This is a genomic window from Burkholderia cenocepacia, from assembly GCF_900446215.1.
GTDB lineage: Bacteria > Pseudomonadota > Gammaproteobacteria > Burkholderiales > Burkholderiaceae > Burkholderia > Burkholderia cenocepacia.
The window spans coordinates 57,672-168,661 of the sequence record NZ_UAQZ01000018.1 but is presented as its reverse complement, the minus strand read 5'-3'; the positions used below and the strand labels follow the sequence as shown (position 1 = coordinate 168,661).

111 protein-coding genes, 2 tRNA genes and 6 pseudogenes are annotated in these 110,990 nt (G+C 64.4%); 59 read left to right on the top strand and 60 right to left on the bottom strand.

Translation table 11 applies throughout. From position 1 onward, the window contains the following. Positions 1-198 precede the first annotated feature (198 nt). Entirely contained in the window at positions 199-591 is a 393-nt protein-coding gene (locus tag DTA15_RS37340; protein ID WP_001554375.1) for a nuclear transport factor 2 family protein, read from the bottom strand. Between the two features lie 99 nt (positions 592-690). Here DTA15_RS37340 and DTA15_RS37335 point away from each other — a divergent pair, with 99 nt between their 5' ends. Beyond that, positions 691-1,590 (top strand): LysR family transcriptional regulator, encoded by a 900-nt coding sequence (locus DTA15_RS37335; protein ID WP_012492791.1) that lies wholly within the window; start codon positions 691-693, stop codon positions 1,588-1,590. Positions 1,591-1,896: 306 nt separating this feature from the next. On the opposite strand, the gene DTA15_RS37330 is transcribed toward DTA15_RS37335, so the two are convergent. Then, positions 1,897-2,835 carry an alpha/beta fold hydrolase gene (locus DTA15_RS37330; protein ID WP_012492790.1) on the bottom strand — a complete coding sequence of 313 codons (939 nt, stop codon included), beginning with the start codon at positions 2,833-2,835 and terminating at the stop codon, positions 1,897-1,899. 22 nt (positions 2,836-2,857) lie between these two features. Beyond that, positions 2,858-3,766 (bottom strand): alpha/beta fold hydrolase, encoded by a 909-nt coding sequence (locus DTA15_RS37325; RefSeq protein WP_012492789.1) that lies wholly within the window; start codon positions 3,764-3,766, stop codon positions 2,858-2,860. A gap of 89 nt (positions 3,767-3,855) precedes the next feature. Here DTA15_RS37325 and DTA15_RS37320 point away from each other — a divergent pair, with 89 nt between their 5' ends. Then, on the top strand, positions 3,856-4,221 hold the full coding sequence (locus DTA15_RS37320) for a MerR family transcriptional regulator (protein ID WP_012492788.1): 366 nt from the start codon (positions 3,856-3,858) through the stop codon (positions 4,219-4,221). A gap of 84 nt (positions 4,222-4,305) precedes the next feature. Here DTA15_RS37320 and DTA15_RS37315 read toward each other — a convergent pair. Continuing rightward, a pseudogene (locus DTA15_RS37315) lies at positions 4,306-4,500 on the bottom strand (IS3 family transposase); the annotation flags it as partial. 429 nt (positions 4,501-4,929) lie between these two features. On the opposite strand from DTA15_RS37315, the pseudogene DTA15_RS37310 reads away from it, so the two are divergent. After that, positions 4,930-6,155 (top strand): annotated as a pseudogene (locus DTA15_RS37310) (MFS transporter). A gap of 216 nt (positions 6,156-6,371) precedes the next feature. Here DTA15_RS37310 and DTA15_RS37305 read toward each other — a convergent pair. Next, positions 6,372-7,373, bottom strand: coding sequence for a GlxA family transcriptional regulator (locus tag DTA15_RS37305; RefSeq protein ID WP_077181384.1), 1,002 nt, complete (start codon positions 7,371-7,373; stop codon positions 6,372-6,374). A 157-nt stretch (positions 7,374-7,530) separates the two neighbouring features. Between DTA15_RS37305 and DTA15_RS37300 the strand changes: the two genes are divergently transcribed. The 3 genes from DTA15_RS37300 (at position 7,531) to DTA15_RS37290 (ending at position 9,321) form a co-directional block, all read left to right on the top strand. Continuing rightward, on the top strand, positions 7,531-7,899 hold the full coding sequence (locus tag DTA15_RS37300; RefSeq protein WP_012492786.1) for a DUF3817 domain-containing protein: 369 nt from the start codon (positions 7,531-7,533) through the stop codon (positions 7,897-7,899). Further along, the gene (locus tag DTA15_RS37295; RefSeq protein WP_201267304.1) at positions 7,899-8,324 is read left to right on the top strand and encodes a CopD family protein; all 426 of its coding nucleotides are present in this window, start codon (positions 7,899-7,901) and stop codon (positions 8,322-8,324) included. The genes DTA15_RS37300 and DTA15_RS37295 overlap by 1 nt, the downstream gene beginning before the upstream one ends. Before the next feature lie 94 nt (positions 8,325-8,418). Further along, on the top strand, positions 8,419-9,321 hold the full coding sequence (locus tag DTA15_RS37290; protein ID WP_012492785.1) for a LysR family transcriptional regulator: 903 nt from the start codon (positions 8,419-8,421) through the stop codon (positions 9,319-9,321). Between the two features lie 567 nt (positions 9,322-9,888). On the opposite strand, the gene DTA15_RS37285 is transcribed toward DTA15_RS37290, so the two are convergent. The 5 genes and pseudogenes from DTA15_RS37285 to DTA15_RS37265 all read right to left on the bottom strand — a co-directional run bounded on the left by DTA15_RS37285 (position 9,889) and on the right by DTA15_RS37265 (position 16,921). After that, positions 9,889-10,680 carry a DsbA family protein gene (locus DTA15_RS37285; protein WP_012492784.1) on the bottom strand — a complete coding sequence of 264 codons (792 nt, stop codon included), beginning with the start codon at positions 10,678-10,680 and terminating at the stop codon, positions 9,889-9,891. A gap of 12 nt (positions 10,681-10,692) precedes the next feature. Next, positions 10,693-12,648, bottom strand: a pseudogene (locus DTA15_RS37280) (conjugative transfer ATPase); the annotation flags it as partial. Beyond that, the gene (locus DTA15_RS38840) at positions 12,543-12,848 is read right to left on the bottom strand and encodes a hypothetical protein (RefSeq protein ID WP_063828757.1); all 306 of its coding nucleotides are present in this window, start codon (positions 12,846-12,848) and stop codon (positions 12,543-12,545) included. The gene DTA15_RS38840 and the pseudogene DTA15_RS37280, both read right to left, overlap by 106 nt. A gap of 117 nt (positions 12,849-12,965) precedes the next feature. Next, positions 12,966-14,720: a hypothetical protein gene (locus tag DTA15_RS37270; protein WP_012492783.1), complete on the bottom strand. Its 1,755-nt coding sequence runs from the start codon at positions 14,718-14,720 to the stop codon at positions 12,966-12,968. Between the two features lie 191 nt (positions 14,721-14,911). Continuing rightward, positions 14,912-16,921 carry an acyltransferase family protein gene (locus tag DTA15_RS37265; protein ID WP_006486546.1) on the bottom strand — a complete coding sequence of 670 codons (2,010 nt, stop codon included), beginning with the start codon at positions 16,919-16,921 and terminating at the stop codon, positions 14,912-14,914. Between the two features lie 200 nt (positions 16,922-17,121). Between DTA15_RS37265 and DTA15_RS37260 the strand changes: the two genes are divergently transcribed. The 3 genes from DTA15_RS37260 to DTA15_RS38460 all read left to right on the top strand — a co-directional run bounded on the left by DTA15_RS37260 (position 17,122) and on the right by DTA15_RS38460 (position 18,786). Then, entirely contained in the window at positions 17,122-17,451 is a 330-nt protein-coding gene (locus DTA15_RS37260; protein WP_012492782.1) for a helix-turn-helix domain-containing protein, read from the top strand. A 311-nt stretch (positions 17,452-17,762) separates the two neighbouring features. Continuing rightward, complete coding sequence (locus tag DTA15_RS38465; RefSeq protein WP_012492781.1) at positions 17,763-18,314, top strand: hypothetical protein; 552 nt, start codon at positions 17,763-17,765, stop codon at positions 18,312-18,314. A gap of 202 nt (positions 18,315-18,516) precedes the next feature. Then, on the top strand, positions 18,517-18,786 hold the full coding sequence (locus DTA15_RS38460; protein WP_127837584.1) for a hypothetical protein: 270 nt from the start codon (positions 18,517-18,519) through the stop codon (positions 18,784-18,786). 199 nt (positions 18,787-18,985) lie between these two features. Here DTA15_RS38460 and DTA15_RS37255 read toward each other — a convergent pair whose 3' ends face one another. The 10 genes from DTA15_RS37255 to DTA15_RS39360 all read right to left on the bottom strand — a co-directional run bounded on the left by DTA15_RS37255 (position 18,986) and on the right by DTA15_RS39360 (position 26,330). Then, positions 18,986-19,624: a hypothetical protein gene (locus DTA15_RS37255; RefSeq protein WP_006486517.1), complete on the bottom strand. Its 639-nt coding sequence runs from the start codon at positions 19,622-19,624 to the stop codon at positions 18,986-18,988. 1 nt (position 19,625) lies between these two features. Continuing rightward, positions 19,626-19,925, bottom strand: coding sequence for a hypothetical protein (locus DTA15_RS37250; protein ID WP_012492779.1), 300 nt, complete (start codon positions 19,923-19,925; stop codon positions 19,626-19,628). A 102-nt stretch (positions 19,926-20,027) separates the two neighbouring features. Continuing rightward, positions 20,028-20,834 (bottom strand): DUF4942 domain-containing protein, encoded by an 807-nt coding sequence (locus tag DTA15_RS37245; protein WP_006486559.1) that lies wholly within the window; start codon positions 20,832-20,834, stop codon positions 20,028-20,030. Positions 20,835-20,899: 65 nt separating this feature from the next. After that, the gene (locus DTA15_RS37240; protein ID WP_006486492.1) at positions 20,900-22,027 is read right to left on the bottom strand and encodes a hypothetical protein; all 1,128 of its coding nucleotides are present in this window, start codon (positions 22,025-22,027) and stop codon (positions 20,900-20,902) included. Further along, positions 22,024-22,938, bottom strand: a complete 915-nt coding sequence (locus DTA15_RS37235) for a recombination directionality factor (RefSeq protein ID WP_006486561.1) — start codon at positions 22,936-22,938, stop codon at positions 22,024-22,026. The genes DTA15_RS37240 and DTA15_RS37235 overlap by 4 nt, the downstream gene beginning before the upstream one ends. A gap of 51 nt (positions 22,939-22,989) precedes the next feature. Further along, positions 22,990-23,205, bottom strand: coding sequence for a hypothetical protein (locus tag DTA15_RS37230; protein ID WP_006486507.1), 216 nt, complete (start codon positions 23,203-23,205; stop codon positions 22,990-22,992). A gap of 11 nt (positions 23,206-23,216) precedes the next feature. After that, the gene (locus DTA15_RS37225) at positions 23,217-24,212 is read right to left on the bottom strand and encodes a YqaJ viral recombinase family nuclease (protein ID WP_006486515.1); all 996 of its coding nucleotides are present in this window, start codon (positions 24,210-24,212) and stop codon (positions 23,217-23,219) included. Positions 24,213-24,282: 70 nt separating this feature from the next. Next, complete coding sequence (locus tag DTA15_RS37220) at positions 24,283-24,483, bottom strand: hypothetical protein (protein ID WP_041494520.1); 201 nt, start codon at positions 24,481-24,483, stop codon at positions 24,283-24,285. Further along, entirely contained in the window at positions 24,480-25,448 is a 969-nt protein-coding gene (locus DTA15_RS37215) for a DUF932 domain-containing protein (RefSeq protein ID WP_006486525.1), read from the bottom strand. Before DTA15_RS37215 ends, DTA15_RS37220 begins: the two co-directional genes overlap by 4 nt. Before the next feature lie 117 nt (positions 25,449-25,565). Continuing rightward, entirely contained in the window at positions 25,566-26,330 is a 765-nt protein-coding gene (locus DTA15_RS39360) for a hypothetical protein (protein WP_012492778.1), read from the bottom strand. A 245-nt stretch (positions 26,331-26,575) separates the two neighbouring features. On the opposite strand from DTA15_RS39360, the gene DTA15_RS37205 reads away from it, so the two are divergent. The 3 genes from DTA15_RS37205 to DTA15_RS37195 are packed head-to-tail and all read left to right on the top strand — an operon-like array spanning position 26,576 to position 28,692. Further along, entirely contained in the window at positions 26,576-27,679 is a 1,104-nt protein-coding gene (locus DTA15_RS37205) for an AcrVA2 family anti-CRISPR protein (RefSeq protein ID WP_012492777.1), read from the top strand. A gap of 38 nt (positions 27,680-27,717) precedes the next feature. Continuing rightward, a complete protein-coding gene (locus tag DTA15_RS37200) occupies positions 27,718-28,098 on the top strand; it encodes a DUF3592 domain-containing protein (protein WP_012492776.1) in 381 nt (126 codons plus the stop codon). A 21-nt stretch (positions 28,099-28,119) separates the two neighbouring features. Beyond that, positions 28,120-28,692, top strand: coding sequence for a hypothetical protein (locus tag DTA15_RS37195; RefSeq protein ID WP_012492775.1), 573 nt, complete (start codon positions 28,120-28,122; stop codon positions 28,690-28,692). Positions 28,693-28,698: 6 nt separating this feature from the next. Here the strand turns inward: DTA15_RS37195 and DTA15_RS37190 are convergent, their stop codons facing one another. Beyond that, positions 28,699-29,277 carry a type VI secretion system baseplate subunit TssF gene (locus DTA15_RS37190; protein WP_021033289.1) on the bottom strand — a complete coding sequence of 193 codons (579 nt, stop codon included), beginning with the start codon at positions 29,275-29,277 and terminating at the stop codon, positions 28,699-28,701. Here DTA15_RS37190 and DTA15_RS37185 point away from each other — a divergent pair. The 7 genes and pseudogenes from DTA15_RS37185 to DTA15_RS37155 all read left to right on the top strand — a co-directional run. Beyond that, positions 29,194-30,546 (top strand): annotated as a pseudogene (locus DTA15_RS37185) (type VI secretion system Vgr family protein); the annotation flags it as partial. The gene DTA15_RS37190 and the pseudogene DTA15_RS37185 overlap by 84 nt on opposite strands. A gap of 10 nt (positions 30,547-30,556) precedes the next feature. Beyond that, positions 30,557-31,900, top strand: coding sequence for a DUF2169 family type VI secretion system accessory protein (locus DTA15_RS37180; RefSeq protein ID WP_006486541.1), 1,344 nt, complete (start codon positions 30,557-30,559; stop codon positions 31,898-31,900). Next, on the top strand, positions 31,893-33,650 hold the full coding sequence (locus DTA15_RS37175; protein ID WP_006486496.1) for a DUF4150 domain-containing protein: 1,758 nt from the start codon (positions 31,893-31,895) through the stop codon (positions 33,648-33,650). Before DTA15_RS37180 ends, DTA15_RS37175 begins: the two co-directional genes overlap by 8 nt. Before the next feature lie 3 nt (positions 33,651-33,653). Then, on the top strand, positions 33,654-34,139 hold the full coding sequence (locus DTA15_RS38455) for a hypothetical protein (RefSeq protein WP_012492773.1): 486 nt from the start codon (positions 33,654-33,656) through the stop codon (positions 34,137-34,139). 755 nt (positions 34,140-34,894) lie between these two features. Then, positions 34,895-36,121, top strand: a complete 1,227-nt coding sequence (locus DTA15_RS37170; protein ID WP_065814644.1) for an ATP-binding protein — start codon at positions 34,895-34,897, stop codon at positions 36,119-36,121. A gap of 175 nt (positions 36,122-36,296) precedes the next feature. Continuing rightward, positions 36,297-37,556 carry an IS256-like element IS1356 family transposase gene (locus DTA15_RS37160; protein ID WP_006482764.1) on the top strand — a complete coding sequence of 420 codons (1,260 nt, stop codon included), beginning with the start codon at positions 36,297-36,299 and terminating at the stop codon, positions 37,554-37,556. Continuing rightward, positions 37,546-38,354 (top strand): IS5 family transposase gene (locus tag DTA15_RS37155; RefSeq protein ID WP_227743216.1). Its coding sequence is split into 2 segments (ribosomal slippage): positions 37,546-37,885 and positions 37,885-38,354, totalling 810 coding nucleotides; the frame shifts between segments, so codons are not numbered across the junction. The genes DTA15_RS37160 and DTA15_RS37155 overlap by 11 nt, the downstream gene beginning before the upstream one ends. Positions 38,355-38,436: 82 nt before the next feature. On the opposite strand, the gene DTA15_RS37150 is transcribed toward DTA15_RS37155, so the two are convergent. The 6 genes from DTA15_RS37150 to DTA15_RS37125 form a co-directional block, all read right to left on the bottom strand. Then, positions 38,437-39,195 (bottom strand): COG4705 family protein, encoded by a 759-nt coding sequence (locus DTA15_RS37150; protein WP_006486551.1) that lies wholly within the window; start codon positions 39,193-39,195, stop codon positions 38,437-38,439. A gap of 16 nt (positions 39,196-39,211) precedes the next feature. Further along, a complete protein-coding gene (locus tag DTA15_RS37145; protein WP_012492771.1) occupies positions 39,212-39,664 on the bottom strand; it encodes a hypothetical protein in 453 nt (150 codons plus the stop codon). 28 nt (positions 39,665-39,692) lie between these two features. Further along, entirely contained in the window at positions 39,693-40,475 is a 783-nt protein-coding gene (locus tag DTA15_RS37140) for a COG4705 family protein (protein WP_006486529.1), read from the bottom strand. Positions 40,476-40,544: 69 nt separating this feature from the next. Then, positions 40,545-41,141 (bottom strand): undecaprenyl-diphosphatase, encoded by a 597-nt coding sequence (locus tag DTA15_RS37135; protein ID WP_012492770.1) that lies wholly within the window; start codon positions 41,139-41,141, stop codon positions 40,545-40,547. 56 nt (positions 41,142-41,197) lie between these two features. Then, positions 41,198-41,533, bottom strand: a complete 336-nt coding sequence (locus tag DTA15_RS37130) for a PepSY domain-containing protein (protein WP_006491232.1) — start codon at positions 41,531-41,533, stop codon at positions 41,198-41,200. A gap of 123 nt (positions 41,534-41,656) precedes the next feature. After that, the gene (locus DTA15_RS37125) at positions 41,657-42,319 is read right to left on the bottom strand and encodes a LysR family transcriptional regulator (RefSeq protein WP_006491231.1); all 663 of its coding nucleotides are present in this window, start codon (positions 42,317-42,319) and stop codon (positions 41,657-41,659) included. Positions 42,320-42,626: 307 nt separating this feature from the next. Here DTA15_RS37125 and DTA15_RS37120 point away from each other — a divergent pair, with 307 nt between their 5' ends. The 8 genes from DTA15_RS37120 (at position 42,627) to DTA15_RS37085 (ending at position 52,976) form a co-directional block, all read left to right on the top strand. Then, complete coding sequence (locus DTA15_RS37120) at positions 42,627-43,508, top strand: NAD(P)-dependent oxidoreductase (protein ID WP_227743246.1); 882 nt, start codon at positions 42,627-42,629, stop codon at positions 43,506-43,508. A 303-nt stretch (positions 43,509-43,811) separates the two neighbouring features. Next, a complete protein-coding gene (locus DTA15_RS37115) occupies positions 43,812-44,723 on the top strand; it encodes a LysR family transcriptional regulator (protein WP_006481906.1) in 912 nt (303 codons plus the stop codon). A gap of 369 nt (positions 44,724-45,092) precedes the next feature. Then, entirely contained in the window at positions 45,093-46,841 is a 1,749-nt protein-coding gene (dld, locus tag DTA15_RS37110; protein ID WP_012492768.1) for a D-lactate dehydrogenase, read from the top strand. Positions 46,842-46,897: 56 nt separating this feature from the next. Further along, positions 46,898-47,641, top strand: coding sequence for a (Fe-S)-binding protein (locus DTA15_RS37105; RefSeq protein ID WP_006481907.1), 744 nt, complete (start codon positions 46,898-46,900; stop codon positions 47,639-47,641). Continuing rightward, positions 47,638-49,011, top strand: coding sequence for a lactate utilization protein B (locus tag DTA15_RS37100; protein WP_006481909.1), 1,374 nt, complete (start codon positions 47,638-47,640; stop codon positions 49,009-49,011). The genes DTA15_RS37105 and DTA15_RS37100 overlap by 4 nt, the downstream gene beginning before the upstream one ends. Further along, a complete protein-coding gene (locus DTA15_RS37095; RefSeq protein ID WP_006481910.1) occupies positions 49,008-49,607 on the top strand; it encodes a LutC/YkgG family protein in 600 nt (199 codons plus the stop codon). The genes DTA15_RS37100 and DTA15_RS37095 overlap by 4 nt, the downstream gene beginning before the upstream one ends. Positions 49,608-49,623: 16 nt before the next feature. Then, positions 49,624-51,807: an FUSC family protein gene (locus tag DTA15_RS37090; RefSeq protein WP_012492766.1), complete on the top strand. Its 2,184-nt coding sequence runs from the start codon at positions 49,624-49,626 to the stop codon at positions 51,805-51,807. Beyond that, a complete protein-coding gene (locus tag DTA15_RS37085; RefSeq protein ID WP_012492765.1) occupies positions 51,804-52,976 on the top strand; it encodes a porin in 1,173 nt (390 codons plus the stop codon). Before DTA15_RS37090 ends, DTA15_RS37085 begins: the two co-directional genes overlap by 4 nt. A 249-nt stretch (positions 52,977-53,225) precedes the next feature. Here DTA15_RS37085 and DTA15_RS37080 read toward each other — a convergent pair whose 3' ends face one another. After that, the gene (locus DTA15_RS37080; RefSeq protein ID WP_012492764.1) at positions 53,226-53,492 is read right to left on the bottom strand and encodes a XapX domain-containing protein; all 267 of its coding nucleotides are present in this window, start codon (positions 53,490-53,492) and stop codon (positions 53,226-53,228) included. Between the two features lie 143 nt (positions 53,493-53,635). After that, positions 53,636-54,453, bottom strand: a protein-coding gene (locus DTA15_RS37075; protein WP_085964347.1) for an IS5-like element IS402 family transposase whose coding sequence is annotated in 2 segments (ribosomal slippage) — positions 53,636-54,105 and positions 54,105-54,453 — 819 coding nt in all. Because the reading frame shifts where the segments join, the coding sequence is not laid out codon by codon here. Here DTA15_RS37075 and DTA15_RS37070 point away from each other — a divergent pair. Continuing rightward, positions 54,446-55,975, top strand: a complete 1,530-nt coding sequence (locus DTA15_RS37070) for an ATP-dependent helicase (RefSeq protein ID WP_227743217.1) — start codon at positions 54,446-54,448, stop codon at positions 55,973-55,975. The two genes, DTA15_RS37075 and DTA15_RS37070, sit on opposite strands and share 8 nt — an antisense overlap. Before the next feature lie 43 nt (positions 55,976-56,018). Here DTA15_RS37070 and istB read toward each other — a convergent pair whose 3' ends face one another. Further along, positions 56,019-56,792, bottom strand: a complete 774-nt coding sequence (istB, locus tag DTA15_RS37065; protein WP_006482411.1) for an IS21-like element ISBcen13 family helper ATPase IstB — start codon at positions 56,790-56,792, stop codon at positions 56,019-56,021. Further along, complete coding sequence (istA, locus tag DTA15_RS37060; RefSeq protein WP_006482449.1) at positions 56,789-57,817, bottom strand: IS21-like element ISBcen13 family transposase; 1,029 nt, start codon at positions 57,815-57,817, stop codon at positions 56,789-56,791. Before istA ends, istB begins: the two co-directional genes overlap by 4 nt. Positions 57,818-58,378: 561 nt before the next feature. On the opposite strand from istA, the pseudogene DTA15_RS37050 reads away from it, so the two are divergent. From DTA15_RS37050 to DTA15_RS37030, 5 genes and pseudogenes are all read left to right on the top strand, one after another. Continuing rightward, positions 58,379-58,525, top strand: a pseudogene (locus DTA15_RS37050) (site-specific integrase); the annotation flags it as partial. A 97-nt stretch (positions 58,526-58,622) separates the two neighbouring features. Beyond that, positions 58,623-59,618: pseudogene (locus DTA15_RS39500) on the top strand (glycoside hydrolase family 24 protein); the annotation flags it as partial. A gap of 10 nt (positions 59,619-59,628) precedes the next feature. Continuing rightward, positions 59,629-60,156 (top strand): hypothetical protein, encoded by a 528-nt coding sequence (locus tag DTA15_RS37040; RefSeq protein ID WP_227743218.1) that lies wholly within the window; start codon positions 59,629-59,631, stop codon positions 60,154-60,156. A 28-nt stretch (positions 60,157-60,184) separates the two neighbouring features. Then, positions 60,185-60,436, top strand: a complete 252-nt coding sequence (locus DTA15_RS37035) for a PAAR domain-containing protein (RefSeq protein ID WP_012492761.1) — start codon at positions 60,185-60,187, stop codon at positions 60,434-60,436. Between the two features lie 72 nt (positions 60,437-60,508). Further along, on the top strand, positions 60,509-60,943 hold the full coding sequence (locus DTA15_RS37030) for a TraB/TrbI/VirB10 family type IV secretion system protein (protein ID WP_052288951.1): 435 nt from the start codon (positions 60,509-60,511) through the stop codon (positions 60,941-60,943). A gap of 533 nt (positions 60,944-61,476) precedes the next feature. On the opposite strand, the gene DTA15_RS37025 is transcribed toward DTA15_RS37030, so the two are convergent. Both DTA15_RS37025 and DTA15_RS37020 read right to left on the bottom strand, forming a co-directional pair. After that, positions 61,477-61,971 (bottom strand): hypothetical protein, encoded by a 495-nt coding sequence (locus DTA15_RS37025; RefSeq protein WP_006497148.1) that lies wholly within the window; start codon positions 61,969-61,971, stop codon positions 61,477-61,479. Then, entirely contained in the window at positions 61,968-62,519 is a 552-nt protein-coding gene (locus tag DTA15_RS37020) for a hypothetical protein (protein WP_006487661.1), read from the bottom strand. The genes DTA15_RS37025 and DTA15_RS37020 overlap by 4 nt, the downstream gene beginning before the upstream one ends. A 288-nt stretch (positions 62,520-62,807) precedes the next feature. Between DTA15_RS37020 and DTA15_RS37015 the strand changes: the two genes are divergently transcribed. From DTA15_RS37015 to DTA15_RS37005, 3 genes are all read left to right on the top strand, one after another. Further along, positions 62,808-63,017 carry a hypothetical protein gene (locus DTA15_RS37015; protein WP_006487640.1) on the top strand — a complete coding sequence of 70 codons (210 nt, stop codon included), beginning with the start codon at positions 62,808-62,810 and terminating at the stop codon, positions 63,015-63,017. A gap of 138 nt (positions 63,018-63,155) precedes the next feature. Continuing rightward, a complete protein-coding gene (gene otsA / locus DTA15_RS37010) occupies positions 63,156-64,580 on the top strand; it encodes an alpha,alpha-trehalose-phosphate synthase (UDP-forming) (RefSeq protein WP_006487666.1) in 1,425 nt (474 codons plus the stop codon). Then, positions 64,573-65,166 carry an AAA family ATPase gene (locus DTA15_RS37005; protein ID WP_006487659.1) on the top strand — a complete coding sequence of 198 codons (594 nt, stop codon included), beginning with the start codon at positions 64,573-64,575 and terminating at the stop codon, positions 65,164-65,166. Before otsA ends, DTA15_RS37005 begins: the two co-directional genes overlap by 8 nt. 30 nt (positions 65,167-65,196) lie before the next feature. On the opposite strand, the gene DTA15_RS37000 is transcribed toward DTA15_RS37005, so the two are convergent. Both DTA15_RS37000 and DTA15_RS36995 read right to left on the bottom strand, forming a co-directional pair. Then, on the bottom strand, positions 65,197-66,564 hold the full coding sequence (locus tag DTA15_RS37000) for an MFS transporter (protein WP_006487638.1): 1,368 nt from the start codon (positions 66,562-66,564) through the stop codon (positions 65,197-65,199). Positions 66,565-66,749: 185 nt separating this feature from the next. Next, positions 66,750-67,130, bottom strand: coding sequence for a DUF5594 family protein (locus DTA15_RS36995; protein ID WP_006487642.1), 381 nt, complete (start codon positions 67,128-67,130; stop codon positions 66,750-66,752). 117 nt (positions 67,131-67,247) lie between these two features. On the opposite strand from DTA15_RS36995, the gene DTA15_RS36990 reads away from it, so the two are divergent. Continuing rightward, positions 67,248-67,652, top strand: coding sequence for a hypothetical protein (locus DTA15_RS36990; protein WP_006487627.1), 405 nt, complete (start codon positions 67,248-67,250; stop codon positions 67,650-67,652). A gap of 198 nt (positions 67,653-67,850) precedes the next feature. Here the strand turns inward: DTA15_RS36990 and DTA15_RS36985 are convergent, their stop codons facing one another. After that, a complete protein-coding gene (locus DTA15_RS36985) occupies positions 67,851-68,177 on the bottom strand; it encodes a hypothetical protein (RefSeq protein ID WP_006478153.1) in 327 nt (108 codons plus the stop codon). Between the two features lie 143 nt (positions 68,178-68,320). Between DTA15_RS36985 and eco the strand changes: the two genes are divergently transcribed. After that, positions 68,321-68,821, top strand: coding sequence for a serine protease inhibitor ecotin (gene eco / locus DTA15_RS36980; protein ID WP_006487668.1), 501 nt, complete (start codon positions 68,321-68,323; stop codon positions 68,819-68,821). Positions 68,822-68,842: 21 nt separating this feature from the next. On the opposite strand, the gene DTA15_RS36975 is transcribed toward eco, so the two are convergent. Beyond that, entirely contained in the window at positions 68,843-69,466 is a 624-nt protein-coding gene (locus tag DTA15_RS36975; protein ID WP_006487662.1) for a TetR/AcrR family transcriptional regulator, read from the bottom strand. 115 nt (positions 69,467-69,581) lie between these two features. Here DTA15_RS36975 and DTA15_RS36970 point away from each other — a divergent pair, with 115 nt between their 5' ends. Beyond that, a complete protein-coding gene (locus DTA15_RS36970) occupies positions 69,582-70,322 on the top strand; it encodes an SDR family NAD(P)-dependent oxidoreductase (RefSeq protein ID WP_006487647.1) in 741 nt (246 codons plus the stop codon). A gap of 52 nt (positions 70,323-70,374) precedes the next feature. On the opposite strand, the gene DTA15_RS36965 is transcribed toward DTA15_RS36970, so the two are convergent. The 3 genes from DTA15_RS36965 to DTA15_RS38825 form a co-directional block, all read right to left on the bottom strand. Next, a complete protein-coding gene (locus DTA15_RS36965) occupies positions 70,375-70,707 on the bottom strand; it encodes a hypothetical protein (RefSeq protein ID WP_006487649.1) in 333 nt (110 codons plus the stop codon). A 224-nt stretch (positions 70,708-70,931) separates the two neighbouring features. Then, positions 70,932-71,008, bottom strand: a tRNA-Met gene (locus DTA15_RS36960). A gap of 32 nt (positions 71,009-71,040) precedes the next feature. Further along, positions 71,041-71,184 (bottom strand): hypothetical protein, encoded by a 144-nt coding sequence (locus tag DTA15_RS38825; RefSeq protein WP_153260051.1) that lies wholly within the window; start codon positions 71,182-71,184, stop codon positions 71,041-71,043. Here DTA15_RS38825 and DTA15_RS36955 point away from each other — a divergent pair. From DTA15_RS36955 to DTA15_RS36940, 4 genes are read left to right on the top strand one after another with little or no spacing between them, the layout of a single operon-like run. Continuing rightward, on the top strand, positions 71,183-71,764 hold the full coding sequence (locus DTA15_RS36955; RefSeq protein WP_006487651.1) for an RNA polymerase sigma factor: 582 nt from the start codon (positions 71,183-71,185) through the stop codon (positions 71,762-71,764). The genes DTA15_RS38825 and DTA15_RS36955 overlap by 2 nt on opposite strands. Before the next feature lie 12 nt (positions 71,765-71,776). Continuing rightward, positions 71,777-72,085: a hypothetical protein gene (locus DTA15_RS36950; RefSeq protein ID WP_006487637.1), complete on the top strand. Its 309-nt coding sequence runs from the start codon at positions 71,777-71,779 to the stop codon at positions 72,083-72,085. A 2-nt stretch (positions 72,086-72,087) separates the two neighbouring features. Then, a complete protein-coding gene (locus DTA15_RS36945; protein WP_006487655.1) occupies positions 72,088-72,384 on the top strand; it encodes a 4Fe-4S dicluster domain-containing protein in 297 nt (98 codons plus the stop codon). 46 nt (positions 72,385-72,430) lie between these two features. Continuing rightward, entirely contained in the window at positions 72,431-73,207 is a 777-nt protein-coding gene (locus DTA15_RS36940) for an O-methyltransferase (protein ID WP_370448173.1), read from the top strand. 41 nt (positions 73,208-73,248) lie between these two features. Here the strand turns inward: DTA15_RS36940 and DTA15_RS36935 are convergent. After that, positions 73,249-73,323: transfer RNA gene (locus DTA15_RS36935), tRNA-Arg, on the bottom strand. 148 nt (positions 73,324-73,471) lie between these two features. Continuing rightward, complete coding sequence (locus DTA15_RS36930) at positions 73,472-73,654, bottom strand: rubredoxin (RefSeq protein ID WP_006478164.1); 183 nt, start codon at positions 73,652-73,654, stop codon at positions 73,472-73,474. Positions 73,655-73,852: 198 nt separating this feature from the next. Here DTA15_RS36930 and DTA15_RS36925 point away from each other — a divergent pair, with 198 nt between their 5' ends. The 5 genes from DTA15_RS36925 to DTA15_RS36905 all read left to right on the top strand — a co-directional run bounded on the left by DTA15_RS36925 (position 73,853) and on the right by DTA15_RS36905 (position 81,787). Beyond that, positions 73,853-74,257, top strand: coding sequence for a DUF4399 domain-containing protein (locus tag DTA15_RS36925; RefSeq protein WP_011694346.1), 405 nt, complete (start codon positions 73,853-73,855; stop codon positions 74,255-74,257). A 266-nt stretch (positions 74,258-74,523) separates the two neighbouring features. Further along, complete coding sequence (locus DTA15_RS36920) at positions 74,524-76,473, top strand: ATP-binding cassette domain-containing protein (RefSeq protein WP_006487664.1); 1,950 nt, start codon at positions 74,524-74,526, stop codon at positions 76,471-76,473. A 220-nt stretch (positions 76,474-76,693) separates the two neighbouring features. Further along, positions 76,694-78,676 (top strand): DNA topoisomerase IV subunit B, encoded by a 1,983-nt coding sequence (locus DTA15_RS36915; protein WP_006487633.1) that lies wholly within the window; start codon positions 76,694-76,696, stop codon positions 78,674-78,676. A 69-nt stretch (positions 78,677-78,745) separates the two neighbouring features. Further along, on the top strand, positions 78,746-81,067 hold the full coding sequence (gene parC, locus DTA15_RS36910; protein ID WP_006487625.1) for a DNA topoisomerase IV subunit A: 2,322 nt from the start codon (positions 78,746-78,748) through the stop codon (positions 81,065-81,067). A gap of 261 nt (positions 81,068-81,328) precedes the next feature. After that, positions 81,329-81,787 (top strand): CopD family protein, encoded by a 459-nt coding sequence (locus DTA15_RS36905; RefSeq protein WP_006487629.1) that lies wholly within the window; start codon positions 81,329-81,331, stop codon positions 81,785-81,787. Positions 81,788-81,840: 53 nt separating this feature from the next. On the opposite strand, the gene DTA15_RS36900 is transcribed toward DTA15_RS36905, so the two are convergent. After that, positions 81,841-82,725, bottom strand: coding sequence for a LysR family transcriptional regulator (locus DTA15_RS36900; protein WP_006487670.1), 885 nt, complete (start codon positions 82,723-82,725; stop codon positions 81,841-81,843). Positions 82,726-82,837: 112 nt separating this feature from the next. On the opposite strand from DTA15_RS36900, the gene DTA15_RS36895 reads away from it, so the two are divergent. Further along, complete coding sequence (locus DTA15_RS36895) at positions 82,838-83,284, top strand: multidrug/biocide efflux PACE transporter (RefSeq protein WP_034178454.1); 447 nt, start codon at positions 82,838-82,840, stop codon at positions 83,282-83,284. A 45-nt stretch (positions 83,285-83,329) separates the two neighbouring features. Here the strand turns inward: DTA15_RS36895 and DTA15_RS36890 are convergent, their stop codons facing one another. The 7 genes from DTA15_RS36890 to DTA15_RS36855 all read right to left on the bottom strand — a co-directional run bounded on the left by DTA15_RS36890 (position 83,330) and on the right by DTA15_RS36855 (position 91,686). Further along, entirely contained in the window at positions 83,330-84,538 is a 1,209-nt protein-coding gene (locus DTA15_RS36890) for a chromate transporter (RefSeq protein ID WP_006487623.1), read from the bottom strand. 204 nt (positions 84,539-84,742) lie between these two features. Next, on the bottom strand, positions 84,743-87,082 hold the full coding sequence (locus tag DTA15_RS36885) for a bifunctional diguanylate cyclase/phosphodiesterase (RefSeq protein ID WP_006487653.1): 2,340 nt from the start codon (positions 87,080-87,082) through the stop codon (positions 84,743-84,745). Positions 87,083-87,298: 216 nt separating this feature from the next. Further along, the gene (locus DTA15_RS36875; protein WP_006494065.1) at positions 87,299-88,183 is read right to left on the bottom strand and encodes a PhzF family phenazine biosynthesis protein; all 885 of its coding nucleotides are present in this window, start codon (positions 88,181-88,183) and stop codon (positions 87,299-87,301) included. A 13-nt stretch (positions 88,184-88,196) separates the two neighbouring features. Beyond that, entirely contained in the window at positions 88,197-88,655 is a 459-nt protein-coding gene (locus DTA15_RS36870) for a RidA family protein (RefSeq protein ID WP_006478174.1), read from the bottom strand. Positions 88,656-88,697: 42 nt separating this feature from the next. Next, the gene (locus DTA15_RS36865) at positions 88,698-89,879 is read right to left on the bottom strand and encodes an aminotransferase-like domain-containing protein (RefSeq protein ID WP_006485752.1); all 1,182 of its coding nucleotides are present in this window, start codon (positions 89,877-89,879) and stop codon (positions 88,698-88,700) included. Between the two features lie 151 nt (positions 89,880-90,030). Next, a complete protein-coding gene (locus DTA15_RS36860) occupies positions 90,031-90,939 on the bottom strand; it encodes a DMT family transporter (protein ID WP_006485753.1) in 909 nt (302 codons plus the stop codon). Positions 90,940-90,993: 54 nt separating this feature from the next. Beyond that, positions 90,994-91,686, bottom strand: coding sequence for a VOC family protein (locus tag DTA15_RS36855; protein WP_006494064.1), 693 nt, complete (start codon positions 91,684-91,686; stop codon positions 90,994-90,996). A gap of 230 nt (positions 91,687-91,916) precedes the next feature. Here DTA15_RS36855 and DTA15_RS36850 point away from each other — a divergent pair, with 230 nt between their 5' ends. The 4 genes from DTA15_RS36850 to DTA15_RS36835 all read left to right on the top strand — a co-directional run bounded on the left by DTA15_RS36850 (position 91,917) and on the right by DTA15_RS36835 (position 96,538). Then, positions 91,917-93,377 (top strand): aminotransferase-like domain-containing protein, encoded by a 1,461-nt coding sequence (locus tag DTA15_RS36850; RefSeq protein ID WP_006483766.1) that lies wholly within the window; start codon positions 91,917-91,919, stop codon positions 93,375-93,377. A gap of 178 nt (positions 93,378-93,555) precedes the next feature. Next, entirely contained in the window at positions 93,556-95,454 is a 1,899-nt protein-coding gene (gene htpG, locus DTA15_RS36845; RefSeq protein ID WP_006483764.1) for a molecular chaperone HtpG, read from the top strand. 8 nt (positions 95,455-95,462) lie between these two features. Then, positions 95,463-96,059 (top strand): chorismate--pyruvate lyase family protein, encoded by a 597-nt coding sequence (locus tag DTA15_RS36840; protein WP_006493701.1) that lies wholly within the window; start codon positions 95,463-95,465, stop codon positions 96,057-96,059. Continuing rightward, a complete protein-coding gene (locus tag DTA15_RS36835) occupies positions 96,059-96,538 on the top strand; it encodes a DNA-deoxyinosine glycosylase (RefSeq protein ID WP_006490664.1) in 480 nt (159 codons plus the stop codon). Before DTA15_RS36840 ends, DTA15_RS36835 begins: the two co-directional genes overlap by 1 nt. A gap of 23 nt (positions 96,539-96,561) precedes the next feature. Here DTA15_RS36835 and DTA15_RS36830 read toward each other — a convergent pair whose 3' ends face one another. Continuing rightward, entirely contained in the window at positions 96,562-97,758 is a 1,197-nt protein-coding gene (locus tag DTA15_RS36830; RefSeq protein ID WP_006490668.1) for a glycosyltransferase family 87 protein, read from the bottom strand. Between the two features lie 294 nt (positions 97,759-98,052). Then, positions 98,053-98,307, bottom strand: coding sequence for a hypothetical protein (locus DTA15_RS36825; protein WP_006493699.1), 255 nt, complete (start codon positions 98,305-98,307; stop codon positions 98,053-98,055). A gap of 145 nt (positions 98,308-98,452) precedes the next feature. Between DTA15_RS36825 and DTA15_RS36820 the strand changes: the two genes are divergently transcribed. The 3 genes from DTA15_RS36820 (at position 98,453) to mctP (ending at position 101,358) form a co-directional block, all read left to right on the top strand. After that, complete coding sequence (locus DTA15_RS36820; RefSeq protein WP_006490669.1) at positions 98,453-99,370, top strand: class I SAM-dependent methyltransferase; 918 nt, start codon at positions 98,453-98,455, stop codon at positions 99,368-99,370. Between the two features lie 198 nt (positions 99,371-99,568). Beyond that, a complete protein-coding gene (locus DTA15_RS36815) occupies positions 99,569-99,811 on the top strand; it encodes a DUF3311 domain-containing protein (RefSeq protein ID WP_006490660.1) in 243 nt (80 codons plus the stop codon). Continuing rightward, positions 99,808-101,358, top strand: a complete 1,551-nt coding sequence (gene mctP, locus DTA15_RS36810) for a monocarboxylate uptake permease MctP (RefSeq protein ID WP_006490666.1) — start codon at positions 99,808-99,810, stop codon at positions 101,356-101,358. The genes DTA15_RS36815 and mctP overlap by 4 nt, the downstream gene beginning before the upstream one ends. A 99-nt stretch (positions 101,359-101,457) precedes the next feature. Here the strand turns inward: mctP and DTA15_RS36805 are convergent, their stop codons facing one another. The 5 genes from DTA15_RS36805 to DTA15_RS36785 form a co-directional block, all read right to left on the bottom strand. After that, on the bottom strand, positions 101,458-101,913 hold the full coding sequence (locus DTA15_RS36805; protein WP_006490663.1) for a VOC family protein: 456 nt from the start codon (positions 101,911-101,913) through the stop codon (positions 101,458-101,460). A 242-nt stretch (positions 101,914-102,155) separates the two neighbouring features. Continuing rightward, the gene (gene tal / locus DTA15_RS36800) at positions 102,156-103,109 is read right to left on the bottom strand and encodes a transaldolase (RefSeq protein WP_012492750.1); all 954 of its coding nucleotides are present in this window, start codon (positions 103,107-103,109) and stop codon (positions 102,156-102,158) included. Between the two features lie 168 nt (positions 103,110-103,277). After that, positions 103,278-104,489, bottom strand: a complete 1,212-nt coding sequence (locus tag DTA15_RS36795) for a benzoate/H(+) symporter BenE family transporter (RefSeq protein WP_006490665.1) — start codon at positions 104,487-104,489, stop codon at positions 103,278-103,280. A 56-nt stretch (positions 104,490-104,545) separates the two neighbouring features. Continuing rightward, positions 104,546-105,721, bottom strand: coding sequence for a vWA domain-containing protein (locus DTA15_RS36790; RefSeq protein WP_006490659.1), 1,176 nt, complete (start codon positions 105,719-105,721; stop codon positions 104,546-104,548). Between the two features lie 24 nt (positions 105,722-105,745). Next, positions 105,746-106,588 (bottom strand): AAA family ATPase, encoded by an 843-nt coding sequence (locus tag DTA15_RS36785; RefSeq protein WP_021033334.1) that lies wholly within the window; start codon positions 106,586-106,588, stop codon positions 105,746-105,748. A gap of 245 nt (positions 106,589-106,833) precedes the next feature. On the opposite strand from DTA15_RS36785, the gene DTA15_RS36780 reads away from it, so the two are divergent. Further along, on the top strand, positions 106,834-107,193 hold the full coding sequence (locus DTA15_RS36780) for a c-type cytochrome (RefSeq protein ID WP_006478192.1): 360 nt from the start codon (positions 106,834-106,836) through the stop codon (positions 107,191-107,193). A gap of 40 nt (positions 107,194-107,233) precedes the next feature. Further along, the gene (locus tag DTA15_RS36775) at positions 107,234-107,593 is read left to right on the top strand and encodes a c-type cytochrome (protein ID WP_006490657.1); all 360 of its coding nucleotides are present in this window, start codon (positions 107,234-107,236) and stop codon (positions 107,591-107,593) included. 102 nt (positions 107,594-107,695) lie between these two features. On the opposite strand, the gene DTA15_RS36770 is transcribed toward DTA15_RS36775, so the two are convergent. After that, positions 107,696-108,130: a DUF1841 family protein gene (locus tag DTA15_RS36770; protein WP_006490655.1), complete on the bottom strand. Its 435-nt coding sequence runs from the start codon at positions 108,128-108,130 to the stop codon at positions 107,696-107,698. Between the two features lie 207 nt (positions 108,131-108,337). Between DTA15_RS36770 and DTA15_RS36765 the strand changes: the two genes are divergently transcribed. Then, the gene (locus DTA15_RS36765; RefSeq protein ID WP_006490661.1) at positions 108,338-109,267 is read left to right on the top strand and encodes a DMT family transporter; all 930 of its coding nucleotides are present in this window, start codon (positions 108,338-108,340) and stop codon (positions 109,265-109,267) included. A gap of 58 nt (positions 109,268-109,325) precedes the next feature. Here DTA15_RS36765 and nth read toward each other — a convergent pair whose 3' ends face one another. Together nth and rsxB are read right to left on the bottom strand one after the other, a co-directional pair. Then, the gene (nth, locus tag DTA15_RS36760) at positions 109,326-109,970 is read right to left on the bottom strand and encodes an endonuclease III (protein ID WP_006490653.1); all 645 of its coding nucleotides are present in this window, start codon (positions 109,968-109,970) and stop codon (positions 109,326-109,328) included. Beyond that, positions 109,967-110,878 carry an electron transport complex subunit RsxB gene (rsxB, locus tag DTA15_RS36755; protein ID WP_012492749.1) on the bottom strand — a complete coding sequence of 304 codons (912 nt, stop codon included), beginning with the start codon at positions 110,876-110,878 and terminating at the stop codon, positions 109,967-109,969. Before rsxB ends, nth begins: the two co-directional genes overlap by 4 nt. Positions 110,879-110,990: the final 112 nt, after the last annotated feature.

Here is a 110,990-nt window from a genome sequence, read left to right as displayed (position 1 = left end):
TGGCCGTAGCGCAAGTGAACTGCGCTGACGTGACCAAGTCGACGCCATGATGGTTTCCTAGGAGCCGGTAGCGCAGGCCTGACTCGGCGCGATAGCAATGGCGGGCCGAGTTCGCCGATCGGGCTATGACGGCATGGGCATCGGCAAGCTCGGCCAAGCTCCACTCTCGACCGAGGGCGTCGCCTTGACCTCGAACCTTCAGTCCCTGGCAAAAAAGGCATTCATGCCCGGCAGGTCGGACAGGTAGGTCTCGATAGCAGCGATCTTGCCATCGCGCAAGGTGCAGACCGTAGCCAGATGCTCGTCCAGTACGAGGTCATTCCGGCGTGCAGTGTTATGCAGCGAGAGCGCGACATTATCCCGGCTTACCAGAATGTGCTTGAGCTCGAAATTCAGGCCGAAGCTGGCAATTAGCTCAGCTCTGGCAACGACTGCTTCCGCACCGACCGCTGGACCAGAGATCTGATTGTCTCCGGGCAGAACCCAGGTGGCATCGTCGGTAAGAAGCTTACGGATCGCCTGCCAGTCGCGGCGGGTCAGTGCGGCATGAAACTGCTTGGCCAAAGCAAGCTTTGTTTCGTAGGTATGCATGACTATTCTCCTGTAGCAGGGTGTACAGCGAGATTAGACAGCGCCAGGAATGGATCTGTAAAATTGATATTTGATAGTAGCTAGCAATAGATTAAAGTTATGAAGAAGCACGACATGGGTCTACTGGTGTCGTTGGATGTTCTGCTTGAAGAGGCCAACGTCACTCGTGCAGCACGACGCTTAGCCATCAGCCAGCCTGCACTCTCAGCCCAACTGGCCCGCTTGCGGCAGGTGCTTGATGATCCTTTGCTGGTGCCGGCCGAGCGCGGCCGAGGTATGCGGTTGACGCCACGTGCAGCGCAGCTGAAATCACCCCTGCATGAGTTGCTGACACGGCTTGAGGATCTTGTCGAGGCGCCCTACGCTTTCGATCCCAGCACGGCCAAGCGCGATTTCACGATCGCCCTCAATGACAATGCCGCGATGACGATTGGACTGGATCTCATCGAGTGCATTCGGAAGCAGTCGTATGCAGGCATTAGATTGGCCATGCTCCAGATACCCCGGGATGAGGTCCTGGATCTTGCAGCTCGCGGCCGCATCGACCTGGTGATCGGCACCCGAGCCTTCATGCCCCCTGGTTTGCGCACCCATGATCTGGTCTACGACAGGTTTCAGGTGGCCCAACGCAAAGGGCATCCTCGCGGCACGGCTGCAATGACGCTGGAGCAATACTGCGCTTATGAGCATGTGCTGGTGTCTACCAATGGCAGTTATCACAGTGGGATCGATGATTTTCTTGCAGAGCTGGGGCATTATCGACACACCACGGTATCCGTGCAGTACTACACAGCGGTGCCACCGATACTTGAGCGCACGAACTGCCTGGCGACGTTGCCTGAGCGCTTCCTACACCGCTTTGATCACATGATCGACCGCTTCGACCTCCCATTCGCATTCGATCCGTTCCAGCTGCAGGTCGGTTGGCATCCGCGCTTTGACGAAGATTTAGGACATCAGTGGCTGCGTGAACAGCTGATTGCGGTGAGGCCCTTCTAACGCATGAAATGACGGGTACTCAAGGGGCTCGAAGCCCACGGGTAGTTGAGTTTCGCATCGGCCGAGTTTGCAGGCAGGAAACCGTGACCCGATGGAAAGCATTCCTGGGGCGTATGCAGGAAATTGTGCCGTGGAAGCTGCTGGCGAGTGTGATCGAGCCGTTCCAACGGAGGGCTGTTGAGTTCCATGCAGGGCATCATCCCATTGGCTGGAGCGGATGCTTCTCATGGGCGCAACTACGTCCACCGCAGTCAATTCTTGCCGGAATAATAGCCGGAGGCAGTCGCGTGCAAGTTAGTCGAATTCTTAGGCTGACGAGTCTGCGATCGGCATGCCGGAAGCCCCTGTGCCCATAAGAAATGGAAGCATCGCTGCCAATACCTCTTCTGGCGACTCCTCCGGTTGAAGGTGGCCGCCCCGGATGGGTACGCCTTGGACGTTGTTGGCCCATCGGCACCAGATGTCGATGGGGGACGGGCCTTCCCACCCTTGTGGCCAAAGCACAAGCACGGGGCAGGACAGCTTCCTGCCTACGGCACGGTCGGCCGCATCGCAGGCGCGGTCCTCCTGCGCTGCTGCCCGATAGTCCTCGCAGATGGCGTGCCGAACATCGGGATCTTGGAACGCACGCCGATAGGCCTCGAGAGCGAACGGCTCGACATTGCCCAGCCCGCCCGCCATACGGGCCAGCGCAGCATCGATGAATGCCTGCGGGTCGGCGGACAGCAGCTTTTCCGGGAGCCCGAATGGCTGGGCCAGGAAGAACCAATGGAAATTGGTGCGTCCAAATCGTTCGTCCACCAGATCCCATGCATCCAGGGTCGGAATCACGGCCAGCGAGGCGAAGTGCGTCACATGCCCCGGGTAATCGAGCGCAAGGCGGTATCCGGCGCGTGCCCCCCGGTCGTGTCCCACAACGGCAAACCGGCGGTGTCCAAGTTTGGCCATCAAGGCAATCAAGGCGTTGGCCACGCGGCGCTTGGTCCAGCGCGGCCGATCCGAGTCAGCCCGACTGCTACCGTAGCCGGGCAGGTCCGGCGCCACGACCGTAAACGACTGTGCCAGCCGTGGCGCGACATGACGCCATGCAAGATGGGTTTGTGGGTAGCCGTGTAGCAGCAGCACGGGCGGTCCTCCGGAGCCGCCAGTGACGCCGCGGAACGCCACGCCGCCCGCCTCGATGTGCAACTCTGAGAATCCAGCAAATGAGTTCCACGATGCAATGCCGTCGATACCCGACATCATCAACTCCGTACGGTATGGATCGCTAGCGTGAAAGAGCCATGCGAACGAAATCCGACAGGTCCCGGTTGAAGCGCTCCGGTTCTTCGAGGAATGGCGCGTGTCCCGAATCGGCATACAGCTCGCTGCGGATTCGTGGGTTGAGGCTCTTGGCCCTGGCGATACTGGGCTTGGCCTTCACGAGCGCGTCCTGGGCGCCGTAGAGCAGCAGGAGCGGAACCTCGGCCTTGCTCAATCCTTTGGCTGCCTCGACCGTCATCGACCGCACGGCACGTTGCATGTCCCACGATGCCAGCGCGGCGTTGGCCAGCAGCAAGGAGAACGTGGTCGCGTCGGGCTGGCGGTGGAAGCACAGCCTCAGGAAAGCGCGCTCGCCGTCCAAGTGGGTTTGCAAGTCCGAAGCGATCATGTCGCGATAGACTTCTGGGTGCGCCACGATCTGGTCGGGCTTCAGTTCGATCACTCCGTCGACATAGACGGCGCCGGCGATACCTTTGTCGCCATAGGCCGCCAGGTAGTTCGATATCACGGCACCGCCCAGCGACCATCCCACGAGCACCGGCTTGCGCGCGTGTGTCGATTCGATGATCGCGGCCAGGTCATCGGCCCAGCGGCGTCCGTCGGTGTAGGAGCTGGCCTCGGCCGGCTTGCCCGACAGGCCGTGCCCGCGCAGGTCGTAAGTGATCAATCGGTAATGCTGGAGTCGAGGGTCCTGTAATTGCTTACTCCAGTTCAGCCGGCTACCCAGCAGGCCATGAATGAAAATGATGGGAGAACCCTCGGGATCACCAGCTTCCTGGACGGCCAGCACCACTCCATCGGGGGCAGTGACGGTGTAATCCCGGGCTGCGGCGAACGTAGCCGGTGCGGCGGCTAGTAGCGCGAATGTCGCTATCAGTGCGCCGAGTGCACCACGAAGCTTCGACAAAGACATAGACACGTACTCCTCGGTTCCTAGAACACGCCTAGTCTCAAGCCTCACATTGATGTGAGTGTCAAGCGGGGAAATGGTACAGTGGGCCCATGTCCAAGCCTCAAAGCCCCATGACCATTGGCGAGCTCGCCCACAAGACAGGAGCAAGCCGGCGCTCGATCCGGCATTACGACGACAACGGACTGCTAGCTTCCGTACGCGCGGAAAACGGCTATCGGATGTTTCTCCCAGTCGCCGTCACTCAGGTCCGTCAGATCCAGAGATTGATCGCCACAGGCTTCAGCTTGGCGGAAATCCGCGGATTTCCCGATTGCATGCGCATGATCGAAGGCGCTGCAGCGTGTCCTGAAACGAGTGAAGTGCAACGCCGGAGACTCGCTTCCATAGAGCGGCAGATCGCGGACCTTGAACAGCGACGCGCACGGCTGCGCCAGATGCTGGTAGAAGAGGCCTAGCAGGCTTCTGAAGTACCCCTATCCTCGATAGTCGACCGACGTCAGTGAACCGTCCCGAGATTTCCGGAGACTTGTTGGTGTGAGTCACGCCGCCATGGCGATCTCACGCGTCTGTTGATAGTAGTTTGCTTCGGCGGCGGCCGGCGGGATGTCGTCGATCGGCCCAAGCAGCCGCTTGTGGTTGAACCAGGCTACCCACTCCAGGGGGGGCAACTCGACGTTATACAGGTTCCGCCAGGACCGCCGGTGGATGACCTCGGCCTTGTACAGGCCGTTGATCGCAGTCGTGTCGAATCATGTGTAGGCACAGATCCATTCCGGCTCACGCGCCTGGGACACCGTGGCCCCGGGGAACGTGCAGTAACCGTTGCCGGCACGCGCGGAGGGCAACAGGACGTGCTCTCGTAGTGGTGGATTGAGCGCGACGCTGGCGTCGCTGCAGCACGCCAGTTCGCCGATGGAGAGGAGCGCGTGGGGGCCCGGTTCATGGGGCATGGATACGCCGTTTCACCCGCTTGACTCTCACATTGGTGTGAGGGTCGAGACTATCGGCATGTAGCCAGCGGAGTCGCTCCACGGTCCGGCCATCTGCGTCGGGGCTGTGGCGGCCCTCCGGTCCGATCAGGCTTGTTGCGAAGCAGCATGCCCCCCTCATTCCGGAACATTCCGTTGCCGAGACGCTGACCTCCCCTTGCAGAGAACGACGACATGATCGAGTCCAGCCATCCCGCGCAGCCAGGCCACGCCACGCCCGCGCCCCCGCAGAAGGCGGCCTGGGGTGCCGTATTCGCCCTGGCCCTGGGCGTGTTCGGCCTGGTCACAGCGGAGTTCCTACCGGCCAGCCTGCTGACCCCGATGGCCGCCAGCCTCGGCGTGACCGAGGGCATGGCCGGCCAGGCCGTGACCACCACCGCGGCGCTGGCCCTGGCCACCAGCCTGGTGATCGCGGCGGCGACCCGCGGCATCGACCGGCGCTGGGTGCTGCTGGCCTTCTCGGCGATGTTGATCGGCTCGAACCTGCTAGTTGCCTTCGCCCCCGGCCTCGGTGCCGTGTTGCTGGGACGTGGGCTGCTGGGCATCGCCCTGGGCGGCTTCTGGACCATGGCCGCGGCCACGGCGATGCGCCTGGTGCCGGAGCAGGACGTGCCGCGAGCGCTGTCGATCGTGTTCAGCGGTGTCTCCGTCGCCACCATCGCGGCGGCGCCGCTGGGCAGCTACCTGGGCGATGCCGTGGGATGGCGCAACGTGTTCCTGATGGCGGCGGCGATCGGCGTGCTGGCCCTGGCCTGGCAGTGGCGTACCCTGCCCAGAATGGCGCCCAGCGGCTCGGCCAGCCTGGGCACGCTACTGGAAGTGATGCGGCGGCCGCAGATGGCGCGCGGCATGATGGCGGTGCTGCTGGTGTTCGTCGGCCACTTCACCTTCTTCACCTACCTGCGGCCGTTCCTCGAGCACGTGGCCGGAGTGGGCGTGAACGGGTTGTCGGCGATCCTGCTGGGCTTCGGCGTGGCCAACTTCGCGGGCACATCGCTGGCCGGCGCACTGCTGCAGCGGAACCTGCGGCTGACCCTGCTGCTGATGCCATTGGCAATGGGGCTGATGGGGCTGGCCTTCGTCGCCCTAGGCCAGGCGCCGCTGGCGGACGGGCTGCTGGTGGCGCTGTGGGGCATGGCCTTCGGCACAGTGCCGGTGACCTGGTCCACCTGGATCACAGTCACCGTGCCGGACGAAGCCGAGAGCGGCGGCGGCCTGCTGGTAGCGATAATTCAACTGTCGATCGCGGTGGGTGCGGCGGCGGGTGGCGCAGTGTTCGACGCGAGCGGGGCGCGTGGCGTGTGTCTCGCCGCGACGATGTACTGCTGGTGGCCGCGCTGACCATTTTCACCGGACTGCGTACCCATCGAAGCGATAGAGGACACAGCAAGGCGGCTTGATGAGCTGGCGATAGCGCGACCGCCCAAGTTCCTGCGGTTGGCTGCCGCTTTCCGAGTGATCGGCCAACTGCTCGACGTGTCCGAAGACGCGTCCGATCGGGTTCACCCCCGATATCACGGACACTTACAAGGAGGCCGATGAAGGCCCTGAGGAGTGTTCATGTCGAAGCGAAGGAAGTTCAGTGCGGAGTTCAAGTGAGAACTCGTCCAGACAGTTCAGCGCACAGGATTAAAGGATTTTCGATAGGCCGTTGGGCTGACTCCCACGATCCGGCCGAAATGTTCCCGCAGGGAGGTGGGGCTTCCAAAGCCCACTGCACTAGCGATGTGCTCAACGGGTAGGTTTGTCGTTTCTAGCAAAGTCTGCGCACGCCTGACACGCGCCCTTAGAAGCCACTGGAGAGGGCTAGTGTTCAGTTGTTCCTGAAACCGTCGATTCAAGGTGCGGCTACTCATCGCAGCCCGCCCAGCCATGTCCTTCAGGGTTAAATCTTGATCTAGCCGCTCTTCGATCCATTGCAGCAATGGGCTGAGATTGGAAGATGCGTCTGGGGGATCGTAAGCGATGAACTGCGCCTGCCCGCCATCTCGTGCAAGAGGCATGACGGCACATCGTGCTGTGTCTGCTGCAACGGCATTGCCGCAGTCTTGTCGAATCATGTGTAGGCACAGATCCATTCCGGCGCACGCGCCTGCCGAGGTGAGTATCCGACCGTTGTCCACGAAAAGAACATTGGGGTCGACTGTGACCTGTGGGAAGAGATCTGCCAGAAGTTGTACACCACGCCAGTGGGTGGTGGCACGCATGCCATCTAGCAGCCCCGTGCGTGCCAGGATGAAGGCGCCACTGCACAACGATGCGATCCTCGCACCATTCTTTTCCGCTGCTCGGATGGCTTCCAGCAGGGTGTTGGGGATAGGGGAAAGGACATCGTCGAGCCCCGGAATGATGACAGTCTGGGCATTCACGGCATGGCTCAAGCCCCAGCGGATACGCATGTCGAACAACTTTGTTCGAATACGATTCGACTGGGCGCATACGAGAACCTCGTATGGGATCTTCCCCGGCGGGAGGGGCGCGCGCCCGAACATCTCGCAGGCCATCGTCAGGTCAAACGGCACAACGCCATCAAACGCCAGGATGGCTACCCTGTGTACTGCACTTTGCTTCACAGAACTCGCTCCCTTGATTGGCGAGAATCCTTCGATAGATGGCATTCTAGCCAATTGGCGAACTTCCGACATGTCGACATACTTGCGCTTCCGGCGAGAGGAAAGTCGCTGAAAACATAACCATTGAACAAGGTCGAGGCATGCCTGCATCAATCAGGCGCCTGGATTGTTCTGACATATTGAGCCACCCAGCGGATGAGTCATGACCACAAGCGCACAGGCAGAAAAGAACTCACTCGATCAAATCAGAAGTATTGAATCCAAACAACTGAGGCGCCTGGAGAAGGCGTCGATCGTCGAGGCGACAACTCTGATCCTGCTAGTGTTCGTTGCGGCACCTCTCAGGCATTTCGGGGATTGGCCGTATGGCTCGAAGCTACTTGGGCCAATACATGGGATCGCACTCTTGGCGTACCTATGGACTGCCTTGCAAACTGTAGCCGGCGGCGGCTGGCATAAACGTGAAATGCTTCGATTGTTCGCAGTTGCGTTCCTGCCATTCGGCGGCTATCTCAATATCCGGTGGCTACGTGAACGGGCGAGAATATTCAACGATATCGGACAGGCCTGATGATGATTGCGGCGCTCTATCCCTATTTGGTGGCGACGCACGTGACAGCGGTGGTGTTTCTGGTAGGCGGCTTGCTTGCGCAAGAAAGGATAGTAAATGCCATTTCGCAGTCCCCACCGGAAGAACAAGCAGGGATGCTGGCTGCATTGCAGCGCTTTGATCTCCTTGTCACGACACCTGCATTGTTGTTGACCTGGATCTTCGGGTTATCACTAGCGCTCAGCGCAGGATGGCTGTCGTCACGATGGTTGCTGGTCAAGCTGGCTTTCGTCGTCGCGCTCTCGGCTTTGCATGGGTTCCGTTCCGGGCGAATACGTCATTGCATTCGAACTGGAGCAGCTATAAGAAGAATTCCCGGTGCTGATCTCGGCATCGTGATTGCGATGCTAACCATAGCTGTGTTGGCATTTGTGAAGCCGGTCTAGCACGATAGCGGAAAGTCCTTCATGTCCCCGGACGTGCGAACCTGCCTGCCGGCACGGGCCAGCAGGACGCGGGGCGAGATTCCGGAGCGTAACGATGCTGATGCGCCATATCCGGTATTTCATCGCCGTGGCGGAGGAACTTAGCTTTACCCGTGCTGCGGAGCGACTTCACATCGAACAGTCGCCTCTGTCGCGATCCATCCGCCAATTGGAGGATGATCTTGGCGTCCGGCTCTTCGAGCGTAACAGCCATGGCACCCGGCTCACCTGGGCTGGACAAGTCTTCCTTGAGGAGGCACGGCGCGTACTGGCAGCGGTCGAGCAGGCCCGTGCCGGCGCAAGGGCCGCCGCGACCGGATACCGCGGGCTCCTGAGAATCGCGCTGTCCGACGGCATCTCGCCATCGCACTTGAGCAACCTGCTGGCTCGCTGCCGCGAAGAGTCGCCCGAGGTCGAGATCAGCCTGTTCGAAGTGACACTCGCACAGCAGCTGAAAGGCCTGAGAGAGGGCGACTACGACGCGGGGTTCGCGAAGGCGGAGCATCCGGGGGAAGGATTGCTGGCCACGCCGGCGTGGAGCGAGCCTCTGGTCGTCGCGGTGCCGGCGCGGCATCCCGCCTTGATCCATCCCGAGCTTTCCCTGATGGAGCTGCTTTCCCATCCACTGGTGCTGTGTGACCCGAACGCGTGCGCAGGATGCAGCCGGCAACTCGACAGGCTGTTGCGTGCCGCGGAATGCGAGGTCAGGATTGCCGAAAGGGTGGCATCCCATGACCTGCTGATGGCGCTGGTCGCGGCGGGCTACGGCCTCGGGATCACCACCCGCACGCATCTGTCCCTGTGGCGGCACCCGGATGTCGTCTCGCGTCCGTTGGCCGGTGAAGTCCCCCCGTTGACGACCTACCTGTTGCGCCGGGATGCCGAAGACTCGGTGCAGTTGCGGAGCTTCGTCGAACGATTGCGAGAAACCACGATGCCTAACCTCGAAAAGGCGTAGGTAGGTGCGAGGGAGTAGGACGAGGTCCGGGACAAGACGGCAAGCTTGTTCACTTGTCTTCATGTAGTGGCGACCCCAATGCGGAGCATGGAAAGAGGCCATGATGGGTGCGCTGATCAAGCCTGTGAGTGTCCCGACAGCAGCGGATACAGGGACATCACGAGCAGCACGGCCATCGCGATGTTGAAGATGCGCAGGCGGCGCCGGTCCGTTGACAACGGCGTAGAGGGCCGCGATGGCCATCACCTCCAGCGCGCCGCCCTCGGTGGCTGAGTAGGTGGCAATGGCCCCGATGGCCATGGTGGCACGCCTTGGGATTGCCCCACTGGAAGGCGGCAGCCTTCCAGAAGCCGAATGGCCGATCTGGGGCGGCCGTCTCCCGCAACGGTTGTGAGGTATCAATCTTCCAGCATCAGGGTTAAACCTCAGGTCAACTTGAGGTCAAGCGAGGTTTCAGGCAGTGCGAATCGGCTGTTGGCGATCGGCCGCCCCCTCGCTAAGCGACCTTCTCGCGCGGACCCATGGCAAGGCCTGGACAGGCCGCGAACTCGGGTACGGGTGACGACATCACCGGATGGTCGTTATTGCGGGGGTGCGGGTGTCTCCGCTGAGTGCCGCGTCGGCGGCATGGGTGGGTCCTGGAGCGCGCGATGCATCGCTGGCGACCAGATCGAGTGCCGACAGAAGCGCATCACCGTCGATCGGCCCATGCAGCAGCAGTGATCCTCCCGTCAGGCTGTCTTCCAGCCGCACGGTGGGCGTGGCGTTGATACCGCTGCGCAGGGCCTCGTCGGCCTGCGCGCGAACGATAGCTGCGGAACGATCGCTGTCCAGGCATGCCTGGATGGCGGTCGTCAGGCCTGGCCAGGTCAGGTCAGCCGGCAGCCCCTGGCCATCGCCGCGGGTATTTTGGTAGAGCCATGCGATGGCACCAAAGAAGGCCTCGTGGCCCTGTGCTTCGCCTGCGCACTCGGCCATGCGGGCCAGCCGACTCGCCTCGGGATCGTGCATCGCCAGCGGCAGGTGATGCCACCGCAGGCTGGCGTCGGGATGGGCATCGATCCAGGCCATCAGGGTCGGGTAGTAGGCCTTGCAGAACGGACACTCCAGGTCGGCGTACAGCGTCAGCGTGAAGCGAGCATCGGCTGGGCCGTGACGCCAGGGTGGGCCGGCCGGATGCGCCTGCGCGGCCTCAGGCCCCGTGCGTGGTGCCGGCGCACCGGGCGTGCGGTACAGGAGCCAGCCCAGCAGGCCCGCAACCAGGATGCCAGCCACCATCCAGTGCAGCCGTGGCAGGCGCCCGGCGCGCTTGCGAAGGGCCTGGACCCGGCCCGGCAAGGTGGTTTGCTTCGAGGACATGACGCGCTCCGGTCATTTCGGCAGGGACAGCGGCGGTGATGCGATGCCACGCGCCTGGTCGATCTTTTCGGCCACCTTGAAGGCGGCATCCAGTTCGCCGATGCCGTACTGGCGCATGAGCTGGTAGCGCTCGGCTTTTTCTTCCGGTTCGGTCTGCGCAAGGGCCAGATAGAGGCTGGGCGGCACGGCGCGGAACAGCACTTCCATCGACTTGGACAGGATGACGCCCTCGCTGAACTTGCCCGCCTCCTTGCGCGCGGAAAGCATCAGCGCCTTCTGCGCGGGCGAAAGTTCGCGGAACCGGGCGATCTTCTCCACCTCGTCGGGCGGCATCGACAGGCAGATCCACCACTCGATCATGTTGAGCATGGGCTCGGCGGCCTTGGGCAGGTCGTCGATGTTCTGCGTCGCCAGCCAGTACCACGCACCGAGCTTGCGCCACATCTTGGTGATCTTGACCACGTAGGGCGCGAGCAGAGGGTTCCTGGTGATGATGTGGCCTTCGTCGGTGACGTTGATGATCGGCCGGCCCAGGAACTGGTCGCGCTCGGCGATATTGTTCACCGTGTTGATCAGCGAGATGTAGGCAATGGAGAGCTGCGCGTTGTAGCCCTCGCGCGCGAAGGTGGCCAGATCCACGATGGTGATGTCCGCCTCGGGCCAGGGCGTGCCCGGACGGTCGAACATCTCGCCGTCTGCGCCCTGGCAGAGCATGTCCATCGCATCGGCCATCTCCAGCAGCCGCGCGCGCCGGGCATCCGGCAGGTTGGCGTCGCGAGCGCGTTCGCGCAGCGCGTCGCGCACGTCGCGGGTCAGCACCGTGCGCGCCTGTGCCACGCAGCGCTGGGCGGCGCCCAGGATGCACTGGCGAATCAGGCTGCGGTCGGCGCGCGTCATGCGCGCTTCCTCCTTGTCCTCGCCGCCGGTGATCATCAGCCGGGCGGTGATTTCGAGTTCGCCGAGCACGTCGCGCTGGTCATCCCCGTCGTCGGCCGGATGGGTGTCGCCGTCCTCGTCCAGAGCGTCGGCATCCAGCGTCTGCACCTGGCCCGGTGTATCGACCAGTCGCCAGGCATCGGCGAATGGCGCCAGGCTCACGCCCGCGCCGGGTGCCAGCTTCACGCGATGCACGCTCAGGCCCAGCCGAGCGGCGAAGTCACCGAACAGGCCAAAGCTGTTGCCGGCCTCGACGATGAACAACCTGGGCCGGTAGATCGCCGTGACCTGGTTGAGGATGTTGTTCAGCGTGGCGCTCTTGCCGGAGCCGGTGGGGCCGAAGAGGAACAGGTGGGCGTTCATCTGCCGGTCGAGCCGGTTCAGCGGATCGAAGGTGATCGTGCCGCCGCCCCGGTTGAAGAAGGTGATGCCTGGATGGCCGGTGCCCTGGCTGCGCCCCCACACCGGCGCCAGATTGGCCGCGTGCTGCGCGAACATCAGTTGCGTGTACCACTGCCGCTTGTCCGCCGCCGGGTCGAACAGACAGGGCAGCCAGCGCAGGTAGGTGTTGAGCGGGGCCACCTCGTCCTCTTCGCGCACCGGCTGCAGGCCCGCATTGAGCATGACATTGACCAGTTGCAGGCTGCGGGCGTCGAGCTGCGCCATGTCGCGGCCGCGCAGGTAGAACGCCAGCGTGCCCCGGTACAGCTTGTGCGCGCTGCCGATGAGGCCGCGGGCCTGCTGCACGTCCTGGCGTGTTTGTTCGCTGGCGAGCGTCTCGCCAACCGCCTTGCGGGCCAGGTGGTTGAGGTGCGCCTCCAGCACATCCTGCGGCGTGGCGACCAGAGTCAGGCACATCACCGTGTCCTCAGGCATCTGGTCGAACAGCGCGTTCATCGCATCGCCGCCCTTGCGCGTCTCGCCGGTCACGTGTCCGGTCGCGGGCGGCGAGCGCAGGCGGTCCATGACGATGGCCCGGTGCGGCATGCCGTCGAAGAACCACAGGCCGCGGGCGACATCCGAGCGCGGTTGATCACGGCAATGATCATCACCAGGACGATGACGCCGAGCACGCTGCCAAGGAAGGGAAACAGAATCGTGGGCCAGAACAGCCCCCGGCCGAGGTTGTACGCAAAACCCCGGTAGCCGGTCTCACCGAACTGCCAGCCATACAGGGCGAAGAGGATGCCGATCGCAAGATAAGCGCTGATGAGTTTCTGTTTGTTCGTCATATATCAGTTAATCGCAGATGTAAAAAAGCCGACCGAACTGGTCGGCAAACGAGGGTTCCGGCGATCCGAGGGGAAGATGCCGGAACCCAAGCCAAAGTGGTGAGGTGCTGAGAGCAGTTATCGAGCGGTGATCACCGCGTTGAGCGCCGTCATGAGCGAAGCGGGCAGACCGCTCGCGAATTGAAGCGATGTCTCGGTGTATGTCGACGGGTACAGCCAGCCCACCTGCAAGCGGCCGGCGCGCAGCGCAAGGATCAACTTCGCGCCCTGGACGAGCGGTTGCATCCGGCCGTTGTTAGCCGCCAGTGCCGAGAGGTCGGTCGGCGCGAAGTCGAACACCAGCACGTTCGGATTGTTGGCGTAGACCGACCAGGTGCCCGGTTGGTCGTCGACCGTTGCATGATGATCGGCAGACAACTGAATGGAGCCCAACCCGACATTCAGCGCGGCCAGCTCCGCGCCGATTGCTTGCTGAATCGAAGTGTAGGCCGTGTTCGAGTTGCCGGCGGTCATAACGATCGTACTGCCGTCCATGTAGGCGGGAACTCCACCGCAGACCACACCGCTCTGTACTACGGCGTTATCGCAATATGGCACAGACACCGGCAGTACGATGCGGTCGGCCGAATAGGCCTGGATGCCGAGGTAGGCGCGGGTGCCGCGCGGAAATGTGGTGCCTGTCAACTGCGACGCATGGGAGAAGTCGTAAAGGCCCGGCACGGCAGGCGCGGCGAGCGACAGCGGTTTGCCAGACAGATCAACCGAACGTGCCTCGTACGTGAACCCGATACCCGATGCTGGGTCGGTGCCGAAGAGCGTCGTGCCGATACGGGAAAGCGGCTGCGGGACAAGTCGCTGAGTCTCCGAAACGAGATCCGACCATGTCCCATCTGCCTTTAGCACGTACTCGCCAGCCAGCCCGTCGTATTTTCCGCCGTTGTAGGCTCCGAGCCCAACCGTGGTCCACGAGTCACTTCCGGCCGGCAGATTTTCCTGTTGATCGACTTGCAGTGCGCCATTGACGATCTGGCGGACATCGCGGACCAAAGCTTGATTGGTTGAGCCTGGCGTTTGGTTGTATCCGCCGAAGAACGAGACTAGGTAGTCCACGAAACTGTAGGTCGGCATGGAAAGCACCTGTGATGCATCCGCGACCTGATAAACCGGTTTGTCCGCCTGAGCAGCGAGATCGTCCTGCGTGATCGCCGTCACGCTGCCCTTGGCCACCATCGCGTTGAGCACGTTACGAAGCGTCGCGGCATCGACCGTGCCATTCGCCGCAAACGTGCCGAGCGTGTCGACGACTTGTGCCGCGAGTGTTTGCGTCGCCGTGTCGTGATTTACCAAGTAGTCGGCGTTGGGATCGACCTGACTGCCGACCAACTGCTGCACGGCGGCGATCGCCTGCGTACGACCCAAACCGGTCTGCATTTGAGCGGAGACAAGCGTTGTGAGCGGGCTGACGACCTGGGACGAGGCGGGCTGCACGATCTGCGATAGAGTGAACGAGGCCGGGAACTGGAAGCCAGCCGGACGGGAAAGATCCTTGGTTGCCGACGTAACCTGGACCAGCAGCGTTTTACCCGTAGCATCGCCGCTGTATGAAATCGAGAATTGGCCGGTTGCGTCGGTGATGGCGCTCGGCTCCCCGGCATCGCAGACCCCATTGTTGTTCAGATCGAGGCAGACGGTTGCGCCTGCCAGATAGCCGTCGATGGCTTTGCCCGTGATGGTGGGCGCGGGCGTCGTTGGCGTGGTGCCGCCTGCTGACGGCTGACCGGAATCACCACCACCGCCGCACGCAGCGAGCGATGCCGCGATTGATACGCCGAGAATGTGCTTGGCGAACCCCGTATGGTTTTTGACTTTCATTGTTGGCACCTTGCTTAAAAGGACCCGTTGCGGGCCGGAAGTGAAGAGCAGAAAGAGGCCGGCCGTAGCCGGCCCACCGAATAAAAAGCGCCGACCGGCGAACCGGCCGACGAAATGGTTCTGGCAATCCGAGGCTGATGTGTGCCAGAACCCAGGCAACGAACTGGACGAGCGTGAAACTGCATGCGCACTCACTGACGCAGCAGGGGCAGGAACTGCCGGGCGACGAGTCCGTTTCCGTAGTCGGACAGGTGATCGCCGTAGCTGTAGAGGTAGTGGCGGTCCTTTGTCATTGGACACACGTCGCGGCTGCTGTCGCACAGGGCATTTGCCGGGTCGGAGACCAGCAGCGCGGGATGGCGACGCCTCAGCGCGTCAACGAGCGCCGTGAACGGTGCCATGCGGGCAACGTGCTCGCGGTAGCCGATCGCGCAGCGTTGCGCTGCGCTCATGTCGGTGACACCGAGTGCATGCCGAACGAACGGCCACGCGAGTGGGCGTCGATCCATGCACTGTCGCGGATCGCGCAGGCGTGGATTGTCGAGCACCAACGCGACGCGCCGGCCAGCCCGCTCGAGCACCGTCACGGCCTGATCAAGCCCGTCGAGCGCGGCGGATTCACGGGGTGTGGTCTGGTCGCGATCGGCGAAAGTCTGTCCGATTACGTCGCGATCGGTCATGACGAGCACGACGGTCTTGAGCTCGGGCGTGTCCAGCAGCATGCGCAGCGCCGTGATGTTGGCGTCGCGACACAGCGCCGGATCGTCGCCCGCGTTCGACGACGTGCGCCAGACGCCCGCCATTGGCGCGCAGCTCGGACGCGCGATCAGCGTCCAGCCTTCGCCGGGAGCCGATTCACGCACAAGTCCCCAATACAGCGCGTCGGCTTTGCTGTCTCCCCATACGGCGAAATGGGAGCGCACGCGCTTGTCGGTCGCGCAGAACGGAAACAGCCGTTGCTCGTCCGGCGACACGCCGCACGTGAGATTGACGAACTCGTGACCCGCACCGAGCTTCGCGGTCGTCACATCGGCATCCGGGCTGTAGCCCTTGCGGAACCCGAGGCCGCCGCGCGCGTACGTCATCCCGCCGAGATAGATGATGCCGATCATCAGCAGACACGGCGCGACGAGCTTCCAGCGCTTCGCCACCCCAAAACGGATCGGCCGCTCGATGATGGCGGTCGTCAACCACGCCAGTACGACGGCAATGACCAGCAACGCGCCTCGCACGACCGACGAGGGCGTCCGACCTGCCACGATGAACGCAAATGACAGCAACGGCCAGTGCCACAGGTACAGCGCGTAACTGATCTTGCCGAGCCAGACAGATACGGGATGCGCGAGCACGTGCCTGTTGATCCAGCCGTCTCGACCAGCCGCGACGAGTGCGACTGTGCCGACGACCGGTAACACCGCCCACCAGCCCGGAAAAGCGTCACGCGCGGTGAGCAGCGCAAAGGAGGCGACGCACAGCATCGCACCGCCGGCCGACCACGCATTCGCGCGGTTGCCCGTGATCGGTCGACCCGCGCCCGCGCTTATCGCGAACGCGGCGCCCGCCAGCAGTTCCCACGTACGCGTGACTGGCCAGTAGAAGGCAGCGGACGCGTGGTGACTGATGAGGATGACGTTGGTGGCAAACGAGGCGAGACCGACGATGGCGCACACCCATCCGGTGAGTCGGAGCCGGTATGCGGCCCACAGCACGAGTGGCCAGACGATGTAGAACTGTTCCTCGACGCCGAGCGACCACAGGTGCAGCAGCGGCTTGGCTTCGGCCGCTTGGTCGAAATACCCGGCTTCGGTCCACGACGCCCAGTTCGAGACAAATCCAGCGCCAGCAACGATGTGCTTGCCGAGCTCGCGATACTCGTCTCCGTACAGGCTGAACCAGCCCATCCCGTAGGTCGCGAGCAGCACGACGACCAGTGCCGGGAAGATCCGACGAATCCGCCGTGCGTAGAAACGGCCGAAGGAGAATCGGTCTGTCCCTAGATCGGCGAGCAGGATGCCGGTGATCAGGTAGCCGGAGATGACGAAGAAGACGTCGACGCCAACGAAGCCGCCCGGTAGCACGGACGGAAATGCATGGAAGACGACGACGGCGAGCACCGCGAAGGCGCGCAGGCCGTCAATGTCGGGCCGGTAGACGAGCGTGCCGGCTGCCGCCGTGGCCGGTACAGAAAGGGTTTTGGTCATGATTGTTCTTGTCAGCTGCTGTGTGCGATTTGTAGTGTTTACTCGACAATATGGGGCGCGATGATGCGCTCGGCCATGAGTGACAGAGGACGATCCGGCATCCCGGCGATCAATTGCGAGGGAATTGTAGAGTAAACACGACTGATAGCGATGTGTATACTACGTCGTGAATCAGTCGACGGCGCGGCATCCTGCACGCCATGACTGTGAAGCGCTCATCCCCGTCCGTTAGCCGACCGGCTCCGATCTCGATTGCCTTGGGCAAACGGATCAAGGAGTGTCGGCATGCGGCTGAGAAATCCCAGGAAACGCTTGCCTTCGAAGCGCTCGTCGACCGTACCTATATCTCGGCGATCGAGCGCGGTATCGCGAATCCGTCTATCGAGACGCTCGCGAACATCTGTTATTCGCTGAACGTGACGCTGGCGGAACTGTTTGGGCCGCTGGAAGGAGTGTCATTGAAGCCGACGGGCGAGCGCCGCGCGAACGCCGCGACGCCGCCCGAGGTCAAGCGCAGACGGTTACGGTGACGATGGCTTGAAGTGCTCGGCCTGTACTTTTGGCGCCGCAATGTCCTGCATTCGTTGTCGCCACTTCGAAGAGCGGAGCCGCCGCGACATTTCAGGAAGCGCCGTCCGCGACGAACGTTTGAGAAGGCGGCATCTTGCGCCGACGCTGCGAGATGTCAAGGTAGTAACGTAATAGTTGGACAGTCAGCACACGGCGACCATTAGCATTCGTGGGAAACGGCTACTGTGTCGGGCAAGTGGCGATACACGGGCGATGCTGCGGTGCTAACATGCCTACTGATACTGTTTAGTACTTCCACGGGGAAAGCGCGATGTCACTCAGCCACTTAATCCAAAAGCACAAGAAGGACGTTGAGCAGCAAAGCGTCGATTGGTCGGCAAGGCTTGAGCGTTGGAAGAGCGAACTGAACGGTTTGTATGCACTCATCAACCGTGCACTTCTTGACGCGGGCTTGGACTCCGACGACGTCTCGTATGAACCAAAAACGATCCGGGAAGATTTCATCGGCTCCTATAGCGTCGAGCGCATGACCGTGCATTTGGGAGCGGCAACAGTCATGTTTGACCCAATCGCAACGCTTATCATAGGCGGCTTCGGGCGCGTGGACGTTACGAGTCTGACAAACCGAGTACGGTTGATTGCGATCGACGCGAGTGAGAAGGATAACGAAGATATTCCCGTTTCTTCTCGAAAATGGCAATGGGTCATCACCGATCCCAATCGGCCGCTTCATTTCGAAGGTTTCTCCAAGGAAAAAAATCGAATATCTGTTCGACACGGTATTAAAATAACATGGCGGCCCGTAAAGAGATCGAAAATACGGCGGACTGGTATCGGACGGTCGCCGACGGTTTTCAATTAATGGAGAGGCAGGTTTTGAAAAATCGATTCCAGGCTGGAAAGCCAGGGGATCGATTTTTTGGCTATACGTCGCAAGAGGTTGTTGACGAATTTCGAAGCATGAGAGACCGGAGCGATCGCTTCGCGTTACTGGCGCTCTACGCGACGTGCGAGGGCGGTATCCGTGCCGACGCCCATTGCGCGGAAAGGGGAGCAATGGGCAGTTGTATCAAGCCCAGTTCAAAGCCTTTGCGGAAAATCAAGTGGGTACGTTTGCAAAGCTGAGCACCATCCTGAATCGATGGCGGACGGCGCAGGGGCAAGCTTGGTTCAAGGATTATTTAAACGATCTTCAAGGGCAATTTGTAATCCGGAATAGGCTTGCTCATGGCAATGACGATGGTGTTGTCGCGGATTTCACTGCGGTTTACCAGCGTTTACTATCGATTCGAAAAAAGTGGCACAGTGCTGTCGGAGACTTTCGAGGATTCTGAGCGCAGGCAGTGAAATTAAGCCTCAGTATTTTGATCGCGGCGCGGCGTATCGCGGCTGAGCTTGTCCTTCGGGTATTTCCAGCGGCAACTTCGGGTTGATTGCGGTCGTTTTCGAGGCGGCTCTATCGTTTTTTTAGCACGCATTTTTCAGCATGATTGATGGCGGAGAGGCGCCGCGAGAACGCGGCGCTGCCGAAGATCACGTGTCAGCAGTCGTGCCGATCACGTCGCGGATCGCCACACCGCCCATCAATTTCACGGCGCGTGCAGCAGCAGGCGTGCGGTAGCGGAATAGATCGCTGCCGTGCCTGTCGAGACGTGCATTGAATCCGGCGAGCCCTGGCTCGTTGCCTGCCGGATCGATCAGCAATATGGCGTGCGGCTCAAACGCGCCGTCACTCTGATGACCTTCGATACCGACGACAAGAGCGGCTCGCCATTTGACGACATGGCGCTGATGCCAGCCGATGATGACTGGCCAGCCCGCAAGCAATTCGTCGTAGATGAAGCGAAGGAAATCGATACCGGAGGCGGCAGATTTTGCTGCACGAACGCCAAGACTTAGGTCGGTGACGAAGTTGGCGAGCTCATCCATCGTCATTCCGCTCAGGTAATGTGGCCATGCGTCGTCCCACACGACTTGTTCCGGGCCGGATACGTGATACGGGAGATAGATCGGATCGGCGAGCTTGCCGAGTAACGCGAGCCCCATCGCCACACCGTGCAACGTACTGCCGCCGTCCCAATGTCCTTGACGACTGAAAATCGGATTGCCCGATGCTGCGACGACGGGCTGTCGGCCGAGCCGGAGACCCGGATGAAATTTCTGGATCAACATGTCAATAATCTCCCGGCAACAGGAACGTGGTTGAGGACCGATCCCATTCGGTGATGACCCAGACGGTTTGACCGCCGGGCAAAACGTAGCTGGACAGCAGACGCAGCCCTGCATCAATCGACAACTCGTTCTGCTGGCGGTCGGATTCGGAGAGGTCGCCCCAGTCGCCGCGTACATGGCGGATCAACAGGTCGATGATCGACACGTGCGCGTCGGCGATGGCTTCCAGCGCGGCGGGCGTGGCGAAGATCCGGCCGAGCTTGAAGCGCGGTCCGGCGTGAACGGTGGATGGCAAATTCACGAAATTCTCCAGGTGATGGACGAACACGAGCCTCCGGATAAGCCGGATACCGAATTCGCTGAATGGATAAGGGAAAGACGAGACGCAGGACGCGTCCCGGAACTACCGGGCTTCGGACGCGAGGGCGTTCGGATAGTGCTTCGCGAGAATCAGGTTCATTCTGTCGACCAGATCAGCGCGTTTGAACGTCAGGTGGCCGTTGCCGTTCTTGAACCAGCGCAGGTGGAAATAGCCGTGCTCGGCTTCTGTCTTCCGTTGACGTTGTGCGTCCGAAATGAGTGTCGACATGCCATGCCGATGATCCGGCTCCGGCTTGCCATCGAGCACACTGAACACCCGCATCAGATCGTCCAGTTCATTCGTGACGTGATAGTTCGAGCTACCTTGCGAGAGGAGATACCGAACGATGATGCGTTGGCCGAACTTGAAGGGTTGATTGCTCTTGTAGTCCCACGACAGCCGCTGGAAGCACTGGAGCACGCCGCGCTCGAACATGTCGCCGCGCGCGCCATAGAGCTGGGCGAAGGTCGCTTCGATGTTGGCGGCAGTTAGTTCGGGCACGTCGCCTTCGGCGATCTGGTTGCTCCACTGATCACGAGCCTTGGCATCCATGAAGGTGCGCAGGCCCGACTCTGACAGCAGGTAGTCCCAACCGCGTACGTCGACGATGCGCACCATAGCGGCTTCGGCTTCGTCGCGCTTCGCATACTCTCCAGTGATGCTGGGTCGACCGCGACAGCCGTAGCTTTCATCTAGCACGAGCCGAGGAAAGCCGAGATGTGCAGCCTTGGCGAGTTGCTGAGCTTCGCCGAGCAGGTCGAGCGCGGCGCGCACGCGTTCGACAACGGCGACGCGCTGGTTGGCGAGGTTGGCGATACTGACGCTGGGAACGAGATTGTGTTGGTCCATTTTTCATGTCGATGTGGAAGTGGAAAAAGGACGACAAGAAAAAGCCGGGCACGTGGCCCGGCTGTTTATGCCGTTATGTTAAGGTCGGCAAACTGGCGGCGTAGCTCGGCTGCCCGTGCCTGAGAGCAACCCAGGTGGCGGCGAATGTCGGCAACGGTCGGACGGACGAGACCCGCTGTAACATCTCGAACAAGCTGCGACAGGTGGTCGTCGATGGGAGATACGGCCGATAACGGGGTAATCGGATCGTCGCGCGGCGCATGACTGTCGGTCGTATGATCGTGACTCGGTGTTACGGAATTGCGACTAACGGTCTGGTCGTCGTGACTGGCCGCGACTGACATGACTACAGGCCGAGTCATGCCGACCGCATCCGTGACTGTCGTGACTACGGGTTCAGTCACGTTTGGCGCGTCCGTGACTGGCATGACGACTGGCTGAGTCACGGAGGACGTCACTGTGACTGCTGTCGACGCAACGCCAGTCACGACCGGTAGCGGCGTCCGTCGCGGTGATCGAAGCGCGACGGTCCACAACAGGCATGCGACGCCTTCGAGTACCGCAGCGAAGGTCAGACCAGTCAGCAGGTCGACACGCCCCGCCGTGATCCCGACTAACGCGGCGAGTCGTAACGTGACTGGATCGACGAGTAATGTGTCACGTTGAGCCGTGACTCGATCCACTGTGGCCCGCTGGCGTCTCACGTCATCGGCTTCGGCGTTCAGCGCATCCAGTCGTGCGGCAAGCGTAACGCGACGGGATTTGAGCGTCGTACAGTTTCCGATGCAGTTACGCGCCCGCGCGACCGCGAGTTGCGCCGTCACCGTCGCGCGTTCTGCCATGACGGTCGTGAGACTACGAGTAGTCTCCGATACCGAGATCGTCTGTACCGTTGCCGCCCGCAGCTCACCGGCATGCTGCTGGGCTAAAGTGAAGAACACTGCGTGACCGAAGCATGCCGCCAGCAGGCAAGCGCCCCATAACACGCTACCTACACCTCGAATAGCGATCGGCATCTCGCGGATCAGCGCCGGCAACAGGTGCGCGCTCGTGACGAGCACCATGCCGATGGCGATCCAGATGAGCCGTTCCGGTAATGTGCCGCCGCGCTGCCAACCGGCGAGTACCGACAGACAGAGCGCCGTGGTGGTTGCGGCGACCGCCAGGACGAACGCCCAGCGACGCGCGCTCATGCTGCCTTGCCGCCGAGCAGCACGGCCTTGCGTTCGAGCTTGTCGCGCAGGGTCGACGTCGGCGTTCCGGTCGTCTCGTCGGTGCGACCGTCCCCGGTATCGGGGTTGGTCGTACCTGGATAGAACTCTTCCGCGACAGCCGCCGTTTCATCCGGACTGTCCTCGAACGCGCCGTTGGCGAACCCTGCACGCGCAGCGGCATCGAGCGCGGCCTGATCGAAGCCGGTGGCGCGGCGGCGCGCATCCAGTTCCTTCGCCTCGATCAGCGCCTGTTCGAGCGTATTGCCCGAACGCACGCCGAGGTCAACGTAGTAGATCGCCGACCGGTAGCTCTGCGTGGTCGACTTGCCGCGCAGCTTCAACTCCAGCGGCAAGCAGGCGAGCAGGTTGCCCGATACGGCACGAAAGTAGTGCAGCCGTGCAGCCAGCGTACGAATCGAGTTATAGGACGTAGTGCGGAAGATGAACGAACCCATCTCATCGTCATCACCGACGATTACGTTCAAGCGCCCGTAAGGCTTGCAATTGCCTTGACGACCGAATGTGCAGCCATCCGGAGACGGGCAGGGGAGGGTTTCGATACCGGCATCTGTCACACGTCGGCACTGTTCGCCGTTGCCGACGCACACGGGGCGGCCGGTATCGCGATCGAACAGGGAATATTCGGCGCGCAGGTTCAAGTCCGGATCACTGAACAGCACACGCACGGGAATCGCGCGCAGCTTGCCGGCCGTTGCCTTGCGCAGCGTTTCGTTCAATGGGTGGAGCATCCACTCACCGCGCTGTTGCACCTGGGTGGTGAGGGTGAACTGGTCATCCTTTTCGGGAACGCGCTTGCCATTCTTCTCGACAATGCGGCCGATGGAGATTCGCCCGACAACGGGCGGCGTGATGGCGAGACCTTTGAGCATGGTGGTCCTCAAAATAGAAATTGGGGGGAAGAGAACTGCGAGCGATGCGGACTATCGGGAAAAATGCGCTTCGAGCTTGGCGTGGATTTCCAAGGCGACGCCCTGCCAGGCACGAGCACTGACCATTGGGTTGACTTGCAACTGATCGGGTGGTGTTGTCGCAACGCGCTCCGCGTACTGGCTGAGCGCATCCATCACGAACGCCTGTGCGAGCGCGCCGTATCGCGAGAACGTCATGATGTCCGTGAGACATTCGAGGTTGGTCATGGGGATTGGAATCAGGTGGAAACGAGAAAACGCCGGGAACCCGGCTTGGAGATGGCGTACTGCGTTTCGAACTCGGGGTGGTCGGCCAGCAGACGAGCCAGATCGACGCCAGACGAATCCTTGCTGCGCTTGAACGACACGGCGCCGGTCTGGAATACGGCCCGGTTTGCGTCACCCATCGCCTGCTGGATCGTCTGCTTGAACTGCGCTTCGAGCTGTTGGCGCGTCTCGATCTCGGCACGTACGGCAACCAGATCAGCGAACACGGCCGACAGGCGCGGATCGTCCGTAAAATCCACAATGCCGCCGTTGCCGGGATACAGGTGTCGCAGCGCACGGTCGGCCGACTCCGACCCGTCAGCCGGCGGAGGCGTATCGGTTTCCACGAACCGCCAGAAGCGTGCTTCGAGTTCGACCAGGCGCCCGATCAGCGCATCGTCGCGTTCGATCCGATGCACTTCGAGCGCCTGACCACAGAGCAGCACGGCGACGTGCGCCGCTGTCTTGCCGGTCACGGCCAACTGGTGCTGCACCTGGATCTGCACGTACTCGGGCACGCCTTCTCGCCAGAGCCGCGCACCGAACTCGCCGGCCGTTTTACATTCCAGAATCTGTACGTCCGGAACGCCGACGATCTCGCGATCAATGTTCGCCAACATGAACGGGATCGAGGGATGCCGCAGCACGGCGTTCACGCGTCGAACCCGGTTGCCGGTCTGTTTCGTGTACGAGGCGGCGACGATGGGTTCGAGCAGCGTGCCCCAGTACGTGGGCGACGTCGTATCGTCTGGATCGGGGCGGGGCAGGCCGTCCGCACGGCCAGTCTTGTCGAGCCACAATTCCAACGCGCTCATGTAGGGGTTCAGGCCGACCGCAGCAGCGGCATCCGATCCGCCGATGCCGGTTCGGCGCACGGCGAGCCAGTCGTCGCGACTCAGTTCTTGCGTCTTGACGAGCTTCAGTGCGGGCTTACGTGCACGGGGTGGTTCAGGGTGAGGTGTCGTCATGGTTTGCTCCGAAAACAAAAAAGCCCGGCAGAGCAAATCTGGCCGGGCGAGAGGTGACGGGATGGGTGGGCTATCCGGAACCGATACGGCGAAAGGCGTCCTGCAATGCGTCGTGCGCGAACGTCACGAGCTTGCCGTTTCCGAGATGGACAGTCGTACCCTGAGGTTTGATTTGCAGGATCGTGGCGTAACGGCCGCCGAATCGTAGCCCTGCTCCGCGCGGAATCTGAATGCGCATGTCGACGGCAAGGGGGGGTATGGGCTTCGTCATGCGACAAGCTTCATCGCCTCGTCCCAGGCTTTCTGCTTCAATGTCGCGCCTGCGCCGAACCAGGCGGCGTCGAGGCGGTGATCGTCAGTGCGTGCGCGGCGATGGTGATCGACATACTCCGTGACTGCGTTCAGAAGGCCCCACGCCGTACCCGACGCCGAAGCCAAATCCGAGCCTTTTCCATGTCCGGCATAGAGCTGGCCGACCGCCTTGATCGCGCGCTCGTTGACAGCCACTGCTTCACGATCGGGAAGATTGGTCGTCGAGTAGGTCAAGACGCGCCGCAGGAATGCATCGGCCGCCGAGTCGGTCACCTTGCGTTCGGACAACGCCTTGGCTCGGACCATGAACGCGTCCCACGTGGAGACGGCGATGCCGAGCTGGCGTTTGACAGCCGCCGCGTCGAACTGCGAGCGGTGCGAGACTTTGATTGCGCCAGCGCTGTTGCCCAGTGCGATCTGCAAGGTATTGTTGCAGACGACGCGCACCGACGTGAATTGCGCGGTAGTGGCCAACGTCCCGTCGCAGGCCGTGGCCAACAGCAGGTAGCCATTGACCTGATCCTTGCCCTTGAGGGTGCCCGACTGCCCCGTGCGTGCCAGCGCCCAGAGCTTGCGGCCTTCCTTCAACACGCCGGCCGTCTCGAGCTGGAAACCGCCGATCTCCGTGAGGTCTCGATAAAACTCCAAAATCTCTTCGGGTTGCACGACCTGATAGCGCGCGGAGACGACGGACAACGGCGCCTTGTTGTCCGAGCGGTACAGCACTTTCTGTTCGGGAAACGCGTGGATCGAGCCGAGATTGCGTTCGCCGGCGGCGACGAAGCGCACTTCGGCTTCTTCGATTCGCCAGTCCATGCCGGCGGCGCGCGCCCAGACTTCGAGCGGTTGTCTGGGGGCGAGCTTGTTGCCAAGACCGTGCCAGGGTTCGGCACCGACGTAGGCCATGGTTTGGACGAGATGCATTGAAGACTCCTGTTCGAAAAAGAAGGCATAACGCCCGGCACACGCCGGGCAGGTCGGATTGAAGGAATGACGATCGGACGACGCGCAGCGTCGCGACGAAGGCGGCGAGCGCAACGATCAGCCGTGTTGTGTGCCGAAGGCGTGTCCGCATGATCGGCACCGGTAGTTGTCGAGAACGGCGTCATCGATGGCAGAACCGACGGCGGAGCCGGCCGCGCAGCCAGCGGCACTGCCGAGCAGGCCGGCGATTACCGCGCCGGCCAATCCACCGAACACTGAGCCGATCGGTCCGCCAATCGCGCCGACCGCCGCACCGGCTTCGGCTCCAGACAGCGCCATCGCCATGCCGCCGGTGGCGCCGGCGACGCTGCCAATCGTGCCGCCCGCCTTGCGCGCGACGTTGAGCGTTTCGACGCGCGGTGAACGGCAGTGTGGGCAGTGCGGCGCACTCTCGTCCGACGTCGGCGTATGTAAATCGGGTGCGGTGTCCGGCGCAAACGAAAAGCAATCGGGATCGTGCGGCGTGTGTCGGTCGGCGCGACGAAAGGGTGGGGATTCGTCCAGGTCGAACGGCTCGACGTCATCGAACTCGAATGACTCGCGCGGGCGAGTCCGTGTGTCGAACGAGGGCGCATGTCGAGACGCGGCCCCCTCCGGCCGGATGGCGTGCAGCGCATGATCGGGATAGGGCGCGTGCGCTTCCCATTCGTCATCGAACGGATAGCGTACCGGCGGCGCGGAGAGAACCGGCGCTGCTGCGCCGGCCGGTGGGACACTGGGTGGCGTAACGCGGTATCTGCGGCGCCAGATGAAGAAGGCGACCGCGATACCCAGTGAGAGAAATGCCGCCATGATGGCGGCAAATGCATAGGGGGAAGACATGAAACCTCCGAGCGAAGTGCGCCAGGGCGGGAATGCCCTGGCGGAGCGGCCTTAGCTGACCGTGCTCTGGAAGGTGATATGTGACTGAAAGATTTTTGAATGCATCGGTCGATGCCTTCTCGATCGCCACGGACATCGGGCGCGGCCGTGTACAGGAGCCAGCGTTGCCCGGTGTCGTAGAGTCGGCCTAATATGCGGGTTCGGGATGACGTCTGACGAATGGTTTGCTGTGTTTGGGAATTCGGATGAAGCTCGAAGTGGAACCTGCCAACCGCTACACCTACTTTGATCCCCGCGCGATTGTCGCCGCGCTGTTGCAAGGGGCAATCCAAAAAACGATAGAGGCCGACGATCCGCTCTACGCGCGTCTACCGCCGCCGGTGCGCTACCGGGCCACCGGTGCGATCGAGGCGTGGAAGCGCGTCATGCAGGAAGGGCACAAGACGGGCGATGCGGATTTTTTGGATGGCATGCGCAGGTTTCCGCTTGCGGTGCTGTACAAGGAGTTTCCGCGTTTTCTGAAGGGGTGGGCTCACTCGCTTCCGCTCGGCTTGAACGAGGAGTCGGCGCAGCTTGCGCACCGCAGCCTGGTGTGGCAAATCTACTTCGCGAGCGACGGCGCGATGTACGAGCCCACCGCCGCGCTGCATCGATTGCTCGACGGCGCGTACATCGCAGACGACGTGCCGATCGGCATGATCGAACTACCCGCTGCGGCGATGTGCATCATTCCCAATCCCGAGTGGCAAGGCTACAAGCAGGGTATTCGCGCGATTGCACTGTTTCATCGTCACGGCCGAGATTCCGCAGTGCCGGACGAGCGGCTGTCGTTGGTATCGTGGCAGGAGTTCGGCAACGACCATATCCGCATCAAGTTCGTGGACTATCCATTGGCGGATCGCCACAAGACGATTCAGCAAATCCTTCAACAGGATGTGTCCGTTGCCGAGCCAAATGCGGAACTTGAAGCAGATCGCGAGCATTGGCGACTGGTGTCGGATTACGCGATCAAAATGCTTCTGTATCTTAAAATTCCCGACGCGCAGGTCGTCGCCGATCGAGCGTATAGCAGTGCGCCGCGCGATTTCAGCGGATTGGGGCAGCGCAAGCGCAAAGAGCGGCTCGCCCAGATCGAACACCTGTACGATCGGCATATCGTCGGGCCGGCGGTATTGGACTGGGAGCACGGCGTTCATGCAGAAGCGGACTCTGGGGCGCCGCACCATGAGAAGCGCGGTCATTGGCGGCGACCGCATTTCAAGATGCAGCCTCACGGTCCGAATTCGTCGCTACGCAAGGTGATTTTCGTCGGGCCGGTTATCGTTCGTCCGGATCGATTGGGACTGTAGACTGTCGGCCGCAACGAATTCTTTATTCGAGGATGGGTATGTTTAAGGCGATGGGCGCGATTGTCATTGGCGTAGGCTTTCTGATTGCGGCGGCGTTCAGTGTGCAGTCGACCCGCGAGTTCCTTCGGAACTCGATTATCGTGCCTGGTCGCGTGGTCAAACTCAATGCAGGCGGCTACCATCCCGAAATCGAGTTCGTCACGAAGTCAGGCGAGCATGTTTCGTATCCGCAGGGCGGCATCTTGATTGCGGCGATGAAGGTGGGCCAGGACGTTGAAGTGCGCTATTTGCCGGAGCAGCCGATTCCGACTGCGACGGTGAACACGTTCCGTGCGATCTGGGACATGCCGATTTTCCTCACCACGATGGGCTTGGGCGCCATACTGGTTGGATTGATGAATTTGCCGTCGCGTAAATAACAAATAGCTTGAGAGGGCGTGATGTCTTTGCTGAGATTGAGCGACTGGACGTACAACACGGGTGCCGGTGGTGGGGCCAGCGTTGAATTCGTAACGGCGACGGGTGGGTTGCTGCGTCTGACCGATCCGACGAAGCAGGACCATGACTACTACTACGGCGGACTCGGTATCGGTTACGGCCTGGGGCTGAAAATTCCCAAGATCAGGTTTCCGAAATTCACTACCCCCGAGATCAAATTGCCGCCCATTGGCGGGCGCGATGCCGCCGCCGCTGGCGCGGGCGTACATACGCCCAGTGGCGGTTGGGTCTATATGACCCACGCATTCCAGGGCAAGGAGCTGAGCGCGAACGATTTTCGCGGCGCGACCGTGTATCTGGACGCTTCCTTGTCGGCGATCATCGGTCAGGCGGGCGACATCATGCTGATGGGCATCGATTCGGCGATGCTCGCGCTCGGACTATCCAGTCCCGCATTGAGTATGCTCGCCGAGGAGGCGATCGCCAACGCCCCGGTCTTGCTGATTACGCACGGACGCACCTATGGATTTCAGGCCGGGTTTGGCGTCGGACTGCTGGTGGGTTATGTGCACTGAAGCGCGTTAGAGCAACGCGCGCGTACCGGGACGGGCCTCGCATCGAATCAATTCTTGATCGGTTTGCGCTGACCTGATCACGAGTTGCACATAGCTGTTCGTCGGTGCGTAAGGGGCAAAGAGGCGGTCGAGTATTCGCGCAAACGTGTTGAGCGCAATGGCGCGTAGCGCGGACTCGTCGATCGATACGAGAATTTCGATGCCGCGCACGAAGGACTGCATCTTGCCGTCGAGCGACATCCATTTCATGGCAGGCTTGTAACCCAGGCTTCGTAGCGCGTCGATACCTTGCTGTGCGACGATCGCCGCGCGCGGTGCATGAAGGCGAAGAAAGGCCTTGAGTTCGCCAAGACCCTGCCGTGAGAGATCGAACGGTTGAGGCGAAAAGGTGGCGAGGACGCGCCAAAGCGCCCCTTCGCCGCGCGTCAACGTCATGGGAGCGGTCGGTCGCGTGAGCAAGCGAATTGGGCAAGGCAGCGCGGCCCCTTCGTTCAGCAGGTCGCCTTGCGGGTCTCGGGCGGAAACACGGGCGTCGATCAAGGCGATGTGCCAGCCTACGAAATCTACGACTATCTGGGCGAGCACGGTTTCCCGGACAGTGATCGCGGTGAGGATCTGGCCCGCTTCCGGGCGCAGGCGCTTGCGGCGCATAGCAAGATTTTCACCGGCACGACGACGAGTCGACGAATGACGCCTGCCCGGTACTTCCAGCTGGACGAGCACTATGACCACGAGGGGAAGCCGGAAGATCGCCAGTTTCTGATTACGGGCGTCATGCATGCCGGATCGAACAACTATCAGGCGGGCGAGGGTGCGGCAACCTACGCGTGCAGCTTCACCTGCATCCGCAAGAAGATCCCGTACCGGCCGCCGTTCACCATTGCCAAGCCGACCATCATCGGGCCGCAGACTGCTGTCGTGGTCGGCCCGAAGGGTGAAGAAATCTACACGGACAGCCTCGGGCGCGTGAAGGTCCAGTTTCCGTGGGACCGGCTGGGCGAGCGCAATCAATCCAGCTCGTGCTGGGTGCGCGTGGGGCAACCGTGGGCCGGCAGCGGTTTCGGCATGGTCAACATTCCTCGAATCGGCGACGAAGTGGTCGTGATTTTTCTGGATGGCGACCCTGATCGACCCCTAATTATTTCTCGCGTTTACAACGCGCAGAACATGCCGCCGTGGGCATTGCCGGCTAGTGCGACCCAAAGCGGCATTCTGTCGCGATCGACCAAGGGCGGTAACGTCAATACGGCCAACGCGATCCGTTTCGAGGACAAGAAGGGCGAGGAAGAGGTCTGGCTTCACGCCGAGAAGGATCAGCGCATCGAGGTCGAGCACGACGAGTCGCATTGGGTCGGCAACGACCGCGCCAAGAACGTCGATCACGACGAGACGGTGCATGTCGGCCACGACCGCACGGAGACGGTAGGGAACAACGAGACGATCACGATCGGCGTGGATCGCACGGAACGCGTCGGGAACAACGAGACGCTGACGGTGGGCGGCAACCGGAACGAGACGATCGAAGGCATGGAGAACCTCGTGATTGCGCTCACGTCGACGGAGACCGTGGGGCTTGCGAAAGCGCTGACAGTCGGTGGCGGGTATCAGGTAACGGTCGCCGGTGCGGTGAATACGTCGGCAGGGCTGGCGAGTGCAGAGGAAGTCGGTCTTTCGAAAACTACGATGGTCGGCAAAACATACATGATTACGGCCGGCGACCGAATCGAGCTGAAGACCGGTAGCGCCGTCCTCATCATGGAGTCCAACGGGCATATCACACTACGTGGCACGCAATTGCTGATCGAAGGCTCTGGGCCGGTACAAATCAACGGCAGGGACGTTGACATCAACTGACGGGGCCGCGATGGAATTTTCCAATTACATGCCTTTCCCTGCACTGGCGTTCGAATCGTTTGCACCCGACGGCGCGTCCTTCCATACCGTCGTACTGCGGCAGACATTCGAACTGCGTCACGGTTCGCTGGTATTGGCGCAGCAGCAAAAGCCGCTCGCCACTTCCGACCGTTTTCATGGCGAGCCGAATCTGTCCAGCGTGGCAGAGGAAAGCGATCTTGCGCCGTACAAACCGTTTTGCGACGTGCTGGTTAACGGAACGGCTTATGCGCCGCAGGGGCGACCCGTGCCGCGCTTTGTGGCGGGCGTCCGGATTGTGTCTGCGCCCGTACAACCCGACGATGACGCCGGTGTGCCGACGACGAAAGTTTTGCTGGATCGCAGATTATCCATAATGGGTCCAAGGTACTTTGTTCGACGGTCGATGTTTGGACGAAGCATGAATCGACTCGCCAAGGTCGCATCGCTCGGCATCGTGCGTCCCATCGACTGGCGTCTGACGCCTCCGGAACCAATCGCCGCGCTGCCCGTTCGCTACGAATACGCATGGGGCGGGCAGTGTCGGATCGACGCGCAGGATCCAGCTTCGAAACGTGTCCCGAAGGCATTCCGGCTCGATGACAAACAGCAGGCCGTGCATCCTGACCAAGATAATCTTCCGGTGGCGCATACGGTCTGTGAAGACAATCCAATCGGTCTGGGGTTTGCCGAGCGTTGGTTTCTTGCCGCTACGAAGCAGCAGAAGATTGCTGCGCCGCAGATCGAAGCCAGCAGTGAGCCCATTTCGATACAAGCATGGCTGGCAGCAGCGAACGGGCGGACGCATCCGTCGCTGCGTTCGGCTGGCTTCGGTATCGTCGCGAAAGCATGGCGATCGAGGCGTGAGCTTGCTGGCACCTACGACGACGCGTGGCTTGCCGAGCGCCATCCGGGCTTACCAGACGATTTTCAGTTTCAGTATTGGAACGGCGCGCATCCGCTGATGCAGGTGCCGCACCTAAAGGGGAACGAGACGATCCTGCTGACGAACCTTGTTCCCGCCGGCACGCCCGGATCGACCATCGACGAGCGTGGCAATACGATCCTTCGCATCGCGTTGCCCGGACATCTGCCGATGGGATGGGTCTACACCGACCAGACGCTGAAGTTCGCGCCGTTGCTGCTCGATACGTTGTCCGTCGACGTGTCGGATGCTGCGAAGCCTATGTTGACGTTGGTGTGGCGCGGGACGCTGATGAAGTCGATTCGCGCGCGACGCTTCGAAGCACGGTTTGTTGAGCGGACCGACATCGAGCGACTTGCCACGTCTTCTCCGGCCAACGTGACTCAACGCGCGGAGACGCAACATGGCTGAGCCGTTGCAAATTTCAGTGGCCGGCGATGCGGGCGATGTATTTCGCGAGCATTTCAACATTCAGAGTGTGGATCAGGCTCGCGATGCCGTGAACAACTTGGACACGCTATGGAACACGCCCAACCCGTGGAGTGAGCGAGGGCGACCTGTCGATCGCGAAATATTTGATGAGGCGGCGCAGTCGGTTCAAAAACGCTTTGAGTCGGGTGTTTATAAACCTGAAGATCAGGCGCAGCCTTCCGATCATTTCTCGAAGGGCAATCGGATCGCGTCGAGACAGGACGGTAGTTTCAAGGCGGTCAGCAGTACTCCCGACGTTTGCAAAACACCGATGGGCAGCTCGACACCGCCGGTGCCTTATCAGGTCATCTCGGACCTGAGCGGGTCATCGGGCATCGTACCGAGCGTGCGGTTCAACGGAAAGCCGGCGTACGTGCTCGATCAGAGTGTAGTCCCGACCTGTACCGGCGATGAGTCGGGGACGGCCGATGGGGTTGGCTCCGGCACAGTGGGCGGCGAGACCAGGCCGACGAAGGGCAGCACGACGGTTCGCGCGGGCGGCCATCCCGTTATTCGTGACGGTGACCCGTGCACAATGAACTCTGGCAACTGCACCGGGACTTATGTCACCGAACCTGCGCCGGGGAGCTCGGTGGATGCAAGCGGGAACGTCGTTGGGAATGCCAATCCGCCGCCTGACAAGGGCGTGATGCATCAGGTTGGCGGATTCTTCGAAGGGTCCGGCGGTGCGCTTTGGGATATGGCAAAGGGCCTCGGAGGATTGGCGCTCGGGGCGGCCAAGCTAACGCCCATATCGCAAGCCGCCGAAGGACTGTCCGACCTGACCGGGTTATACGATTACCACGGTTATTCACAGACGCTGGATTCGGCCGGAAGGACGGTGCAGGCGATCTACGATCATCCGGGAGCGATTGTCGACGGCATCACCAAGCCGTACATGGAAGCGTGGAGCCAAGGCAACTATGGTGAGGCGCTGGGGCGGGGCGCGGTCGACATCGGTGGACTGTTCGTCGGTGGAGTCGGGGCCGCGGGCAAGGCCGGCGAAGCGGCTAATGTGGCTGGTAAAGTTGGAGAGGCGGCGAACGTTGCCGATAAAGTCGGTGAGGTCGCAAATGTTGCCGCGAAGGTCGGTGAGACGTCTGATGCTGCGAATGCTGCCAACAAGACCGCTGAAATTGGTGCGGTGGGCGCTAGGGGAATTGACGCTGATAGTGCCGCCGACGCTTCTAAGGCAGCGAAGTCAGCTGATACAGACCCGGCGGGTGACGGGCTAAAAGTTGAACGTAAGCCGGTTCGAGTTCGAACCGCGGAGGAGGTAAACGCTGAGGCAGTTGCCCAGGGGAGGGATCCACCGTATAAGGAAGGAACGTTAGTCATCGAGAGAGAGGCCAAAGTCGGAGAACAGTACAATATGGTCATCGATGACGCACAAAAGGCGAAAATTGAGAATGGGCAAATGTATCTTGGAGGGTGGGCATCGCCCGATGAGATTCCAGATCAGGTCTTTGCGCGTAATAATTTGGCAATTAAAGAGGAATACAAACCTGATTTGCCATACGTGGCGAGGTTGGAGGTAAATAGGCCCGGTATGATGATCAGAGAAGGAATTGTTGGCCCTCAAGGTAATCTTCCGGGTGAGGCTAATCAAATTGAGTTAATGGTCCCGCCAAAGAATCGTGGAGATTATTTCGAGGTGTTGGGAATCGATCCTCTTCCGCCCGGACGGTGAAGAATGAAAGTTGAAAATTTGATTAGAGTCGGTGAAAAGGGTGAGCGTATACCCGAATCTATGTCGAGCGATGAGCGGCGTCGACTTTATCCACCTCTCGGTATTGTGAAGGTTGTGAAGCTTACGTGGTCACTAGACGGGGTCGAGTATTCGCTTGACCTCGAAGGAGGGCGTGTTAATTATGAGATGCTCCCTGATAGATCCGGGTTTCTTGTTACGAAGCCTAGAGTAAATGGTAAGACGCAGGCTATGGTTTTAAACGCAGATTCATCGATTCGTTACACTCTTGATAACCCATGGCCAACACATGCGAGCTATAAAGTAAATCAAGATTACGATTTTTCGTTGCCTCTCGTTGAACGAGGGCAGCCCGGATTCGTTGTGTCTGTTAGTGGGGTTGGGCCAACGGGAGTCTTTGTGAATGTGGATCATTTCTTTGCAATCGATCCCAATGACGGCAAGTTTATTGGTAATCATCCACTATATTAAAAATTGCGATAGTTCGGCTAAAAGTTGACTCTCTTGGTCGATCTGGTGCGTATTGGCGCAGCTTGATTATACATTCGTTGTTGTTTTCGCCTGCGTGTTACCGAGCAAGTGGGGTGAGTTCGTGATTGTTCCATAGGCAGATTATTTAATATCGAACTGAAGATTTTGATCTCTCTTGGATTGTTGAGATGCCGAAGGATTCGTGGCGACGAATGATGCGGGCTTGCTATAGCTTATTCGTCAACTCGATGATAAGAGGCGACAGGCGGTGGTTGTCGGTATAAGTACAAAGTGGCAGATAAAGTTGCACGACGGTTTTATTGAAAATTTCACAGATTTGTGTTCTGCCGCAGCTGCTGATAAGTTACCCCGGCCGTCACGCGGCGGAACTCGGCCGGGTGCTGGATTGGGATTGAGTCGTTGGGTCGGCGAGTGGTGTGAAGATGATGAGCTGCTTGATAAAGGCGAAGCGTTGAAAATTAGTTCCGTGTCACTTTATAAATGACCGGAAAAGTGGCGAATGGACACTGGCGAGATTTTAGGAGTGAAGCAGCAAGCGAATGCAGGCTCAACGGCCTCGTTCGGTGAGCACAAGCGTCACTTCCGAGTGCTGCTATAGCTGGCGTGGCTAGTGAAGAACATCCAGTCGGTATTCGAGAATAGGCGGTCGAAGTATCGGGTCTGGTGATGACATTCAAGCGATGCGTGGAGACAACGTGCGCCGCTCCGCTGAAGCGCGAACGGATAGAGGAAGAATGATGGCAAAGCCAAAAAGCATGACAGACACAACCACGGCGTCGTTCTTTGAAGAGGACTACCTGGTGCGCACTCTTGGGCGCATTGCGCACGATCCGGAGGTTGCGCTCACCGAACTTGTGGCCAATGCTTGGGATGCTGGTGCCTCGCTGGTCGACCTGACGATTCCGCCGACGCACCAACTGGCCTTGACCGTCGTAGACGACGGGCACGGGATGAGCGCAGCCCAATTCAAAGGCCGGTGGATGAGGTTAGGCTACGACCGTATCAAGCACCAAGGGTCGAATGTGGAGTTCCCGGCCGAGCGCAGAGACTGGCGCCGCAGGGCCTATGGTCGCAACGGGGTCGGCCGCCACGGGCTGCTGTGCTTCGCGAGCCAGTATTCCGTGGAGACTTGGCGCGACGGCAAAGGTGCGGGCTTCGAGATTGGAACGCAAAGCCAGGAGACTCCATTCCGCATCGAGAAGGAAACGTCGTTTCTGCACCAAGGGCACGGCACGAAGCTCTCCGTGGTGGTAGAGCGCCACTTACCCGACCCGGACAAGATTCGCGAAATCCTGTCGGCGCGGTTCCTGCATGATCCGCAATTCGTGGTGCGCGTCAACGGTCAGTCGGTGTCGCTGGCCGATCAGACTGGGTTGATCGAGAGAGCTGATTTGGCAATCGAGGGTTGCCCTCCCGCTGAGGCCTACGTTGTGGACTCAACCCGTGCGGCCAAGTCGACACTCTACCAAGGCATCGCCTTTTGGGTGAACAGCCGGCTGGTGGGGACCCCTGGCTGGGTCGTGGGGGCCGAAGCCGTGATTGACGGCCGCGCGCGCTTTGCCAAGCGGTACTCGATCGTGGTCAAGACCGGCGATGGCTGGATGGCCGAGGTCGAACCGGATTGGTCGCGCTTCAAGCCTGGTCCCAAGGCTGACGCCCTGTTTGAGGGGGCGCGCCAGTACGCACAGCACGTCTTTGCTTCTCTCTCGTCGACATTGGTGGAGGAGAGTTCGGAGGAGGTGCTAGTCCGCAACAGGGAGCAGTTCAAGGAACTCTCGCAGCTTGGCAGAGCAGAGGTTGCCACTTTTGCACGGGAGCTGGTGAAGTCGACTCCCACGGTTTCGCAGGATGTTCTATCCGCCGCAGTGCAGGCACTGATCAACTTGGAGAAGGCGAGAGGTGGGGCGGCCTTGCTTGAGAAGCTTAGAGACGGTTTCAAAAAGGCCCGGTGGGGCTGTTAACTTGCGCGGCGAGCTGTTAACCTCAGGCATCGGAACAACTGAGACCGAGGAGATGGCCAAGCCGATCATTGACGACGAACCGTGGACATTGATCGAGCCGTTATTGCCGCCACCCAAGCGAGCCTATCCGAACTTTTGTGTGTGAGGCATAAACTGATGGCCAAGGAGCCACGTTATGCCACGCAAACGCAAGGAAGAAGTGCCGGTAGAACCGGGCAAGGGCTTGAACCTGGACCCGGAACTCATCAAGCAACTGGTGCCCGGAACGCTGGATCGGGCTTCGATCAACGAGCAATTCGCGGCCCTGAAGAAGGCGATATTCGAGCGCGCGCTGGGCGGCGAACTGACCCACCACCTGGGCTACGAGAAGGGCGATGCCAAGCCGGCGGGCCGCACGAACCATCGCAACGGCACCAGCCGTAAGCGCATCGCGACCGACGATGATCTGCTCGACATCGAGATTCCGCGCGACCGCGAAGGCACGTTCGATCCGGTGCTGATTGCCAAGGGCGAGCGACGCTTCACGGGCTTCGACGACAAGATCATTGCGATGTACGCACGCGGCATGAGCGTGCGGGAGATTCAGGGTTTCTTGCTGGAGATGTACGGCATCGAGGTGTCGCCGGAATTCATCAGCACGGTGACCGACGCCGTGATCGACGAAGTGCGCGAGTGGCAGCAGCGGCCGCTTGAGCCGATGTACCCGGTCGTGTTCTTCGACGCCTTGCGAGTCAAGATCCGCGACGAAGGCGTCGTGCGCAACAAGGCGATCTACCTGGCGCTGGGCGTGCGCCGCGACGGCACACGCGACGTGCTGGGCCTCTGGATCGAGCAGACCGAGGGCGCCAAGTTCTGGCTGCGGGTGGTCAACGAGCTGAAGCTGCGCGGCGTGCAGGACATTCTGATCGCCGTGGTCGACGGCCTGAAGGGCTTCCCGGAAGCGATCAACACGGTGTTCCCGGAAACGACGGTCCAGACCTGCATCGTGCATCTGATCCGGAACTCGCTGGACTTCGCCAGTTGGAAGGACCGGAAATCGGTCGCGGCGGCGCTCAAGGAAGTCTATCGGGCACCGTCGGCCGAAGCGGCCGCCGTGGCGCTGGACGCGTTCGATACGAGCCCGTGGGGTACGAAATACCCTCCGATTGCCGCGCTCTGGCGCCGGGCCTGGGATCAGGTGATTCCGTTCTACGCCTTCGCGCCCGACATCCGGAAAATTGTATATACGACCAACGCGATCGAGTCGCTGCATATGCAGCTTCGAAAGATCATCAAGGCGCGCGGCCACTTCCCGTCGGACGAGGCCGCGCTCAAACTGATCTGGCTGGCGCTGCGCAACGTCGTGGCCAAGTGGACCGGCTCTCGGCACGATTGGAAGAGCGCGATGACCCAGTTCGCGCTGCTTTACCCCGAACGATTCAACATTGGAATCTGAATCTCAACCCGCCTCACACACGGAATTCCGGATACCTCCACCCAAGCCGCGGCGCGAGAAAAACCCAGGCCGCCTGCCTGTTTCGAATCGCGCCGCGCTGACCGGCATCCTGTTCGTTCTCAAGACCGGACTGCGCTGGCGCGACCTGCCCGCCGAGATGGGCTGCGGCTCGGGCGTGACTTGCTGGCGACGGCTACGCGATTGGCAGGCTGCGGGCGTATGGGATCGCCTGCACGAATTGCTGCTTGCGAAGCTGCGAGCAGCAGACCAAATCGATTTCTCGCGAGCCGCAGTCGATTCCTCATCGATTCGCGCCGTTGGGGCGGGCCAAAAACTGGGCCAAACCCCACCGATCGCGCGCGACCAGGTTCTAAGCACCACATCGTCACCGACGCCAATGGCACGCCGCTCGCGGCGATCCTGACCGGCGCGAACGTTCACGATGTCACGCAGCTGCTGCCGCTGATCGATGCGATTCCGCCAATTCGTGGGTTGCGCGGCCACCCACTGCAGAGACCGCGCGTGGTCTACGCCGATCGCGGTTACGACTCTGAGCGGCATCGACGCGCGTTGCGCGATCGCGGTATCGAGCCGGTTATCGCCAAGCGCCGCACCGAACATGGCAGCGGCCTTGGAAAATATCGCTGGGTCGTTGAACGCACGCATGCCTGGCTGCATCACTTCCGTCGTCTCCGCATTCGTTTCGAGCGCCGTGCAGACATTCACGGCGCGTTCCTCAAACTCGGTTGCTGCCTGATCTGCTGGAATACCCTTCGGCGGGCCGACCAGTCTTTATGAAACCGTCTCTTAATTTGTCATATTGATCAGGACTATTTCTCATGGCATTGTTTCCTCCATATTGGCTGGGATGACCGTATTTTCAATGTGCGGTCTTAGCCGCCCGCTGCTTGAACAGCAGGACTGCGATGACCATGAAGGCCAGCAGTGCGGCCGAGGCCGAATAGCGGCTCAGCGCCAAGCCGCCAGCGCTCAGCGGCTTGTCCAGAAAGTCGCCGACCACGGCTCCCAGCGGGCGGGTCAGGATGAACGCCGCCCAAAACAGCAGTGTGCGGGACACGCCCGTCCAGTAGTAGGCTGCCACAACCAGGGCAAGCAACCCACTGAACACGACGGCCGCACCTGTGTAGCCCAGGCCCGCCGTATCCGCCATCCAGTCACCCAACGCCGTGCCCAGCGTCTGCGAGAACATGATCGTCAGCCAGTAGAACGCTTCCGCCTTGGGTGAGCTGACGGTGCTCACCGACACGGAGCCGAGGGTGCGATGCCAGACGAAGAGCGAGCCGAGCAACAAGGCCAGCAGCAAGCTCGAACCGCCAGCGTACCCGATTCCGAGCGAACGATCCGCAAAGTCGGCCAACGTCGTGCCAATCGTGGTGGTGGCAATGATGGTGGTCCAGTACAGGAAGGGGTGGAAGCCCTTGGCCTTGACCTGCGCGACGACGGCAGCCAGAAAGATCACCGCGAAGATGCCGGTACCGACCAGATAGCCCAGGTTCATGGACATCGAGACGGCATCGCCGCCGGTTTCGCCAAGCGTGGTTGCGGCAATCTTGATGAGCCAAAAGCCCAGCGTGACTTCGGGCACTTTGGCCAGAGCGTATTCAGTGGATGTTTTCATGGGGCACGCTCACGGGTCAGGCTTTGCCTTCGAGCGTGTCGAAGGTTTTTAGCAGAGTACCCATCGCAGCCTTGCAGTCAGCTTGGCTTGGCGTATCGGCACGCAACGCAGACAACGCCTTGTCGATGGCTTTGTCGAGCAGATGCCAGTCGTCGGCAGCGCGCGGTTTCAGTCCAGCCTCAGCCGAATCCCAGGCCACCTCCAAATCCTTGATGCGGGTCTTGGCGGCGGGCAGATTACCCTTGTCTACGATGGTGGACACGTCAGTGGCGATGCTGCGAAATGCGGTCAAATCGCCCAGCTTGGAAGCGGCTTTGCCCGGCAATACCGTGCTGGCGTTGGCTGTCGGTGCAGGGGCGGTGCTCGCGCGGCCTTGGTCGGCAGGCTTGGAGCAGCCGGTGGCCAGAGCCACGAGCGCCACCGCCGACACGGCAGCGACAAGGCCAGTGATAGAGTGCGTTTTGGGCATAATTTCTCCTTGGAAAGTGGGAAGAGAGTTACTCGGCGGCCTGGGCGGAGCGGCCCGCGTTCATGCTGAACTGCGCAACGGCCACCAGCATGACGATGACTGAGAGGAACAGGGCGCTGGTCCACATGGCCCCCATTCCGAGGCCGCCATAGGTCTTGGCCTGTGTCAGCAGGTCGCCGAGTGCGGCCCCAAAGGGTCGGGTCAGGATGTAGCCGATCCAGAAAGTCAGCACGGCGTTGCCACCCATACGCCAGGCTGCATAGGTGATGCCGATCAGCGCGCCGAAGGCGACTGCGCCCCAGGTAAAGCCCAAGCCCAACGCCTCGGTTGCCAGATCACCGGCAGCGGTGCCCAGCGCAAACGTGCAGAGGATGGCTGACCAATAGAACAGCTCCCGGCGGCGCTTCACGATGTCGTGGATGGATAAGGTACGTTCAACCCGGTACCAGACAAAGAAGATCGCGGCGAGCGCCACGGCGAACGCCGAAGTGCTGATGTAGAGGCTGACTCCCAGGCCGTCGGTCAATAGGTCGGTGATCTGGGTACCGACCACGCTGACCAACACGACAGATAGCCAGTAAATCCAAGGGGTGTAGCGGCGAGTACGCAGTTGCGTGAACAGGGCTACAGCCAGCAACGCACCCATGACGGTGCGCGTCAAGCCTTGGCCAAAACCCGCGTTGACCGCCAGGAAGTCAGCCCCCGTCTCGCCCACCGTCGTGGACATGATCTTGATGATCCAGAACGACAGCGTGACTTCAGGGACTTTGTTGAGCCAGTCGCTTGTTCTGACCGTGGGCAAATTGTTCATGGTGTTCTCCTGCCGAGGTGAAATGGATTGCCGCCAGTCTGACCAGGCAGACTTAGCCCATCCATAGGCTCACTCGCGCACCCATCCCTGCGCGATCAGCCTGCCGAACAACAGGCAATGGATACGGGTCGCCAGCCGGTAGATCGGCCCCAGATACCACCGTGCTGCGTGCAACGCCAACACGGCATTGAGCGATGCGACCGCGATGGCACCAAGCATGTCCAGTGGAAAGTGAACCCCCAGATAGATGCGTGACCAGGCGATGGGGAGGCCAAACAGCGCCAAAGCGACGCCAGCCCTTCGCAGTCCTCGCTGTAGCAGAAAGCTGACGGCAACCGACCACCACAGCGTCAGGTGATCGCTGGGAAATGACGAATCGGCCACATGGGGAATGAGCGTATGACCCAGCCCTATCATGAAAGGCCGGGGATGCGACCAAGCCAGGCCGATGATTTGGTTGGTCAGCAGCCCAAGCAGGCCGGATGCGGTAGCGACCAGCAGCGCTTTGCGGGTGTTCACATTGCCGCGCAGCCAGCTGATGCCGATCAGAATCGGGACGGCCCAGATGAGCCATTCCACAAAGAAGGTGGCCAGCGTCACCACCAGAGCATTCGGGTGTTCAGGTGCGTTCAGCCATAGGAAGAATGTTTGGTTGAGATGTTCCATGAAGTCTCCGGGCCGGATCACGGCGTCATGCGCGATCCGGCCACACTGGCAGGCGGTCAGTCTTGCTTGTCGTGGTCGTCATCGTGATCCGCCTTGTCCTCGGCAGACGAGATGACGGTGCCCTTGTCGGCATCGACCCGGACATCGAAGACCTTGGCCCCGCTGACGACTTCCACGTCATAGACCCAGCCTTGCTTCGAGTTTTCGTACTCGGCGCGCGATGCCTTGCCATTGGCGTGCTGCTCGGCAGCGGTGACGGCCTGGGTGAGAGGAATCTTGGCCTTGGTGATCGCCAGAGCGTCGTTTTCCATGCCGCCCTTGGCGGCATAGGCGACAGCGCCTGTCGTAGCAATGGCGATGGCCAGCAGGGAAAGTTTGGTGTAGCGGTTCATGATGCTTCTCCAGAAGAGTGCAGGGATTTGCACGGTGGAGAAGTTACGCAGGCAGACTTAGCTGCCACTGAGCCAAGCCGTCACCGTTATCGTCGGAGATTGCTGCCAATGGCTTAGCGTGCTTTATTTTCCGTTTTCTGAAACGACCCGCGATTGCAATACCACGCCCGCATTCGGAAAGCGCGCTTTCAGCCAGTCGATGTCGGGGAAGCTGCCGGTCGACGTATCCATCGCGATCAGGCGGTGGCCGGCGCCGTCGCCTTCGACCGGATCGGCATGCGCGGCCGCCACGTAGACGCCGTAGCGCATCCGCGTCAGCCGGCGCTGCACGATGTCCTGCCCGGTGAATGGAACGATCCGGAACGCGACGTCCGCTTCACGCTGGGCGAGATTGAACAGGCGCGTGCCGGTCAGCACGTCGATTTCAACCAGCGGATAGTCGCGCGAATACTCGGCGATCACGGGCGGCAACACGTACGCGCCGAACCAGTCGGACGACGATATCTTCAGCGTGCCTTCGAGCTTCTGCTGCTCGCCGGTCAGCCGGCGCTCCATCGTCAGCGCGCTTTCTTCCATCTGCTCGGCGAGCGGCAGGATCGCGACGCCTTCCTCGGTCAGAACGAAGCCGTCCGCGGTTCGCTGAAACAGCACTTGCCCCAGCGACGCTTCCAGCGCGCGCAGGCGCCGCCCGATCGTCGGGTGACTCAGCGCCAGCGCGCGTGCCGCCCCGCCGAGCGTGCCCGTACGCGCAATCGCGAGGAAGATCCGGACGTCGCTCCATTCCATATCGATGCACCCACAAAAGTGAACGGATGCTGTTCATTATATTGAATTGCCGTACGAAACTGAATTTGACAGACTGCGATCCACCGCATGTCGTCGCGATCGACTGCGGCTTCGGCCCGGCCGCCGCAAATCGGGCGGCGGGCAACTCAACGCCGCCGGCGGCCGGGCTGAAGTGCTGCATCTGCCCGACCATCGGGTGTTCGGCAACGGCCACGGGCTCATCTACGAGAAGAACGCCGATGCTGAACTGGCTCGTCGAACATACCGAGGCAGCCGGGCCGCTGCACAGTGCCTCGTGAACGCGCGTGTGCGCAAGGAGAGTCGAATGGAAATCGGCATCATCGGGATGGGTTCGATGGGGCGCGAGATGGCCCGCAATCTGGTCGCCGCCGGCCATGCGGTGACGGCGTGGAATCGGTCGGGCGGCGCCGTCGACGGCGTGCGCATGGTCGCCGCGCCGGTGCATGCGCTGCAGGCCGACGTTGCGTTGACGATGCTGTCCGACGACGCGGCGATCCGCGCCGTGCTGCTCGATGCGAAGCTGTTGCAGCAGGCGCGGCCGGGGCTCGTGCATGTGGTCGCATCGACGATCTCGGTCGCGTTCGCGCACGAGCTGGTCGCGCTTCATCGCGCGGCGGGCGTCGCTTATGTGGCCGCGCCGGTGCTCGGGCGCCCCGACGTCGCGGCGCAGGGCGAGCTGAACGTGCTGGCCGCGGGCGCGCCGGCGGCGCTCGCGCGCGTCATGCCGGCGCTCGACGCCATCGGCAAGCAGGTGTGGGACCTGGGCGAAGCGCCGCCCGCCGCTTATGCCGCGAAACTCGCGTGCAACATGATGATCACGATGGCGATCGAGGCGATGGCCGAAGCGGTCGTGCTCACCGAGGCGAACGGGCTTTCGCGCACGCGGTTCTTCGAGTTGATCCTCGGCACGCTGTTCGGCAGCCGTCCGTATCGGACCTATTCGCGCAATATCGTCGAGAACGCGTATCGGCCCGGCTTCAAGGCGTCGCTCGGATTGAAGGATCTGCGCCTCGCAGGCGACGCCGCCGCGCAGGCGGGCCGCACGTTGCCGATGCTCGCCGTGGTGCGGGACCGAATGGCGGAAGCCGTCGAGGCGGGCATGGGCGATTGCGATTGGTCGGTGTTTGCGGGGTTGACGGTGGAGCAGGGTGGGTTTCGGGTGGGGTAAGCGTTGGGCGGGGAAGGCGACGAGGCTGTCCGCATGAGCCGCGCCTCGCGACGACGAATGCGGCATCGAAACGTGCGAGCCACCGCGGACGACGACTCGCACGGCGTCGGCTTCTTGCGCGGTGGTCTCGCCGCTGCCGGATCGACCGCATTGGTCACGCGATCTCGGCGCCGGTCCAGGTAGCGAACTCTGTCCGAGCGTCCCATACCGCGCCAAAACGCACCCCCCGCTCGCCCGAGTTAAAATCGCCCCCCAAGCCTTCCCCCGGCCCCGAGCCCCACGCTTTCCCGACCCGACACCCGCATGGAATTCCGTCAGCTACGCTACTTCCTCGCGGTGGCCGAGTATCTGCATTTCACCGAGGCCGCCGAGTTTCTCGGCATCGCGCAGCCGCCGCTGAGTCAGCAGATCCTGAAGCTCGAGCGCGAGATCGGCACACGCCTGTTCATCCGCCATCCGCGGCGCGTCGAACTGACCGACGCCGGCCGCCTGTTCCGCGAGCGCGCGAAGCATATCGTCGAAGAAGCCGAACTCGCGCTCGCCGAAGCGCAGAACGCCGGGCGCGGCCTGAGCGGCCGGCTCGTGCTGGGCTTCGCCGGCTCGATCGTGTTCCATCCGTTCGTCGCGTCGCTGATGCAACGCTTCCGGCGCGACTATCCGGACGTCCTGATCCACTGCGAGGAGAGCAACAGCCCGGCGCTGATCGACAAGGTGCTCGAGGCGCGCGTCGATGCGGCGCTGGTGCGCCTGCCGCTCGACTGCCGCGGCCTGGCCGTGCAGCCGCTGGTCGAAGAGCGCTTTCTGGCCGTGCTGCCGTCCGGCCACCGCCACGGCGCGGAGCCGGTGCTCGCGCTGCACGCGCTGTCCGACGACCCGCTGGTGTTGTTCCCGCGCGCGATCGGCCCCGCGTTGTACGACGCGATCGTCGGCGCATGCTGGGCAGCCGGCTTCACGCCGACCGTCGAAATGGAGTCGCCGCAGATCCCCGCGTCGGTGAACCTCGTCGCGGCCGGCTTCGGCGTGACGCTGATCCCCGAGTCGGTGCGCCAGGCGCCGACGGATCGCGTCACCTACCACGGCTTGCAGGGCGAGCCGCTGCGCTCGCCGATCGTGCTCGTGCACCGCCCGCGCGAAAAATCGCCGGTGATTCAGAATCTCGTGCGCGCCGTCCGCACGCTCGCGCGCGAAACGGCCGACGGCCCCGCGACGCCGTGAAAGCCATGACCGCCTGCGCCCACGGGCGCCGTTATCGGCATCGGCCCGTCGATTCGACGCGGCACGCCGCGCGGGAGCAGAAAACCGCGGGGAATCCGCAGGCAAACCGCTCGCAAACCACCCGCCTTCCACCCCGCACCAAGCCCCGCACCAAGCCCCGCACCAAGCCCCAATCGCCGCCGCCGCGCGACCGGCCGCGCCGCCTGCACGCCCGCCCACGCGGCCAGCGATATGCATTTCGTCTTGAAATCGCGTCCACGCGATATTGGACTTCACCGCCCCGCACGCCTAGCCTTACGGCATTCCGATCGGACGCCGCTGCGGCGCCGTTCAATTCATCTTTCGCGCTCGGCCAACAGGAGAATTCACGTGTCAACCGTATCAGGCGAATCGTCTTCGCCGCTTGCGCCGCCCACCGGGCGGCATGAGGCGTTCATCCGTTCGCTGACAGAAATCGTCGGCCAGCAGGACGTGCTGACGAACGAGCGGGACACGCGGCGCTACCGGACCGGCTTCCGGTTCGGCGAAGGCCGGACGCTCGCGGTGGTGCGGCCCGGCACGCTGCTCCAGCAATGGAAGGTGCTGCAGGCCTGCGTGGCCGCGAACGTGATCGTGATCTGCCAGGCGTCGAACACGGGCCTCACCGGCGGCTCGACGCCCGACGGCGACGACTACGACCGCGACATCGTGATCGTCAGCACCGCGCGGATCCGCAAGGTGCACGTCATCAAGAGCGGCAAGCAGGTGATCTGCCTGCCGGGCGCGACGCTCGATCAGCTCGAGCAGACGCTGAAACCGCTCGGGCGCGAGCCGCACTCGGTGATCGGCTCGTCGTGCATCGGCGCATCGGTGATCGGCGGCGTCTGCAACAACTCCGGCGGCGCGCTGGTGCAGCGCGGGCCGGCTTATACGGAGATGTCGGTGTTCGCCCAGGTCGGTGCGGACGGGCGCCTGAAGCTCGTGAACCATCTCGACGTGCGCCTGGGCGCGGTGCCGGAGGAAATCCTCGCGCGCCTCGACAACGGCGACTTCTCGGAGCGCGACATCGTCGACGGCGATGCGTCCGGTTCCGATCACCACTACGCCGAGCACGTGCGCGACGTCGATGCCGACACGCCCGCGCGCTACAACGCCGATCCGCTGCGGTTGCACGAAGCATCGGGCTCGGCCGGCAAGGTGATGGTGTTCGCGGTGCGCCTCGACACGTTTCCGATCGAAGCCGGTGCGAAGGTGTTCTACATCGGCACCAACGACATCGACGAGCTGACCGACATCCGCCGCCACGCGCTCACGCAGTTCAAGCGCCTGCCGATCGCGGGTGAATACCTGCACCGCGACGCGTTCGACATCGCGCAGAAGTACGGCAAGGACACGTTCCTGATGATCCGCCACTTCGGCACGAAGCGCATGCCGATGCTGTTCGGCTTCAAGAGCAAATGCGACGCGTGGTTCGACCGGCTCGGCTTCCTGCCGCGGCATCTGAGCGATCGCGTGATGCAGGCCGTCAGCAACCTGTTTCCGAATCACCTGCCGCCGCGCATTCGCGACTACGGCAAGCGCTACGAACATCATCTGATGCTGAAGGTATCGGCCGATACCGCGGACGAAGCGCGCAGCTTCCTGACCTCGTTCTTCGCGAAGCGCACGGGCGCGTTCTTCGAATGCACGCCGGCGGAAGGCGACAAGGCGTTCCTGCACCGGTTCGCGGCGGCCGGCGCGGCGATCCGCTACCGCAACGTGCATACGCGCGACGTGGAGGACATCGTCGCGCTCGACATCGCGCTTCGCCGCAACGATCGCGACTGGTTCGAGACGCTGCCGCCCGACATCGACGCGCCGATCGCGATCAAGCTGTATTACGGCCACTTCCTGTGCCACGTGTTCCACCAGGACTACATCGTCAAGAAGGGCAACGACTGCCTCGCGCTCGAACACGCGATGTGGAAGCTGCTCGACGCGCGCCGCGCCGAATATCCGGCCGAGCACAACGTCGGGCACCTGTACCACGCGAAGCCGGCGCTCAAGGCGTTCTACGAAGGGCTCGACCCGTGCAACTGCTTCAACCCGGGGATCGGCCAGACGTCGAAGTTCGCGAAGTACCGCGAAGCGCACGACTGATCCGCCGCGGCCGCGCCGTACCCCGAACCAGCAAACCGTTTTCAGGAGCCGCTGCATTGAAAGTAGCCTTGTTCATCCCGTGCTTCATCGACGCGTTCTTTCCCGACGTGGGCGTCGCGACGCTCGAACTGCTCGAGCGCCTCGGCTGCGAGGTCGACTATCCGCTCGACCAGACCTGCTGCGGGCAGCCGATGGGAAACAGCGGCTGTGAAAAGCAGGCCGCGGCCACCGAGAACCTGTTCGTGCGCAACTTCGCCGGCTACGACTACATCGTCGCGCCGAGCGGCAGCTGCGTGCATCACGTGCGCGACCATCTGAGCGCGGCCGATCAGACGCCCGACGCGCTCGCGGTCCGCCGCAACACCTACGAGCTGGTCGAGTTCATTCACGACGTGCTGCAGGTGCGCGACTTTCCGTGGGCGGAATTTCCGCACAAGGTCGGCCTGCACAACAGCTGCGGCACGCTGCGCGGCCTGAAGACCGCCAGCATGTCCGAAATCGGCGGCCCGTTCTTCTCGAAGCCGCTGACGCTGCTCAAGGGCGTGAAGGGCATCGAGTTCATCGAGCCCGACCGTCCCGACGAATGCTGCGGCTTCGGCGGCACGTTCTGCGTCTCGGAGGAGCCGGTATCCGCGCGGATGGGCGCCGACAAGGTGCGCGATCACGCGCGCAACGGCGCCGAGTACGTCGTGTCGGCCGATTCGTCGTGCCTGATGCACCAGAAGGGCTGCTCGGAGCGCCTCGGACTCGGCCTGAAGTTCATCCACATCGCGAGCATCCTGAACGGAGCACGAGCATGAAACGCGTCGACCACGTCGGTTACTCGAAGAAGTTCATCGCCGACGAGAAACACGTCGAGTTCCACGACAAGCGCCTCTGGGGGCTGCGCACCGCGCGCGACGAGGCCGTGCATGCGATCCCCGAATGGGAAACGATGCGCGCGCTCGCGTCCGCGGTCAAAGAGCACACGCTCACGCATCTGCCCGACTATCTCGAGCAGTTCGAGCGCAATGCGACCGCGAACGGCGTGGTCGTGCATTGGGCGAAGGATGCGGAAGAGCACAACCGGATCGTCTACGACATCCTGCAGGGCCGCAACGTGCGCACGCTGGTCAAGAGCAAGTCGATGCTGACCGAGGAGTGCGAGATGCGCCCGTACCTCGAGGCGCGCGGCATCGCGGTGGTCGAGACCGATCTCGGCGAGCGGATTCAGCAGCTCGACGACGAGATGCCGTCGCATATCGTCGTGCCGGCCGTACACAAGCTCGCGACGGACGTGGCGCAGACCTTCGCGGCCTCGTTCGGCACCGATCCGGCCGAAAGCAGCATTCCGCGGCTGGCCGAGGCGCAGCGGCAGGCCACGCGCCCGCACTTCCTCGCCGCGGAAGCGGGCATGACGGGCTGCAACTTCGCGGTGGCGGAGACGGGCGGCATCACCGTCTGCACGAACGAAGGCAATGCCGACCTCAGCGCGAACCTGCCGCCGCTGCACATCGCGTCGATCGGCATCGAGAAGCTGATTCCCAAGCTCGAGCACCTCGGGCTCTTCATCCGCATGCTGTCGCGCAACGCGCTCGGCTCGCCGATCACGCAGTACACGTCGCATTTCCGCGGGCCGCGCGACGGCGGCGAAATGCACTTCGTGCTGGTCGACAACGGCCGCTCCGAGCGGCTCGCGATGGACGACTTCTGGTATTCGCTGAAGTGCATCCGCTGCGGCGCGTGCATGAACACGTGCCCGGTCTACCGGCGCAGCAGCGGGCTGAGCTACGGCGGCGTCTACTCCGGTCCGATCGGCGCGATCATCAACCCGACCTACGACTTCAAGAAATACAGCTCGCTGCCGTTCGCGTCGACGATGAACGGCAGCTGCACGAACGTGTGCCCGGTCAAGATCAACATCCACGAGCAGATCTACAAGTGGCGGCAGATCATCGCCGAGCGGCACGCGCTGCCGTTCGTCAAGCGCGAAGCGATGACGGTCGCCGGCAAGGTGCTGTCCCGGCCGAAGCTCTATCGCGCGGCGATCAAGGGCGCCGCCGGCGCGATCTCGACGCTGCCGCGCGCGGTGCTGTACAACCCGCTCAACGAGTGGGGCAAGCAGCGCGAACTGCCGGAGCCGCCGGCCGAAACTTTCCGTGACTGGTATCTGAAGAGGAACAAGAAATGAGCAGCCGCGACCTGATCCTTTCCCGCCTGCGCGCGGCCGGCCGGACGCCGGCGCCGCTGCCGGCGGTGCCGTTGTTCGATCAGGATCTGCCGCCCGCGCTCGACGCGTTCAAGCAGGCGCTCGCGCGGGTCGGCGGCATCTGGTGCGAGCCGCCGGCGGACGGCGACCTCGACGCGCTGCTCCGCGCGCGCTTTCCGGATGCGCGGGTGGTCTGTTCGGCGGTGCCCGAGGTGGCCGGCACGCGGCGCATCGAAGCCGTCGAGCGGCCGCACGAGCTGAACGACGTCGACGTCGGGATCGTGCGGCCGGCGTTCGCGGTCGCGGAAACCGGCTCGCTCTATCTGAGCGAGCGCGAGTATCGCGTGAACGCGCTCGGCTACCTGTCGCAACATCTGGTCGCGCTGCTCGACCCGGCGCAGATCGTCGGCAACCTGCATCACGCGTATCACCGCCCCGAATTCTTCGCGGCGCGCTACGCGTGCCTGATGAGCGGGCCGTCCGCGACGGCCGACATCGAAGGCGTGCTGATCCGCGGTGCGCAGGGCATCCGGTCGCTGACCGTGATTCCGGTCCCGCTCGCAGGCGACGCACGTTGAGCGCGCAGGATCGACGATGGGTCTAGTCTCAACCGCTCGCGACCGATTGCGGCGCTTCGTCAATCTCGGCGGACACTACCTGCCGCTCGCCGAAGCGCTGCGCGGCGGGCTGATCTGTGTCGTGCCGGCCGTCGCCGCGGCGCGGCTGCATATGCCGATGCTGTGCTGGTCCGCGATCGCCGCGTTCTGGACCTGCCTCGCCGACGAGTCCGAGCGCCCGGCCGCCGGCCGCCTCGCCACCGGCCTGTCGTTCGGGATGCTGGGCGGCCTGGCGTCCGCCAGCGCGATCGCGACGCATGCGCTGCCGCCGCTGTCGATCGTCATCGTCGGGGCCGTCGCGTATCTGGGCGCGTCGGCGCGCAAGTGGGGCGGCGCGGCCGGCACGCGCGGCATTCTGACCGCGACCGCATGCGCCGTCTCTGCATGCTTTCCGGTCCATGGCGGCGCGTCGGCCGTGCAGTACGCGCTGTTCTACTTCGGCGGCAGCGTCTGGGCGACGCTGGCCGGCATCGTCCTGTGGCAGATCGACGGCAGCGCACGCGCGCGGATGGCGACGATGGCGTTCCTGCATGCGATGGCGAACTTCGTCGAACGGCTCGCACGGGCCGCGAACGGCGATTCCGCCTCGCTCGAGCGCGGCCGCGCGGCATTGCGCGCGCGCCTCGACGCAATGATCGCCGTGTCGATGCACCCGCGCGGCGGTGATTCACCGCTTGCGCGGAAGTGGCGCGCCGATGCGGAGCGCGCGATGGCGCTGCTCGCCGGCCTCGAGTCGCACATCGCCGCGGCCGGCGTCGGCGAGCGGCGCGAAGCCGCCGCGCTGCTCGCGCCCGTGCTCGCGCAACTGGCGCGGCTGGTGGAAGCGTGTCCGCGCGCCGTCGGCCGCGACGGCGCGGCCGCCGACGCGGCGCAGTCGCTCGCGAACGACCTCGCCGGACTGCGCGCGACGCTCGCCGGCCGCGTCGCCGAGTTTCGTGTTGCGCATCGCGACGACGCGGGGCTGACGTGGTTGCGCGCGTGCGAAACGCTGATCGCGCGATACGCGGCAGTGCTGCTTCATCCGGCGGTGGAGTCGCCTTCTACCGCGACCGTTCCTGCGGCGCTCACCGCGCCGGCACCGGGCAAGCCCCCGCGCGGCGCGGGCCGGCTCGCCGCGCTGCGCCGCGAGATCGTCGCGCCGAATCCGTTTCATCGATATGCATCGCGTCTTGCCGTGGCCGCGATGATCGCCGTCGCGCTCGCGCGCAGCTCGGGCGTGCAGCAGGGATACTGGCTCGCGCTGACGACGATGTTCATCATGCAGCCGACGCTGTCGCAGACGGTGAAGCTGTCCGGGCTGCGCATCGGCGGCACGCTGCTCGGTGCGGTGCTCGCGTCGGCCGTGTCGCTGCTGGTTCACGATCCGTTGCTGCTGGCGCTCGCGGTGCTGCCGCTCGCCACCGGCACGCTCGCGACGCGCAGCGTGAGCTACGTGTCGTACATCCTGTTCCTGACGTCGCATTTCATTCTGGTCGCGCATCTCGGGACGCCGATCGGGCCGTCATGGATGCTGGCCGCGCTGCGGGTCGGCAACAGTTTTGCCGGGGTGCTGGTCGGCGTGGTCATCAGCCTGCTCGCATGGCCGGACCGCGAGCATCACCGGATCGGCGAGGTGGCCGATCTCGCGATGGCGGCTACCGCGACCTACCTGCGCGCGGTCGGCGACGACGCGCCCGCGCACGCGCGTGTGCGCCGCGAATCGCTGACCGTGCTGCGCCGCCAGGCGTGCGTTGCGATCGACCGACTCGATGCGACCATCGCGGCGACGCGCTTCGAGTCGATTGCGTCCGACCCGCGCACCGCGAGTGCAACCGTCGCGATGCAGCAGATGAAGGCGCTGGTCGGCGCGCTCGCGCCGGTCGAGTATCTCGACGATACGCTCGACGCGCTGGACCGGGCGACGATTGCCGCCGCCGCGCGCGACGCCGCGCGCCTGATCGCCGACGCCGCGCCCGCGCACGCGCACGCGATGCGGCCGGAAAGCCCGCGCGACGTCGATCACGCGTCAGGCCACGCGCGCGAAATTCAGCGGGAAGTGGCCGAGCGCGCGTGGATCGTCCATGCGCTGCGTTCGCGCATCTCGGCCGTGCAGCGCGCGCCGTTGCGCCGTGCGGAAGCGGCGTCCGGCAAGCCGTCGAGCGCATCGCGGCAGCGCGTATGAACCCACGGATTCGGGCCGCCGTGCGCGGCTGCATCGTCGCGCTGTTCATTCCGGCCGTCGCGCGTGCGCAGGGCACGGTCGCGATTTCCGGCCTGATCGACGGCGGGATCGCGTTCGTCGACGACATCGGCAGCCACCGCGGCGACGCGCATGCGTTCCAGGCGAAATCCGGCGACGCCAACGTGAGCCGCTTGACGCTCTCCGGCAACGAGCCGCTCGGCGCCGATCTGAACGCATTGTTTCTGCTCGCGACGGGTTTTGCGGTCACCAGCGGCGCGCTCGGGCAGCAAGGGCGGCTGTTCGGCTTCCAGTCTTACGTGGGGCTCGCGTCCGGCCGGTACGGCACGGTGACGGTCGGCCGCCAGTTCGATTCGACGCTGCAACTGGTCCAGCCGTTCGCATTGGCCGGCACGCCGTTCGGCGGCGTCGCGTTCGCGCATCCGTTCGACAACGACAACCTCGCGAACTACACGCGCACCAACAACTCGCTGAAGTACACGAGCCCGCTGCTCGGCGGCTTCCGGTTCGGCGCGACCTACGGGTTCTCGAACGAGGCCGGCGGCTTCGGCGACAACCGCGGCTACGCGTTCGCGGCCTCCTACGAGCACGGGCCGTTTTCGGCCGGCGCGAGCTACCTCGCATTCGACCGCGAAGGCAATCTGCCGCCCGCCAATGCCGATGGCGCGGAGCCGGCCGGCGCGCCGTTCAACGCGGCGCGGCAGCGCACCGTCAGCGCGGCGGCCGCTTATACGTGGGACCGGCTGCGGGTGTCCGCGATCGCGACGCGCACGCGGCTCGACGCGGTCACGTCGATCAACAACGTCGCCGATGCGCCGATCGTGCTGCACGGCGCGAACCTCACGTTCCACAACGCGGAGATCAACGCACGCTACGCGCTGACGCGCAAATGGACCGTCGCGGCCGACTACGTGTTCACCGTCGCGTCGTTCGACGGTGCGGCGGGCGCGGCGCGGCCGCGATGGCAGCAAGCGGGCGTCATCGCGATCGATGCGCTGTCGCCGCGCACCGACGTTTATACGGAAGCGCTGTTCCAGCATGCGAACGGACTGGCCGGAACGGGCATTGCCGGTGCGCAGATCTCGAATTTCTCGCGCGCATCCGGCGCGAACCAGCTGGTGATGGCGGTCGGGATCCGGCATCGGTTCTGACGCGCATGCGGCGGCGGGGGGCGTGCTCTGGCAGCCGCGTACGACCGACGCGAGCCTGGCCGCGCAGAACGTGACGTCGTGACGGTGTGCGCCGCGACATCGTCGAGGCGCGTCGATCGTCAATCGTCCGCTTCGTGCAAAAGCCACCGGGCTCTCCGCTCAGAGCCGCATGCGGCAACGCCTCACGTCCAAATCCGACGGTCGTCTGCAGACCTCGCCGGGATCTCACGCAAGCCGGCTGTCCTGCCATCAGTCGCGCTTCACCCGAGCATCCGCCGCATGACCGCCCGGCAGCGCACCGAACATATGCTGACTGCACTTCGCCTCGCGCCACGCGGTCCCGAGCCGAATGCCGCCGATCATCCGCCGCGCGACGGGAAGAATCTGCTCGCCCGCCAGAATGCCCAGCAAGCCGGCCAGCGCGATGGTGGGCGGCGCCGGAGACGGCACGCCGATCAGCGCGTAGACGACGCCGGCGAGAATGCCGGCGAGAAGTGAAGCAACGTAGGGTTTCATGGCAATGGAACGTGACGGACAGCGTGTTGAAATGGCGATCGCGACCGGTTCGGCGGCGATCCGAAAGTCTCGAATCAGCCTATCAGGTCTTCGCGTTCGTCCCATGTGCTTTCATTGAAATTCAGATCTTTTAAGAGACGGTTTCATAAAGACTGGTCGGCCCGCCGAAGGGTATTCCAGCAGATCAGGCAGCAACCGAGTTTGAGGAACGCGCCGTGAATGTCTGCACGGCGCTCGAAACGAATGCGGAGACGACGGAAGTGATGCAGCCAGGCATGCGTGCGTTCAACGACCCAGCGATATTTTCCAAGGCCGCTGCCATGTTCGGTGCGGCGCTTGGCGATAACCGGCTCGATACCGCGATCGCGCAACGCGCGTCGATGCCGCTCAGAGTCGTAACCGCGATCGGCGTAGACCACGCGCGGTCTCTGCAGTGGGTGGCCGCGCAACCCACGAATTGGCGGAATCGCATCGATCAGCGGCAGCAGCTGCGTGACATCGTGAACGTTCGCGCCGGTCAGGATCGCCGCGAGCGGCGTGCCATTGGCGTCGGTGACGATGTGGTGCTTAGAACCTGGTCGCGCGCGATCGGTGGGGTTTGGCCCAGTTTTTGGCCCGCCCCAACGGCGCGAATCGATGAGGAATCGACTGCGGCTCGCGAGAAATCGATTTGGTCTGCTGCTCGCAGCTTCGCAAGCAGCAATTCGTGCAGGCGATCCCATACGCCCGCAGCCTGCCAATCGCGTAGCCGTCGCCAGCAAGTCACGCCCGAGCCGCAGCCCATCTCGGCGGGCAGGTCGCGCCAGCGCAGTCCGGTCTTGAGAACGAACAGGATGCCGGTCAGCGCGGCGCGATTCGAAACAGGCAGGCGGCCTGGGTTTTTCTCGCGCCGCGGCTTGGGTGGCGGCAATAACGGCTCGATCAATGTCCACAGTTCGTCGTCAATGATCGGCTTGGCCATCTCCTCGGTCTCAGTTGTTCCGATGCCTGAGGTTAACAGCTCGCCGCGCAAGTTAACAGCCCCACCGGGCCTTTTTGAAACCGTCTCTAAGGACCGGAAGGAAATTTTGTTGGAGGCGATTCGGCAGGACCCTGTTCTTGACGAGGAGGTCAATCAGATCGTCGATCGCAAAGAGCGCAATCGGCGAGTCGACAACTGGCTTCAAATGATCTCGCGCGTCAAGGCGCACCCCATCACTTGCGCCGTGCTCAGTGATGAGCTTGACAAGCGGGTCCTGGATGCCTATGACGCCGGGTTGCGTGCTTGTGGTGCTTACGACTTCGACGATCTTTTGCTGCTTGGTTACCGGCTGCTGACGAACAATCCCAAGCTGGCGGATTTTTATCGGAGGCTTTACAGGTTCGTGTGCGTTGACGAAGCGCAGGATCTTAACGAAGCGCAATACGCTCTGCTTTGTGCGCTCTGCGGAGATTCGTATAAAAACGTCATGATGGTGGGGGATCCAAAACAGTCGATATATGGATTCAACACCTCGAGCCCGGAATACATGGAGAAGTTCCGGTTCGAGTTCGCAGCGAAACTGATCGAGCTGACCGAGAACTTTCGATCTTCGCAGGCAGTGGTGAACGTTGCTCGGTCCATCGATCCGAATTACTTGGTTGACGCCCAGCTTCCGATCAAGGGCGACGCTCGCGTGTTCGTTGGAGACGACGAAGAGCACGAGGCGCGGTTGATAGTTGACGAGCTTGAACTGCTGTTTGCCCAAGGACACCCCGATGTTGAGGGCGGTGTTGAGCCGTCGAAATGTGCGATTCTGGGGCGGACCCGTTTCGCTTTGCTCGCAATAGAGAACGAACTGCGCCGGCGCAACGTTCCCTTCTACAAGCGATTGACCGCTAATCATGAAAACGAGTCCGACCTCGTCGACGAGTTCCACTTGTCGTTGCGCATCTTGGCGAACCCGAGGGACCGGCTCCATTTGGCGGCGTTGGCAACGAAGTGGGTGACGCAGCCGCCTGAAACGGCAACGGACGCCATGGTTGCGCTGTCGCAGATGGCGCGGAGTGCGGCCGAGCAGCGAGCCAAGACCGTGGCGGAAGCGGTCGCTTCGATTGTTCAGAACACGGCACGCCTAGACCTTATGCCGGCGTTCAAGCTATTGAGGGGTTATGCCGACTCCCTGGACGAGAATTCTAGGCGCGCGATCTATGAGGACGTAGCCGTCTTTCAGCAAGAATGGGACCAATACCTTCGCTCCGACGGCACGTCGCGCACCTTGTCCGGTTTTATGAGCAGCAAGGCGTTGGGGGCCACCCAAAAGGCCCATCGCGACGGCGTTGCCCTGCTGACCGTTCACTCGTCCAAAGGGCTGGAATTTGACGCCGTGTTTATTGCAGGGATGGCGGAAGGAACGTTCCCCGACTATCGGGCCGTTGGCAAAGTGCGCGAGATGGCTGAGGAAAGTCGCAACGCGTTTGTCGCGGTCACGCGATCAAAGCTGTCAAACGCATTTGAAATCTGAGCCACTTCGCGCCTGATCGCGCAAAGTAAAACTGAGCCAGTCGTTACTTCTTCGATGACGAGACGTGACCGGCTTGACGTTGCTGTCTCAGTCTGTAGCTGTCTCCTTTGATCTGGATGATGTGGGCATGGTGCAGGATGCGGTCGAGCATCGCTGCAGTCAGTGTGGTGTTGCCACCGAAGGTCTCGTCCCACTGCGCAAACGGCAGGTTGCTGGTCAGGATCATTGAACCGCGCTCGTAGCGTTTGGCGACGATCTGGAAGAAGTGGCTGGCCTGATCTCCCGAGAGTGGCAGATAGCCAATCTCGTCGACGATGAGCAACCTCGGGCCGAGAATGTTGTGTCGAAGTACGGCGTCGTATCGCTCCTGTCGGCGTGCGGCCTCGAGCTGCAACATTAGATCCGCCGCCGTAATGAACTTCGTCTTGATGCCGGCCTGCGTTGCAGCGTATCCGATCGCTATCGCGAGATGCGTCTTGCCCACGCCTGACGGGCCAAGCAACACGGCGTTCTCGCCCCGTTCGATGAAGCGCAGGGTGGCGAGCTCGTCGATCGTCTTGCGCGGGGCCCCGACGGCGAAGCTGTAGTCGTAGTCATCCAGTGTCTTGAGAGCGGGGAACCCCGCCATGCGCACCAGTGTTTGCCGCGAACGAACTTGCCGCGTCTCTCGTTCGTGCGCGAGCGCGTTCTCGAGGAAATCGAGGAAACTCCATTGTTTGGCCGCCGCGTCGCTGGCCAGAGCGACGTATCGGTGCATGAGCCCCTCGAGCTTCAAACTCTGGCAGTGCCCGTCGATGCGTTCCTGCTGCAAGTTCATGCGCGCACCTCGGTCAGTAATTGCTGGTAGACGGACAACGGGTGCTGGATCGACATTGCTGGATCAACGCGTGGCCGAGCGACGGCACGAGCCGGCAATCGGGGCACCGCGTAACCCGGCATATCGCGCAAGCAAGCCCGTTCGCGTTGCTCCAACAGAATCGCGGGTGCCAGCCCTGTAACCGGATGCACTCGCTGGTTAGCCACGTCGCGCAGCCATTTACTCACCTCGACGTTCGCAGTCACGGCATCGAGCATCAAGCCGGATTGCTTGAGCCGGCTCGCCAGCGGCACATAGAAATTGCCACGCAGGTAGCGGTGGAATCGCTCGACCTTGCCTTTGGTTTGCGCGCGGTACGGTTGGCACAGTCTGGGTAGGAAGCCGTACCGCTTGGCCAGATCGAGCATGCCGGCGTGCCAGCGGTGTTGACCGTCGCCATATGCATCGCGCTCGACAACGATAGTCTTGGCGTTGTCGTAAAGGATCTCGCGAGGAACGCCACCCAAGGCTTCGAACAGCGCATGATGACAGGCGACCAGCGTCTCGGCGCGTTCATCGGTGGTGAAGCGTGCCCAGCGCCACCGACTAAACCCGAGCGTGGCGGTGAAGGCGTAAAGCGGGTCGGTGCCTCGGCGGAAGACCACGAAATCGCACTGCATCTGCCGGCCAGGCTCGGTCTCGAACCTCACGACCGGGTCTGGCTTGGGCACGGACTTATGCGCGTTCATGAAAGCCTGCAGGCTTCGCAGTTGGCCCTCGTAGCCGCGCGCACGCAGCTCGCGCAGCAGCGCCGGCGCAGCGATGATCTCGGGTGCTGCGGCGCTCATGCGATCGAGGATGTACGCCTCGAACGCTCCGAGCTTGGTTGGCCGCGGTTCACGCGGCTTGTAGCGCGGCACGTCCTCGGCCGACAGGTACCGCGCCACCGTGTTGCGAGAAATACCCAGGCGCCGCGCGATCTCGCGCTCCGATACGCCTTGGGCTTTGAGCACATGGATTTGCATCCACTGTTCCTTCTGGAGCATCGCCAGCCTTTGCGCGCAAAAGGCTGACTGTACTGAAAGGTGGCTCAGATTTACTTCGCGCGAAGTGGCTCATTATTACTTTGCGCCCAACAAAGCGCTTACTTTACCTCACCTATCCCCGGGTCAAACTCATGCCGTGGGGCGATTATAAGGCTCAGCAGGCTTCTCGATTCGTATCCATGTCTGGGATTAGTTAATCGGCGCGAGCCGCGTGCTCTAGGGGTAGTGGCGTGGGCGGATTAGTTTGAGGTCGCCTGTCTAGCATCGTCCGGGACGCTACAATAGCATCCAGCTGTGCGACGTTGCCGCCGGCCCTATTGGATCGTTGAAGCTGAGTGGGCAATCGAACCAGAATGCTCCTGAAAATTGGGGGGCACTTCTGGGGGCATGATGAATTGGTCGGATGACTAGAAACCTTATGCAAAAAGGGTTTTGGTCATTAATTCCATTCCTGCAGCCCACCAGTAAAATCAAGGGGTTACGTGAATTTCACGTAACCCCTTGTGCTTTCTGGGCGTTGAAAAGTACATTTTCGGTACAGTCAGCTCTCAGAACAGGTACATGGCGACCATCGTTAAGACGCCTTCCGGCACGTGGAAGGCAGTCATCCGCAAGATCGGTTGGCCGACTACGGCCAAGACTTTCCGCACCAAACGTGACGCCGAGGACTGGGCGCGCCGGACCGAAGATGAAATGGTTCGGGGCGTCTAGTCGTCAGGAGCCGATTAAGGCCCACTGACGACCATGACAAAGTCGACTAGCTAACACCTCGTGGATTCGTTCTGAGCCGATTTAATCGCTATGAGACATGTTCAAACGTTACATCCACGTCGGAGAGCAATTTCTTGCCGATGAGAGCAAGACGGAATTCGAAACAAGCGCGGCAACGGTCAATTCGAGCCCGCTTATCGCAAAGCTTGAGAAGGCCCTCGATGCAAACCATGATGGCAAGGTGACTGCACAAGAATTGAAACATGCGCAAGAAGTAGATTGGTCGTTGAAAGCGCTTTCCCACCTCATCGTGCGTTGTGAAAGTGAATGGGGCGGAGGCTTGGGAAAATGGGAGGAGTTATCGCCATTAATGAAGAAGCTACTGTGGTTGTGGAAGGCCGAAATCGAGCGCATCGGGAAGCTTCAATGGTGGGAGGCGGTTGCTGCGAAAAAAGTGGACGGATTTCCTGATGATCCAAATCCGTGGCATTTTCATCCGATTGGGATTATCGGTAACTTCTGCGGTCTGAGCGGGATTGGTATTACTCTAGAAGAAGCCAGGGTGCGTGCGTTTTTACGAATGCTTCGAGTCGGCGAAGGCACCGAGGGGCCAGAAGGATATGAGGGGCTATATGGCGGACAGTCTTTCATCAAAGATTATCATCGAGATTTTAGCGACCATCCGAAGATATTTGTCACGCGAGAACATAACGGAAAGAGCATAACCTCGTCGGCTGCAGGCGCATATCAGATCATGGGATATAACTGGTTCCCGGAAGAGGGGCAAACCTACAGAAGATTGGCAAAGGTCAAAGATTTCTCGCCAATTTCTCAAGATAGGTATATTGTTGCGATCATGAAATACAAACGAAATTGTCTCGATGATGTGAAAAATGCTGACTTGGAACGAGCGATTTTCACGCATCATGCCAATAATGAGTGGGCCAGTCTGCCAGGCGATCAGTATGGTCAAGGTGGCGTCAACATGAAATCAGTGAAGGAGCATTTTGAAAAATATGTGGCGGACGAGCTCGCGGGAAATAGTGATCTTGCAGTTCCTGTTGGTGGTCTTGATGATTTGATTAAATAAAAAGCGAACAATGAAGAGTGATATTTTACTGAAATTTGCCATTGTGGTTACAGCAATGAGCCATGCCTTGTGCTGGGGGCAGGATATCGATTTCGCAAATCATCCTTCCGCTCTTTATCGAGGTTCTCTGCATATACCAAAGTACTACAAAAAAACCGATTCCGGCTGGCGAGATGATGATGGCAAGCTAGTGGAGCCTCCTGTAATAAATTTCGCGGGAAAATATCACATCGGGGTCCATAGTTGTGGCATGGAGTGTCGTTATTACACTTTATCAGATCTTTCAACGGGAAAGGATTTAAACTCCCTGGATATGTTTTCGTCAAATGGCAAGGCGCCTAACAAAATTCAGGATGGTAGATCATATATCACCGAATTGCTAAGCAAGGCAGACAGCAAGATGCTTGTCGCGAAATACTATATCGACGCATCGAACGGAAAGCCTGCGGAGTGCCGGGAGCGTAAATTCATTATCGACGATAATCTTAAGATGGTCGCCATCCCCAATTCATTCTCTTCTTGCAAAACAGAAAATTAGGATAATTTTTTTGTCAAGACGAAATATCATGATAAATTTAATCCGCCTTCACGATGACACTGACCACAAAGGCAAGGTGATTACGGCCTCTTCGACAATGTCTTTTGACGGCCGCTACGTCGCACGAAAAGGCGACTATGTGTCGTGCCCTCAGCATCCTGAAGTATCACCCAACGTCATCGAAGAGGGCGACGCATCGATGATGGATGACGGCCTTCCAATCGCGCGTCACGGCCATCGCGCCACATGTGGCTGTCACCTGATATCGAGTCTCGTATGATCGGATCAAGACACTGTATTTGCTCGCACGCATGTGGCTGGCACCGACCCTTCAGCAACGGAAAAGTTCGCCGTGAAGTTGCCCCTGATCATCCTGTCGTGCGTGGTGATGTTGATGCTCTCGGATGGAGCGCGGGCCCAAGCCGCCGATGGCACGGATCCGGATGCGCCCATCGTGGCGAAATTCCATCACATCCGGCCGTACGAAATCACGGATGACACTCCCATCGCTGTTGGCTTGGAAACGGGTGATCCCGGAATTGGCGGCATGATGATCGGCATCGTGTCGCTCAACGTCTATGACCGTTTTGGCAACGTTGCCATTCCGAAGGGAAGCAAGCTGATCGGACAAACGATCAGGCAGGTGAACGACCGCCGTGAGGTTCAGTGGAGCGGCTTGCAGCTGCCTGGCACAGCTACTTTGCAGTTTGATCCGCCGCTTGAGGGGTTGTATGCCGGATGGTTCGGCCGGTATCACTGTCTCAGCTCTTCGACAGCCTGGCTCTAGTGTCGCAGCCCTCGTGACAAAGGCTTTCATCGTTCCGCACTGAACGGATACGTGAAGTCCCTTTCATTTCTTGGCTAACAGGCGTGTTTGATGGTTAATGGACCGCTGGCAAGCGATAGGCTATTTCTAACTCGCCACACCGAGGCCCAAAATTGACCATCCCGACCATTGAGAGTCAGGACTTGACGATAGCTGGCGTTCTGCAAAGCTTTTACGTTGTTCCCGACTAGCGTCGCATGGTCATGGACCTCGGCCGGTACGGCAAGCAGGTCAAAACTCGATTCAATTTGATCATGTCCTATTTGTCGACATGGACTTACATGGATTGATGGAGAATCGAAATGCCTACATAGTGCCTACAAGACACTATAAACAGCCGAGCTCTCTGCTGGCGGGTTTTTGTAACGCTATGATAGTTTTGGGTTTTATGCGTGAGCAAGTATTGAGACGCTAGGACGTCGAGTCCTGATGCGGGTGGGGCGCTCGGTATAACCGCGCGGCGCAGAACGCCACGGGCGCGGCGCACCGCACCGTTACTGCAAACTCCCCCACCGATCAACGGCCGGTTCCGCCGACGCCCACTTCCAGTGCGTGCCTTGCTGGCACGCATTCGCGAAATACCAGTCGGCCTTGTCGCCGTCCTTCACCGAGAACGCGAATTCCTTGCACAGCGCGAGCGCCGACGCGTACGCGCGCGTGACGCGCACTTCGCCTTCGCCGTTCTCCAGCGGCAACGTGTTCTTCACCTTCCACGGCTTCACTTCGCCGACGGCGAGACTGCCGGCCGTCTTCGCGATCGCGTCCTGCTGGTTCTGATGGAGCTGCTTCATCGTGCGGTTGACGGCTTCGTCGGTCGCCGCCTGCACGGCGATCCCGACGCCGACGCCCACTGCCGGGTTCGCGGTGACGAGGCCCGTCGCCGCGCCGGCCAGCGCGCCGCTCGCCGCGCCGACCGACCCGCAGCCCGACAGCGCGACCGTCGCCGCGCACAGCGCGCCGATCGCCGCGATACGGATCGCGACGCTCATTGCAGCGCGCCCCAGCGTTCGGTCGCCGGTTCGGCCGATGCCCATTTCCATACGGGCCCGTCGCGGCAGATGGTGGCGACGTAGAACGCCGATTGCGCGGCCTTGTCGGCCTTCGCCGGCGTGTCGACCGCGAACACGATTTCCTTGCAGTCGAGCGGACCGATGCTGATCATCCGGCTGACCGTCACGCGGCCCTGCTCGTCGTCCTCGATCGGGAACGAATGGTGCGTCGACCACGGCGCGACGCCGCCGACGTCGAGCGGGCCGGCCGCCTTCGCGATCTGCTCCTGCGTGTAGCGGTGCGAGACGCGTTGCGTGTACTGGACGCCAGCCCGCGCGCCGGCAACGGCGCCGAGGCCGATGCCGGTCGCGACGGCGGCGTTGTTGGTGACCTTGGAAGCGATCGCGGCGCCCGCGATACCGGCGCCGGCTGTCGCGCCTTCGCTGTACAACGAATTGCAGCCGGACAGCAGTGCGGCCGTGGCGATCACGGCCAGCACGACGCGCGCCGGCGTGGCCCGGCGCGGCGATTCGAAACGAATGTTCATCCCTGAGTGCAAGTCCTGTCTGGGTGAGCGGCGACGCATGCACGCCCTGATGCCGCGTCATTGTTTCGCAATTGTCATAGGAAAACTGCAAAGCTTTGACAAATCGCCGAACGGCAGGCCGCGTGCGCGCGGGCGGCGTTATTGTCGGATAGATGATCGGAGCAGGGTCGAAACGTTACAAATTGAAGGTAATTGTTACCTTTGGGTGCGGCGAAGCGACCTAGACTGTTTTGCTATGGAATGTTTCTACGACGGCCTCGAGCCGCGCCGCACATGAGACACCCAGCCATGCGCCGTTCGAAACGGTTGTCACACCGGCCGCCTGACGCGGCGGCCAGCCATCCGGAAGACCGCTCGCGTCCGCAGACCGACGCGCCATCGGCACCGCCCGCGGGCGCGCCGGACGAGACGCCGTCGGACGGCGATCACAACCAGGGTGGTGCTCGCCCGGAAGGGCTCGACTATCAACGCGACCTCGGTCAGGAGCAGGACGCTTGATACGGTCGTCGCCGCATTCCACCGCCGTATTTCATTGCAATTCTCGGAACTGAGTCGCCGCGCGGCCGCCTTCGGGCCGCCGCGCCTGCTTTGGCGTGCGTCGCGCGCCAGCCAATCGAATCGAGGAGGGGAAGTCGCATGAGCAGATTGATCGTGGTATCGAATCGTGTCGCCGCCGGCGAGGATACGCGCCCGAGCGCGGGCGGCCTGGCCGTCGGCGTGATGGACGCGCTGCGGGAAACGGGCGGCGTCTGGTTCGGCTGGAACGGCGAGATCGTCGGCGCGCCCGATGCCGAGCCCGCGATCCAGCGGGACGGCAACGTGACGTATGCGACGGTCGGGTTGACCCGGCGCGACTACGACCAGTACTACCGCGGCTTCTCGAACGCGACGCTGTGGCCGGTGTTCCACTACCGCGGCGATCTCGCGCGCTTCGATCGGCAGGAGTACGCCGGTTATCTGCGCGTGAACGCGATGCTCGCGAAGCAGCTCGCCGCGCTGCTGCGTCCGGACGACCTGATCTGGGTGCACGACTATCACCTGCTGCCGTTCGCGCACTGCCTGCGCGAGCTCGGCGTGAAGAACCCGATCGGCTTCTTCCTGCACATCCCGTTTCCGTCGCCCGACATGCTGCGCCTCGTGCCGCCGCACGAGGAACTCGTGAAGTTCATGTGCGCGTACGACGTCGCGGGCTTCCAGACCGAAGCCGACAAGCAGGCCTTCACCGACTACATCGAGCGGCGCGGCATCGGCGCGGCGAGCGACGACGACGGGATGCTGCATGCGCATGGCCGTGTCGTGAAGGTCGCCGCCTATCCGATCGGCGTGCATCCCGACGCGATCGCGCAGGCGGCCGTTCAGTACGGCACGCGCAAGCCGGTGAAGATGCTGCGCGAGGCGCTGGGCGACCGCAAGCTGGTGATGAGCGTCGATCGCCTCGATTACTCGAAGGGGCTCGTCGAACGCTTCCAGTCGTTCGAGCGGATGCTCGCGAATGCGCCGGGCTGGCAGGGACGCGTGTCGCTCCTGCAGATCGCGCCGCCGACACGTTCCGACGTGCAGACCTATCAGCACATCCGCGAAACGCTCGAAGGCGAGGCCGGCCGCATCAACGGCCGCTTCTCGCAACTCGATTGGACGCCGATCCAGTACCTGAACCGCAAGTACGAGCGCAACCTGCTGATGGCGTTCTTCCGGATGTCGCAGGTCGGCTACGTGACGCCGCTGCGCGACGGGATGAATCTCGTCGCGAAGGAATACGTCGCGTCGCAGGATCCGGCCGATCCGGGCGTGCTCGTGCTGTCGGAGTTCGCGGGCGCGGCGGCCGAGCTGACCGGCGCGCTGCTCGTCAATCCGTACGACCTGTCGCAGATGGCCGAGGCGCTCGAACGCGCGCTGTCGATGCCGCTCGCGGAGCGGCAGGCGCGTCACGAGGAGAACCTTGCGCGGCTGCGCGAGAACGACCTGTCGGTCTGGCGCGACACGTTCGTCGCCGATTTGCGCAGTGTCGCGGCGGCGGCGTCGGTCACGCGGCGCGCGGGCCGGCGGGTGGCGCATGCGTGAGAGCGCGCCCGGCGCCGATAGCGACGACGAAGTGGCCGACGATCCCGCCGGCCGTTTCTTCGTCGTGACGGGCGGGCCGGGTTCGGGCAAGAGCACGCTGCTCGATGCGCTCGAACGTGCCGGCTACGCACGTTCGCAGGAAGCCGGGCGCGGCGTGATCCGCGACCAGATGGCCGTCGATGGCCAAGCGCTGCCGTGGCGCGACCCGGCAGCGTTCGCGGAGCTGATGCTGAGCTGGGAGATGCGGTCCTACCATCTCGCGCGGCAGGCGCGCGGACCGGTGTTCTTCGATCGCGGCGTGCCGGACGTGATCGGTTACCTGAAGCTGACCGGGTTGACGGTGCCCGCGCACGCGGAAGCCGCGGCGCGGCGGTTCCGCTATCACCGGCGCGTGTTCATCGCGCCGCCATGGCCCGACATCTATGCGCAGGACACCGAGCGCCGGCAGGATTTCGCGGAAGCGGTGCGGACCTATGACGCGATGGTCGATTGCTATACGTCGTATGGCTATCGGCTGATCGAATTGCCGCGTGTGAGCGTGAAGGCGCGCGTGCGCTTCGTGATGGACGCGCTCGACGCCGCCTGACGCCCGCCGCGCGTACGGCGCGCGATGGTGTCAGGTCGCCGTGTCCGGCCGCGGCGATGCGATGCGCAGCAGGCTGACGACCGCGGCCACCGCCGCGAACACCGTGGCGACATAGAGCGCGATCGTCGGCCCGCGGTCGGGCGCGAGCCCGAAAATCAGCGCGACGAGCGCGGCGCCGAGCGTCTGGCCCGTCAGGCGCGCGGTGCTCAGCATGCCGCCGGCGCCGCCACTGCGCTCGCGCGGCGCCGACGACAGCATCGCGCGGTTGTTCGGCGACTGGAACAGCCCGAAGCCCGCGCCGCACAGCGCCATCCGCCACACGATGTCGACCGTGCCCGGGTGCGCGCCGATCGTCGCGAGCGACAGCAGGCCGGCGGCGAACAGTGCAAGCCCGATCCCGCCGAGAATGCCGGCCGAATAGCGGTCCGACAGCACGCCTGCGAGCGGCGCGGCGAACACGATCACGAGCGGCCACGGCGTCATGTAAAGGCCGGTTTCGACCTGCGAGAAACCGAGCGAATGCTGCAGCCAGAACGGCAGCGCGACGAACGCGAGCATCTGCGACGTGAACGACGCCGTCGACGTGTAGACCGACAGCGCGAACATCGGGATGCGCATCAGGTCGACCGGCAGGAGCGGCGCCGGCTGCGACAACTGACGCTTCACGAAGAAGTAGCCGACCACGAATGCGACGGCCAGTTCGGCCGCGACGTACGCATGACCTTCGCCGTGACCGAGCCCGTCGACGGCCGTGATCAGCAGGCCGAACACGCACGCGTTCATCAGCGCGCTCGGGAAGTCGTACGGCGCGTCGTGCAGCGGATTGGCCGGCAGCGCGCGCAGGCTGCCGAGCACGGCCGCGATGCCGATCGGCACGTTGACCGCGAAGAGCCACGGCCATGACGCGAACGACAGGATCGCGGACGCGACCGTCGGCCCGATCGCCGACGACAGCGCGACCACCATCGCGTTGATCGACAGCCCGCGCCCGAGCAACGACGACGGGTAGATCATCCGCACGAGCGCCGCGTTGACGCTCATGATGCCGGCCGCGCCGAACCCCTGGATCACGCGCATCACGGCCAGCATCGGCAGCGAGCCGGCCAGTGCGCAGCCGAGCGACGCTGCGGTGAACAGCGCGAGTCCGGCGATGTAGATGCGGCGGTAGCCGATGCGCTCGCCGAGCGACGCGAGCGGCAGCAGCGTGATCGTGACCGCGAGCTGGTATGCGTTGACGATCCAGATCGACGCGGCGTCGGATGCGTGCAGGTCGCGCGCGATGGTCGGCAATGCGACGTTCGCGATGGCGCCGTCGAGCACGGCGAGCGTGATGCCCAGGGCGACGCAGACGATCGCCCAGTAGCGTTGCGGAAGCGGCAGGCCGGTATCGGCGTTCATGACGGGAGCGAGAGCGTGGTTGTCCGCGTGCCCGCTTGCCGGTTGCGTGCGCAACCATGTGCGGGGGCGGAGGCGGCGATGAACGGCCCGGCCGGCATGGCGGCACCGGAACGGGGCCGGTCGAGTGTATCACCGGGCCGCATCGCGCGACGCCGAGCCGCGCGCCCGCCGATTGGCGCGCGCATTCAGCCTTCGAAGTCGAGACCGCCGAGCCGCACGAGCGGGTCGGCCTGCGTGCGCGACGCGAGATCGATGTCGCGCGCGCCCTGCCACGCGCCCAGCTTTCTCGGCAGGGCGGCCAGGTAGTGCTCGAAGCGCTGCGGGCCGTCGGGTTCCATCAGCCGCTCGATCTCGTCGGAGTCCCACGTCAGTTCGAGATTCAACGGATGCACGAAGCCGCTCACGTGCTCGTGCGGCGCGCTGCGGATCTGCACGCGCGTCGGGTGCCCGTGCCCGCCGTAGGGGACGACGTCGGTCTGCACGTGATCGGCGAAGAACGCGGCGATCGCCTGCGCGATGCGCGGCGCGAATTCGGTATCGAAACGGCGGGCGGTTTCGGGCTGCATGAAGGCGTCTCCTGTATGCCGAAAATCGTAGCACGGCGACGCCGCGTTTCGGCGGATGCGATACCGGTAATCGCGCGTTACCACTTGCTGCATCTATTACGGCCGCGCACCGCCACAATGCTTCGCATCCAGTACCACTTCGCGTGGGAGTCCATCATGAAAAAGATTGCCGCAGTGTGTGTCCTTGCCGGTTCGCTCGCGGTGGCGGGGCCGGCGTCCGCGCATGGCCGCGACGGCGGCGCCGTCATCGGCGCATTGATCGGCGGCGCGGTGCTGGGCGCGATCGTGACGTCGGCGATGAATCCGCCCGTCGCCTATCAGGCACCCGCGTACCAGGCGCCGGCCTATCAGCCGCCGACGTACTACCAGGCGCCCGCGTACCAGCAGCCAGCCTACCCGACCTATCAGCAGGCGCAGTACCAGGACGACGGTCCGAACTATTGCTACGACCGCTACCAGCGTGCGTACGTGTGCGGGGCGCCGGTGCGGCAGGGTGGCTACGTGCAGCCGGCCGGCTGGTAAGCGCCGGCGCGCGGCGTGCGCGCGGGGTGGGTGCCGGTCGGCCGGCACCCACCGACGATCGTTTCGCCGCGCCGAACGACGAAAGGCCCTCGCTCGATGCGAGGGCCTTTGTCTTTTGTGTGGTCGTCCGTACCCCTGCATGGCGCGCCGCCGGCCATCGGCGGGCCGTGCGTGGATACAAACGGTTGCAATTGCGCGTCAGTGGCGATGCCCGCCGCCGTCGCCGCGACCGTGTCCGCCACCCCCGCCTTCGTTCCAGTCGCCGCGGCGTCCGCCGCCGCGCCACCAGCCGTTGCCACGGTTGCCGCGATCGCCGTCCCAGTGGTGGTAGTCACGCCGGCCGCGATCCCAGTCGCGTCCGCCGCCACCGCCCCAGATATTGACCGTGCCGTACACGGGGGACGGCGCGTACGCGTAGCCGGGATCGGAATAGTAGGGCTGCCCGTAGCCGTATCCGGCGTCCGGGGCGACGACGCAGCCGGCCAGCAGGGTGGCGACGCCGGCGGCAGCAATGAGCTTCAGCATGATGTTCTCCGTTGGTTGCGCTATAAGTACCGCGCCCGGGGATTGCCGGCTGTTTGCAATTGTGTCGCCAAATTACAGGCTCGTAAGGTCTTGCGACGAAAGTGTTAGCATCCGGGGCTCATTTGTTTTTCAGGAGCACATCGATGAAATTCGCGATCCGGGCCGCGCTGGCCGCTTTCTGCGTGACGACGGCCGCCGCCTGCGTGGCCGCGCCGGCCTCCGCGCCCGCCGTGCCGGCGGAGTCGATCAAGATGTTCCCGCAGGCCGCGGCCGGCCAGCAGCGCGTCGTGATCGCGCTGCCCGCGCTCGAGAACGAGGGCGATGCGCGCGTCGAGCTGATGATCGGCAAGACGCTGCAGACCGACTGCAACCAGCAGTGGTTCGGCGGCGAGCTGACCGCCGAGGACGTGAAGGGCTGGGGCTACACGTATTACCGGCTCACCGACGTGAAAGGGCCGGCATCGACGCTGATGGCATGCCCGGGCCAGACGCCGCAGCAACGCTTCGTGCAGGTGCGCGGTGACGGCCAGCTGCTGCGCTACAACAGCCGCCTGCCGCTCGTCGTCTATGTGCCGGACGGCTTCGACGTGCGCTATCGCGTGTGGCATGCGTCGAAGGACGTGCAGCAAGCTGTGAAGCAGTAACCTTTCGGCGGCGTCCTGCCGCTACGCACCGGCCGCGCCGCTCGTGCCGACGAGCGCCGGCCAGGCGGCCAGCGCGGCCTGCGCGATGGCCTCCAGATCGCGGCGGCTCGCGCCGTCGCGCGCCTGAATCGACATGCCCTGTTGAACCGTCACGTAGTAGCGGGCGATCGCGTCGAGATTCGCGTGCGCGGATATTTCGCCGGTCGCGACGCCTTGCGCGAGCCGCTCCCGCAGCGCGTCGACCGTGTGCTCGCGCATCGCGATCAACGTTTGCCGGACCGTATCGGAACGTTCGGCCGGATGCAGCGCCGACAGCACGATCAGACAGCCGGCCGGCTTCGAGCGCCGCGTGAACACGCGCGCGGTATCCATCAGGTAGCGCTGCACGGCGTCGTGCGCACTGGCCGCCCGTTCGACGCCCCCCCAGATTTCCCGCCCCTCGGTTGCGCCGTAATGCTCGAGCGCTTGCCGGAACAACGCTTCCTTGCTGCCGAAGGCCGCATACAGGCTCGGCGACGCGATGCCCATCGCGGTCGTCAGGTCCGTCATCGACGCTCCTTCGTAGCCGAGACGCCAGAACACCTCCATCGCGCGATCCAGCGCCGCTTCCTTGTCGAAGCTTCTCGGTCGGCCTCGTTCAGCCATTGCGTCCGTTCCTTCGTCGATATCTGTATCGATCGATAAAATAAATCAATTGACTGTGCGGCGCAACTTGCCACATTCTGTGTCGGTCGTTACATAAATGAGGAAAGGAACCGACATGAACCGACTTCAGGGCAAGCGTGCACTCGTCACGGGCGGCAGCCGCGGCATCGGCGCGGCGATCGCGAAACGGCTGGCGGCCGACGGCGCGGACGTCGCGATCACGTATGAAAAATCGGCCGAGCGGGCGCAGGCCGTGGTCGCCGGCATCGAGGCGCTGGGCCGGCGCGCCATCGCGATCCAGGCCGACAGCGCCGATCCGGTCGCCGTGCGCAACGCGGTCGATCGTGTCGCGGAGGCATTCGGCGGACTCGACATCCTCGTCAACAACGCGGGGATTTTCCGGGCCGGATCGCTCGACGACCTCACGCTCGACGACATCGACGCGACGCTGAACGTGAACGTGCGCGCGGTGATCGTCGCGTCGCAGGCGGCGGCGCGGCATCTCGGCGAGGGCGGGCGCATCGTGTCGACCGGCAGTTGCCTCGCGACGCGCGTGCCCGATGCGGGGATGAGCCTCTATGCGGCGAGCAAGGCCGCGCTGATCGGCTGGACGCAGGGGCTCGCGCGCGATCTCGGCCCGCGCGGCATCACGGTCAACATCGTGCATCCGGGGTCGACCGATACCGACATGAACCCGGCCGATGGCGCGCATGCCGATGCGCAGCGTTCGCGGATGGCGATTCAGCAGTACGGCAAGGCCGACGACGTGGCCGCGCTCGTGGCGTTCGTCGTCGGACCGGAAGGGCGGTCGATCAACGGGACCGGATTGACGATCGACGGCGGCGCGAACGCGTAAGGCCGCTGCCCGGCGCGGATTGGCCGGGTGGGGGCGTGTGCGGCGTTGTTCGTTACTGGCAGCCGAGGCGCTGGTGCTCGGCTTCCAGATCGGCCCGTTTGTCGTAGGCGCGCAGTTCGTTGCGTGGCTTGCCGTCCGGGCCCATCCCGCGCACGACCTTCTGGCCGCGGTCCGGTGAGTGCGTGACCGCGTCGATGCCGGCGGCCAGTTCCCGACAGCGGGCGTTGGAGGCGGTGCTTTCCGGGCGCGGGGCTGCCGAGGCAGTGACGTTGGCGATGCCCGGGCTGACGTAGCGTTGCTTGGTGGGGGCCGTGCCGGTGTCGGCGGCGTTGGCCACGGCGGTCATCGCCGAAAGCACGACGAGTGCCGCGATCGTTCGAATCATTCGAGAAGTCCGTGTGCTGAACCGAAGAAGGTTCGGAATTCTACGCAACGTTCGCTGCATGTCGGCGGCGAATGGACGAGCTGCGATTACGTGTCGCACGTCGTGGGGAACGCGCGATTGCATCGCCGTTCGCATACCTTAGTTGCGCTGCACGCGCAAGCCACATCCCCGGACCGCCGGACAGCAAAAAGCCCGCTTGCTTTCGCAAAGCGGGCTTCGGCATTTGGTTGCGGGGGTAGGATTTGAACCTACGACCTTCGGGTTATGAGCCCGACGAGCTGCCAGACTGCTCCACCCCGCGGCGCGAAGTGTACTTCGGGTTGATGCGGGGAGTCAATCGATTCCTGCGACGACGGGCTGGTGCCATATCGGGCCTGTTCCTTGAAACGACTGCAGCGCAGTGAAGCCGACGCGTACCACCGAAAATTTTTCACGCTCGCCACAATATTCGCGCGCCTGAAACGTCTTCAGACGCATGGAACCGCCACCCACTTCGCAAACGATGACCGACCCAGACCGCGACATCACTGCGACGGTGATGCGTGAACGAACGAGGCTAGGGAATTTCATTCGGCGCCGGATCCGCGACCCGGACGATGCCGAGGACGTTCTGCAGGATGTGCTTCACGAATTCGTACAGGCCTATCGACTTCCCGCGCCAATCGAACAGGCGAGCGCGTGGCTGTTCCGTACCGCGCGCAACCGCATCATCGATCGTTTTCGCAAGAAGAAGGAGCAACCGCTGACCGATCTGCTCGACGCCGACGACGAAGCGGACAGCGAGTATCGCCTGGATCTGGCGCTGCCGGCGCACGATGCCGGCCCCGAGGCGCTCTACGCTCGCACGCTGTTGCTCAAGGCGTTGCAGGATGCGCTCGACGAGTTGCCGGCGAATCAGCGCGAGGTTTTCATCGCGCACGAGCTGGAAGGACAGTCCTTCAAGGAGATGGCCGCGCAAAGCGGTGTCACGCTCAATACGCTGCTCGCGCGCAAACGCTACGCGGTCCTGCATCTGCGTGCTCGACTGCAACCCATTTACGACGAACTGGATATCTAGAGGAGTCGACGGATGAATTTTCGAATCAGATGTGCGGGCAAGGCGCTGCTCGTGGTGGTGGCCATCGGCGTGCTCGGTGGGGTCGTGATGATGTTGTGGAACTGGGTGATGCCGGCGCTATTCGTTGGCGCCCGGACGATCGACTTCGCTCATGCGCTGGGCCTGCTCGTGTTGAGCCGCATCCTGTTCGGCGGATTCCGCGGACACCGCGGCTGGCACGGCCGGCGCCACTGGCGCAAGTGGGAAGCCATGACGCCGGAAGAGCGCGAGCAGTTCCGGGCCGCATGGCGGTCGCGCGGCAAGCGGCCCACGGAGGAGTGACCATGCGCGAGAAATCAGCGGCCGACTGCAAGCAGAAGGCGGGCGTGATTGCGCCGGTCGTCGATCTGAAGCGTTGCGAAGGCAAGGGCGATTGCGTCACCGTTTGCCCCGAAAACGTGTTCGAGGTCCGGCGCATCGACGAGGCCGATTATCTCGACCTCGGTCTGATGCATCGCTTGAAGCTGCGCGTGCATGGAATGAAGGTCGCGTACACGCCGAATGCGCAAGCCTGTCGGTCATGCGGGCTTTGCGTGACGGCGTGTCCCGAGCGCGCGATCACGCTCGCGAGAAGGGCATAGCGTCGCCCGTGCTCGCCGATGATGGAGCGGTAGCGCCGCAGGCCTGATGGCGGATAGCAGTCGCTGGATACGCCGTCTACGTGATCAAACTCATCAAGGAACGCACTTGGTTTCTACTACCCACGCTCTTTTGCAACGGCTTCATGAAGAGAGCCAGCGCGAAATCATCGCCCGCGCCCGCGCGCAGTTCCAGGGGCCGAACGAGGCGTTTCCGACGCTCGTCGACGAATACGAAGCACTCGCCCCGAGGTTGCGAGGGCGGTTTCTCGAAACGTTCGGCCTGTTCACCGAAGATTTCGAATCGTCGGCGGGCAGTGCGCTATCGTTGGCCGTGTCGGCGGAAACGGGAAGGTTCTTGCGCAACATGGTGCTCGCGCAACGGCCGACCAGAATTCTCGAACTCGGCAGTTCCTGCGGTGTGTCGACCCTGTATTTCGCCGATGCGCTGCGGACGTTGGGCCGTGGCGTGGTCATCGCGACTGAATGCGATGCGCGCAAGTGCGCGCGTTTGCGCGACCACGTCGAAACTGCGGGCCTGGAGGCCTATGTCGACGTGCGGGAGGGCGATGTGTTCGACACGGTTGCTGAGCTGGACGGGACTGTCGACATGGTGTTTATCGACGTCTGGGCCGACGCCTATCTGAAGCTGTTCAAGCAGATCGAGCGCCTGCTGCGGCCGGGATCGGTCGTGCTGGCCGACAACATGTACACGGCCGAGGACGCCGTGCGACCGTACAAGCAATACCTCGACGAGGAGCCGCGGTTTTCGACTACGACACTGGATTTTGAGTCGGGGGTTGAGTTTACGGTTGTCGTTGCTTGAGCGGGGAGTTCTTGTGAATCGGGGGAGGCATGGAGCTTGTCTGGTCCCCCCGACAGGAATCGAACCTGTATCTAGCGCTTAGGAGGCGCTTGTTCTATCCATTGAACTACGGGGAGAGCCATATCCGGGCATTCGCGCAAAAGAAGGCGAACCGGACGGCGGTGTGGACAGCGCGCAGAGTATAGCAAACGCGCGGCGCGTCGGCGGGGCGGAATGCCCCCGCGACGCGCGTATCGCGTAATCAACCGCGATCGAAACGGAAAATCAGAAATCGACGACGACGAAATCTTCCTTGCCCACGTCGCACAGCGGGCAGCGCCAGTCCGCCGGAATGTCGGCGAAACGCGTGCCGGCCGGAATGCCTTCGTCGGGCAGCCCTTCCGCTTCGTTGTAGACCCACCCGCAAATCAGGCAGACCCAGCTCTGGTATTCGGTTACTTCGCTCATGTTGCGCTCGGGATAATGAAAATTCGGCGATGCCGTCCGCAGCCTGGCCGGCGGACGAAAGGCGCAATGGTACCGGAATTTCGCCGAACGCCTGCGCAACGTCGTTTTAAACGTACGCATCGCGAACAACCGGCGCCGTCGCGTCGGTCGGGCATGCAGTGTATGCTTCGTGAGCCTGTCAATCTGAAGGAGGAAACGATGCTCAACAGAAAGTGGATCGCGGGTGCAGTCTGTGTCGCGGCGCTGGCCGTATCGACGCTCGCGCGCGCCGAAGCGCGTGTGTTCTTCGTCGAGCCGCAGGACGGCGCGACGGTGTCGAGCCCCGTGCACGTGAAGTTCGGTCTCGAAGGCATGGCGCTCAAGCCGGCCGGCGACATGACCCCGGATACCGGTCATCATCATCTGCTGATCGACGGCAAGCCGGTGCCGAAGGGCGACGTGATCCCGGCGACCGACCATTCGCTGCATTTCGGCAAGGCCCAGACCGAAACCGACGTGAAGCTGCCGCCTGGCCAGCACACGCTGACGCTGCAGCTCGGTGACGGCGCGCACCGTTCGTACGGTCCCGAACTGAGCTCGACGATCACGATCAACGTGAAATAACCGCACGTCCCGCGCCGGCGCTCGCCGCGCCGCGCACGGGATCGACCGATCGGCCGGCCGCGGGCATCCGGCCGGCGTTCGGCCGTTTACGCGGGCACGTAAACGGCGACTGGCACCAAAGCGAAAAACCGCCCGCAACCCGCTCACGGCCCCGCGCCGACGCACTTCAGGCGCAACCTGCGGCGCTCGTCCATCCAGCCAAGCCGATACCGGCCCGCGCGCCCGGTACAATGGGCGCTTCCGATTTCTCTCTTCGCCGTCTCCCCATGTCGCTCTATTCCATTACCGGCGCGCAGCTCGCGTTCGGTCACGTCGCGTTGCTCGATCACGCGGATTTCTCGCTGGAAGCCGGCGAGCGGGTCGGCCTGATCGGCCGCAACGGCGCGGGCAAGTCGTCGTTGCTGAAGATCGTCGCCGATCTCGCGAAGCCCGACGACGGGCTGGTCACGCGCCAGCAGGAGCTCGTGACGGTCTACGTGCCGCAGGAGCCCGAATTCGAGCCGGGCGCGACGGTGTTCGACGCGGTCGCGTCAGGGCTCGCGCATACGCGCGAACTGCTCGAAGAATACGATTCGATCGCGCACCGCCTCGCGGAGATCCCGGAAGGCGCCGAGCACGATGCACTGCTCGCGCGGATGAACGCGCTGCAGTCGTCGCTGGACGCGCACGACGCGTGGAACTGGCGTACGCGCGTGTCGATGACGCTGGCGCAGATCGGCCTGCAGGACGTCGACGCAAGCGTCGACGCGCTGTCGGGCGGGATGCAGAAGCGCGTCGCGCTGGCGCGCGCGCTGGTGCTGCAGCCCGACGTGCTGCTGCTCGACGAGCCGACCAACCACCTCGACTTCGACGGCATCCGCTGGCTGGAAGAGCTGCTCGTCGCGCAGCGCGCGGGCCTGCTGTTCATCACCCACGATCGCGCATTCCTCGACCGCGTCGCGACGCGCATCGTCGAGCTCGATCGCGGCCGGCTGCTGTCGTACCCGGGCAATTTTTCCGCGTACCAGACGCGCAAGGCGCAGCAGCTCGAAGTCGAGCGCGTGGAGAACGAGAAGTTCGACAAGCTGCTCGCGCAGGAAGAAGTGTGGATCCGCAAGGGCGTCGAAGCGCGCCGTACGCGCAGCGTCGGCCGCATCGCACGGCTCGTGCAGATGCGCAACGAGCGCGCGGAGCGCCGCAATGCGCAGGGCAACGTGAAGCTGGACGTCGCGCAGGGCGAGAAGTCCGGCAAGATCGTCGCGGAGCTGACCGACGTGACGAAGCGTTACGGCGGCCGCACGGTGGTCGACCGCTTCTCGACGACGGTCATGCGCGGCGACAAGATCGGCTTCGTCGGCCCGAACGGCGCCGGCAAGACCACGTTGCTGAAACTGATCCTCGGCGACCTGAAGCCCGATGAAGGCACGGTGCGCACCGGCACGAACCTGCAGGTCGCGTATTTCGACCAGATGCGCGCGCAGCTCGACCAGGAGAAGAGCCTCGCGGATACGATCAGCCCCGGCAGCGAATGGGTCGAGATCGGCGGCGTGCGCAAGCACGTGATGAGCTATCTCGGCGATTTCCTGTTCGCGCCGGAACGCGCGCGTTCGCCGGTGAAGTCGCTGTCCGGCGGCGAGCGCAACCGGCTGCTGCTCGCGCGCCTGTTCGCGCGCCCGGCCAACGTGCTGGTGCTCGACGAACCGACCAACGACCTCGACATCCCGACGCTCGAACTGCTCGAAGAGCTGCTGGCCGACTACGACGGCACGGTGCTGCTCGTCAGCCACGATCGCGCGTTCCTCGACAACGTCGTGACGTCGGTGATCGCGGCGGAGGGCGACGGCAAGTGGCGCGAATATGTCGGCGGCTTCACCGACTGGCAGATCCAGAGCGAGCGCTCGGAGCAGCTCGCGCAGCAGGAAGCGGCGAAGCGCGCGGTCAAGGAAGCGGCGCCCGCGAAGGACGAGCCGGCGAAGAGCGCGGCCGGCCGCAACGCGCAGCGCACGGTGAAGCTGTCGTTCAACGAGCAGCGCGAGCTCGATTCGCTGCCGGAGAAGATCGCCGCGCTCGAAGCCGAGCAGAAGACGATCAATGCGCAACTCGAGGACGGCTCGATTTTCGCGAAGGACCCGCAGGAAGGCACGCGCCTGACCGAGCGGTTCGCGGCGATCGACGACGAATTGCTCGCCGCGCTCGAACGGTGGGAAACGCTCGAGGCGAAGCGCAAGCCAGTGTGACGCGTGCCGCGCGCGCCGATCCCGCGATTGGCGCGCCACGCGGAACCAGTAAAATACCGCGCGTTCAGGGGCGCGCAGCGCACGCCGCGCGCCCGCTTTCGGAGCAGTCCAAGCACACCGTTGTTTCGATTCGCTTTTTTACGGAACTCAACGTTTTGTCCACGACGTTATCCACACGAGGTGTGGACAACGTCCCGATGAATGACGAAATTCAGCGCCTATGTCAACGAAGAAACCCAGCGCGGCCTATAGCGAAGCATCGATCAAGGTGCTCAAGGGTCTCGAGCCGGTCAAGCAGCGGCCCGGCATGTACACCCGTACCGAGAATCCGCTGCACATCATCCAGGAAGTCATCGACAACGCGTCCGACGAGGCGCTCGGCGGCTACGGCAAGCAGATCACGGTCACGCTGCACGCCGACCAGTCGGTCTCGGTCGAGGACGACGGCCGCGGCATCCCGTTCGGCATGCATCCCGAAGAAGGCGTGCCGGTCGTCGAGATCGTGTTCACGCGCCTGCACGCGGGCGGCAAGTTCGACAAGGCCGCGGGCGGCGCGTATACGTTCTCGGGCGGCCTGCACGGCGTCGGCGTATCGGTGACGAACGCACTCGCGACGCGACTCGACGTGACGGTCTGGCGCGACGGCAAGATGGCCGAGCTCGGCTTCGCGGAAGGCGACGTGGTCAAGCCGCTCGCGACGCAGGCGGTGGGGCGCGGCGAGAAGAAATCCGGCACGCGCGTGCAGGTGTGGCCGAATCCGAAATACTTCGATTCGCCGAACCTGCCGCTCGGCGAGCTGCAGCGTCTGCTGCGCTCGAAGGCGGTGCTGTTGCCGGGCGTCGAGGTCGTGCTCGTCAACGAAAAGACGGGCGAGCGCCAGACGTGGAAGTACGAAGACGGCCTGCGCGGCTACCTGCTCGACGAAATGAACGGCAGCGAGCTGCTGATTCCGCTGTTCGAAGGCGAGCGTTTCGCCGATTCGCGTTCGACCGACGAAACCTTCGCCGAGGGCGAAGGCGCGTCGTGGGTCGTCGCATGGAGCGAGGAAGGTTCGCTCGTGCGCGAGTCGTACGTGAACCTGATTCCGACGCCGGCCGGCGGCACGCACGAGTCGGGCCTGCGCGAAGGTCTCTACCAGGCGGTGAAGAGCTTCGTCGAGCTGCACAACCTGCAGCCGAAGGGCGTGAAGCTGCTCGCGGAAGACGTGTTCGCGCGCGTGTCCTTCGTGCTGTCCGCGAAGGTGCTCGATCCGCAGTTCCAGGGGCAGATCAAGGAGCGGCTGAACAGCCGCGACGCGGTGAAGCTCGTGTCGTCGTTCTCGCGTCCGGCGCTCGAACTGTGGCTGAACCAGCACGTCGAGCACGGCAAGAAGCTCGCCGAACTCGTGATCAAGCAGGCGCAGGCGCGCACGCGCGCGGGCCAGAAGGTCGAGAAGCGCAAGAGCTCGGGCGTCGCGGTGCTGCCCGGCAAGCTGACGGACTGCGAGACCGAAGATATCGCGCGCAACGAACTGTTCCTCGTCGAGGGCGACTCGGCGGGCGGCTCCGCGAAGATGGGCCGCGACAAGGAATACCAGGCGATCCTGCCGCTGCGCGGCAAGGTGCTGAACACGTGGGAAACCGAGCGGGACCGCCTGTTCGCGAACAACGAGGTGCACGACATCTCGGTCGCGATCGGCGTCGATCCGCACAGCCCGGACGACGGCGTCGACCTGTCGAACCTGCGCTACGGCAAGATCTGCATCCTGTCGGACGCGGACGTCGACGGCTCGCACATCCAGGTGCTGCTGCTCACGCTGTTCTTCAAGCATTTCCCGCAGCTGATCGAGCGCGGCCACGTGTACGTCGCGCGCCCGCCGCTGTTCCGCGTCGATGCGCCCGCGCGCGGCAAGAAGCCCGCACAGAAGCTCTATGCGCTCGACGACGGCGAGCTCGAGGCGATCCTCGACAAGCTGCGCAAGGACGGCGTGCGCGACACGCAGTGGAGCATCAGCCGCTTCAAGGGCCTCGGCGAAATGAGCGCCGAGCAGTTGTGGGACACGACGATGAACCCCGACACGCGCCGCCTGATGCCGGTGAAGCTCGGCGAGCTCGACTACGAGGCGACCGTCGCACGGATGACGATGCTGATGGGCAAGGGCGAGGCAGCCGCGCGGCGCGGCTGGCTCGAGGAAAAGGGCAACGACGTCGAAGCGGACATTTAAGCGGAGCATCCGCGCGGCCGGGCATGACGCCCGGCCCGGCCTCACGCCACTTACGAATACGGAATTCAGATGGACGACAATACTTCCGATCTCTTTGCCGGGTCCGATGCACCGGATGCCGAAGCGCTGACGCTCGGCAATTACGCGGAGCAGGCGTATCTCAGCTACGCGGTCAGCGTCGTGAAGAGCCGCGCGCTGCCCGACGTGTGCGACGGCCAGAAGCCGGTGCAGCGCCGGATCCTGTTCGCGATGAACGAAATGGGTCTTGGCCCGGACGCGAAGCCGGTGAAGTCGGCGCGCGTGGTCGGCGACGTGCTCGGTAAATACCATCCGCACGGCGACCAGTCGGCGTACGACGCGCTGGTGCGGCTCGCGCAGGATTTCTCGCTGCGCTACCCGCTGATCGACGGGCAGGGCAACTTCGGCTCGCGCGACGGCGACGGCGCGGCGGCGATGCGTTACACGGAAGCGCGCCTCACGCCGATCGCGAAGCTGCTGCTCGACGAGATCGACCAAGGCACGGTCGACTTCATGCCGAACTACGACGGCTCGTTCGAGGAGCCGAAGACGCTGCCGAGCCGCATGCCGTTCGTGCTGCTGAACGGCGCGTCGGGCATCGCGGTCGGCCTCGCGACCGAAATCCCGTCGCACAACCTGCGCGAAGTCGCGGCCGCGGCGGTCGCGCTGATCCGCAATCCGAAGCTCACGCACGCGGAGCTGATGAGCTTGATTCCCGGCCCGGATTTCCCCGGCGGCGGCCAGATCATCTCGAGCGACACCGAAATCTCGGCGGCGTACGAAACGGGGCGCGGCAGCCTGAAGGTGCGCGCGAAGTGGAAGATCGAGGATCTCGCGCGCGGCCAGTGGCAGCTCGTCGTGACCGAACTGCCGCCGAACACGTCGGGCCAGAAGGTGCTCGAGGAAATCGAGGAACTGACCAACCCGAAGCTCAAGCTCGGCAAGAAGACGCTGACGCCCGAGCAGCTCAACACGAAGAAGGCGATGCTCGACCTGCTCGACGCAGTGCGCGACGAGTCGGGCAAGGAAGCGGCGGTGCGGCTCGTGTTCGAGCCGAAGTCGCGCACGATCGACCAGACGGAATTCGTGAACACGCTGCTCGCGTACACGAGCCTCGAATCGAACGCGACGCTGAATCTCGTGATGATCGGCGCGGATGGCCGGCCGGGTCAGAAGGGCCTGCTGACGATCCTCGACGAATGGGTGAAGTTCCGCCAGCTGACGATGACGCGCCGTTGCCGCCATCGTCTCGCGAAGGTCGACGACCGCATCCACATCCTCGAAGGGCGGATGATCGTCTTCCTGAACATCGACGAGGTGATCCGCATCATCCGCGAGTCGGACGAGCCGAAGGCCGCGCTGATGAGCGCGTTCGGCCTCAGCGAGCGGCAGGCCGAGGACATTCTCGAAATCCGCCTGCGCCAGCTCGCGCGGCTCGAGAAGATCAAGATCGAGAAGGAACTCGAAGCGCTGCGCGACGAGAAGGCGAAGCTCGAGGAGCTGCTCGCCAACGACAGCGCGATGAAGCGGCTGATGATCAAGGAGATCGAGGCCGACGCGAAGCAGTACGGCGACGATCGCCGCACGCTGATCCAGCAGGAAAAGCGCGCGACGTTCGAGGCGAAGGTGGTCGACGAGCCGGTGACGGTCGTCGTGTCGCAGAAGGGCTGGGTGCGCGCGCTGAAGGGCCACGGGCTCGACCCGGCCGGCTTCACGTTCAAGGCGGGCGACCACCTGTACGCGGCGTTCCAGTGCCGCACGCCGGATCGCCTGATCGCATGGGGCAGCAGCGGCCGCGTGTATTCGGTCGACGTGTCGGTGCTGCCGGGCGGGCGCGGCGACGGCGTGCCGGTCACGTCGCTGATCGAGCTCGAATCGGGCTCGCACCTGATGCACTACTACGCGGCGCCGGCCGACCAGCAGTTGCTGCTCGCGTCGAGCAACGGCTTCGGCTTCCTCGCGAAGGTCGGCGACATGGTGAGCCGCGTGAAGGCCGGCAAGTCCTTCATGACGATCGATGCGGGCGCGGTGCCGCTCGCGCCGATGCCGGTGCTGCCGAACGCGACGCAGGTCGCGTGCCTGTCGAGCGGCGGGCGCTTGCTGGTGTTCGGGATGGACGAGATGAAGACGCTGTCCGGCGGCGGGCGCGGCGTGATCCTGATGGCGCTCGACGACAAGGAAACGCTCGTGCAGGCGCTGGCGATCGATCCGGCCGGCGTCGTGCTGATCGGCACCGGCCGCGGCGGCAAGGCGCAGGACGACACGCTGTCGTACGCCGGGCTCGCGCCGCACATCGGCAAGCGCGCACGCAAGGGCCGCACGCCGGAGACGAAGCTCAAGGTCGTCAACGAGCTGCGCCCGCTGCTCGGCTGACGCCGCGCGGGGCGTCCGTATCGTCCGGTTCGACGGTTCGGCCGCGATCGAAGGCCGCACGTCCGCTTCGGCGGCCGTGCGGCTTTTTCTTTTTTGACGCGGAGATTCGGGTAAGCAAGCGTGGCGCTGTCACGCGGAATTTGCAAAATAGTGTGAAATCGCGCCGAGGGTCTGAACCGCGACGCGACTGGCTGGTCGAACGTCGCTTGATGCCGCGCGCGACGCGGCCGTTCGCTGCCCCCCTCATACAGGATCGTCGCCATGTCCCACGCCGTTGCCGTCGCGCTGTTTCTTCACCTGCTGGCCGTCGCCGTGTGGGTGGGCGGGATGGTCTTCGCGCACTTCTGCCTGCGCCCGGCGCTGTCCGACCTGTCGCCGCAGTTGCGGTTGCCGCTGATCGAAGGCGTGTTCGGCCGCTTCTTCAACTGGGTGTCGGGGGCCGTGATCGTGATCCTGCTGTCCGGCGGTTTCCTGCTGACGAGCTTCGGCGGCGCACATGCGACGTGGTCGCTGCATGCGATGGCCGGGCTCGGCGTCGTGATGATGCTGATCTTCGGGCACATCCGCTTCGCGCTGTTCCCGCGCATTCGCCGTGCGGTGCAGGCGCAGAACTGGCCGGACGGCGCGCGCGCGGTGAACGCGGTGCGCCTGCTCGTCGTCGTGAATCTCGTGCTCGGCGTCGTCACGATCGGCGCGGCCGTGCTGTCGCGCGGTTTCTGACCGGCCGGCGTCCGGCCGTTGCCGGGTCGCCGCGGGCCTGGCGGCACGCGTCGCTACGCGGCCAGCATCGCGTCGAGCAGCCATGAACCGGCTGGCCCCAGCGGCCGGTTGCGCGACCACACCGCATCCACCCGCACGCGGCGCGGCCAGCCGCGCGAGCGCAGCTCGCACAGGCGGTCGCGCGCGAAGTGCTCGACCATCCAGCGCGGCAGTTCCGCCCAGCCGAACCCCAGCACCGCCATCTCCAGCAGCATCAGGTAGCTCGGCGCCAGCCAGTGCTGCGTGCCGACGACGATCCGGTCGTCGGTGCCGCGACCTTCCGTCTTCACGTAGGTATTGAGGCGCAGTTCGCGCACGTCGCGCAGCGCCGCGTGCGGCACCTCGGCGTCGCCGTATTCGGCAAGCACGTGCGTGCGGCCGACGAACAGTCCGATCTCCGATTCCTCCGCCACCGTCGCCGCGCCGATATCGGCCGGGTAGGCCGCGCGCGCGGCCATCAGCCCGAGTTGCGCGCGGCCTTGCTGGATCAGGTCGAGCACGTCGTCGTGCTCGGCGATCTGGCATTCGAGCTCGAGCGCCGGAAAGCGCCGTTCGAGCGCCATCAGCGTCTCTTCGTAGCGCTTCGACTGGTACGTATCGGAGACGACGAGCGTGAGCCGCGCTTCCTCGCCGTGCGCGAGCCGGGCGGCCGTGCGGTCGATCGCCGCGCTGGCCTCGAGCGCGCGCTGCACCTGCGGCAGCAGCGCGCGGCCGGCGTCGGTGAGCGTCGGCGTGCGCGTCGAGCGATCGAACAACTGCACGCCCAGATCGATTTCGAGGTTCGCAATCGCTTCCGACACGGTCGACTGGCGCTTGCCGAGCTTGCGCGCGGCGGCCGTGAACGAGCCGAGCAGCGCCGCTTCGGCGAATGCGAGCAGGGCTTCGGGGGCGTGGTGCATGCAGTGCTCCAGGCGGTTATATATCGGTAAAACCGATGATATCAAACTGGATTCATACGGTATTGCCGATCAAAATGGCCGCCATGGATCAGCTAACGCATTGGAGCGAATCATGAAACAGATCAACAAAACGGTGACGGAGCGCCTGCTGCACGCGCTGACGTTCGAGCTGGTGGCGATCGCGCTGTGCGCGCCGATCGGCGCGTGGCTGCTCGACATGCCGGTGTCGCACGTCGGCGTGCTGACGGTGATGGTGTCGCTGATCGCGATGGCGTGGAACATGACCTTCAACGCGCTGTTCGACCGCTTCGAGCGGCGGGCCGGGTTGTCGCGCACGCTCGGCATGCGGATCGCGCATGCGGTGACGTTCGAGCTCGGCCTCGTCGCGATGGTGGTGCCGGTGGCCGCGTGGTGGCTGAACGTGAGCCTCGTCGAGGCGCTGCTGCTCGACCTGGGCATCGTGCTGTTCTTCCTGCCTTACACGTTCTGCTTCAACCTCGCGTACGACGCGCTGCGCGCCCGCTGGATGGCACGCCGGGTCGCGATGCGGGCCGGTTGAGCCGGTGAGGCGAACCCGGCCGGGCAGCGCGACGGCCGCCGCCCGTCAGTGCGCGGCGGCCCACAGCCACACGCTGCACGCCACGGCGACCGCGCCGTATACGGCATAAACGGGCACCTTGAAGCGCGTGAAGCACAGCGTCGCGAAGGCGCCCGTCAGCCAGTAAACCGGGTCGGCCGGTTCGCGATGCAGGATCTTGACGACGGCGACCACGAGAAAGCCCGTCGTCGCCGCGCGCAGCAGGCGCATCCCGTGCTCGAAGCGCGAATGGCGCTTGAGCCGGAGCAGGTGGTTCTGCGCGAACACGACGAGGCATCCCGACGGAATGAACAGCGCGGCGGTGGCGAGCAGCGCGCCGACCCAGCCGTCGGTCAGGTAGCCGAGAAACGGCACCACGTTCAGCAACGGCCCCGGCGCGACCGGCGACAGCGCGAACGCCAGCGTGAAGTCGTGATCGGAGATGCCGGTCGCCGGCGAGACGAACAGCGTCTTGAGCACCGGCAGCGCGGAGAAGCCGCCGCCGAACAGCGTCATGCCGGCGCCCGCGAGCCGCGGCCACAGCAATTGCGCCTGGTAATCGCCGGGCAACGGCACCGCGAACAGCAGCACCAGCACGCCGAGCAGCACGAGCAGGCTGCGGTCGCGCTTCGACAGCGTGAAATCGACCGCGTCGCGTTGCGGCGGCCCCGTCAGCCAGCCCGCTGCAAACGCGGCGAACAGAATCCCGACGAAAGCGGCCGGACTATGCGCGAAAGCGAGCAGAATCGTCGAGAGCGCGGCGATCGCCTGTTCGAGCCGCGTGCGCGCGAGCGAGCGCAACTGCTTGACCCACGTGACGCCGATCAGCGCGGCGAGCACCATCCCGAAGTGATTGATCAGCATCGGCGCGGCAAGCGAGCGCACGAGCGGCGTCTGATAGAAGATCGCGAACAGCGTCATCAGGATCGAGAACGGCAGCACGCTCGCCATGCCGGCGACCCATGCGCCGGCACGGCCGTGCAGCGTCTGCCCGACCTGCACGGCGACGTTGCAGCCGACGGGGCCCGGTACGAGCCACGCGAGCGCGACGAGATCGCCGAAAACGTGCGGCTCGATGCGCTGCAGCCGCTCCACGTAATGGCGTTCGAGTTGCGCCATCATCGAAAGCCCGCCCCACGAGACGGCCGAAATGCCGGCGACGACCTTGAACAAGGCCCACAGGGATGCGGGTGCCTCTTCGACACGCGTGGTCGCTTCGACTTCGACGGTTGTCATGATTGTGTGGTTGGCGCAGGGCCAGATCTCTCGCGTAGGGCCGTGCCGGCGGCCCGCCGACACGTCGGCCCTCCCGATTGTCCGCCGCGCATCATGACACTGCCATGCGCGAAAACACCAGTTAATGAACTAAACGATCGGATCGGAACACGAAACAATTGCGGCGGTGCGCAACGCGCGCCGCGGCAGCAGCGGTGCGGCTGTTCAGGCGCCGGTGCTGCCGGTCGCGCGATGCGCGACGACGTTCGGACGATCGCCGCGCACGCCGAAGCGTGCGATCAGCGCGGGAATCGCGTCGGCCGGCACCGGGCGCGAGAACAGGAAGCCCTGCGCCTCGATTTCGCCGAGCGCGGACAGCCACGTGATCTGCTCCTCGGTCTCCGTGCCCTCGACGACGACGGTCAGCCCGAGCGAGCGCGCGAGATGCACGATCGACGACACCATCACGCACACGCTGCGATCGTTCGGGATCGCCTGCACGAACGAGCGGTCGACCTTCAGCGTGTCGACGGAGAAGCGGTGCAGGTACGACAGCGACGAATAGCCGGTGCCGAAATCGTCGAGCGCGATCCGGATGCCGAGCTTTTTCAGCGCGACGATCTTTTCGGACACGAGCTCCGGATATTCCATCATCGCGGTTTCGGTGATCTCGATCTCGAGCCGGTTCGCGTCGATGCCGGTGTCCTGCAGCGCCTGCGAGATCGTCTCGATCAGGTCGCCGCGCCAGAACTGCACGGGCGAGATGTTGACCGCGAGCGTCAGCGTGTCGTGGCCTTCGTCGCGCCAGCGCGCGATCTGCTCGCACGCGGTGCGGATCACGAAGTCGCCGATCGGCACGATCAGGCCGGTCGATTCGGCGATCGAAATGAATTCGTTCGCGGAGATGACGCCGTGCTCGGGGTGATCCCAGCGTGCCAGCGCCTCGAAGCCGGTGATCGTACGGTGCGTGAGGTCGATCTTCGGCTGGTACGCGAGGAACAGCTGCCCCTCGGCGAGCGCGACGCGCAACTGCTGCTCCCAGCGCATCAGGTGGTCGGCGCGGTGCGACAGGTGCGGCGCATAGAACTGGTAGCAGTTCTTGCCGGCGTCCTTCGCGCTGTACATCGCGAGGTCGGCCTTTTTCAGCAGGTCGATCTCGCTTTCGTTCGCGACGGTGTGCAGCGCGATGCCGATGCTCGCATGCAGCACGAACGAGCTGCCGCGTACGTCGAACGGCTCGCTGAACATCCGGATGATCGCTTCCGCGAGCCGCACCGCGCGCCGCTCGACGTCGTCGCCCTTCATCACGACCACGAACTCGTCGCCGCCGATGCGCGCGAGCGAGCCTTCGTCGTCGACCGCGTCGGCGAGGCGCGATGCGGTCATCTGCAGCACGATGTCGCCGGCGTTGTGGCCGAGCGTGTCGTTGACGGTCTTGAAGTTGTCGAGATCGATGAACAGCAGGCCGAGCCGCGACAGGCTCGCGGGCATCGACACGTCGTTGCGCAGCCCGCGCAGCGTCGCATAGCGGTTCGCGAGGCCGGTGAGCAGGTCGTATTCGGCGAGCTGCGTCATTTCGCGCTCGCGGCCGAGCAGCTTGCCGATCAGGCCCGTCGCGACGCCGAAGAACGCGAGCATCGCGAGCGTGATGAAGCTCGTCATCAGCAGGTAGACGTTGCGCGTGTGCGTGTAGTCCGCGAACTCTTCCGTCTGCGACAGCCCGACCATCACGGCGAGCGGGTAGCCGTCGAGGTGGCGATACGACACGATGCGCGTCACGCCGTCGATCGGATCGATGATCGTGCCGGTCACGCGCTCCGCGATCGGGTAGACGCCCGAGGCCGAAAACGCGCCCGGCGCGTTGTTGACCGACCCCGTGCGCCGCGCGAGCACCGCGCCCGTGTCGGACACGACCGCGATCACGCCTTCCTTGCCGATGGCCGCGTTGTTGTAGAAATCGTTCGTGAAGTAGCTCGGGTCTTCCGACACCACGACGATGCCCGCGAAGCTGCCGTCGGGGTTGTTCAGGCGCCGCGTCATCTGCAGCGTCCAGTGGCTCGACACGCGGCCGAGCACCGGCTTGCTGATGAACAGGCGGTCATCGTTGTGCGCGAGGTGGACCTTGAAGTGCTCGCGGTCGGACAGGTTGATCGGCTGCGGATGGAGTTCGGCGGTGTTCGCGAACAGGATGCCCTTCGCGTTGACGAGCGACACCTGGATCAGCGTGTCGCTCGGCACGACGCCTTTCTCGACGGCGCTCGCGAGATTGAAGCGCGCCGGCGATTTCTCGAATTCGAACTTGACGAAGCGGGTGATCTGGTCGACCTGGTGGATCGCCTTGACCGTATGCTGCTCGAGCGCGGACGACAGGATCGCCGCGGAGGCCGCCGCTTCCTTGTACGCGCTGTCCTTTTCAACGGACAGACGCGCGATGATCACGGCCCACAGCAGCGCGAGCGCCAGCATCCCGAGCAGCGGGATGGCAAACAGCGCACGCCGGCGCGATTTGCGCGGCGCGCGCAGCGGCCGGTTCGGCGGCGTGTGGTTGGACCGGGCGGAGCTCATCGAAGAGGGCGGCGTCCTGCTCGCGTGCGCCATCCGTCTGGATGGCCGGCTATGGTTCGGATTGTCCCGACGTCTGTTCGTTCGCGGGACGCGCAACCATGGACAGACCTCCGAAACAACGGATTAGGCCCGATATTACTGGCTGGAACGTTTTTGCGATAGTTGGGTGAAGCGTAGGGCGCCGGACGAGCCGGCGCCATCGCACATCGCGAAATGTCAGTCGGGTGACCGAAACGTGCCGTCGACGACCGTGACGACGCGGCCGCCGATCCAGGTCGTGCCGTCTTCGTCGTAGCTGACGAAGATGCGGCCGTCGCGGCCGATCGCCGTGCCCTGGCGGGCCGTATACGACGGGCCGGGGCGGCGTGCCTGGCGCGTCAGCAGTCCGGCCAGCGCGGCGTTCGCGCTGCCGGTGACGGGGTCCTCGCCGGGCGTGCCGAACTGGCCGCCCGTCATCAGGCAGCGGATCTCGAACGTCGCGGGGCCGCCTTCGGCATGCGGCGCGTAGGCGGCGAGGCCGTCCACGCCGTAACGGCGGGTGAGCGCGGCCAACGCGGCCGGATCGGGCGACAGGCCGATGCACGCATCGGCCGACTTCAGCCGCACGACCAGCCACGGCGCGCCGTTGTCGACCGCGCACGGCTCGGCATCGAGGTCGAGCGCGTCGCTGCGCAGCGCGGCGGCCAGTACCGCGTAGTCCGAACGGTCGAGCGGCGTGACGCGTGCCGGCGGCGCGGCGAACGCCCAGCCGTCGGCCTGCTCGCGCAGCGCGACCCGGCCGACTCCGCACTGCTGGATCAGCCGGCCCGGCGTGCGCGGCCGCGCCCCGCTTTCGAGGAACGCATGCGCGGTGCCGAGCGTCGGGTGACCGGCGAACGGCAGTTCGCCGCCCGTCGTGAAGATCCGCACGCGATAGTCGGCTTCCGGATCGGTGGGCGTGCAGAGAAACGTCGTTTCCGACAGGTTCGTCCAGCGGGCGATCTCGAGCATGGCGTCGTCGCCGAACGAATCGGCGTCGAACACCACGGCAAGCGGATTGCCCTTGAACGGCGCCGACGTGAACACGTCGACCTGCTTGAAACGAACGAGACGGCCGGACATCGCGACGCGCCCGTTACGCGACTTCGGCGATCAGTTCGATCTCGACGCACGCGCCGAGCGGGATCTGCGCGACGCCGAATGCCGAGCGCGCATGCTTGCCCGCGTCGCCGAACACTTCCGCGATCAGCTCCGACGCGCCGTTCGTCACGACGTGCTGTTCGGTGAAGTCGAGCGTCGAGTTGACGAGGCTCATCAGCTTGACGATGCGCGTGACCTTGTTCAGGTCGCCGGTGTGCGCGTGCAGCGTCGCGAGCAGGTCGATCGCGATCGAGCGGGCGGCGGCCTTGCCGTCTTCCGTTTGCAGATCCGCGCCGAGCTTGCCGGCCCAGACCTTGCCGTCCTTCTTCGCGATGTGGCCCGACAGGTAGACCGTGTTGCCGCTTTGCGCGCTCATCACGTAGGCGGCAGCCGGGGCGCCGGCGGTCGGGAGTTCGATGCCGAGCGATTTCAGTTTGTCGTAGACGTTAGCCATGTGTTCGATTCCTCGTAGAGAGTCGTGACAGGAAAAAGGGGATCAGAGGCGCTCGTGCAGCAGCTTGCCGAGGCGCGCGACGCCTTCCTCGATCTTCTCGGGCGGCACCGTCACGAACGACAGGCGCAGCGTGTTCTGCTGCGCGTTCTCCGCGAAGAACGGCGCGCCCGGCACGAAGGCGACGTGGTTGTCGACGGCCGCGGCGAGCAGCTTCATGCTGTCGATCTGCGCGGGCAGGTTCACCCAGATGAACATCCCGCCTTCCGGGCGGTTCCACGTGACGCCTTCCGGCATGTGGCGCGCGAGCGCGCCGAGCATCGCGTCGCATTGCGCGCTGTAGAGCGCGCGGATCGTCGGGATGTGCTCGTCGAGGAAGCCGTCCTTGATCACTTCGTGCGCGATGCGCTGCGTGAGCGTCGGCGTGTGCAGGTCGGTGGCCTGCTTGGCCTGCACGAGCTTGAAGTGGAGTTCCTCGGGCGCGATGATGTAGCCGATCCGCAGGCCCGGCGCGAGCACCTTCGAGAACGTGCCGAGGTGCACGACGTGGTCGGGCGCCATCGACAGCATCGTCGGCAGCGGCTCGCCCTGGTAGTTCAGCGCGCCGTACGGATCGTCCTCCAGCACCGGGAACGGGCTCGTCTGCGCGAACGCGGCGAGCGCGCGGCGGCGCTCGACGGGCAGGCGGCGGCCGGTCGGGTTCTGGAAGTTCGGCTGCGCGTACAGCAGGCGCGCGCCTTGCGTGAGTCCGGGCGTGAGGCCTTCCGGCAGCAGGCCCTGCTCGTCGGTCGGCACCTGCACGTAGCGCGGCTCGTACAGCGAGAACGATTGCAGCGCGCCGAGGTAGGTCGGCGTTTCGACGAGGATCGGGCTGTTCGGGTCGATCAGCGCCTTGCCGAGCAGGTCGAGCGCCTGCTGCGAGCCGGTCGTGATCAGCACCTGCGACACGCGCACGCTGTAGCGCTCGGCGATCCATTCGCGCAGCGGCAGGTAGCCTTCGGTCGCGCTGTACTGGAGCGCGGCGGCCGGCGCGTCGCGCAGCACGCGGTCGGCGGCGGCGCGCATGCGTTCCGCCGGGAACGTCGCGGGGGCGGGCAGGCCGCCGGCGAACGAGATGACCTCGGGGCGTTCCGTGACCTTCAGGATCTCGCGGATCGCAGAGCTCGTCAGCTTGCGGGCGCGTTCGGAAAGCTGCCAGTGCGGCGGATGCAGGTCGCTCGGATTCATAGTCTCCTCGTTCGGATATCGTGGTCAGTCAAGAAAGGTCGTTCGGGCGAATCGCTTCGACGCCGCCGGGTGGGCGAGCGCGAACGCGATGAAGCCTTCGCGGCCGGGTGGGCAAACCGATCAGGCAAAACGTCCATTATGGCGCAGCTGTTCAGCCGGCGCGAGCGGGACGCGGGGCCGTGGCGACCGCCGAGCGGCGCCCGAGCACCACGGTCGCGATCACGGCGGCCGCGAACAGCCACGTCGACGACGTGACCGTTTCGCCGAACAGCAGCGCGGAAAAGGCGATCGTGAAGAAAATCTGCAGCAGTTGCACCTGGCCGACCCGCGCGATGCCGCCCATCGCGAGCCCCGCATACCACGCGAAAAAGCCGATGAATTGCGAAAAGAGGGTCACGTAGCCGAACGCGAGCCACGTGCGCAGCGCCAGCGGGCCCGGATGCGCGGCGTGCTGCATCCACGCGAGCCAGCCGACCGGCAGCACGAGGAACGGTGCCGACACGACGAGCGCCCAGCAGATCACCTGCCAGCCGCCGATCTGGCGCGCGAGGCGCGCGCCTTCCGCATAGCCGAGCGCGCCGATGCCGACCGCGACGAGCATCAGCGCGTCGCCGGCCTGCACGGTGCCGCCGCCGTCGCGCAGCGCGAACGCGATCACGAGCCCGCTGCCGGCCACCGCGCTGGCCCAGAACGCCTTCGACGGCCGTTCGTGCGACAGCCAGGCCGCATACAGCGCGACGAACAGCGGCTGCAAGCCGTTGACCACCGCGCCGTGCGAGGCGGGCACCGATTTCATCGCCCAGGCCGAGAACACCGGATACGCGATGATCACGCCGGCCGACGTGATTGCGAGGCTTTTCAGTTGCGCGCGGCTCGGCAGCGGCTCGCGGCGCCACCACAGCAGCAGGCCGGCCGGCACGGCGGCGGCGAGCGCGCGGCCGAGCCCGTTGAGCAGCGGATTGAGCTCGGATACGACGATGCGCGTCATCGGCAGCGTCAGGCTGAAGATCATCACGCCGATGAGGCCGAGCAGCATGCCCCGGGTTTCGCGCGAATTCATGTCGTGGGTGTCTCCGTCGTGCAGGTCGTTGTCGTCGGGAAAGCGGCGGGGCGGTCAGCGCAGCGTGCGTGCGCCGTGCGGCGTGTCGAATTCGGCGGCCAGCGCCGGCGGACCGTCGGTCGATTCGAGGTCGAGCAGGTGCGCGGCGCCGAGCCAGTCGAGTTGCTCGCGGACCGTATCCGCGTGCGGGTGGACGCCCTTGAGCGCCTTCAGCGCGACGCCGTCGGCCGGCAGCGATTCGGCCGGATGACGCGGGCTGTCCCACTGGATCAGCGACGGCACGAGGCCGTCGCCGGCGCCTTGCCATGCGGGGAAGCTGCCGTCGTCGGGCACCGTGAGGCCCCAGCTCAGGTCGCCGCGCCGCATCGCGACGACGGGCGCGATGCGCGCCGGGTACTGGCGCTGCCACAACGCAAGCTGGCGCGGGCGGTCGACGCGCGCCACCCAGTGCGCGAGAAACGGGCCCTGCGCGAGCCGCGCCTGGAGCGCCGGATCGTCGAGCCCGAACAGCCGCGCGCGCGGCGGCTTCGTGCCGTCGTCCGGCGCGGGCGCATCGGGGTCGATCGCGATTACTTCAAGGTAGAGCCCGCCCCACGCGCCGAACAGCGCATTGTGGGTCCGCATCAGCGGATGGCGGCCGCCGCCGGCCGGCTCGATGCCGAGTGCGTCGGCGACATGGCGCACGCCTTCGTCGAGGGTGCGCGCGGCAATCACGAGATGGTCGAGTGTCAGGGAGCGGGCTGGCATGAGCGTCGGTCGGGAAGCGAAAGTGTCATGGTAGGCGGACGGCGGGCCGGGCGGCGCCGGACCGGCCGGCGCACCCGGCCGCGAAGCGGGCCGGCGGGCGCAGCGCCAGGTGCGGCGGGGCCGCAACGGCGGCCGCACGATCGCCATTCCGGTCAACTGTAATCGTCGCTACCGGCACAGTAACGGTACAATCGGCGCGATAGCCTTCGGTACAGTTGGAGCTGCCGCCCATGTCCACCGTCCCACTCGCCCAGATTCCCGCGCCGCACGACACGGCCACGCTCACGCTCGTCGACCAGCTGGTCCAGTGGGCGCGGCGGCGTATCGACGAACGCGTGTTCCGTCCCGGCATGCGCATGCCGTCGATCCGCAAGCTCGCGCTCGACAAGAGCGTGTCGCGCTTCACCGTCGTCGAGGCCTACGAGCGCCTCGTCGCGCAGGGTTACCTCGACTCGCGGCGCGGCTCCGGCTTCTACGTGCGCGAGCGCACGGGCGCCGGCCCGCAGCCGGCCGACAGCGTCGCGCGGGTGGCCGAGGCCGCGCCCGTGCACAACACGATCGACGTCGTCTGGCTGCTGCGCAACATGCTGCATACCGTCAGCCCGGAGAAGGGCCCCGGCCTCGGCTACCTGCCGGGGCGCTGGCTCGACGGCGAGCTGATCACCGGCGCGCTGCGCGCGCTCGGGCGCCAGTCGGGCGCGCAGATGCTCGGTTTCGGCACCGCGCAGGGCTTCCTGCCGCTGCGCCAGCAACTGCAGACGCGTCTCGCCGAAGTCGAGATCGGCGCGAAGCCCGAACAGATCGTGCTGGTGTCGGGCATCACGCAGGCGATCGACCTGATCTCGCGGATCTACATGCGCCCGGGCGATGCGGTGATCGTCGGCGATCCCGCGTGGTTCCAGATGTTCGGCCGTTTCGCGGCGCAGGGCGCGCAGCTCGTCGGGATGCCGTATACGCCCGACGGCCCCGACCTCGACGCGCTCGAAACCCTGGTGCAGATGTGGCGGCCGAAGATGCTCGTGATCAATTCGGTGCTGCAGAACCCGACCGGCACGTCGCTGTCGGCCGCGCAGGCGTTCCGGATCCTCAAGCTCGCGGAGGCCTACGATTTCCTGGTCGTCGAGGACGACATATACGGCGACCTGTGCCCGCCCAGCTATCCGGCCACGCGCCTCGCGAGCCTCGACCAGCTGAAGCGCGTGATCTATCTCGGCAGCTATTCGAAGACGCTCGCGGCGAACCTGCGCGTCGGCTACGTCGCGTGCGCGCCGGAGATCGCGAAAGCGATCACTGACCAGAAGATGCTGGTCGGGATGACCACGCCCGAGCTCAACGAGCGCGTGTTGTACAAGATCCTGACCGAAGGGCATTACCGGCGCCACGTCGAGCGGCTGCGCGCACGGCTCGACGGCGTGCGCGACAAGACCGCGCGGATGCTCGAGCGCACCGGGCTCGGGCTCTTCACGATGCCCGCGGCCGGGATGTTCCTGTGGGCCGACACGGGCGTCGATTCGGACGCGCTCGCGGCGGTCGCGCACGAAGCCGGCTTCCTGCTGACGCCGGGCAGCCTGTTCTCGCCGCAGCAGTCGCCGTCCACGTGGATGCGCTTCAACGTCGCGAACTGCGGCGATCCGGCGCTGCCGGGGCTGCTGGCGAGCTATATCGACTCGGCGGTGCGGCGCGCGTCGTAACGCGGCGCGGCGCGGCAAGGCCGGCTCTTGAAATTGTCCGAGCCGTCCCCAGATACGCGCGCAAACCGCCGGCGCCAGGCGGTCGTCCCACACGGGCCGTCCTTCGCGGGGCCGCCGGCATCGCGCGCCGGGCGCCGGCGTCACCCCTTTTCAGTTCTAGTAAGAGGAAACAGCATCCATGGCACACGAAACGATGAGCTTTCAGGCAGAGGTCAAGCAACTCCTCCACCTGATGATCCATTCGCTCTACAGCAACAAGGAAATCTTCCTGCGCGAACTGGTGTCGAACGCGTCCGACGCGACCGACAAGCTGCGTTTCGAGGGGCTCGCGGACAACGCGTTGTACGAGAACGATCCGAACCTGCGCATCCGCATCGGCTACGACAAGGCCGCGCGCACGATCACGATCGACGACAACGGCATCGGCATGAGCCGCGACGAGGCGATCGCGAACCTCGGCACGATCGCGCGGTCGGGCACCAAGGAATTCTTCACGAAGCTGTCGGGCGACCAGCAGAAGGATGCGGCGCTGATCGGCCAGTTCGGCGTGGGCTTCTACTCGGGCTTCATCGTCGCCGACAAGATCACCGTCGAGACGCGCCGCGCGGGCCTGCCGGCGAACCAGGCCGTGCGCTGGGAAAGCGCCGGCGAGGGCGATTTCACGATCGACGCGATCGAGCGCGCGCAGCGCGGCACGACGATCACGCTGCACCTGCGCGAAGGCGAGGACGACCTGCTGTCGTCGCACCGCCTGAAGTCGATCATCCAGAAGTACTCCGACCACATCGCGCTGCCGATCCTGATGCGCAAGGAAGAGTGGGATCAGGAAAAGGGCGAGATGGTCCTGAAGGACGAGGACGAAACCGTCAACCAGGCGAGCGCGCTGTGGACGCGTTCGAAGAGCGACGTCACCGACGAGCAGTACACGCAGTTCTACCAGCACATCGCGCACGATCACCAGGATCCGCTCACGTGGACGCACAACCGCGTCGAGGGCCGCAGCGAATACACGCAGCTGCTGTTCGTGCCGGCGCACGCGCCGTTCGACCTGTGGAACCGCGATTATCGCGGCGGCCTGAAGCTGTACGTGAAGCGCGTGTTCATCATGGACGACGCCGAGCAACTGCTGCCGCAATACCTGCGCTTCGTGAAGGGCGTGGTCGATTCGGCCGACCTGCCGCTGAACGTGTCGCGTGAAATCCTGCAGGAAAGCCGCGACGTGAAGGCGATCCGCGAGGGCGTGACCAAGCGCGCGCTGTCGATGCTCGAGGAACTCGCGAACGCGGAAGAGGATGCCGGCAAGGAGAAGTACAAGACGTTCTGGGGCGCGTTCGGCCAAGTGCTGAAGGAGGGCCTCGGCGAGGATCACGCGAACCGCGAGCGCATCGCGAAGCTGCTGCGCTTCGCGTCGACGCACGGCGACACCGACGCGCAGGACGTGTCGCTCGCCGACTACGTGTCGCGCATGAAGCCCGAGCAGAGCAAGATCTACTACGTGACCGCCGATACCTGGCAGGCCGCGAAGAACAGCCCGCATCTCGAAGTGTTCCGCAAGAAGGGTGTCGAGGTGCTGCTGCTGACCGACCGCGTCGACGAATGGATGCTGTCGTTTCTGCACGAATTCGACGGCAAGCCGCTCGCGAGCGTGGCCCGCGGCGATCTCGATCTCGGCGAGCTGAACGACGAGGAGAAGAAGGCGCAGGAGCAGGCCGGCGAGGCGATCAAGCCGGTCGTCGAGAAGATGAAGGAAGCGCTCGGCGACAAGGTGAAGGAAGTGCGCGTCACGTTCCGCCTGACCGATTCGCCGTCGTGCCTCGTCGCGGACGACAACGACATGAGCGGCTATCTGCAGCGGATGCTGAAGGCGGCCGGCCAGAACGCGCCGGCGATGCAGCCGATCCTCGAGATCAATCCCGAGCACGCGCTCGTGAAGCAGCTGAACGCCGACAGCGCCGATTTCGGCGACTGGTGCCATCTGCTGTTCGATCAGGCGCTGCTGGCCGAAGGCGGCATGCTCGACGACCCGGCGAGCTTCGTGAAGCGGACCAACGCGCTGCTGCTGTCGCGCGCCGCGTGAACGCGCGCATGCGATTCGACGGCGCGCAGGCCGGCTGGCGCGAGACGCCGCGGCCTGGCTGCACGCTCGACCAGCGCGACTGGCTGACGCGCGGCGGATCGCTGACCGCGCACCTCGCGCGGCTCGGCCGCGTGAACGTGCGCGTGACGCGCGAGGCCGTCGATTCGCCGTGGTTCGACGAGCCGGACGCGCTCGCCAGTTCGCCGCGCGCGCCGATGTGGGTGCGCGAGGTGATCCTGTCGGTCGACGGCACGCCGTACGTCGCCGCGCACAGCATTGCGCCGCTCGCGGCCAGCAAGGGCGTGTGGCAGGCCATGCGGCGGCTGCGCACGCGGCCGCTCGCGGAGCTGCTGTACAGCGATCCGCAGGTCGAGCGCTCGGCGCTCGTGAGCCGGCGCGTGATCGCCGGTCATCCGCTGTATGCGCTCGCGAGCCATGCATTGCAGGGCGCGCGTGCGCCGCATGCGTTTGCCGCGCGCCGCTCGGTGTTCCAGCGTCACGGCAAGCCGCTGATGGTCACCGAGTGCATGCTGCCGGCGCTGTGGCGCCATCTCGCCGCGCACGGCGACGGGCCGGGGTCGGTCGGGCCGCACGGAGGCGCGTGATGCTGCAGGGCTTTCCGCCGGTCGTCGCGCCGCATACGCACACGATGATTCTCGGCAGCTTTCCGGGCGAGGCGTCGCTCGACGCCGCGCAGTACTACGCGCATCCGCGCAACCAGTTCTGGCGGCTGCTCGGCGCGGTGCTCGGCGAGCCGACGCTGCATGAACTGCCGTACGACGCGCGGCTCGCGCGCGTGCTGTCGCACGGCATCGGCATCTGGGATGTGCTCGATGCGTGCCATCGTCAGGGCAGTCTCGATTCCGCGATTCGCAATGCGAAGCCGAACGACTTCGCGTCGCTGCGCGAGCATGCGCCGTTGCTGAAGCGCGTGTGCTTCAACGGCAAGACGGCGGGGCGGTTCGCGGACGTGATCGGCCAGGCCGGATACGAGACGCTCGTGTTGCCGTCGTCGAGCCCGGCGAATGCGATGCTGTCGTTCGAGCAGAAGCTCGCGCAGTGGCGCGCGATCGCCGTTCGATAGCGTCGCGTCGGAGCGTCGCCGCGCTAGCCGGGCGACTGTCGTACGGCAACCGAGGTTCTCGCGTCAGCCGCGCGCGGATGCAAGGCGCGGTAGACGATCAGGATCAGCAAAATCGGCAACAGGACGGCGCCCGGTTGTCCCATCGCGGGCTTGAACACGAAGAAAAACGAAAGGCCCGGCAGGACCCACGCCAACGCCATGACCGCATGGTCCACCCGCCCGAGCGCGCGGGTTGCCCGGTCGTACCTGCACATGTAAATGATCGCGAGCAGCAGCCACGCGAGATCGTAGTAGACGAGGTACGGCTGCGTCAGCAGCGTCGTAACGATCGCCGCCGCCGCGCACAGGTCGGCATGCTTCTTCCTCGCCCATAGACCCGCGGTCGCAACGACGGCCGGTATCGCGACGGCCGCCTGCACGGCAAAGGCGGTCGGCAGACTGGCGCCCGACCGTCGCGACATCGCGAACGGCGTCGGCATCGCGTTCCAGATTCCGCCGGCGTTGTTCGCCAGGATCAAGTGGCTGAACCACGACAGCGTGTCGAAAAAACGCATCCACGGCGGCACGCCGAGCACCAGCGCGCTGACCGCGCAGAACAGCGCGGCCGTGACGGCCATCGCGCCAACCGCGCGGACATGTCCGCCGCAGAGGAACAGCACCGGGAACAGGAGCGCGAGCTGCGGCTTGATGACGAGCAGGCCAGCGCATACGCCGGCGACGACCGGACGTCGTTCGAGCCATCCCAGCGCGCCGGCGGCGCACGCCAGGGTCAGCAATGAATTCTGGCCGCAGATCGTCGCGACCCAGATGCCGGGGAACGCGACGAGCGCGATCCACGGCAGCGGGCGATCCTTCATCGCGAGCGTGCACGCCGCCAGCGCGACAGCGATGCCGATGCCGACGAACAGGCCGTACGAAGCGGCGTAGGGCAGCAACGCCAGCGGATACACCAGCAACTGGAAGGTCGGCGGATAAACCCACGGCGCGGCGATCCGCGCGGGCGGCCAATCCGGCAGCAAGCGGGCTTCCGCCGCGAACATCTGATGAAGGTCGAAGGCAGCGAGCGGCCCGCTGTGGAGCGACACGAAGGACGCGCTCCAGAAAACCCGGAAGTCGATGCCGGGAGGCGGCACGCCGGGGAGATGCAGCACCCAGCACGAAAATGCCCAGATACCCAGCAACGCGAGCTGAAACAGCAGGATGGCCGCGCTGTACAGCACGAGCCGCTCTCGGGAGAGCCATCCCCGGCGATCTGGCGATGCGTGGTCCGTCACAGTGTGCGTCATGGCCGCTATGAGCCTCCCCGAATGCCGTTTCAGTTTGGCATAGGTTCGGTCGACCGAACGGCCTTTTTATTGCAAGAAAGTAAATGACCGGTCACGTCTGCGAATCAGGCTGGCGGCGGGTTCGTGGATTTCGACGGTCGTCGTATCAGCAGTCGAATGGACTGGGACATCGGCACGTACCGGCCGCAGGCACGCATGGCGCCCGTCGCGCGCCGTTGCCGGCGACGCTCAATCGTCGTTGCCCCAGCGCCACCGCGGTCTCTCGCCCTTGATCCAGCACACCGCGGTGAGCAGGGCGACCAGCACCACGATGCACGCGCCGTACGCGGCCGGCGAGCGTTGCGGCGGCAGCAGCCACGCGCTCGCGACGATCCCGAACGCGAACAGCAGCAGCACGACCCAGCCCTGCCACGCCACCGGCAATCCCCATCCCCAGCCGTAGCGCTTCGCTGGAAACCAGATCTTCCTGTCGTTCGAGGTCATGCGCGCTCCCGTGATCCGCAAGTGCAGCGTAGCGCCGACGTGATTCGGCGTCACGCAGGGCCGCGCGTTCGTCGCGGCCTCCGTCTCCCACCAATGCTATCCTCTCGTCCGCTCATCCAGCGTCACCCAGCGAGATTCAATCATCATGACCCGACTGATCAAGCGCGCGTCCGCCGAGGCGCGCGCGTTCAAGCAACGCAAGGCGTCCGCCTACAACGGCTCCGAAAAACTCCAGCCGCCGCGCGTGAAGCGCCGCCCGGACATCGACGAGCACGACGACGTGCCGGTGCTCGAAGCGCCGCGCAAGCCGCGCTTCGCGCCCGTTACGTTCTCCGAAGAAGGCGGCGTGCGCTTCCTGCACTTCGGCACCGAGTGGGTGCAGGGCGCGATGCGGATCTCGAAGCCGCTGCACATCGAGCTTGAATACGCGCAGCAGATGATGGCGTGGCTGCTGTTCCTCGAAACGCCCGAGCGGATCGTCCAGCTCGGGCTCGGCACCGGCGCGCTGACCAAGTTCGCGCACCGTTTCCTGCCGCACGCGAAGGTCGAGGCCGTCGAGCTGAACCCGGCCGTGATCGTTGCCGCGCGCACGATGTTCGCGCTGCCGCCCGACGACGCGCGCCTCGTCGTGCACGAAGCCGACGCCTGGGACTTCGTCAACGATCCGGCCAACCGCGGCACGACCGGCGCGATCCAGATCGACCTGTACGATGCGACCGCGCGCGGCCCCGTGCTCGACAGCGTCGCGTTCTACCGCGCGGTGCGCGGCTGCCTGGCCGATGCCGGCATCGCGACGATCAACCTGTTCGGCGATCATCCGAGCTTCGTGCGCAACATGAAGCACCTGAACGCGGCGTTCGATCACCGCGTGATCGCGCTGCCCGAAGTGCACGACGGCAACCGCATCGCGATCGCGTTTTCGGGCCCCGCGCTCGACGTGCCGTTCGCGCAGCTCGACGCCCGGGCGAAGCTGATCGAGGACACGCTGAAGCTGCCCGCGCGCAAGTGGGTGAAAGCTTTGAAAGCAACGACCGGCGCACGCGACACCGCGTTCGCGATCTGACGCCGGATGCACCGGCGGCAGGCCGGTGCAACCCGCGACAAGGGGCGGATCACCTCGGGTTCGCCCCTGCTTGACCGCGTGCTCGCGGCTCCTATACTGGCGCGAAGCCAGGGGAGCCGCAGCCTACCCGTTTTGCCGCTCCTCTCGGTGCCGTACCCGCTCAACAAGATCGATAACCGGGAAACAAGAGGAGACGTCATGGCTCACGATGCCGACGCCAACCGGGCCGCCAAGCGCTGGCTCTGGCTGCTGGTACTGCCGCTGATCGCGATGGTCTGGGTGCCGTCGTACAGCAAGATCGAACCGCAATGGCTCGGTTTTCCGTTTTTCTACTGGTACCAGTTGCTTTGGGTCTTCATCAGCGCGGTGATCACCGCGTTCGTGTATTTCAAGACCAAGAACGCGTGGAAGGCGAGCGGCACGCAAGGAGGTGCGCAATGAATCTCGGCGCGACCTTCGTCTTCGTCCTGCTGTTCATCGGCGTCACGATCATCGGTTTCCTGGCCGCGAACTGGCGGCGCGGCGATCTCGCTCATCTCGACGAATGGGGCCTCGGCGGACGCCGCTTCGGCACGATCGTCACGTGGTTCCTGCTCGGCGGCGACCTCTATACGGCCTACACGTTCGTCGCGGTGCCCGCGCTCGTATTCGGCGCCGGCGCGATGGGCTTCTTCGCGCTGCCGTACACGATCCTGATCTATCCGTTCGCGTTCGTCGTGTTCCCGAAACTGTGGAGCATCGCGAAGCGGCACGGCTACGTGACGGCCGCCGATTTCGTCAACGCACGCTACGGCAGCCGGATGTTGGCGCTTGCGATCGCGGTGACGGGCATCGTCGCGACGATGCCGTACATCGCGCTGCAACTGGTCGGCATCGAGGTGGTGATCGGCGCGCTCGGCTTCGACACGACCGGCTTCGTCGGCGATCTGCCGCTGATCATCGCGTTCGCGATCCTCGCCGCGTACACGTACACGTCGGGGCTGCGTGCGCCCGCGATGATCGCGATCGTGAAGGACGTGCTGATCTACGTCACGATCGCGGCCGCGGTCATCGTGATCCCAGCGAAGCTCGGCGGCTTCGGGCACATCTTCTCCGCGGTGCCGCCCGCGAAGCTGCTGCTGAAGGCGCCGGACGCGACGAGCCTGAACGGCTACAGCGCGTACGCGACGCTCGCGATCGGCTCGGCGCTCGCGCTGTTCCTGTATCCGCACTCGGTCACGGCGATCCTGTCGTCGTCGTCGGGCAACTCGATCCGCCGCAACATGGCGATGCTGCCCGCGTACTCGTTCGTGCTCGGCCTGCTCGCGCTGCTCGGCTACATGGCGCTCGCCTCCGGCGTGAAGGACATGCCGCAGTACGCGCCGTACTTCAAGGCGTTCGGCCCGAACTTCGCGGTGCCCGCGCTGTTCCTCGAGTATTTCCCGTCGTGGTTCGTCGGCGTCGCGTTCGCGGCGATCGGCATCGGCGCGCTGGTGCCGGCGGCGATCATGTCGATCGCGGCCGCGAACCTGTACACGCGCAACATCCACCGCGAATTCGTGAACCGCAACATGTCGCACGACCAGGAAACGCACGTCGCGAAGCTCGTGTCGCTGATCGTGAAGGTCGGCGCGGTCGCGTTCATCCTCGGGCTGCCGCTGACCTACGCGATCCAGCTGCAACTGCTCGGCGGGATCTGGATCATCCAGACGCTGCCGGCGATCGTGCTCGGCCTGTACACGCGCGTGCTCGACCATCGCGGCTTGCTGGCCGGCTGGGCGGCCGGCATCGTGTGCGGTACGTGGATGGCGATTTCGCTGAAGCTGGCCAGCTCGATCTTCACGATCCACCTGTTCGGTCTCGCGATCCCCGGTTATGCGGCCGTGTGGTCGCTGGTCGTGAACCTGGTGGTATCGGTGGCGGTGAGTGTGCTGGTGCGGGTGATGGGCATGGCGCATGCGGAGGATCGCACGCGGCCGGAGGATTATCTCGACGTCGTCGAGGGCTGATACGGCCGGTGCACGGCCGCTCGCCGCGCACGACGCATTACGTGGCTGCCCGGCAACGAAAACGCCCGCCACCGCAAGGTGGCGGGCGTTCGTTTTGCGTCAGCCCTGCGCGCGTTTCGCGAGATCCTCGCGCTGCGACAGGTCCTCGACGTTGACCATCCAGTGCACGCCGAAACGATCCTTCGCCATCCCGAAGCCGAGCGCCCAGAACGTCTTGCCGAACGGCATCGTCACTTCGCCGCCGTCGGCGAGCGCATTGAACAGCTTCTGGCCTTCGTCGACCGTCGCCGGGTTCAGCGACAGCGAATAGCCGGCGTGCGCGGCGCCCGCCGGCTGGCTGCAATCGCCGTCCGAGCACATGATCATCGAGTCGCCGATCGTGAAGCTCGCGTGCATGACCTTGTCGGCCATCTCCGGCGACATCGGGTAATCGGGATTCGGCGGGGCGTCCTTGAAGTGCATCTTGAACATCGTCTTCGCGCCGAGTGCCTTTTCGTAGAACTGAAGGGCTTCGTCGGCGCGACCGTAGAACGTCAGGTACGGTTGAACTTGCATCGTTGTCTCCTGGGATGAGCCGTGCCGGCGCGGCGGCGCTGGCACGGCGTCGTGCAAGACTGACTGGGGGGAAAGGGTGCATCGGGAGGCGGCCGTCGCACCCGTGACGTGGATTGTAGTGCGCGCGCTTGACGATGGAATGAAAAATAAAAACGGCCGCGAACATCACGTTCGCGACCGTGTGCAGCAAGTGCTGACGGCTGTTGTCAGTCTTGCTGACAGCCGCTGACGCGCGGCATGGCTCAGCGCAGCGCGTCGATCAGCTTCTCGAGCTTCACCGCGTCGGCGGCGAACACGCGGATGCCTTCGGCGAGCTTTTCGGTGGCCATCGCTTCGTCGTTCAGCTGGAAGCGGAACGACGCCTCGTCGATCGCGACGCGCTCGGCCGGCTTGTCCTGCAGCGTGTCGGGCGACAGCTTGCGCGCGACCGTGTCGTTGCTCTCCTGCAGCTTCTGCAGCAAATCGGGACTGATCGTCAGCAGGTCGCAGCCGGCGAGCTCGATGATCTGGCTGGTCGTGCGGAAGCTCGCGCCCATCACTTCGGTCTTGTAGCCGAAGGTCTTGTAGTACGTGTAGATGCGGCGCACCGATTGCACGCCCGGATCGTTCGCGCCGCCGTCCCGCGCTTCATTCCAGTCGGCGCCGGCCTGCTTCTTGTACCAGTCGTAGATGCGGCCGACGAACGGCGAGATCAGCTGCGCGCCGGCTTCCGCGCACGCGGCGGCCTGCACGAGCGAGAAAAGCAGGGTCATGTTGCACTTGATCCCTTCCTTCTGCAGCACCTCGGCCGCGCGGATGCCTTCCCACGTCGACGCAAGCTTGATCAGGATGCGTTCGCGGCCGACGCCGGCTGCTTCGTACAGCTTGATGAGCTCGCGACCCTTGTCGATCGAGCGCTGCGTGTCGAACGACAGGCGCGCGTCGACCTCGGTCGATACGCGGCCCGGGATCAGCTTCAGGATTTCGGTGCCGAATGCGATCAGCAGGCGGTCGATGATGAAATCGGTGCTTTCGTTGCGATGATCGCGGACGGTTTTCTCGAGGATCGGCTTGTACGCGTCCTTCTGGACGGCCTTCAGGATCAGCGACGGATTCGTGGTCGCGTCCTGCGGCTTGTATTGCGCAAGCTGCTGGAAGTCGCCCGTGTCGGCGACGACGGTCGTGTACTGCTTCAGCTGGTCGAGTGCGGTAGTCATGGCGATTCGGAAGAAGCGCGCGGGGCGCCGGGTTCTCACGGGCCGCGCGAGCGCGGCGGCGAAGCGAAGCGGCGTCGGGCGCCGCCTCCGATCCATCATTTTAGGCCCGATTCGTGTCGAGCACGTTTTGGCGTGCCGGGCGCGCGCCGCGGCGGCCGGCGAGCCGCGTCACGCGGGGCGCCGCGCGTTCAGGATCACCTGCGTGACGATGCCCGCGACGAGCCCCCAGAACGCCGGGCCGATCGACAGCAGCGTGAGGCCCGACGCGGTCACCATGAACGTGACGAGCGCCGCTTCGCGCTGCTTCACGTCCTGCATCGCGTTCGCGAGCCCGCTCATGATCGAGCCGAACAGCGCGAGCGCCGCGACCGACACGACGAGCGCCTTCGGCAGCGCCGCGAATAGCGCGGCGATCGTCGCGCCGAAGATGCCGGCGATCAGGTAGAACGTGCCGCACCACACGGCGGCCGTGTAGCGCTTCGCGTGATCCTCGTGCGCTTCGGGGCCGGTGCAGATCGCGGCCGTGATCGCCGCGAGGTTCACGCCGTGCGAGCCGAACGGCGCGAGCAGCAGCGACGCGAGGCCGGTCGTCGCGATCAGCGGCGACGACGGCGTCGGATAGCCGTCCGCGCGCAGCACCGCGATGCCCGGCACGTTCTGCGACGCCATCGCGACCACGAACAGCGGAATGCCGATGCTGACGATCGACGCGATCGAGAACGCGGGCATCGTGAACACGGGTTGCGCGAGCGTGATGTGGAAGCGGCTGAAATCGAGCAGGCCGAGGCCGCCGGCCACGGCCGTGCCGACGATCAGCGTCGTCGGAATCGCATAGCGCGGCGCGAGGCGCTTGACGATCAGGTAGGTGAAGAACATCGCGAGCACCAGCGCGGTCTGGAACTGCGCGGCGCGGAAGATCTCGATGCCGATCTCGAACAGGATGCCCGCGAGCAGCGCCGCCGCGATGCCGGCCGGAATGCGCTTCATCAGCGTGTCGAACAGCCCGCTCACGCCGACGGCCGTCAGCAGCAGCGCGCACACGACGAACGCGCCGATTGCCTCGGGGTAGGGCACGCCGGGCAGCGACGCGATCAGCAGCGCGGCGCCGGGCGTCGACCATGCGACCACGACGGGCGCGCGATAGCGCAGCGACAGGCCGATGGTCGTCAGCGCCATGCCGATCGACAGCGCCCAGATCCACGACGAGATCTGCGCATCGGTGAGGTGGGCGGCGCGGCCGGCCTGGAACATCAGCACGAGCGAACTCGTGTAGCCGGTCATCATCGCGACGAAGCCGGCGACGAGCGCGGACACGGACGTATCGGCGAAAAAGCGGCGGCCGCCGGCGCGGCCGGCGCTCGCGGTGGGCGAAGGGTTCATGCAATCTCCGGGGGCGGCCGCTCGGACGCGGCCCGTGTATCTGCGGGTGGGTGTCGTTACTTGCTGAGTGCGCGCATCGCGGTTTCGAGGCCCGCGAGCGTGAGCGGATACATGCGCTGGCCGAGCACGTCGCGAATGATCGCGATCGATTGCCGGTACTCCCATAGCCGCTCGGGCTCGGGGTTCAGCCAGGCATGATGGGGGAACTGGTCGGCGAGCCGGCGCAGCCACACGGCGCCGGCTTCCGGATTGTTGTATTCGACCGAGCCGCCGGGCTGCAGCACTTCGTACGGGCTCATCGTCGCGTCGCCGACGAAGATCAGCTTGTAGTCGGGCGTGAACTTGTGCAGCACGTCCCACGTCGCGGTGCGTTCCGCGTGGCGGCGGCGGTTGTTCTTCCACAGGTGGTCGTACACGCAGTTGTGGAAGTAGAAGAATTCGAGGTGCTTGAATTCGGCCTTCGCGGCCGAGAACAGCTCTTCGGTGCGCTTGATGTGGTCGTCCATCGAGCCGCCGACGTCGAGCAGCATCAGCACCTTCACGGTGTTGTGGCGCTCGGGCACCATCCGCAGGTCGAGCCAGCCTGCGTTCGCGGCCGTGCTGCGGATCGTGCCGGGCAGGTCGAGCTCCTCGGCGGCGCCTTCGCGCGCGAAGCGGCGCAGCCGCCGCAGCGCGACCTTGATGTTGCGCGTGCCGATCTCGACCGAATCGTCGTAGTCGCGGTACGCGCGCGCCTCCCACACCTTCACCGCGGTGCGGTTGCCGTTCGACGGGCCGCCGATGCGCACGCCTTCGGGGTTGTAGCCGCCGTGCCCGAACGGCGACGTGCCGCCCGTGCCGATCCACTTGTTGCCGCCTTCGTGGCGTTCCTTCTGCTCGTCGAGCAGCGCCTTCAGGCGCTCCATCAGCTTGTCGAGCCCGCCCATCGCGTCGATCTGCGCCTTCTCCTCCGGCGACAGCTCGCGCTCGAGGCGCTTCTCGAGCCAGTCGAGCGGAATGTCGAACGCCTCGGACGGCAGCGTGGACACACCGTGGAAATATGCGCCGAACGCCTGATCGAACTTGTCGAAGTACTGTTCGTCCTTGACGAGCGTCATCCGCGCGAGGAAGTAGAACGCGTCGATCGACGGCGAGATCAGCCCGGCCTTCAGCGATTCGAGCAGCGTCAGGTATTCCTTCACCGAGACGGGCAGCTTGGCTGCGCGCAGCGCGTAGAAGAAATTGAGCAGCATGGCCGGGCCTTCGGGGTGGGGGAGTTACCGGTTGTGCCGGTTCATGTAGACGAGCCGTTCGAGCAGGCTCAGATCCTGCTCGTTCTTCAGCAGCGCGCCCGCGAGAGGCGGCACGATCTGCTTCGCGTCCGCGCCGCGCAGCGCGTCGGCCGGGATGTTCTCGGCGAGCAGCAGCTTCAGCCAGTCGAGCAGTTCGGACGTCGACGGCTTCTTCTTCAGGCCCGACACGCCGCGCAATTCGAAGAAACTCTCGAGCGCCGCGCGCAGCAGCTCCTCGCGGATGTCGGGGAAGTGCACCGCGACGATCTTCTGCATCGTCGACGGGTCCGGAAACTGGATGTAGTGGAAGAAGCAGCGGCGCAGGAACGCGTCGGGCAGCTCCTTCTCGTTGTTCGACGTGATGATGACGAGCGGACGGTGCTTCGCGCGGACCGTCTCGCGCGTCTCGTACACGTGGAACTCCATCCGGTCGAGCTCGCGCAGCAGGTCGTTCGGGAATTCGATGTCGGCCTTGTCGATCTCGTCGATCAGCAGCACGCTCGGGCGCTCGGCGTCGAACGCCTGCCACAGCACGCCCTTGACGATGTAGTTCGCGATGTCCTTCACGCGCGCGTCGCCGAGCTGCGAATCGCGCAGCCGCGACACGGCGTCGTATTCGTACAGGCCCTGCTGCGCCTTGGTGGTCGACTTGATGTGCCACTGCAACAGCGGCATGTCGAGCGCGGCGGCCACTTCCTCGGCGAGCATGGTCTTGCCGGTGCCGGGCTCGCCCTTGATCAGCAGCGGGCGTTGCAGCGTCAGTGCGGCGTTGACCGCGAGCTTCAGATCGTCGGTGGCGACGTACTGCGAGGACCCTTCGAAACGCATGGCGGCGCTCTTCTTCATCGGGAAAAAAACCCAGTATAAGTCAGAAGGGCTGTCCGGTTGGGCCGCGCCCGCGTATCGTTGCGGGGCTGCGGCGGGGCGAACCGGGGCGCCGTATGGACGCGTTCCCCGCCGACGCGGTACAATCTGGCCGTTTTTTTTGGCCTGCGTGGCGATCCGATAAGCAAAACGGCGCGGGCCGTTGCCGCTTTGGCGCCAGTTTCCCCTCAAGCTAGGTTACAAGAGCTATGAACAAATTCGTCGGCAAACACGTCGTTGTCGCAGCGCTCGTGGCGCTCGCGGGCAGCGCGCAGGCGGCCGGTGTGGTCGGCAACCCGAAGGACGGGGCGAGCAAGGCCGCCATGTGCATCGGTTGCCACGGCATCCAGGACTACCGCGCGGCGTACCCGGAGGTCTACCGGGTGCCTGTCCTCGGCGGCCAGAACCAGCAATACCTCGAGAACGCGCTGAAGGCCTACCGCAAGAAGGATCGTCACTTCCCGTCGATGAATGCGATCGCCGGTTCGCTGACCGACCAGGACATCGCGGATCTGTCGGCGTACTACGCCGCGCAGAAGGCCGACACGAAGGACAATCCCTACAAGTAAAGCGCGCGCCGCCGATCTCTCCGGCGGGACAGGAGCATTCATGAACAACGCATTCAAGACGGCGGCGGTTGCACTGGCGGCCGGCCTCGCGATCGGTACCGCGCACGCCGCGGACATCTCGAAGGGCAAGGAACTGGTCGAGTCGCACAATTGCGCGGCCTGCCACGGCGCGCAGCTGAACAAGCCGATCAACGCGGAGTACCCGCGCCTCGCCGGCCAGCACGCCGACTACCTCGTGTGGGCGATGCGCCAGTACCAGATGGGGCTGACGAACCCGCTGCTCGGTCGCAACAACGCGATCATGCAGGCGCAGGTACAGAACCTGTCGGTCAGCGACATGAAGGACATTGCGTCCTACATCGAGTCGCTGAAGGAAACCGACCTCGTGTTCAAGAAGTAAGCGCGACGGGCCTCGCGGGCTCACGCAGCAAGAATGCCCCGCCTCGGCGGGGTATTTTTTTGTCCGCGGTCCGGTGCGGGCCGATGTGCCGGCCTCGGGGCGTCAGTCGCGCGACGCGCGGCGCAGGATGCGCTGCAGGTACGCGTCGGTATCGGGCGGCGTGTTGGTGCGCTGCGCTTCCCAGATCGTCTCGCCGAGGCATTCCATGATCGCGTGCTGCGCGTCGTGGGTCGAGTCGAGCTTCGCGGCCAGCTTGTCGTGCGCGGCGCGGATGCCGGGCGGCTGGTCGATCGACAACTGTTCGCTGATCGCGAGGTGCATCGACAGGTGCAGGAACGGATTGGTCCGGCCTTCCTCGGGCGTGTAGTTGCGCGCCGCCGCGCCGTCGGCGTCGGCCAGTTCGTCGTGGTATTCGGGATGCTCGACGATCCAGTCGGCGGCAATCGCTTCCAGCGGCGTCAGGATCTCGCCCGCGCGCTGCTTGCGCCAGGTCTCGGTGAAAAAGCGACGCACGTCGTCGCGGCTTGGATTGAACATGGTGGGGAAACGTCGTGATTCGGGCGGCTCATGCCGCGTCGGGCATTGTACGCCGGAGCGGCGCACGGCGCTGGCGGCGGCCCCGGCAGCGGTCGAGGCGGTGTTGCGCCCGCCCGCCGCGGAACGGGTAAGCGCGGGTAGGCTCGCCGTCGCCGCGCCGCTACACTCCGACGATTCCCGTCACGGCGCGTTGCCGCCCGTTTCGTCATGACCGCCACCGTCCGCCCATCGTCCGCGGCCCTGCAGGGCGCGCTCTACGTCGCGTTGTCCGCCGCCGCGTTCGGCGCGATGGCGATTTTCGGCCGCTATGCGTATGCGGCCGGCGTCGACGTGCTCGGGCTGCTGATCGTGCGCTTCGCGATCGGCGGCGCGGTGCTCGCCGCGATCGCACGGCAGCGCCGCGTCGCGTGGCCGCGCGGGCGCTCGCTCGCGCCGCTGGTGACGATGGGCGCGCTCGGCTACGTCGGGCAGTCGTTCTGCTATTTCAGCGCGCTGCAGCACGCGCAGGCGAGCCTCGTCGCGCTGCTGCTGTACCTCTATCCGGCGTTCGTCACGCTGCTGGCCGCGTGGTGGCTCGGCGAGCGCCTGACGCGCGCGAAGGCCGTCGCGCTGGTGCTGTGCGTCGCGGGTTCGGCGCTGATGGTCGGCGGCGGGCACGGCGAGCCGCTCGGGATCGCGCTCGCGCTGGCCGCCGCGGTGATCTACTCGCTGTACATCGTCGGCGGCACGAAGGCGACGCGCGGCGTCGATCCGCTCGCGACCACCGCGATCATCTGCCTGTCGGCCAGCGCGACGCTCGTCGCGATCGCCGTCGTGCGAACGGCGGCGTTCGGCGCGCCGCCGCGCTGGCCGGCGACGGCCGGCGGCTGGGCGTCGATGCTCGCGATCGCGCTGATATCGACGGTCGCGGCGATGCTCGCGTTCTTCGCCGGGCTCGCGCGGCTCGGGGCCGCGCGCACGTCGATGCTGTCGACGCTCGAGCCGGTCGTGACGGTCGCGCTCGCGGCGCTGCTGTTCGGGGAGGCATTGTCGCCGCTGCAATGGGCGGGCGGCGTCGCGATTCTGGCGGCCGTGCTGGCGCTCGTGCGCGCGGGCGGCGCGGCGGCCGACGACGCGACGGCGACGTCCAACGCGTAGTCGGGAAAGGGGGCGGGGACTGCGACGGCCCGCGGCGCGGGCCCGTCGTACCGGACGCTTATTCGTTGGGCGGCGGCGTCTTCGGCCGGAATTCGCACAGCGGCTCGATCGCGCAGTGCCAGCATTCGGGCCGTCGTGCCTTGCACACGTAGCGCCCGTGCAGGATCAGCCAGTGATGCGCGTCCTGCAGGAATTCCTTCGGCGTGAACTTCTCGAGCGCGGCCTCGACGGCCCGCACGTCCTTGCCCGGCGCGAGCCCGGTGCGATTCGCGACGCGGAAGATATGCGTGTCGACCGCGATCGTCGGCTGGCCGAACGCGGTGTTCAGCACGACGTTCGCCGTCTTGCGGCCGACGCCCGGCAGGCCTTCGAGCGCTGCGCGATCGGCCGGCACCTCGCCGTCGTAACGCTCGAGCAGGATTCGGCACGTCGCGACCACGTTCTTCGCCTTGGTGCGATAGAGGCCGATCGTCTTGATGTACTCGGTGACGCCTTCCTCGCCAAGCGCGACGATTTGTCGCGGGGTGTTCGCGACCGGAAACATTTTCCGCATTGCCTTGTTGACCGACACGTCGGTCGCCTGCGCGGACAGCATCACGGCGATCAGCAGCTCGAACGGCGTCGAATATTCGAGCTCGGTGGTCGGATGCGGATTGAGGCTCTGCAGCGTTTCGTAGATCGCGCGTCGTTTGCTGGCGTTCATGGAGCGTTCTGGTCGGGCGGCGCGGACGGGCCGTCCGGATCGTCGTTGCCTGCGTCGTTGTCGTTGTCGTGGTCGTTGCTGCCCGATGCCGCTTCGGCGTCGCGCTGCGCCTGCTGTTCGGCGAGCCGCTTGCGGCGGGCCTCGGCCGCGTCGATCTGCGCCTGGACGGCCGCGCTCACGCCTTCGGTGTTCTTCGGCCCGGCGCCTTGCCCGGACAGTTCTTCCTTCTTCTTGCGCGCGCGTTCGAGCGCGGCGGCGATGATCGCGCGTTTCTTCGCTTCGGCGTCGTCGGCGGCCGGTGCGGCGGCTGGCGCGCCGGGCTGTGCGGCGGTGGGCTCCGCGGCCGGCTTCGTGGCGCTGGCCGCGCGGCGTGCGGCGGCGCGCGCTTCGGCGGCCTCGCGCTCGCGGCGCTGGCGTGCGAGCCGCAGGTCGTGACGTTCGCGTGCGGCGTCGGCCTGTTCCTGCGACCACGCCTCCCAGCCCGTGCGATCGCCGGTCACCGGCAGCATTGCGATGCAGTCGACCGGGCACGGCGGCACGCACAGGTCGCAGCCCGTGCACAGCGACGCGACGATCGTGTGCATCTGCTTCGGCGCGCCGACGATCGCGTCGACCGGGCATGCCTGCATGCACAGCGTGCAGCCGATGCACAGGTTTTCGTCGATGAACGCGATCGCGCGCGGATGCTCGGTGCCGTTGACCGGGTTCAGCGGAATCACCGGCTTGCCGAGCAGGTTCGCGAGGCGCGCGATGCCTTCGGCGCCGCCGGGCGGGCACTGGTTGTAGTTCGCGTCGCCGGCGGCGATCGCCTCGGCGTACGGGCGACAGCCGTTATAGCCGCACTTCGTGCATTGCGTCTGGGGCAGCAGATCTTCGATGCGATCCGCGAGTGTTTTGGAGTCGGTCACGATAACAGCGGGCGCAACGGCGCCGAATGGCTCTCGGCCGCGTCGGGCGCGGCCGGAAAGGTTTGCCAAAGCTCGATTATCGCCGATTTCCCGCATTGCGCTGGACGCCGTC

Coding starts and splice junctions, on each gene's coding strand:
- DTA15_RS37140 (WP_006486529.1), bottom strand. CDS start 40,475: ATGAACAATTTGCCCACGGTCAGAACAAGCGACTGGCTCAACAAAGTC.
- DTA15_RS36900 (WP_006487670.1), bottom strand. CDS start 82,725: ATGCACCACGCCCCCGAAGCCCTGCTCGCATTCGCCGAAGCGGCGCTG.
- DTA15_RS38455 (WP_012492773.1), top strand. CDS start 33,654: ATGAAAGTTGAAAATTTGATTAGAGTCGGTGAAAAGGGTGAGCGTATA.
- DTA15_RS36945 (WP_006487655.1), top strand. CDS start 72,088: ATGCGCGAGAAATCAGCGGCCGACTGCAAGCAGAAGGCGGGCGTGATT.
- parC (WP_006487625.1), top strand. CDS start 78,746: ATGGACGACAATACTTCCGATCTCTTTGCCGGGTCCGATGCACCGGAT.
- DTA15_RS37195 (WP_012492775.1), top strand. CDS start 28,120: ATGTCTTTGCTGAGATTGAGCGACTGGACGTACAACACGGGTGCCGGT.
- DTA15_RS36825 (WP_006493699.1), bottom strand. CDS start 98,307: ATGACCTCGAACGACAGGAAGATCTGGTTTCCAGCGAAGCGCTACGGC.
- DTA15_RS37215 (WP_006486525.1), bottom strand. CDS start 25,448: ATGCATCTCGTCCAAACCATGGCCTACGTCGGTGCCGAACCCTGGCAC.
- DTA15_RS37240 (WP_006486492.1), bottom strand. CDS start 22,027: ATGAGCGCGCGTCGCTGGGCGTTCGTCCTGGCGGTCGCCGCAACCACC.
- DTA15_RS39360 (WP_012492778.1), bottom strand. CDS start 26,330: ATGTCTTCCCCCTATGCATTTGCCGCCATCATGGCGGCATTTCTCTCA.
- otsA (WP_006487666.1), top strand. CDS start 63,156: ATGAGCAGATTGATCGTGGTATCGAATCGTGTCGCCGCCGGCGAGGAT.
- DTA15_RS37125 (WP_006491231.1), bottom strand. CDS start 42,319: ATGGAATGGAGCGACGTCCGGATCTTCCTCGCGATTGCGCGTACGGGC.
- DTA15_RS37225 (WP_006486515.1), bottom strand. CDS start 24,212: ATGACGACACCTCACCCTGAACCACCCCGTGCACGTAAGCCCGCACTG.
- DTA15_RS37320 (WP_012492788.1), top strand. CDS start 3,856: ATGTCCAAGCCTCAAAGCCCCATGACCATTGGCGAGCTCGCCCACAAG.
- nth (WP_006490653.1), bottom strand. CDS start 109,970: ATGAACGCCAGCAAACGACGCGCGATCTACGAAACGCTGCAGAGCCTC.
- DTA15_RS36950 (WP_006487637.1), top strand. CDS start 71,777: ATGAATTTTCGAATCAGATGTGCGGGCAAGGCGCTGCTCGTGGTGGTG.
- DTA15_RS36770 (WP_006490655.1), bottom strand. CDS start 108,130: ATGTTCAATCCAAGCCGCGACGACGTGCGTCGCTTTTTCACCGAGACC.
- DTA15_RS37220 (WP_041494520.1), bottom strand. CDS start 24,483: ATGACGAAGCCCATACCCCCCCTTGCCGTCGACATGCGCATTCAGATT.
- DTA15_RS36805 (WP_006490663.1), bottom strand. CDS start 101,913: ATGCAAGTTCAACCGTACCTGACGTTCTACGGTCGCGCCGACGAAGCC.
- DTA15_RS38825 (WP_153260051.1), bottom strand. CDS start 71,184: ATGCGTCTGAAGACGTTTCAGGCGCGCGAATATTGTGGCGAGCGTGAA.
- istA (WP_006482449.1), bottom strand. CDS start 57,817: ATGCTCCAGAAGGAACAGTGGATGCAAATCCATGTGCTCAAAGCCCAA.
- DTA15_RS36875 (WP_006494065.1), bottom strand. CDS start 88,183: ATGTCCGGCCGTCTCGTTCGTTTCAAGCAGGTCGACGTGTTCACGTCG.
- DTA15_RS37090 (WP_012492766.1), top strand. CDS start 49,624: ATGGGTCTAGTCTCAACCGCTCGCGACCGATTGCGGCGCTTCGTCAAT.
- DTA15_RS37270 (WP_012492783.1), bottom strand. CDS start 14,720: ATGAAAGTCAAAAACCATACGGGGTTCGCCAAGCACATTCTCGGCGTA.
- DTA15_RS36985 (WP_006478153.1), bottom strand. CDS start 68,177: ATGCTGAAGCTCATTGCTGCCGCCGGCGTCGCCACCCTGCTGGCCGGC.
- DTA15_RS37260 (WP_012492782.1), top strand. CDS start 17,122: ATGACTGTGAAGCGCTCATCCCCGTCCGTTAGCCGACCGGCTCCGATC.
- DTA15_RS36820 (WP_006490669.1), top strand. CDS start 98,453: ATGACCCGACTGATCAAGCGCGCGTCCGCCGAGGCGCGCGCGTTCAAG.
- DTA15_RS36970 (WP_006487647.1), top strand. CDS start 69,582: ATGAACCGACTTCAGGGCAAGCGTGCACTCGTCACGGGCGGCAGCCGC.
- DTA15_RS36855 (WP_006494064.1), bottom strand. CDS start 91,686: ATGCCAGCCCGCTCCCTGACACTCGACCATCTCGTGATTGCCGCGCGC.
- DTA15_RS37200 (WP_012492776.1), top strand. CDS start 27,718: ATGTTTAAGGCGATGGGCGCGATTGTCATTGGCGTAGGCTTTCTGATT.
- DTA15_RS37255 (WP_006486517.1), bottom strand. CDS start 19,624: ATGTTGATCCAGAAATTTCATCCGGGTCTCCGGCTCGGCCGACAGCCC.
- DTA15_RS37235 (WP_006486561.1), bottom strand. CDS start 22,938: ATGCTCAAAGGTCTCGCCATCACGCCGCCCGTTGTCGGGCGAATCTCC.
- DTA15_RS37145 (WP_012492771.1), bottom strand. CDS start 39,664: ATGCCCAAAACGCACTCTATCACTGGCCTTGTCGCTGCCGTGTCGGCG.
- DTA15_RS37330 (WP_012492790.1), bottom strand. CDS start 2,835: ATGATGTCGGGTATCGACGGCATTGCATCGTGGAACTCATTTGCTGGA.
- DTA15_RS36930 (WP_006478164.1), bottom strand. CDS start 73,654: ATGAGCGAAGTAACCGAATACCAGAGCTGGGTCTGCCTGATTTGCGGG.
- DTA15_RS37245 (WP_006486559.1), bottom strand. CDS start 20,834: ATGGACCAACACAATCTCGTTCCCAGCGTCAGTATCGCCAACCTCGCC.
- DTA15_RS37290 (WP_012492785.1), top strand. CDS start 8,419: ATGCTGATGCGCCATATCCGGTATTTCATCGCCGTGGCGGAGGAACTT.
- DTA15_RS37170 (WP_065814644.1), top strand. CDS start 34,895: ATGATGGCAAAGCCAAAAAGCATGACAGACACAACCACGGCGTCGTTC.
- DTA15_RS37015 (WP_006487640.1), top strand. CDS start 62,808: ATGCGCCGTTCGAAACGGTTGTCACACCGGCCGCCTGACGCGGCGGCC.
- DTA15_RS36840 (WP_006493701.1), top strand. CDS start 95,463: ATGCGATTCGACGGCGCGCAGGCCGGCTGGCGCGAGACGCCGCGGCCT.
- mctP (WP_006490666.1), top strand. CDS start 99,808: ATGAATCTCGGCGCGACCTTCGTCTTCGTCCTGCTGTTCATCGGCGTC.
- DTA15_RS37150 (WP_006486551.1), bottom strand. CDS start 39,195: ATGAAAACATCCACTGAATACGCTCTGGCCAAAGTGCCCGAAGTCACG.
- htpG (WP_006483764.1), top strand. CDS start 93,556: ATGGCACACGAAACGATGAGCTTTCAGGCAGAGGTCAAGCAACTCCTC.
- DTA15_RS36920 (WP_006487664.1), top strand. CDS start 74,524: ATGTCGCTCTATTCCATTACCGGCGCGCAGCTCGCGTTCGGTCACGTC.
- DTA15_RS38465 (WP_012492781.1), top strand. CDS start 17,763: ATGTCACTCAGCCACTTAATCCAAAAGCACAAGAAGGACGTTGAGCAG.
- DTA15_RS37020 (WP_006487661.1), bottom strand. CDS start 62,519: ATGAACATTCGTTTCGAATCGCCGCGCCGGGCCACGCCGGCGCGCGTC.
- DTA15_RS37175 (WP_006486496.1), top strand. CDS start 31,893: ATGGCTGAGCCGTTGCAAATTTCAGTGGCCGGCGATGCGGGCGATGTA.
- DTA15_RS36975 (WP_006487662.1), bottom strand. CDS start 69,466: ATGGCTGAACGAGGCCGACCGAGAAGCTTCGACAAGGAAGCGGCGCTG.
- DTA15_RS37340 (WP_001554375.1), bottom strand. CDS start 591: ATGCATACCTACGAAACAAAGCTTGCTTTGGCCAAGCAGTTTCATGCC.
- DTA15_RS37205 (WP_012492777.1), top strand. CDS start 26,576: ATGAAGCTCGAAGTGGAACCTGCCAACCGCTACACCTACTTTGATCCC.
- DTA15_RS37095 (WP_006481910.1), top strand. CDS start 49,008: ATGAGCAGCCGCGACCTGATCCTTTCCCGCCTGCGCGCGGCCGGCCGG.
- DTA15_RS36990 (WP_006487627.1), top strand. CDS start 67,248: ATGCTTCGCATCCAGTACCACTTCGCGTGGGAGTCCATCATGAAAAAG.
- DTA15_RS37035 (WP_012492761.1), top strand. CDS start 60,185: ATGATAAATTTAATCCGCCTTCACGATGACACTGACCACAAAGGCAAG.
- DTA15_RS36890 (WP_006487623.1), bottom strand. CDS start 84,538: ATGACAACCGTCGAAGTCGAAGCGACCACGCGTGTCGAAGAGGCACCC.
- DTA15_RS36850 (WP_006483766.1), top strand. CDS start 91,917: ATGTCCACCGTCCCACTCGCCCAGATTCCCGCGCCGCACGACACGGCC.
- DTA15_RS37115 (WP_006481906.1), top strand. CDS start 43,812: ATGGAATTCCGTCAGCTACGCTACTTCCTCGCGGTGGCCGAGTATCTG.
- DTA15_RS36940 (WP_370448173.1), top strand. CDS start 72,431: ATGGCGGATAGCAGTCGCTGGATACGCCGTCTACGTGATCAAACTCAT.
- DTA15_RS36895 (WP_034178454.1), top strand. CDS start 82,838: ATGAAACAGATCAACAAAACGGTGACGGAGCGCCTGCTGCACGCGCTG.
- DTA15_RS37295 (WP_201267304.1), top strand. CDS start 7,899: ATGATGATTGCGGCGCTCTATCCCTATTTGGTGGCGACGCACGTGACA.
- DTA15_RS37265 (WP_006486546.1), bottom strand. CDS start 16,921: ATGACCAAAACCCTTTCTGTACCGGCCACGGCGGCAGCCGGCACGCTC.
- eco (WP_006487668.1), top strand. CDS start 68,321: ATGAAATTCGCGATCCGGGCCGCGCTGGCCGCTTTCTGCGTGACGACG.
- DTA15_RS37000 (WP_006487638.1), bottom strand. CDS start 66,564: ATGAACGCCGATACCGGCCTGCCGCTTCCGCAACGCTACTGGGCGATC.
- DTA15_RS37080 (WP_012492764.1), bottom strand. CDS start 53,492: ATGAAACCCTACGTTGCTTCACTTCTCGCCGGCATTCTCGCCGGCGTC.
- DTA15_RS36925 (WP_011694346.1), top strand. CDS start 73,853: ATGCTCAACAGAAAGTGGATCGCGGGTGCAGTCTGTGTCGCGGCGCTG.
- DTA15_RS37335 (WP_012492791.1), top strand. CDS start 691: ATGAAGAAGCACGACATGGGTCTACTGGTGTCGTTGGATGTTCTGCTT.
- DTA15_RS36885 (WP_006487653.1), bottom strand. CDS start 87,082: ATGAGCTCCGCCCGGTCCAACCACACGCCGCCGAACCGGCCGCTGCGC.
- DTA15_RS37180 (WP_006486541.1), top strand. CDS start 30,557: ATGGAATTTTCCAATTACATGCCTTTCCCTGCACTGGCGTTCGAATCG.
- DTA15_RS37135 (WP_012492770.1), bottom strand. CDS start 41,141: ATGGAACATCTCAACCAAACATTCTTCCTATGGCTGAACGCACCTGAA.
- DTA15_RS37025 (WP_006497148.1), bottom strand. CDS start 61,971: ATGAGCGTCGCGATCCGTATCGCGGCGATCGGCGCGCTGTGCGCGGCG.
- DTA15_RS36955 (WP_006487651.1), top strand. CDS start 71,183: ATGGAACCGCCACCCACTTCGCAAACGATGACCGACCCAGACCGCGAC.
- DTA15_RS37160 (WP_006482764.1), top strand. CDS start 36,297: ATGCCACGCAAACGCAAGGAAGAAGTGCCGGTAGAACCGGGCAAGGGC.
- DTA15_RS36860 (WP_006485753.1), bottom strand. CDS start 90,939: ATGAATTCGCGCGAAACCCGGGGCATGCTGCTCGGCCTCATCGGCGTG.
- DTA15_RS36915 (WP_006487633.1), top strand. CDS start 76,694: ATGTCAACGAAGAAACCCAGCGCGGCCTATAGCGAAGCATCGATCAAG.
- DTA15_RS36785 (WP_021033334.1), bottom strand. CDS start 106,588: ATGCGTTTCGAAGGGTCCTCGCAGTACGTCGCCACCGACGATCTGAAG.
- DTA15_RS36965 (WP_006487649.1), bottom strand. CDS start 70,707: ATGATTCGAACGATCGCGGCACTCGTCGTGCTTTCGGCGATGACCGCC.
- DTA15_RS36795 (WP_006490665.1), bottom strand. CDS start 104,489: ATGAACCCTTCGCCCACCGCGAGCGCCGGCCGCGCCGGCGGCCGCCGC.
- DTA15_RS37325 (WP_012492789.1), bottom strand. CDS start 3,766: ATGTCTTTGTCGAAGCTTCGTGGTGCACTCGGCGCACTGATAGCGACA.
- DTA15_RS36780 (WP_006478192.1), top strand. CDS start 106,834: ATGAACAAATTCGTCGGCAAACACGTCGTTGTCGCAGCGCTCGTGGCG.
- DTA15_RS36835 (WP_006490664.1), top strand. CDS start 96,059: ATGCTGCAGGGCTTTCCGCCGGTCGTCGCGCCGCATACGCACACGATG.
- DTA15_RS37230 (WP_006486507.1), bottom strand. CDS start 23,205: ATGACCAACCTCGAATGTCTCACGGACATCATGACGTTCTCGCGATAC.
- DTA15_RS36815 (WP_006490660.1), top strand. CDS start 99,569: ATGGCTCACGATGCCGACGCCAACCGGGCCGCCAAGCGCTGGCTCTGG.
- DTA15_RS36870 (WP_006478174.1), bottom strand. CDS start 88,655: ATGGCTAACGTCTACGACAAACTGAAATCGCTCGGCATCGAACTCCCG.
- DTA15_RS38840 (WP_063828757.1), bottom strand. CDS start 12,848: ATGACGAACAAACAGAAACTCATCAGCGCTTATCTTGCGATCGGCATC.
- DTA15_RS37040 (WP_227743218.1), top strand. CDS start 59,629: ATGAAGAGTGATATTTTACTGAAATTTGCCATTGTGGTTACAGCAATG.
- DTA15_RS37100 (WP_006481909.1), top strand. CDS start 47,638: ATGAAACGCGTCGACCACGTCGGTTACTCGAAGAAGTTCATCGCCGAC.
- DTA15_RS37300 (WP_012492786.1), top strand. CDS start 7,531: ATGACCACAAGCGCACAGGCAGAAAAGAACTCACTCGATCAAATCAGA.
- DTA15_RS37285 (WP_012492784.1), bottom strand. CDS start 10,680: ATGTCCTCGAAGCAAACCACCTTGCCGGGCCGGGTCCAGGCCCTTCGC.
- DTA15_RS36775 (WP_006490657.1), top strand. CDS start 107,234: ATGAACAACGCATTCAAGACGGCGGCGGTTGCACTGGCGGCCGGCCTC.
- DTA15_RS36865 (WP_006485752.1), bottom strand. CDS start 89,879: ATGAATCCGAGCGACCTGCATCCGCCGCACTGGCAGCTTTCCGAACGC.
- DTA15_RS37130 (WP_006491232.1), bottom strand. CDS start 41,533: ATGAACCGCTACACCAAACTTTCCCTGCTGGCCATCGCCATTGCTACG.
- DTA15_RS36995 (WP_006487642.1), bottom strand. CDS start 67,130: ATGCAGCCCGAAACCGCCCGCCGTTTCGATACCGAATTCGCGCCGCGC.
- tal (WP_012492750.1), bottom strand. CDS start 103,109: ATGACTACCGCACTCGACCAGCTGAAGCAGTACACGACCGTCGTCGCC.
- istB (WP_006482411.1), bottom strand. CDS start 56,792: ATGAACTTGCAGCAGGAACGCATCGACGGGCACTGCCAGAGTTTGAAG.
- DTA15_RS37305 (WP_077181384.1), bottom strand. CDS start 7,373: ATGCCATCTATCGAAGGATTCTCGCCAATCAAGGGAGCGAGTTCTGTG.
- DTA15_RS36905 (WP_006487629.1), top strand. CDS start 81,329: ATGTCCCACGCCGTTGCCGTCGCGCTGTTTCTTCACCTGCTGGCCGTC.
- DTA15_RS37085 (WP_012492765.1), top strand. CDS start 51,804: ATGAACCCACGGATTCGGGCCGCCGTGCGCGGCTGCATCGTCGCGCTG.
- DTA15_RS36790 (WP_006490659.1), bottom strand. CDS start 105,721: ATGCTGCTCAATTTCTTCTACGCGCTGCGCGCAGCCAAGCTGCCCGTC.
- DTA15_RS36765 (WP_006490661.1), top strand. CDS start 108,338: ATGACCGCCACCGTCCGCCCATCGTCCGCGGCCCTGCAGGGCGCGCTC.
- DTA15_RS37005 (WP_006487659.1), top strand. CDS start 64,573: ATGCGTGAGAGCGCGCCCGGCGCCGATAGCGACGACGAAGTGGCCGAC.